Annotated in this window: 104 protein-coding genes and 1 tRNA gene (2 of these 105 cut by a window edge); 56 read left to right on the top strand and 49 right to left on the bottom strand. The window is 42.4% G+C overall.

What is annotated here, in order from left to right; all coding sequences use genetic code 11:
- From RLN88_RS12360 to RLN88_RS12340, 5 genes are all read left to right on the top strand, one after another.
- On the top strand, window positions 1–235 hold part of the coding region annotated (locus RLN88_RS12360; RefSeq protein WP_350221715.1) for a hypothetical protein (this coding region is incomplete at its 5' end). 198 nt of the annotated region lie to the left of the window's left edge; 235 of 433 annotated nt are visible.
- A gap of 71 nt (window positions 236–306) precedes the next feature.
- Window positions 307–432: a hypothetical protein gene (locus tag RLN88_RS12355; protein ID WP_350221714.1), complete on the top strand. Its 126-nt coding sequence runs from the start codon at window positions 307–309 to the stop codon at window positions 430–432.
- A complete protein-coding gene (locus RLN88_RS12350; protein WP_350221713.1) occupies window positions 416–832 on the top strand; it encodes a DUF2442 domain-containing protein in 417 nt (138 codons plus the stop codon). Before RLN88_RS12355 ends, RLN88_RS12350 begins: the two co-directional genes overlap by 17 nt.
- 212 nt (window positions 833–1,044) lie before the next feature.
- On the top strand, window positions 1,045–4,470 hold the full coding sequence (locus RLN88_RS12345; RefSeq protein WP_350221712.1) for a sensor histidine kinase: 3,426 nt from the start codon (window positions 1,045–1,047) through the stop codon (window positions 4,468–4,470).
- Window positions 4,379–7,837, top strand: coding sequence for a DUF8818 domain-containing protein (locus RLN88_RS12340; RefSeq protein WP_350221711.1), 3,459 nt, complete (start codon window positions 4,379–4,381; stop codon window positions 7,835–7,837). Before RLN88_RS12345 ends, RLN88_RS12340 begins: the two co-directional genes overlap by 92 nt.
- Here the strand turns inward: RLN88_RS12340 and RLN88_RS12335 are convergent, their stop codons facing one another.
- Both RLN88_RS12335 and RLN88_RS12330 read right to left on the bottom strand, forming a co-directional pair.
- Window positions 7,838–8,587: an ABC transporter ATP-binding protein gene (locus RLN88_RS12335; RefSeq protein WP_350221710.1), complete on the bottom strand. Its 750-nt coding sequence runs from the start codon at window positions 8,585–8,587 to the stop codon at window positions 7,838–7,840.
- Complete coding sequence (locus RLN88_RS12330) at window positions 8,584–9,327, bottom strand: MlaE family ABC transporter permease (RefSeq protein ID WP_350221720.1); 744 nt, start codon at window positions 9,325–9,327, stop codon at window positions 8,584–8,586. Before RLN88_RS12330 ends, RLN88_RS12335 begins: the two co-directional genes overlap by 4 nt.
- A gap of 71 nt (window positions 9,328–9,398) precedes the next feature.
- On the opposite strand from RLN88_RS12330, the gene RLN88_RS12325 reads away from it, so the two are divergent.
- Both RLN88_RS12325 and ispG read left to right on the top strand, forming a co-directional pair.
- Window positions 9,399–10,112 (top strand): SDR family oxidoreductase, encoded by a 714-nt coding sequence (locus RLN88_RS12325; protein ID WP_350221709.1) that lies wholly within the window; start codon window positions 9,399–9,401, stop codon window positions 10,110–10,112.
- Complete coding sequence (gene ispG, locus RLN88_RS12320) at window positions 10,109–12,055, top strand: (E)-4-hydroxy-3-methylbut-2-enyl-diphosphate synthase (RefSeq protein ID WP_350221708.1); 1,947 nt, start codon at window positions 10,109–10,111, stop codon at window positions 12,053–12,055. The genes RLN88_RS12325 and ispG overlap by 4 nt, the downstream gene beginning before the upstream one ends.
- Window positions 12,056–12,058: 3 nt before the next feature.
- On the opposite strand, the gene RLN88_RS12315 is transcribed toward ispG, so the two are convergent.
- The 6 genes from RLN88_RS12315 to RLN88_RS12290 form a co-directional block, all read right to left on the bottom strand.
- Window positions 12,059–12,790, bottom strand: coding sequence for a VOC family protein (locus RLN88_RS12315; protein WP_350221707.1), 732 nt, complete (start codon window positions 12,788–12,790; stop codon window positions 12,059–12,061).
- Window positions 12,791–12,802: 12 nt separating this feature from the next.
- Window positions 12,803–13,138 (bottom strand): zinc ribbon domain-containing protein YjdM, encoded by a 336-nt coding sequence (locus RLN88_RS12310; RefSeq protein WP_350221706.1) that lies wholly within the window; start codon window positions 13,136–13,138, stop codon window positions 12,803–12,805.
- Between the two features lie 289 nt (window positions 13,139–13,427).
- Entirely contained in the window at window positions 13,428–13,802 is a 375-nt protein-coding gene (locus RLN88_RS12305) for a group III truncated hemoglobin (RefSeq protein ID WP_350221705.1), read from the bottom strand.
- Between the two features lie 99 nt (window positions 13,803–13,901).
- The gene (locus RLN88_RS12300; protein WP_350221704.1) at window positions 13,902–14,498 is read right to left on the bottom strand and encodes a hypothetical protein; all 597 of its coding nucleotides are present in this window, start codon (window positions 14,496–14,498) and stop codon (window positions 13,902–13,904) included.
- Window positions 14,499–14,572: 74 nt separating this feature from the next.
- A complete protein-coding gene (locus RLN88_RS12295) occupies window positions 14,573–16,960 on the bottom strand; it encodes a TonB-dependent receptor (protein ID WP_350221703.1) in 2,388 nt (795 codons plus the stop codon).
- Window positions 16,935–17,348: a Fur family transcriptional regulator gene (locus RLN88_RS12290; RefSeq protein ID WP_350221702.1), complete on the bottom strand. Its 414-nt coding sequence runs from the start codon at window positions 17,346–17,348 to the stop codon at window positions 16,935–16,937. The genes RLN88_RS12295 and RLN88_RS12290 overlap by 26 nt, the downstream gene beginning before the upstream one ends.
- Window positions 17,349–17,429: 81 nt before the next feature.
- On the opposite strand from RLN88_RS12290, the gene RLN88_RS12285 reads away from it, so the two are divergent.
- Both RLN88_RS12285 and RLN88_RS12280 read left to right on the top strand, forming a co-directional pair.
- On the top strand, window positions 17,430–17,636 hold the full coding sequence (locus tag RLN88_RS12285; protein WP_350221701.1) for a DUF6728 family protein: 207 nt from the start codon (window positions 17,430–17,432) through the stop codon (window positions 17,634–17,636).
- 120 nt (window positions 17,637–17,756) lie between these two features.
- A complete protein-coding gene (locus tag RLN88_RS12280) occupies window positions 17,757–18,491 on the top strand; it encodes a transporter (RefSeq protein WP_350221700.1) in 735 nt (244 codons plus the stop codon).
- Here the strand turns inward: RLN88_RS12280 and RLN88_RS12275 are convergent.
- Window positions 18,488–20,731 (bottom strand): TonB-dependent receptor, encoded by a 2,244-nt coding sequence (locus RLN88_RS12275; RefSeq protein ID WP_350221699.1) that lies wholly within the window; start codon window positions 20,729–20,731, stop codon window positions 18,488–18,490. The two genes, RLN88_RS12280 and RLN88_RS12275, sit on opposite strands and share 4 nt — an antisense overlap.
- Window positions 20,732–20,837: 106 nt before the next feature.
- Between RLN88_RS12275 and RLN88_RS12270 the strand changes: the two genes are divergently transcribed.
- The 6 genes from RLN88_RS12270 to RLN88_RS12245 all read left to right on the top strand — a co-directional run bounded on the left by RLN88_RS12270 (window position 20,838) and on the right by RLN88_RS12245 (window position 24,775).
- On the top strand, window positions 20,838–21,206 hold the full coding sequence (locus RLN88_RS12270) for an MmcQ/YjbR family DNA-binding protein (RefSeq protein WP_350221698.1): 369 nt from the start codon (window positions 20,838–20,840) through the stop codon (window positions 21,204–21,206).
- The gene (locus RLN88_RS12265) at window positions 21,196–21,480 is read left to right on the top strand and encodes a GNAT family N-acetyltransferase (RefSeq protein ID WP_350221697.1); all 285 of its coding nucleotides are present in this window, start codon (window positions 21,196–21,198) and stop codon (window positions 21,478–21,480) included. Before RLN88_RS12270 ends, RLN88_RS12265 begins: the two co-directional genes overlap by 11 nt.
- A 112-nt stretch (window positions 21,481–21,592) precedes the next feature.
- On the top strand, window positions 21,593–22,396 hold the full coding sequence (locus tag RLN88_RS12260) for an energy transducer TonB (protein ID WP_350221696.1): 804 nt from the start codon (window positions 21,593–21,595) through the stop codon (window positions 22,394–22,396).
- A 131-nt stretch (window positions 22,397–22,527) separates the two neighbouring features.
- Entirely contained in the window at window positions 22,528–23,148 is a 621-nt protein-coding gene (locus RLN88_RS12255) for an SGNH/GDSL hydrolase family protein (protein ID WP_350221695.1), read from the top strand.
- Between the two features lie 96 nt (window positions 23,149–23,244).
- A complete protein-coding gene (locus tag RLN88_RS12250) occupies window positions 23,245–24,042 on the top strand; it encodes a hypothetical protein (RefSeq protein ID WP_350221694.1) in 798 nt (265 codons plus the stop codon).
- A complete protein-coding gene (locus RLN88_RS12245; RefSeq protein WP_350221693.1) occupies window positions 23,972–24,775 on the top strand; it encodes a glycosyltransferase in 804 nt (267 codons plus the stop codon). The genes RLN88_RS12250 and RLN88_RS12245 overlap by 71 nt, the downstream gene beginning before the upstream one ends.
- On the opposite strand, the gene RLN88_RS12240 is transcribed toward RLN88_RS12245, so the two are convergent.
- The 3 genes from RLN88_RS12240 to RLN88_RS12230 form a co-directional block, all read right to left on the bottom strand.
- Window positions 24,692–27,247, bottom strand: coding sequence for a Tn3 family transposase (locus RLN88_RS12240; protein ID WP_350221692.1), 2,556 nt, complete (start codon window positions 27,245–27,247; stop codon window positions 24,692–24,694). The genes RLN88_RS12245 and RLN88_RS12240 overlap by 84 nt on opposite strands.
- A 30-nt stretch (window positions 27,248–27,277) precedes the next feature.
- Window positions 27,278–27,898: a recombinase family protein gene (locus RLN88_RS12235; RefSeq protein WP_350221691.1), complete on the bottom strand. Its 621-nt coding sequence runs from the start codon at window positions 27,896–27,898 to the stop codon at window positions 27,278–27,280.
- Between the two features lie 315 nt (window positions 27,899–28,213).
- Complete coding sequence (locus RLN88_RS12230) at window positions 28,214–28,771, bottom strand: TetR/AcrR family transcriptional regulator (RefSeq protein ID WP_350221690.1); 558 nt, start codon at window positions 28,769–28,771, stop codon at window positions 28,214–28,216.
- 60 nt (window positions 28,772–28,831) lie between these two features.
- On the opposite strand from RLN88_RS12230, the gene RLN88_RS12225 reads away from it, so the two are divergent.
- The 7 genes from RLN88_RS12225 (at window position 28,832) to RLN88_RS12195 (ending at window position 36,836) form a co-directional block, all read left to right on the top strand.
- Window positions 28,832–29,305, top strand: coding sequence for a GbsR/MarR family transcriptional regulator (locus tag RLN88_RS12225; protein ID WP_350221689.1), 474 nt, complete (start codon window positions 28,832–28,834; stop codon window positions 29,303–29,305).
- Between the two features lie 5 nt (window positions 29,306–29,310).
- The gene (locus RLN88_RS12220) at window positions 29,311–30,654 is read left to right on the top strand and encodes a TolC family protein (RefSeq protein WP_350221688.1); all 1,344 of its coding nucleotides are present in this window, start codon (window positions 29,311–29,313) and stop codon (window positions 30,652–30,654) included.
- Window positions 30,655–30,660: 6 nt separating this feature from the next.
- On the top strand, window positions 30,661–31,713 hold the full coding sequence (locus RLN88_RS12215) for an efflux RND transporter periplasmic adaptor subunit (RefSeq protein ID WP_350221687.1): 1,053 nt from the start codon (window positions 30,661–30,663) through the stop codon (window positions 31,711–31,713).
- A gap of 6 nt (window positions 31,714–31,719) precedes the next feature.
- The gene (locus tag RLN88_RS12210) at window positions 31,720–34,851 is read left to right on the top strand and encodes an efflux RND transporter permease subunit (protein ID WP_350221686.1); all 3,132 of its coding nucleotides are present in this window, start codon (window positions 31,720–31,722) and stop codon (window positions 34,849–34,851) included.
- Window positions 34,852–34,867: 16 nt separating this feature from the next.
- Window positions 34,868–35,467 carry an HD domain-containing protein gene (locus tag RLN88_RS12205; RefSeq protein ID WP_350221685.1) on the top strand — a complete coding sequence of 200 codons (600 nt, stop codon included), beginning with the start codon at window positions 34,868–34,870 and terminating at the stop codon, window positions 35,465–35,467.
- A gap of 108 nt (window positions 35,468–35,575) precedes the next feature.
- On the top strand, window positions 35,576–36,223 hold the full coding sequence (locus RLN88_RS12200) for a sterol desaturase family protein (RefSeq protein ID WP_350221684.1): 648 nt from the start codon (window positions 35,576–35,578) through the stop codon (window positions 36,221–36,223).
- A 181-nt stretch (window positions 36,224–36,404) separates the two neighbouring features.
- Window positions 36,405–36,836 (top strand): universal stress protein, encoded by a 432-nt coding sequence (locus tag RLN88_RS12195; RefSeq protein WP_350221719.1) that lies wholly within the window; start codon window positions 36,405–36,407, stop codon window positions 36,834–36,836.
- 27 nt (window positions 36,837–36,863) lie between these two features.
- Here the strand turns inward: RLN88_RS12195 and RLN88_RS12190 are convergent, their stop codons facing one another.
- From RLN88_RS12190 to RLN88_RS12160, 7 genes are all read right to left on the bottom strand, one after another.
- Window positions 36,864–37,673 (bottom strand): dioxygenase family protein, encoded by an 810-nt coding sequence (locus RLN88_RS12190; RefSeq protein WP_350221683.1) that lies wholly within the window; start codon window positions 37,671–37,673, stop codon window positions 36,864–36,866.
- A 100-nt stretch (window positions 37,674–37,773) separates the two neighbouring features.
- Complete coding sequence (locus RLN88_RS12185) at window positions 37,774–38,220, bottom strand: MarR family winged helix-turn-helix transcriptional regulator (RefSeq protein ID WP_350221682.1); 447 nt, start codon at window positions 38,218–38,220, stop codon at window positions 37,774–37,776.
- A 20-nt stretch (window positions 38,221–38,240) separates the two neighbouring features.
- Entirely contained in the window at window positions 38,241–38,486 is a 246-nt protein-coding gene (locus RLN88_RS12180; protein ID WP_350221681.1) for a luciferase domain-containing protein, read from the bottom strand.
- Window positions 38,487–38,800: 314 nt separating this feature from the next.
- The gene (locus RLN88_RS12175; RefSeq protein ID WP_350221680.1) at window positions 38,801–39,457 is read right to left on the bottom strand and encodes an NAD(P)-dependent oxidoreductase; all 657 of its coding nucleotides are present in this window, start codon (window positions 39,455–39,457) and stop codon (window positions 38,801–38,803) included.
- Window position 39,458: 1 nt separating this feature from the next.
- Window positions 39,459–39,830 carry a DoxX family protein gene (locus RLN88_RS12170; RefSeq protein ID WP_350206890.1) on the bottom strand — a complete coding sequence of 124 codons (372 nt, stop codon included), beginning with the start codon at window positions 39,828–39,830 and terminating at the stop codon, window positions 39,459–39,461.
- Window positions 39,831–39,849: 19 nt separating this feature from the next.
- Window positions 39,850–40,476, bottom strand: coding sequence for a YceI family protein (locus tag RLN88_RS12165; RefSeq protein WP_350206891.1), 627 nt, complete (start codon window positions 40,474–40,476; stop codon window positions 39,850–39,852).
- Between the two features lie 82 nt (window positions 40,477–40,558).
- On the bottom strand, window positions 40,559–40,909 hold the full coding sequence (locus RLN88_RS12160; RefSeq protein WP_350206892.1) for a SnoaL-like domain-containing protein: 351 nt from the start codon (window positions 40,907–40,909) through the stop codon (window positions 40,559–40,561).
- A gap of 284 nt (window positions 40,910–41,193) precedes the next feature.
- On the opposite strand from RLN88_RS12160, the gene RLN88_RS12155 reads away from it, so the two are divergent.
- The 9 genes from RLN88_RS12155 (at window position 41,194) to rplT (ending at window position 50,511) form a co-directional block, all read left to right on the top strand.
- Window positions 41,194–41,823 carry a recombinase family protein gene (locus RLN88_RS12155; RefSeq protein ID WP_350221679.1) on the top strand — a complete coding sequence of 210 codons (630 nt, stop codon included), beginning with the start codon at window positions 41,194–41,196 and terminating at the stop codon, window positions 41,821–41,823.
- 15 nt (window positions 41,824–41,838) lie between these two features.
- Window positions 41,839–44,946: a Tn3 family transposase gene (locus RLN88_RS12150; protein WP_350221678.1), complete on the top strand. Its 3,108-nt coding sequence runs from the start codon at window positions 41,839–41,841 to the stop codon at window positions 44,944–44,946.
- Between the two features lie 148 nt (window positions 44,947–45,094).
- The gene (locus RLN88_RS12145; protein ID WP_350221677.1) at window positions 45,095–45,337 is read left to right on the top strand and encodes a hypothetical protein; all 243 of its coding nucleotides are present in this window, start codon (window positions 45,095–45,097) and stop codon (window positions 45,335–45,337) included.
- 40 nt (window positions 45,338–45,377) lie between these two features.
- Window positions 45,378–46,151, top strand: coding sequence for a helix-turn-helix domain-containing protein (locus RLN88_RS12140; RefSeq protein ID WP_350221676.1), 774 nt, complete (start codon window positions 45,378–45,380; stop codon window positions 46,149–46,151).
- Window positions 46,152–46,195: 44 nt separating this feature from the next.
- Window positions 46,196–47,266, top strand: a complete 1,071-nt coding sequence (locus RLN88_RS12135; protein WP_350221675.1) for a tetratricopeptide repeat protein — start codon at window positions 46,196–46,198, stop codon at window positions 47,264–47,266.
- On the top strand, window positions 47,266–49,209 hold the full coding sequence (gene thrS, locus RLN88_RS12130) for a threonine--tRNA ligase (protein WP_350221674.1): 1,944 nt from the start codon (window positions 47,266–47,268) through the stop codon (window positions 49,207–49,209). Before RLN88_RS12135 ends, thrS begins: the two co-directional genes overlap by 1 nt.
- Window positions 49,210–49,282: 73 nt before the next feature.
- Window positions 49,283–49,837 carry a translation initiation factor IF-3 gene (gene infC / locus RLN88_RS12125; RefSeq protein WP_350221718.1) on the top strand — a complete coding sequence of 185 codons (555 nt, stop codon included), beginning with the start codon at window positions 49,283–49,285 and terminating at the stop codon, window positions 49,835–49,837.
- Window positions 49,838–49,863: 26 nt separating this feature from the next.
- Window positions 49,864–50,058 carry a 50S ribosomal protein L35 gene (gene rpmI / locus RLN88_RS12120; protein ID WP_350221673.1) on the top strand — a complete coding sequence of 65 codons (195 nt, stop codon included), beginning with the start codon at window positions 49,864–49,866 and terminating at the stop codon, window positions 50,056–50,058.
- Between the two features lie 111 nt (window positions 50,059–50,169).
- Complete coding sequence (gene rplT / locus RLN88_RS12115; protein WP_350221672.1) at window positions 50,170–50,511, top strand: 50S ribosomal protein L20; 342 nt, start codon at window positions 50,170–50,172, stop codon at window positions 50,509–50,511.
- A gap of 125 nt (window positions 50,512–50,636) precedes the next feature.
- Here rplT and RLN88_RS12110 read toward each other — a convergent pair whose 3' ends face one another.
- A complete protein-coding gene (locus tag RLN88_RS12110; RefSeq protein WP_350221671.1) occupies window positions 50,637–56,609 on the bottom strand; it encodes a T9SS type A sorting domain-containing protein in 5,973 nt (1,990 codons plus the stop codon).
- Between the two features lie 313 nt (window positions 56,610–56,922).
- Window positions 56,923–56,996 (bottom strand) — tRNA-Asp (locus RLN88_RS12105).
- A gap of 130 nt (window positions 56,997–57,126) precedes the next feature.
- Here RLN88_RS12105 and RLN88_RS12100 point away from each other — a divergent pair.
- Window positions 57,127–58,074, top strand: a complete 948-nt coding sequence (locus RLN88_RS12100; RefSeq protein WP_350221670.1) for an acetyl-CoA carboxylase carboxyltransferase subunit alpha — start codon at window positions 57,127–57,129, stop codon at window positions 58,072–58,074.
- An 8-nt stretch (window positions 58,075–58,082) separates the two neighbouring features.
- The gene (locus RLN88_RS12095) at window positions 58,083–58,655 is read left to right on the top strand and encodes a 1-acyl-sn-glycerol-3-phosphate acyltransferase (RefSeq protein WP_350221669.1); all 573 of its coding nucleotides are present in this window, start codon (window positions 58,083–58,085) and stop codon (window positions 58,653–58,655) included.
- Between the two features lie 54 nt (window positions 58,656–58,709).
- Here RLN88_RS12095 and RLN88_RS12090 read toward each other — a convergent pair whose 3' ends face one another.
- On the bottom strand, window positions 58,710–59,492 hold the full coding sequence (locus RLN88_RS12090; RefSeq protein WP_350221668.1) for a zinc ribbon domain-containing protein: 783 nt from the start codon (window positions 59,490–59,492) through the stop codon (window positions 58,710–58,712).
- Window positions 59,493–59,500: 8 nt separating this feature from the next.
- Window positions 59,501–60,595, bottom strand: coding sequence for a Nif3-like dinuclear metal center hexameric protein (locus RLN88_RS12085; protein WP_350221667.1), 1,095 nt, complete (start codon window positions 60,593–60,595; stop codon window positions 59,501–59,503).
- Window positions 60,596–60,730: 135 nt separating this feature from the next.
- Here RLN88_RS12085 and RLN88_RS12080 point away from each other — a divergent pair, with 135 nt between their 5' ends.
- Together RLN88_RS12080 and RLN88_RS12075 are read left to right on the top strand one after the other, a co-directional pair.
- Window positions 60,731–62,587 (top strand): putative porin, encoded by a 1,857-nt coding sequence (locus tag RLN88_RS12080; protein WP_350221666.1) that lies wholly within the window; start codon window positions 60,731–60,733, stop codon window positions 62,585–62,587.
- On the top strand, window positions 62,587–63,186 hold the full coding sequence (locus RLN88_RS12075; protein ID WP_350221665.1) for a MiaE family protein: 600 nt from the start codon (window positions 62,587–62,589) through the stop codon (window positions 63,184–63,186). The genes RLN88_RS12080 and RLN88_RS12075 overlap by 1 nt, the downstream gene beginning before the upstream one ends.
- Window positions 63,187–63,217: 31 nt before the next feature.
- Here RLN88_RS12075 and RLN88_RS12070 read toward each other — a convergent pair whose 3' ends face one another.
- Entirely contained in the window at window positions 63,218–64,474 is a 1,257-nt protein-coding gene (locus tag RLN88_RS12070) for an asparagine synthetase B (RefSeq protein WP_350221664.1), read from the bottom strand.
- Between the two features lie 60 nt (window positions 64,475–64,534).
- Between RLN88_RS12070 and RLN88_RS12065 the strand changes: the two genes are divergently transcribed.
- Window positions 64,535–65,770 carry an ABC transporter permease gene (locus RLN88_RS12065; protein WP_350221663.1) on the top strand — a complete coding sequence of 412 codons (1,236 nt, stop codon included), beginning with the start codon at window positions 64,535–64,537 and terminating at the stop codon, window positions 65,768–65,770.
- A 49-nt stretch (window positions 65,771–65,819) separates the two neighbouring features.
- Entirely contained in the window at window positions 65,820–67,970 is a 2,151-nt protein-coding gene (locus tag RLN88_RS12060; protein ID WP_350221662.1) for a prolyl oligopeptidase family serine peptidase, read from the top strand.
- Between the two features lies 1 nt (window position 67,971).
- Here the strand turns inward: RLN88_RS12060 and RLN88_RS12055 are convergent, their stop codons facing one another.
- Window positions 67,972–69,195: a pyridoxal-dependent decarboxylase gene (locus tag RLN88_RS12055; protein ID WP_350221661.1), complete on the bottom strand. Its 1,224-nt coding sequence runs from the start codon at window positions 69,193–69,195 to the stop codon at window positions 67,972–67,974.
- Window positions 69,196–69,342: 147 nt separating this feature from the next.
- Between RLN88_RS12055 and RLN88_RS12050 the strand changes: the two genes are divergently transcribed.
- The 3 genes from RLN88_RS12050 to RLN88_RS12040 are packed head-to-tail and all read left to right on the top strand — an operon-like array spanning window position 69,343 to window position 75,202.
- Entirely contained in the window at window positions 69,343–69,702 is a 360-nt protein-coding gene (locus tag RLN88_RS12050; protein ID WP_350221660.1) for a hypothetical protein, read from the top strand.
- Between the two features lie 54 nt (window positions 69,703–69,756).
- Window positions 69,757–74,076 carry a CusA/CzcA family heavy metal efflux RND transporter gene (locus RLN88_RS12045; protein ID WP_350221659.1) on the top strand — a complete coding sequence of 1,440 codons (4,320 nt, stop codon included), beginning with the start codon at window positions 69,757–69,759 and terminating at the stop codon, window positions 74,074–74,076.
- 10 nt (window positions 74,077–74,086) lie between these two features.
- The gene (locus tag RLN88_RS12040; protein WP_350221658.1) at window positions 74,087–75,202 is read left to right on the top strand and encodes an efflux RND transporter periplasmic adaptor subunit; all 1,116 of its coding nucleotides are present in this window, start codon (window positions 74,087–74,089) and stop codon (window positions 75,200–75,202) included.
- A 25-nt stretch (window positions 75,203–75,227) separates the two neighbouring features.
- Here the strand turns inward: RLN88_RS12040 and RLN88_RS12035 are convergent, their stop codons facing one another.
- The gene (locus RLN88_RS12035) at window positions 75,228–75,611 is read right to left on the bottom strand and encodes a hypothetical protein (protein WP_350221657.1); all 384 of its coding nucleotides are present in this window, start codon (window positions 75,609–75,611) and stop codon (window positions 75,228–75,230) included.
- A 72-nt stretch (window positions 75,612–75,683) separates the two neighbouring features.
- On the opposite strand from RLN88_RS12035, the gene RLN88_RS12030 reads away from it, so the two are divergent.
- Window positions 75,684–76,214, top strand: coding sequence for an adenine phosphoribosyltransferase (locus RLN88_RS12030; RefSeq protein WP_350221656.1), 531 nt, complete (start codon window positions 75,684–75,686; stop codon window positions 76,212–76,214).
- Here the strand turns inward: RLN88_RS12030 and RLN88_RS12025 are convergent.
- From RLN88_RS12025 to RLN88_RS11990, 8 genes are all read right to left on the bottom strand, one after another.
- Window positions 76,211–76,582, bottom strand: a complete 372-nt coding sequence (locus RLN88_RS12025; RefSeq protein ID WP_350221655.1) for a hypothetical protein — start codon at window positions 76,580–76,582, stop codon at window positions 76,211–76,213. The genes RLN88_RS12030 and RLN88_RS12025 overlap by 4 nt on opposite strands.
- Window positions 76,579–77,418, bottom strand: coding sequence for a metal ABC transporter permease (locus RLN88_RS12020; RefSeq protein ID WP_350221654.1), 840 nt, complete (start codon window positions 77,416–77,418; stop codon window positions 76,579–76,581). Before RLN88_RS12020 ends, RLN88_RS12025 begins: the two co-directional genes overlap by 4 nt.
- Complete coding sequence (locus tag RLN88_RS12015; protein ID WP_350221653.1) at window positions 77,418–78,704, bottom strand: metal ABC transporter permease; 1,287 nt, start codon at window positions 78,702–78,704, stop codon at window positions 77,418–77,420. The genes RLN88_RS12020 and RLN88_RS12015 overlap by 1 nt, the downstream gene beginning before the upstream one ends.
- Complete coding sequence (locus RLN88_RS12010) at window positions 78,704–79,507, bottom strand: metal ABC transporter ATP-binding protein (RefSeq protein WP_350221652.1); 804 nt, start codon at window positions 79,505–79,507, stop codon at window positions 78,704–78,706. The genes RLN88_RS12015 and RLN88_RS12010 overlap by 1 nt, the downstream gene beginning before the upstream one ends.
- Window positions 79,497–79,673, bottom strand: coding sequence for a four helix bundle protein (locus tag RLN88_RS12005; protein WP_350221651.1), 177 nt, complete (start codon window positions 79,671–79,673; stop codon window positions 79,497–79,499). Before RLN88_RS12005 ends, RLN88_RS12010 begins: the two co-directional genes overlap by 11 nt.
- Before the next feature lie 27 nt (window positions 79,674–79,700).
- Window positions 79,701–80,609 (bottom strand): metal ABC transporter solute-binding protein, Zn/Mn family, encoded by a 909-nt coding sequence (locus RLN88_RS12000; RefSeq protein ID WP_350221650.1) that lies wholly within the window; start codon window positions 80,607–80,609, stop codon window positions 79,701–79,703.
- A complete protein-coding gene (locus tag RLN88_RS11995; protein ID WP_350221649.1) occupies window positions 80,606–81,283 on the bottom strand; it encodes a metal-dependent transcriptional regulator in 678 nt (225 codons plus the stop codon). The genes RLN88_RS12000 and RLN88_RS11995 overlap by 4 nt, the downstream gene beginning before the upstream one ends.
- A 94-nt stretch (window positions 81,284–81,377) precedes the next feature.
- Entirely contained in the window at window positions 81,378–82,478 is a 1,101-nt protein-coding gene (locus RLN88_RS11990) for a glycosyltransferase family protein (RefSeq protein ID WP_350221648.1), read from the bottom strand.
- 22 nt (window positions 82,479–82,500) lie between these two features.
- On the opposite strand from RLN88_RS11990, the gene RLN88_RS11985 reads away from it, so the two are divergent.
- Genes RLN88_RS11985 through RLN88_RS11975 form a run of 3 tightly spaced genes read left to right on the top strand, consistent with a single transcriptional unit; the run spans window position 82,501 to window position 84,776 of the window.
- Window positions 82,501–83,313: a 2,3,4,5-tetrahydropyridine-2,6-dicarboxylate N-succinyltransferase gene (locus RLN88_RS11985; RefSeq protein WP_350221647.1), complete on the top strand. Its 813-nt coding sequence runs from the start codon at window positions 82,501–82,503 to the stop codon at window positions 83,311–83,313.
- 50 nt (window positions 83,314–83,363) lie between these two features.
- Window positions 83,364–84,152, top strand: a complete 789-nt coding sequence (locus RLN88_RS11980; RefSeq protein ID WP_350221646.1) for a DUF3108 domain-containing protein — start codon at window positions 83,364–83,366, stop codon at window positions 84,150–84,152.
- A gap of 33 nt (window positions 84,153–84,185) precedes the next feature.
- Window positions 84,186–84,776: a tetratricopeptide repeat protein gene (locus RLN88_RS11975; RefSeq protein WP_350221645.1), complete on the top strand. Its 591-nt coding sequence runs from the start codon at window positions 84,186–84,188 to the stop codon at window positions 84,774–84,776.
- Window positions 84,777–84,780: 4 nt separating this feature from the next.
- Here the strand turns inward: RLN88_RS11975 and RLN88_RS11970 are convergent, their stop codons facing one another.
- Genes RLN88_RS11970 through RLN88_RS11960 form a run of 3 tightly spaced genes read right to left on the bottom strand, consistent with a single transcriptional unit; the run spans window position 84,781 to window position 87,002 of the window.
- Window positions 84,781–86,157 (bottom strand): Na+/H+ antiporter NhaC family protein, encoded by a 1,377-nt coding sequence (locus RLN88_RS11970; protein ID WP_350221644.1) that lies wholly within the window; start codon window positions 86,155–86,157, stop codon window positions 84,781–84,783.
- A 35-nt stretch (window positions 86,158–86,192) separates the two neighbouring features.
- Window positions 86,193–86,759, bottom strand: coding sequence for a DUF4136 domain-containing protein (locus RLN88_RS11965; protein WP_350221643.1), 567 nt, complete (start codon window positions 86,757–86,759; stop codon window positions 86,193–86,195).
- Window positions 86,760–86,789: 30 nt separating this feature from the next.
- A complete protein-coding gene (locus RLN88_RS11960) occupies window positions 86,790–87,002 on the bottom strand; it encodes a hypothetical protein (protein WP_350221642.1) in 213 nt (70 codons plus the stop codon).
- A 170-nt stretch (window positions 87,003–87,172) separates the two neighbouring features.
- Between RLN88_RS11960 and RLN88_RS11955 the strand changes: the two genes are divergently transcribed.
- The gene (locus tag RLN88_RS11955) at window positions 87,173–87,982 is read left to right on the top strand and encodes a hypothetical protein (RefSeq protein WP_350221641.1); all 810 of its coding nucleotides are present in this window, start codon (window positions 87,173–87,175) and stop codon (window positions 87,980–87,982) included.
- On the opposite strand, the gene RLN88_RS11950 is transcribed toward RLN88_RS11955, so the two are convergent.
- The 3 genes from RLN88_RS11950 to RLN88_RS11940 form a co-directional block, all read right to left on the bottom strand.
- Window positions 87,983–89,374, bottom strand: coding sequence for a sodium-dependent transporter (locus RLN88_RS11950; RefSeq protein ID WP_350221640.1), 1,392 nt, complete (start codon window positions 89,372–89,374; stop codon window positions 87,983–87,985).
- A gap of 79 nt (window positions 89,375–89,453) precedes the next feature.
- Window positions 89,454–90,881: a TonB-dependent receptor gene (locus tag RLN88_RS11945; protein ID WP_350221639.1), complete on the bottom strand. Its 1,428-nt coding sequence runs from the start codon at window positions 90,879–90,881 to the stop codon at window positions 89,454–89,456.
- Between the two features lie 116 nt (window positions 90,882–90,997).
- The gene (locus RLN88_RS11940; protein WP_350221638.1) at window positions 90,998–92,803 is read right to left on the bottom strand and encodes an acyl-CoA dehydrogenase FadE; all 1,806 of its coding nucleotides are present in this window, start codon (window positions 92,801–92,803) and stop codon (window positions 90,998–91,000) included.
- A gap of 221 nt (window positions 92,804–93,024) precedes the next feature.
- Between RLN88_RS11940 and RLN88_RS11935 the strand changes: the two genes are divergently transcribed.
- The 6 genes from RLN88_RS11935 to RLN88_RS11910 all read left to right on the top strand — a co-directional run bounded on the left by RLN88_RS11935 (window position 93,025) and on the right by RLN88_RS11910 (window position 97,270).
- On the top strand, window positions 93,025–93,447 hold the full coding sequence (locus RLN88_RS11935; protein ID WP_350221637.1) for a DUF2141 domain-containing protein: 423 nt from the start codon (window positions 93,025–93,027) through the stop codon (window positions 93,445–93,447).
- A 1-nt stretch (window position 93,448) separates the two neighbouring features.
- Complete coding sequence (locus RLN88_RS11930; RefSeq protein ID WP_350221636.1) at window positions 93,449–94,504, top strand: sensor histidine kinase; 1,056 nt, start codon at window positions 93,449–93,451, stop codon at window positions 94,502–94,504.
- The gene (locus RLN88_RS11925) at window positions 94,501–95,256 is read left to right on the top strand and encodes a LytR/AlgR family response regulator transcription factor (RefSeq protein ID WP_350221635.1); all 756 of its coding nucleotides are present in this window, start codon (window positions 94,501–94,503) and stop codon (window positions 95,254–95,256) included. The genes RLN88_RS11930 and RLN88_RS11925 overlap by 4 nt, the downstream gene beginning before the upstream one ends.
- Before the next feature lie 83 nt (window positions 95,257–95,339).
- The gene (locus tag RLN88_RS11920) at window positions 95,340–96,443 is read left to right on the top strand and encodes a fatty acid desaturase family protein (RefSeq protein WP_350221634.1); all 1,104 of its coding nucleotides are present in this window, start codon (window positions 95,340–95,342) and stop codon (window positions 96,441–96,443) included.
- The gene (locus RLN88_RS11915; RefSeq protein ID WP_350221633.1) at window positions 96,444–97,019 is read left to right on the top strand and encodes a uracil-DNA glycosylase family protein; all 576 of its coding nucleotides are present in this window, start codon (window positions 96,444–96,446) and stop codon (window positions 97,017–97,019) included.
- A 71-nt stretch (window positions 97,020–97,090) separates the two neighbouring features.
- A complete protein-coding gene (locus tag RLN88_RS11910) occupies window positions 97,091–97,270 on the top strand; it encodes a hypothetical protein (protein ID WP_350221632.1) in 180 nt (59 codons plus the stop codon).
- 14 nt (window positions 97,271–97,284) lie between these two features.
- On the opposite strand, the gene RLN88_RS11905 is transcribed toward RLN88_RS11910, so the two are convergent.
- A complete protein-coding gene (locus tag RLN88_RS11905) occupies window positions 97,285–98,211 on the bottom strand; it encodes a hypothetical protein (RefSeq protein ID WP_350221631.1) in 927 nt (308 codons plus the stop codon).
- 18 nt (window positions 98,212–98,229) lie between these two features.
- Window positions 98,230–101,751 carry a chromosome segregation protein SMC gene (smc, locus tag RLN88_RS11900; protein WP_350221630.1) on the bottom strand — a complete coding sequence of 1,174 codons (3,522 nt, stop codon included), beginning with the start codon at window positions 101,749–101,751 and terminating at the stop codon, window positions 98,230–98,232.
- Between the two features lie 294 nt (window positions 101,752–102,045).
- Between smc and RLN88_RS11895 the strand changes: the two genes are divergently transcribed.
- Window positions 102,046–102,414 (top strand): response regulator, encoded by a 369-nt coding sequence (locus RLN88_RS11895; RefSeq protein ID WP_350221629.1) that lies wholly within the window; start codon window positions 102,046–102,048, stop codon window positions 102,412–102,414.
- A 39-nt stretch (window positions 102,415–102,453) separates the two neighbouring features.
- The gene (locus RLN88_RS11890) at window positions 102,454–102,951 is read left to right on the top strand and encodes a hypothetical protein (RefSeq protein ID WP_350221628.1); all 498 of its coding nucleotides are present in this window, start codon (window positions 102,454–102,456) and stop codon (window positions 102,949–102,951) included.
- On the opposite strand, the gene RLN88_RS11885 is transcribed toward RLN88_RS11890, so the two are convergent.
- Window positions 102,948–103,340, bottom strand: coding sequence for a cytidine deaminase (locus tag RLN88_RS11885; protein ID WP_350221627.1), 393 nt, complete (start codon window positions 103,338–103,340; stop codon window positions 102,948–102,950). The two genes, RLN88_RS11890 and RLN88_RS11885, sit on opposite strands and share 4 nt — an antisense overlap.
- Before the next feature lie 95 nt (window positions 103,341–103,435).
- Here RLN88_RS11885 and RLN88_RS11880 point away from each other — a divergent pair, with 95 nt between their 5' ends.
- The gene (locus tag RLN88_RS11880) at window positions 103,436–103,930 is read left to right on the top strand and encodes a nuclear transport factor 2 family protein (protein WP_350221626.1); all 495 of its coding nucleotides are present in this window, start codon (window positions 103,436–103,438) and stop codon (window positions 103,928–103,930) included.
- Window positions 103,931–103,977: 47 nt separating this feature from the next.
- On the opposite strand, the gene RLN88_RS11875 is transcribed toward RLN88_RS11880, so the two are convergent.
- The 4 genes from RLN88_RS11875 to RLN88_RS11860 form a co-directional block, all read right to left on the bottom strand.
- Complete coding sequence (locus RLN88_RS11875) at window positions 103,978–105,264, bottom strand: citrate synthase (protein WP_350221625.1); 1,287 nt, start codon at window positions 105,262–105,264, stop codon at window positions 103,978–103,980.
- Between the two features lie 69 nt (window positions 105,265–105,333).
- Entirely contained in the window at window positions 105,334–106,158 is an 825-nt protein-coding gene (locus RLN88_RS11870) for a prohibitin family protein (protein WP_350221624.1), read from the bottom strand.
- A 63-nt stretch (window positions 106,159–106,221) separates the two neighbouring features.
- Entirely contained in the window at window positions 106,222–108,582 is a 2,361-nt protein-coding gene (locus RLN88_RS11865; RefSeq protein ID WP_350221623.1) for a penicillin acylase family protein, read from the bottom strand.
- A 60-nt stretch (window positions 108,583–108,642) separates the two neighbouring features.
- Window positions 108,643–111,870: a WD40/YVTN/BNR-like repeat-containing protein gene (locus tag RLN88_RS11860; RefSeq protein WP_350221622.1), complete on the bottom strand. Its 3,228-nt coding sequence runs from the start codon at window positions 111,868–111,870 to the stop codon at window positions 108,643–108,645.
- Between the two features lie 141 nt (window positions 111,871–112,011).
- Between RLN88_RS11860 and RLN88_RS11855 the strand changes: the two genes are divergently transcribed.
- Entirely contained in the window at window positions 112,012–112,428 is a 417-nt protein-coding gene (locus RLN88_RS11855) for an OmpA family protein (protein WP_350221621.1), read from the top strand.
- Window position 112,429: 1 nt separating this feature from the next.
- Here the strand turns inward: RLN88_RS11855 and RLN88_RS11850 are convergent, their stop codons facing one another.
- A complete protein-coding gene (locus RLN88_RS11850) occupies window positions 112,430–113,005 on the bottom strand; it encodes a hypothetical protein (RefSeq protein WP_350221620.1) in 576 nt (191 codons plus the stop codon).
- A gap of 66 nt (window positions 113,006–113,071) precedes the next feature.
- On the opposite strand from RLN88_RS11850, the gene RLN88_RS11845 reads away from it, so the two are divergent.
- On the top strand, window positions 113,072–114,157 hold the full coding sequence (locus tag RLN88_RS11845) for an AI-2E family transporter (protein ID WP_350221619.1): 1,086 nt from the start codon (window positions 113,072–113,074) through the stop codon (window positions 114,155–114,157).
- On the opposite strand, the gene tyrS is transcribed toward RLN88_RS11845, so the two are convergent.
- Window positions 114,154–115,343 carry the 3' portion of a tyrosine--tRNA ligase gene (gene tyrS / locus RLN88_RS11840; protein WP_350221618.1) on the bottom strand. 88 nt of this gene lie beyond the right edge of the window, so only the last 1,190 of its 1,278 coding nucleotides appear in the window; its start codon lies beyond the right edge, outside the window — the gene reads right to left on this strand; its stop codon occupies window positions 114,154–114,156. The two genes, RLN88_RS11845 and tyrS, sit on opposite strands and share 4 nt — an antisense overlap.

The following is a 115,343-nucleotide window of genomic DNA, read 5'->3' as shown; positions in this document are numbered from 1 at the left end:
GAAGGGCTTTTTCCTGTATACTGAATATCAATTAGTAAAAAACAAATCCCTATTTCAGGAGTCAAGTGTGCCGGCTTATTGGCAATATGCTGCTTTGGCAGGTGTTGGCCGTCGGTTTAGTATCTCAGCAAAAGTAAGTTTGAGTATTTCCCTACTCTATGACTTCAACTATAAGAATAATGATTTGAATTCGCGTCCATTGACACCACGTGTAGGGTATCAGGTGAGTTTCTAGTGTTTCGAATTAGACGGATTAAAACAGGAATTTGAAATGTTCCATCCATTGGTATAAACTAATTTTGAAGCATGCCAACAATACTATTAGCAGACGGTTATCGGTTTTACTTCTACATGAATGAGCACCTACCCATCGAAATTGTTGTTAAGAATTACGATCACTTAATTGAAAAATGGCATGAAACCTTCGATTAGTCCAGACACAAAAGCATATTTAAAATCACTGGAAAACAAGCCAGATGAGCCAGATTATCACTACAATGAACTGGATGCGATAGATCAATTGATTTTTAGGGAGGGATTACGGATTAAAGCAATCTGGTTCGATGAGGACCTTGATCTGATTGTAGTTCTGTTGAATAATAAAAGGCTTATCCAACAACCCATCTCGGATTTTAAGCGTCTAAAAAATGCTACGCCCGATCAACTCAGGAATTATGAAAATGATGGCATTGGTATCCATTGGCCTGATGTAGATGAAGACTTGAGTTTACGAGGCTTTTTGAAATACGAGCTAGCTCATATGGGACAAAAAGTAATCTTGACCTATCAATTCATGACAGAATCAGAAATGAACGTATTGAAGCTGGATTAAGAATAACACATTGACCAGCGTCCCGCCAACAGTCGCTCGGGTGTCCCGAGTGACGTAAAGTGACCCATCCATCAACGTGTACCTCATCACTATTTTGATAGTGGCAGCTTTGCTATTCCCCTGGAATTATAGATACTCCAGAGTCATCTTCCTATACATCATTTGGAAACCTGACATCCGTTTAAAGGCCTGATTATTGTATATTCAAGCCTGTGAATCAAAAGCTTTCTTTTGGACTACTGATCGGATGCCTGGCCATCTTGCTCGTCAATCATTTTCTGATTGATTGGGAAAGCCTGTCCAGAAATCGTGCGCTCCGAAGCATTGAGGATATTGTCACCGCCCAGCATCAGGATCTTCTTGACTGGCAGAAAGGCAATTCAGACAATGAATCATTCAGGAAGCGAACAGTGTGCAGGGGCAGGCTGGAGGAGTGGAGCGACAACCGACCCTTCGTATCCAACCTGACGAGTGATACCATGCAGGTCATCACCAATGAGCAGGGCGTGTTTCTCGTTCAAAAAATATCGGAGGATAACTGCGTTTACATCTCCTGCCATCAGCTGCTCGAGCGCTACTCCATCACAAACCAGTACTTAAATGACAGAAAAAGTGTATTTCTCAATGAAGAGGTGATCTCTATTTCTACCACTTCAGGTAGATATTCTTTCAAGGATTTATTGTTTTTTGATGTGGAAGGGATGCCCAGTATCTGGCTGGATACCGTAGTTTCACTGGTCATCATTTTGGTGTTGTTTGCAGGGTTTTGGCGCTTTAGCCAGGTAAGCCTCAGTTCTTACTGGAAGGCGACTGTTGTTCTGCTATTCATCAGGTACCTGAGCCTTCAGTTTGATGCTTTTCCACTTCTGTTTCGATATGACTTCTTCGACCCCATACAATACATCTCTTCGGTGGTAAATCCCACACTAGGAGATCTTTTCATCAACTGTGTAATGCTGAATTTGCTAATCATTTCCTCAGCCAGGTACATTCAGGAATTGCGGAAGTCCAAACGGGGAGTAGCGATCATAAGTACGATCAACACTGTCCTTTCCGGTATCGTTTTGCATGTTGCGTGGAGCATCATCAGCAACTCTCAACTGTCGCTCGATGTAAGCCAGTCCATCCACTTCGGTTCGCTTCGCTTTATCGCCTACCTGTGCATTTTGCTGGCCAGCACCGGGTATTTCTATTTTACCTACCTCACCCTCAAACTCATTCGTAGAAGCGGATCCATATTTCCTGCGATTACAGGTTCATTAGTAGCAGCATTGATCATGGGAGTGTTGGATTTGCTCTCAGTTACATTTAGTGTAGTCCATATCTCGATGCTCCTGATTTCCTTCCGATATCGGTGGGGCAAATCCTTCAAAGAATTCTCTTATACCAATCTCTTGTTTATCCTCATTGTCAGCCTCGGCATTTCCACGGTGCTGGCCTTTTGTATTTACAAGTATGAAGAAGGAGCAGAGCTTGATGCCAAGAAGAAATTCGCAAACTACCTGCTACTGAAGCGGGATGTGCTGGGTGAGTACTACCTGGACCAAACCGTGAAGAAGCTGTCTGCTGATGAGAACCTGGCGCTGGTGGCAAGCGAACGAAGCAGGAGGGTACTCGAAGATCGAATCAAAAGTGAGTTTTTGACGCCCTACTTCAATAAGTATGATCTGGAGATCGTCTTTCAGGATTATCAGAAACTGAGGCTCAATACCCGATTTACACGAGAATACAGCCTGCTCACCCCGGCTAATCAGTCGGATTATGAAAACATCTACTTCATCGATGAAGGCACCAACTTCAAATACATCTGTAAGGTGAATGTGGGTGATCTGGTAGGTTTGATTATCCTTCAGATCAAGAAACGTGTGCCTACCAGCGTATACCCGGCTTTGCTTACCGACAACAAATACTTCTCAGCTACCAATGACTTTGATTATGCTGTTTTTGCTGGGGATGACATCCTGTTTCATCGCAGCAAATTTGGGCAGGGAGAGTGGCCACAGCACGAAGACTTTGAACGAGAGGAATTATATGATAAAGGAATTGAGAAAAACGGACGGCACTATTTTGGAGTAAAGACCAAGGATGGCAGGACGATACTCATTATTTCTAAAAAGTATGATGCACGGGCCAGGGTCACCAACTTCTCCTTCTTTTTCCTCCTCCTGCTGCTCTCTTTCGGGCTATTTAGCGTGATCAGTTCCATGATTGAGCATCGACTCAAACTAAATTTTACCGGAAAAATCCAACTTTACCTGGGGATGGCGTTCGTGATTCCCTTACTCATCGCTGGGTTCGCGCTTTTAAATACACTAAACACCTCCTACAGGGAAGAAATCAACCGAAGCTATCTGAAGCAGGCACTCTACATTTCTGAGATACTTTCTACGGATATTGAAGAAGTGAACGGCGAGATGGGCGCATATCGCCTGGTAGAAATCAGCAACTACATCCAATCCGATTTGAGTTTTTACAATGAATCTGGCTATCTGGTGGCCACCAGCCAACCCGAGATTTTCAATCTGAACCTGCAGGGAAACCTCATAAACCCAATCGTATTTGAGGAGCTGGTGGTAAAGGAAAATCAAAGCATCATTGCTGAAGAATCCGTTGGTAGCCTAGACTACAAAGTGTGCTATGCAGTGGTAAACACCATCGACAACCAGGTGGCCGGCTTCATTGCCATGCCTTTCTTTGATTCCAAAAACCACCTGCTGAGGCAGCAGATTGAAGTTTTTGGTAATCTCATCACGATATTCGGCTTCATCTTCATCATTGCTATTGCTTTTGGAAATGCGCTGCTAAACAACCTCCTGCATCCCCTTCGGATGGTTGCTTCAAAGATCAGACAAGTAACCTTGCAAGAAGTCAACAAGCCTATTGAGTATGAGTCCTCGGATGAGATCGGGTCGCTCGTGAAGGATTACAATCAAATGTTGGTGAAGCTGGAGGACAGCAAGCTGGCCCTTGCTAAAAGCCAAAAGGAAACAGCCTGGAAGGAAATTGCCAGGCAGGTGGCGCATGAGATTAAGAATCCGCTGACACCAATGCAGCTAAAAATTCAGCAGATGCTTAGGAAGCATAGTGCGGAATCGAAAGAGTATGAAACGCTGAGCTCGTTGCTCACTCAGGTGGACACGCTGAGTCAGATTGCAGAGTCCTTTTCTGCCTTTGCCGAGATGCCTGCTCCCAACAATTCCATCTTCGATTTCGGCAAGCTTACCAAGGAAGTAGTGGAGCTTTATCGTGCGGAGGATGTTTCTGTTTCCACTCACATTGAAACAGATATTTCAATTGAGGCCGATAAGGATATTTTCCGCAGAATCCTCAACAACATTGTACTGAATGCAATCCAGTCTGTGGAGGAGAAAAAGGCGGAAATTCAGATAACATTGCAACAGCGATCCGGTAAAGCCATCTTATCTGTGAAAGACAATGGCAAAGGGGTGCCTTCGGAATTAAGGGATAAGATATTCCTGAACTATTTTAGTACTAAATCAACGGGTAGCGGTATCGGGCTGGCATTGGCCAAAAAAGGAATTGAAAATGCGGGAGGCAATATATGGTTTGAATCAAAGCAGGAGGAAGGCACTACGTTTTTCATTTCCATGCCTTTGGTTGATCCTACTCATCATTAATCCCAATCCAACTGCTGCGCAAAATCTGAAGTGCAAAACGATCTCCTCCAATCGGGCAGTTCTCCTTGATTCGTTGCTCATTGAGCCGGGCTCTATTCAAACGAGTTTTCCTTATTCATGGAATGATTCTACAAATACCATCTCGGTGAATTCAGAAGCCTTGGAAGTGGAAGTCTGCTACAGGGTCATCTCATCGTTTTTGACACAGCCTGTGCGGAACAGAGACCTGGCCATCTACGACGATTCCCGAAATAATCGACTGGTACCTATCGCGAACACTACTGTAGAGAAGGAAGAGCTTTTTGATTTTGGAGGGGTGCAGAAGTATGGAGCAATTTCACGTGGAGTTTCTTTCGGTAATCGTCAGAGCCTGTTTGTAAACTCAACGCTAAACCTCCAAATGGAGGGTAAGCTTGACGAAAACCTCAATATTTCAGCTGTGATCACAGATCAGAATGTGCCCTATCAGCCGGAAGGAAACACCCAGCAGATTCGGGACTTTGATAACGTTTTTATTAAGCTCTACAACGACAAGTTTGACGTGACTGCCGGGGATATTGTACTTCAGCAACCGGCCAATGCCGGCTATTTCCTACGGTACTTTAAAAACGTGCAAGGGCTTCAGGCCAGCTTCCGGGGCTCCTCTGGCAAGTGGAAACATGAATCCAGGGTTTCAGGCGCACTTTCAAAGGGTAAGTTCAACTCCGCCCTGATCCCGGCTGTTGATGGACTGTCCGGCCCGTATAAGCTCAGGGGGCCAAATGGTGAGCGATTTATCATCGTGCTGGCCAATTCGGAGAAGGTATTCATCGATGGAAAACTGATGGAGCGGGGATTTGACAGGGATTATGTCATCGACTATAACCTGGGGGAGATCACATTCAATAATCACATCGTCATCACCCAATTCACCATCATCCGAGTAGATTTTGAATATGCGGAACAATTTTATAGCCGCTCTAACCTTTCCGCCTATCAATCGGTTTCCAATGAGAAAGTGAAGATTTTTACCAACTACTACCGTGAGCGGGATAACCCCAACACCACCTTCGGATTCAATCTTGGTGAAGATGATCTCACTCAGCTAAGAAACATTGGTGATAGCATTGATCAGGCCTTTGTGACCGGATTTGATTCGGTACAGTTCTCGGAAAACAGGGTGCTTTACGAACGAAGGGACACGGTGGATCTGGATGGGAGCCCCCAGTCTATTTTTATCTACTCTACTGATCCCCAGGCGGAGCTGTTTAGTCCCACCTTTTCGGATGTGGGGGCGGGAAATGGCGACTATGTCCTCACGCAAACAACTGCCAATGGAAGAATTTATGAGTGGGTGTCCCCGACGGGAGGAGCCAGACAGGGGAATTACCAGCCCGGTGCATTCATCCCACTCCCAAATAGCAGGCAGATGGTTACGGTTGGTACGGAGGTGAAATTGTCATCGTTCGAATCTGTAAAAACCGAAGTGGCCTTTTCCAACACCGATCAAAACCTTTATTCACAGGTACAAGACGATGACAACATAAGCCGGGGGTATTTTGCAACCGTGCAGACCTCCGGCCGATCCGCCTTCATCGATGGCTATGAGTGGGTAGGAGCCATATCCGTGGAGTATGATGAAGAGGATTTTACCTTTATAGATCGCTATCGTGCGATCCTCTTTGACCGTGACTGGAATTATACGCCCTCGAATGCGGAGAACACCGAAGACTTGATTGTATTCCTGAATGGAGGATTAAGAAAGGACGATCTTAACCGCTTCGAGATTGCTGTAAACCGACGGAAAAGGGCCTCCTTCATCGATGGCTGGCAACAGCAACTGGATTTTAATCAGGAGTTTTCCAATTTTCGGTTGATCTCTTCTCACTTTCATCTTTCCAACGATCAACAGTCACGCAAGACCAGATGGGTGAGATCAAAGTCAGACCTGAGCTATCGAAAATGGAAGGTAGCACCTGGCTACATCTTTGAGGTAGATGAAAATGCTGTGATGCAGGGCGATAGTGTGGTGAGTACGCTGATGAATTACCGTGCCCATGAAATGTATCTGGCCAGCACGGATTCGGCCAAATCGACCTATCGGATTGGATACCAGGTCCGGCAGGATCGGCTCCCGGTGAATGGTGAGCTGGAGGATTACCTCTTTTCGAAAAACCTGCGCGCTTCCTACACCAGAAATGGAGAAAAGGGAAGTGTAACCGGTGATTTTAATTATCGCCGTGTGGAGGACAAGCTTGGCCTGAACCTGGGTCAGGATGAGGTGATCAATGGCCGGGTCAACTGGATTCAGTCGATGCTGAAGAACAACGTGCGATCCAACTTCTCATTCTCTACGGGAAACAGTCGTGAGCTTCGCCGCGAGTTTGTTTACCTACCGGTGAGCACCGGCGAAGGCACCCACACCTGGCGGGATCTCAATGGGGACGGAGTGCAAGACCTGAATGAATTTTTCGAGGCGATCAATCCGGATGAACGAAACTATGTGAAGATATTTACCCCGACAGACGATTACATCACCTCCTTTCAGACCTTTTACCTGCATACGATCGATGCACGGTTTCCGGTGAGTTGGAGAGGGCAGGGAGGTATGCGGAGCATGCTCTATAAGTTTTCTACCAACATCAATTTTAATGTCAACTTCAAGACTACTTCCGATTCGTACGCCGATCGGTTGAATCCATTTCAGGTGAGCCTTGATGATACAGATCTGGTTTCGACACAGGATGGGAAGCGATACACGCTGTTTTTCAATAGAAACGGGAGAGGATTTGCCGGTGACTTCACGTATCAGACGTCAGACAATAAGCAGCTGCTCGTTCAGGGCTTTGAAACGAGGGAAAAAGCGGAGTGGATATCCAATGCCAAGGTGGATTTGAGTTCAGAATATACGTTTCGAATCACTACCACGCTGGGTAACCTACTGAACCAATCGGATTACCTCGATTCCCGAAATTTTGAGATCATCACGAATGCGTACCGTCCACAATTGATATGGCAGCCCACCAATGTGCTTCGGCTGATTGGAAGCTTTGAAAGAAAGACCCGAAGAAATGAATTTACAGAGTCCAGCTCGGAGGCAGCCACCTCGCAGGTGTACATGACCGAACTCACCTGGAATCAGGCGGGGAAGGGCTCTTTGCGAGGAGCGTTTTCCATCGTGAAGATTGATTTTGAAGGCGATCCGGCTTCTTACCTGGGCTATTTGCTGCTGGATGCGCTGCAGCCCGGCACCAACCAAACCTGGCAGCTCAACTGGCAGCAGAAGATATCTAAGAGCATGCAGCTATCACTGCTCTACAATGGACGAAAGTCTGAGGATGTTCCGGCTATCCATACCGGAAGTGTGCAGGTAACGGCTTATTTTTAATTACTTCCCTTTCACCATTTTCATCAGTCGTCCGGCGAAAACAAAGTCGTTTAGCTCCTGCACATCCGAATCTCCGATTTCATCACTTGATCCGGTCCACAGAATGCGCCCCTGGTGCATAAAATTTACTTTGTCCCCAATCTCCAGCACGGAGTTCATGTCATGGGAAACGACCACCGTGGTGATGTTATACTCATCGGTAATGTCCTTGATCAGGTTATCAATTTTGATAGACGTTTGGGGATCAAGCCCTGAGTTGGGCTCGTCGCAAAACAGATAGTTAGGCTTGGTCACAATGGCACGCGCAATCCCCACCCGCTTTTTCATTCCTCCCGAGATCTCCGATGGCATTTTACTATTCACATTTTCCAGCCCCACACGCTCCAGGCAAAAATTCACCCGATCGAGCTTTTCTTCCTGAGATTGTTTGGTGAGTACATTGAGTGGAAACATCACATTTTGCTCCACCGTAAGGCTGTCGAACAAAGCCCCTCCCTGAAAAAGCATGCCCATTTCCCTTCGCACCTCCGTCTGCACTTCCTTGGTGGCATTGGCAAAGCTCCTTCCATTAAACTCCACTTTACCTTCTTCCGGCTGGATCAACCCAACGATGCACTTGAGCAACACACTCTTTCCGGTACCACTCGCTCCGATGATCATGTTGGTCTTACCCGTCTCAAAGATCACATTGATGTCAAAGAGAATCTGGTTTCCGCTAAAAGATTTGGATACGTTCTTAACCTCAATCATGGTGTCAATAATGGGGCTAGTAAGTAAGCTAATAAATAATCGGCGGCAAGAATGGCAATACAGCTGCTCGTAACGGCATTTGTGCTTGACTGGCCAACTTCCAGCGCACCTCCGGTGGTAAAGAAGCCCTTATATGAACTGATCGCCGCAACAAGGAATCCAAACACCACCGCCTTGATCAGCGCAAAAGTGACCTGGAAGGAATTGAAATCCATCTGGATGCCCAGTATATAATCGTTTCCAGAAATCACCCCTGTGATCTGGGCAGTGAGATAGCCACCATAGATGGACACAAAGCCCGCCATAATAACCAACACCGGAAACATCAAAACAGAGGCAAGGATTTTTGGAAGCACAAGGTAGGAAGTAGCATTGATGCCCATCACCTCCAGCGCATCTACCTGCTCGGTGATTTTCATGGTGCCCAGTTCCCCGGCTATATTAGAGCCTACCTTTCCGGCATAAACAATAGCCGTAATGGTTGGGGCAAGCTCAAGCAAAGTCATGTCCCGTACCACCAGAGCAATCACCGGATCGGCAATAAGCGGGGAGATAAGGTTGTAAGCCGTTTGAACAGTGGTTACAGCGCCCATAAACGCCGATACAATGACGACAATAAAGACGGAGTTGTACCCCACTTTTATACTTTCATCCACAACCCGTGTAACATAGGTGCGGAATGACTCTCTTCTGACAAAAATTTGCCCAATAAAGATGATGAATTTCCCTAAACTCTTCATGAAGCTGCGTGCGCTAAGATTGTTAGCTTTGTCAAACATAACACCTTAAGGTATAACCAGAAAAAATACACATGAATAATTCAGAGAGATTGGTGGTAATCACGGGCGGAACCAAGGGAATTGGCAGGGCTGTGGTAGAGCGATTTGTGGCAGACGGCTTTCCGGTGGCTACCTGTGCCAGAAATGAGCACGACCTGTCGGTATTGCGGAAGACAATAAACGATGAGTATGATCAGTTGATCCATACCTATGCGGCTGACCTTTCTACGAAAGAGGGGGCAAAGGATTTCATTGATTTCGTTCGCATGATTGGTCAGCCGGTAGAGGTGCTGATTAATAATACCGGGGTTTTTATCCCGGGCATGGTGCACCAGGAAGAGGACGGGGTGCTGGAAAAAATGATCAATACCAACCTGTACAGTGCATACCATGTAACCAGGGGAATAATCCCGCAGATGAAAAAAGACCGAAGTGGGCATATTTTTAATCTCTGCTCGGTAGCCAGCCTGAAGGCCTATCCCAATGGTGGCAGCTACAGCATCTCCAAGTTTGCCTTGTATGGATTCTCACAGGCATTGAGGGAAGAATTGAAGGAGTTTGATATACGAGTGACTTCTATTTTGGCAGGAGCGGTGAAGACCCCCAGTTGGGACGGGGTGGATGTGCCAGAGGAACGATTCATGAAACCGGAAGACATTGCCGAAACCATCCACGCCACTTATCGGTTGAGTGAACGTACGGTGGTGGAAGATATCGTGCTTAGGCCACAACTAGGAGATATATGATTCAGAAATATTGCAATAGCCTTACCCAATATTCAAGGAGAAAATCCAGAGAAGTATTCATTGGAGATGTGCCACTGGGGGGAAACAACCCCATCCGGGTGCAGTCCATGACCACTGTTGACACAATGGATACGATGGGGTCTGTAGAGCAGACCCTTCGCATGGTGGAGGCTGGTTGTGAATATGTGAGGATTACTGCTCCTAGCATTAAAGAGGCACAAAATCTGGAGAATATCAAGAATGAACTGCGGAAGCGAGGCTGCAATGTGCCGTTGGTGGCAGACATTCATTTTACCCCAAACGCTGCTGAGCTGGCAGCTACCATCGTAGAGAAGGTGCGGGTAAATCCCGGCAATTATGCCGACAAAAAGAAATTTGAGCAGATCGAATATACAGACCAGGCATATGCCAGCGAGCTGAAGCGAATCGAAGATAAATTTTCTCCGCTGGTAGAGATATGCAAAAAGCACGGAACAGCCATGCGTATCGGAACCAACCATGGTTCCCTTTCAGATCGGATCATGAGTAGATATGGAGACACTCCGCTGGGCATGGTAGAGTCGGCCCTGGAGTTTATCCGAATCTGCGAAGCGATGGACTATAAAGACCTGGTAATCTCTATGAAGAGCAGCAACCCGCAGGTGATGGTGCAGGCGTACCGTTTGCTCGTGAGCAAGCTGGACGAAGAAGGATTGGAGCCATACCCGCTGCACCTGGGAGTGACCGAGGCAGGAGAGGCGGAAGATGGTCGGATCAAATCGGCTGTGGGGATCGGGACATTGCTGGAAGACGGGCTGGGAGATACTGTGCGAGTGTCCCTGACCGAAGCACCGGAAGTGGAAGCGCCGGTAGCACAAATCATGGTAGATCGTCTTTTGAAAAAGCAAGATCAACAACCCATCAAACCGATAGAAAGCTATGCAATAAATCCGTTCGAGTATCATAGAAGAAGTACGAAGGAAGTCTACAATTTTGGTCATGAAAACGTGCCTCGGGTGATTGCTGATTTCTCCAAAGTGGAGCGGGTAGTCATGAAAGATTTGAAAGCGATTGGGCATACGTATCTCCCGGAACTGGACAAGTGGGGGATGAATGACCTGGGTGCGGACTTCATCTACACGGGGAGCAATCCACTGGATTTTATGCTGCCAAACGGACTAAAAGAGGTGATGGATTACCACGTTTGGGAAAACTACAGTGATATGGTAAATAAATTCCCTTACATCACTGATTTAGAAAATGTTAAGCATTTTCATGATAAGCTAAACTTCATAGAAGCAGATACCGATCATCACAACCAAACAATCTTTGGTTTTCTGGAAAAAACGGCCAATACGGTGCTTATACTGCATTCCGGGCAGGCACATGCCACGGCAAGCATCCGCAGGTTCGTAGTGGAGCTGATGAACCGAAATATCGCTGTGCCGGTGGTGCTGAAACAGGACTACCCGACCCTCTCGGAAGATGAGCTGATGATCCACGCCTCCACGGATGCCGGCACTTTGCTGATTGATGGAATCGGAGATGGGCTGATGCTCTCACTGCGACAGACACCTTCGGTAGACGAGCTGAAACTATACAACAACACGGCCTTTGGAATCCTGCAGGCAGCCAGAACCCGGATCACAAAAACGGAGTACATCTCGTGCCCTTCGTGCGGACGAACCCTCTTCGATTTACAGGAGACCACTGCGATGATCCGCAAGCGAACCGACCACCTGAAAGGGGTGAAGATCGGAATCATGGGCTGTATCGTGAACGGCCCGGGAGAGATGGCCGATGCGGACTTTGGGTATGTCGGTTCAGGCAAAGGAAAGATCACCCTTTACAAAGGACAGGAAGTGGTGAAGCGCGGTGTTCCATTTGAGAAGGCGCTCGACGAACTTATCGAGCTGATCAAAGAGCACGGCAAGTGGGTAGAACCGGAAGGAGTGGAGGTTTAAGGTTCAAAATAATTTCAACTTTAAATCTTCGTCAAAGCTCAATTCAACAACCTGATAGCGTTGATCTTGTGTTTTTTGTGGTATCACGGTAATGCTTCCTGTTTTGGTTGGAAAAGTGGAGGACAAATGAGATTCTGTGATAACTGGTTTTAGGCCAAATTCCTCAAACAGCTCTGTTAATTTGTTTGATCCTTCTATTTTGATATTTTCAAAGCCATCTACTTTGTTTTGATGTTTAAAGAGATTTTCCAGACTGGTATGTTCACTATGGTAAATGATGAAAAAGATGTGATGATATTCTGATTCATCAGGAAATGTCACATAGGTCCATGAAGCATCTTTAGAAATCTCATACTTGACCGAAAGGCGTATCAATGCCACTTCAATGCTATCAAGACTTAAACCGGATAAAGCAAGGTATGCTCCTTTTATCCCAGCGTTAAGCAAGGATTGATAATTCCTTGCCATTTCGTCTTTTGGTTCGCCAACTATGGACATCAACTCAATGGAACTTTGATTTTGAAATTTGATGTGTGCGTTGGTTAGGCCATTATCATGTAGTCTACCCTTTTTAACCGAGAATCCCATTTTTCCATATTCATCAATAGCTTCATCGAGGTTTGGCACTACAGTAATCACGTGATCAATTCGAAGCTCCTGACCAGAAGTTGTTATGGATTGACTGATAGCGATGGTTAGACAAAAACAGGTTTTTAGAGTGGAAATAAGATTCACCGTACAAACAGTTTAAGCCTTCTTCACAAACTCCGATTTTAGTGCCATCGACCCAAATCCATCAATCTTGCAGTCTATGTTGTGATCTCCGTCTGTGAGGCGGATGTTTTTCACTTTAGTGCCGGCTTTTACCGGTTTGGGTGCGCCTTTTACGGGTAGGTCCTTGATCACCACCACTGAGTCGCCATCCTGCAGCACGTTTCCGTTTGCATCTTTCACCACATTGCCATCTTCAGCAGGGGTTTCATTCGGGTTCCACTCATGGCCACATTCCGGGCACATCAATAGGTTGTCGGTCGGGTAGGCGTAAGGGGATTTGCAGTTGGGGCAGGGAGGTATCTCAGTCATGCGGTAAAAGTAGTGAAAAGCATGCCGGATTTATTTAGGCATCTTTTTCTTATTGTAACGCGAATTCGGGATAAGAACTGTCAATTTCGTTTAAAAATGACATAAATAATCTCCTCTCTGGAGGAGGAAGAGGTGGGTTAGTATAAAGCCGGTCATTTTTGAACGAAATTTATAAAATACAATTTCTTCCGACCCACCCCAAACCCCTCCGAGGAGGGGATTAAGGCTTTTTTTTATCTTATCCCGAACTACCGTTATTGCAAGATCCCGGCACAGGGGTGAGAGTTATTCATCCCTCATTCTCCACCTTGAATTTCATTAGGCTGCCAATCTGCTTAGCTCGATTGATCGCTTCTTCGGCAGTTGGCCCATCGAAGTGAGTGCGTACAGTCTTTTCCCACAGCTCCAGCCATCGCTCAAAGTGTTGAGCTTCCAGCTTCTTCTGTTTGTTGAGTTGGATGTGTTTAGTCATAGGATTGCCCTTGTATACGAAGTGATCCAGTAGGATGGTCTCCCAGAAATCATACATGACAGGAATGTGTACTTCCCAGTCCAACCGCACCACTTCGGTAAAAAACACCCCGATGATGTCATCCACGATTACCTGCTCGTAGAACCTGTCTACGAGCAGTTCGATATCCTGTCTGGTGGTAATGTCAGGCATAAATTTGATAACAGGAATATGGCATAAAAAAATCCACCCCGAAGAGTGGATTTACATCAACTAACCCAAAGTCATATTTAACCTAATATTATGAAGAGATTAGTCGTTGATATTAATGGTCCAGGTGATATCAATGTCCGTTTCTCCGTCTGCTGCTGTGGAAGTAGCCGACTTGATGTCTGGCTGGTGTTTGAGAATCACCCTGAAATCTCCATTGCTTGAAGCAACATCTGAAGTAGTCCAGGTAGTGGAAAGACCCACCGGATTGCCGTCACCATCCTGATCATTATAATTCACAGCATCCGCACGATTGTCTCTGTTTCCATTTCCGGCCGGATCACTGAAAATGTCGGTAGTGAATGAGAAGAAAAACATGTGTTCATCATCTTCTTCTTCGATTTCCCCGGTGATATCCTCGCCTTCTTCTGTGTTTTCAATGGTGATGGCAAGCTCGTAAGTCGTATTGACCTCCAATTCAATATCAGTAGTTTCAAAATCCAATACACCCTCACCATCCGGGTCTGTTGCTGTAGCTACTATAGCCGCTCCGCCACCCTGAGGAGTGAAGGTAAGGGTTACTAGGTCAATCACTTCTTCTTCATTTTCGGCTGCAGGTGCATCATCATCGCCACAGCTTGATAATAGTCCACCTGAGATAATTAGTCCTGTTAAAAAATGCGTTTTGAGATTCTTCATATAAATGTTTAGTTTATGCAATACTATTGCAATTATATAGCTTGGTTTTAATAAATGCAACAATGTTGTAAGTATTAAAATGAATAGCTCAGAAATATTTTGAAGTTTGTGCCCAGGTCATCGGCGAAATACCGGTACTGATCCGTATACCTGCGGTAGGAGGTGTTAAGGAGGTTATCCCCGGTTAGCTTGACTATGAAATCATTCCTGTCATATTGAATGGAAGCATTCAGCAGAAAAAAGGAGGCGGGTGGTGCTAAAAAATCAAAGATTACAGCCTGATCAAAAGTCACATTTTCACTATCCAGAAACTGTGCGGCATCAATGACCGGTGGGGCATGATTCTGTCTGGCGGTCCAACTGGGATTCAAAAGAAAAGTGAAATTTCCCATCCTCCTCGAAACCTCTACCTGAATGTTGAAAGGAGGAATCCCAATAAAAGGTTGATCATTTCGGATGTCCTCAGCATACACGTAGGAAGCTTTCAACTCAGCTTCCGTTTGATCATTCCATTTTTTTCGGATGTCCAGGTCTGCTCCATAGTAAAGGGCAGTCGTCTGATCATAAAGGAAATAGGGGAATGCACCACGCACGGTATTGGTGATTCCGTATGGACGGATGAAAAAATAATTATTGATTCGATTGATGTAAGGGGTAAACTCCAACTCGAATGTAGTTTTTTGAAGATGGAGAGTTGAAATCCATTTGATGCCCTGCTCGTTTTCAGTGGCTTTTGTGAAAATGGAAGAAGTGCTGATTCCACCAGGCGGCAAATTGTACCTCCAGATGCCGTACTCATACCTGATCTGGTGCCTTCCAAAACTGAAAAGTTCACCGATATTCGGCGAGCGCCAGGCCGTCCCGATATTTGTTCTGATCGAAAGCTTTTCATTGAACTGGTGGATCAGACCGGCAGTGAAAGTAAAGTTCTGATAGTTACGGTTGTCCCGATAGATATCATTGCTAGAATCCCGACCTCTCACATTCATATTCAAAAAATCATACCGGATCCCTGCCTCATAGGTGGTATTTCCTCTGGTCAGTGATTCCACGCCAAACACCCCAATACTGGAGTTGTTGTAATTGGGTACAAAAGGAATCGTATTCGTTCCCGGAATGTTGTCATTATCCTGATAGAATGCCTGAAAACCAAACGTACCAGCAAAATTTCCTCGGCTCGGATGATCCCAGTCCACATCCAGGGTGTGGGTTTTCAGGAGCAGGTCTATTGCAGGTCTGTCATTATTAGTACCTCTTCGCACGTCAAACTCACGTCGCTCGTTTCGCTGATAGGCATATTGCACATCAAACTGCTGTTCCCCAACGAAAATGGCGAATTTCAATTTGAAGAGATCGTGGACAGTTTCCTGCCTTGGGGTATTGATGTCATAGGAGAAATGATCCTGTGTTTCATTGGGCACGGTAGCTCCGATGGCATTGGCCAGGTCGGTGAGGTTTCCATTGATCGATCCCCTCAGCAATCCCAGTTCCTGCTGAAAGTGGCTGGCATAGAAATCAACATCAATCCATGAGAAGTGGTGCTTCGATGAAAGGGAATACCCAAATTCTTCTTTTCCTGTATTCGTTAGGAAATAATCCGGTGCTTTGAGGTCGCCCTGTTTGGTGCCATTGATACTTACCTGCCATGCATGTCGTTCATATCCCTGCTTCACACTTAGCTCAGTGCTAATGGATCGGCCATTGGTTTGATAGCCCATCCCAACACCTCCTGAAATAGGCTGGTTATAGGCAGGCTGTGGGGCGTCAAACAAAATAACTCCACCCAGGGCATTTGGTCCATACCTTACGGTTGAGGCACCTTTTATCAGTTGAATTCGGTCAACCTGAGAGGGGTCTATTTCCGGGGCGTGCTCATTTCCCCACGCCTGATAGGCATGTCTTACGCCATTGTTGATGATTAACACCCTGTTGGAATGAAGGCCGTGAACAATCGGTTTTACTACATTCTGGCCCGTTTTAAGGGTACTTACACCGGAAGATTTGGCCAGTAGATCTGCTGCTGTTGATCCGCTTCTATCTGAAGCATTGATGGAAATATTTTTTGGCTCAAGTGTCTTTAATTCATGTGCGTTCAGTTTTTCTTCCACAACCACACTTTCCAGCATTGTCTCATCTGATGCCATATAGATAACAGGAGAGGAGTGGTGAAAATCATGGTGATGGATCGCCGTTTTGTATCCAAGGAACCGTACCTCCAGATCAACCTCATCGTCACATACATTTTTGATGGTAAAATGACCGGATTCATCACTTACTGCCCCGATTTGAGTGTTTTTGATGCTAACTGTGGCAAAGGGCAATGGCTCGTTAGTGTCAATATCCAGCACCTGGCCTGTGATCTCCCGATCACAGGCATTTTGGGCAAAACCCAGGCTGAAAAAGATCAGCGCTAAAAAGCATATCCCCAGCTTCATATTAGGCGCATCTGGCACATGTGCCATCCACAATTAGATTGACACCATCAATTTTGTATCCTGTAGGTACAGACACCTGAGGCACAGCCTTGTCGTCCAGGCACTCAATCTGCCCACAGTTGTTGCACTTGAAATGAATGTGATTGTGTGTATGATGGTCAGGAGAGCAGGTATCATGACATAACCCATAGGTTGCAGTGCCGCTTTCGTTAGGGATTCGGTGCAGAATGCCGGAATCAAGAAAGCTATTGAGTGTTCGATAAAGTGTTACACGATCATATTTATCAAATCTACTTTCTAAATCTCCCTGGGAGAGCGCATTCTTTTCATCCAGAAAATACTGCATCACATCCAGCCGGCAATCAGTAATTCTCAGACTATGATTTTTGAGGATTTGTTTAAGGTTTTCCTGCATGAAGCAAATATAGTTTATGCAACTCAATTGCATTAATTAAAAAGGAAACACTTTCTTTAAGTTTGTGGTTTCAATTGATATATGGAAAATCAAGAGCAGAGTGAGAAGAAAGAAAAAGTCAATTACTTTGACTTCACAGAGGTGTTGACCTATTTCTTCAGAAAAAAAGATCCCAATCGACCAAAAAGCTTCAACCTGAAGGCCATGCACACGATCAATAAGATCTCTATCCTGATGTTTCTGGGAGCAGTGATCGTGATGATTGTGAGAGCCATCTCAAGGGCTTGATTTACAATTTTGTCATTTCGACGAAGGAGAAATCTTCAATATTAGGAGGTGAATATTCCAAACCCGTTCGAAATTAAGTAAACCGATTACTCTAAGTAATCGGTTTGCTATTTTAGCCGCATGAGAAAGTCATTTGTAATCATTCTTTTCTTGAGTGTGGCAGCAGTTTTTGCTCAGGATTCTAACCCGATCATTACTGACAGACCCACACAATCAGCGGCCTCAACTGTGGTTCCACTCGGAACAGCCATCGTTGAATACGGGTTTATTCATGAATCTGCAGGAGATTTTTCTACTACCACATTTGCGAATCTACATGCAAGGGTAGGATTACTAAAGTATGCCGAGCTGCGGATCACACAAAACATCCAGCAGGTAAAAAATGATGCTACTGATACAAAGTTGAGCGGGCTGTCACCCATCACACTAGGTGCGAAGGTTCACCTGATAACTGAGAGGGGAGCCATGCCCCAGACTAGCATCATCGGTCAGATGACATTGGAAAATGGGAATGAGGCTTTCCGACCTTCGAAACCTGTACCTGAGGTTCGATTGAATTTCTCGAACACACTAGGAGAGTTTTGGTCGCTGGGATACAATGTGGGGATGCAGTTTCCTGAGAATAATACAATCACCCTTTATACTGCTGTCATTGGTTATTCATTTCTGCCGGGCTGGACGGCCTTTGCTGAACCTTATGGTTTCTTCTATGAAGGTGATTCTGACCATCGATTCAATGCAGGGATTATTTATCTGGTAAAGAATAATTTTCAGGTGGACATTTCTGCCGGAGTTGGCCTATCTGATATCTCGCCGGATTCTTTTATTGGATTGGGAGCAGCTATTGGGTTTTAATTCCTTGCCAGACTCCAGTTCAATCCGATGTAGATCTCCCTTCCGTGAATGGGGGAGTAAGCGTAAGCCGTATCAAAGCTATCGCTAAATCCCAGGTTGGCATTCGGGTCATTGGTGCCCGTCAAGGGTGACCAGGCCTGCACATAATCAAACAGGTTTTGGATGCCTCCGTAGAGGGAAAGTCCATTGGTGAAGTCTTTGGCAATTTGTAGATTATGTATGGCAAAAGTGGAAGAGGAGGTTGGTCGTGGGTTCGGAAGGGGATCTCCATTTTCATCCAGATCATAAACTTCAGGGAGGGCCATAGGTCCGGTCAGCCTTGCAGTATATGCAAAAGTCATTTTCCAGGGTTTATGCTGATAGTTACTGGTTAAAATGCCTGTCCATTTCGGGGCAAATTCTATCCTTCTCGTTTCTCCATTTTCAGTCTCTGATACATCCTGAATATTGAATCCAAGATTAAACGCGAGGGGAAAGGTCATTTCCTGTTGCAGGTTGATGCCGATTCCTTTGCTTACTGCAAATCCATCTGTGTTGGCATATCGGATTTCATTTTCTACTTCGTAATCAGGTGTTATTTTATTGGTAAAGTGTGTGTAAAAGGCATCAATATCAATCATACCCTGACTTGCTCCAATGGTGTATACATGATTTAAGTTGAGGGAGAGATTATAAGATTCCTCGGGCTGCAGGTTTTCTTCGATGACAACCTCACGCTGACCGGTCACAAACGCATGATCTTCTGTGAAAAGATTTACTATCCGGAAGCCCGTTCCAAAATTGGATCGGAGGGTGGTCCATTCTCCAGCTTTATATTTCACGCTAAGACGTGGAGAGAAGATTGCGCCATGATCTTCATAATGGTCTAGCCTTGCTCCAGTGAGAGTGGTCAGGCTTTCAGATATTTTCCATTCATCTTGTACAAATAGACCGGGAATGTATTGCTGGCTATGTCCTGATCCATTCTGTTGAGTGGCAATTGTATTGTCATCATAGGTCTGATACCTTGAGGTGATGCCGGATGTAAGATCATGCGAATTCAGTGACTTGTTCCAGATAAGATTCGTGAATAAAATCTGCTGCTCGGCTCGATAATATGCATTTCCATAGTAGCTATCCTGATCATGGGTGCTAATAGAATAGTCAACTTTGATATGCTCTGAAACGGGGAGTTCATACGTGCCAAAGATTTCGAATCGGTGCGTGTAGATGCTTTCGCCATAGACGCTAGAACTTCCCCGTAGCTCCCGGTAGTTTCGATCCTGCAGGAATTCTTCCACACCATTTCTTCGATCTTCATAGTAATACTTACCGGAGATGGAGAATTTCTTTCCTGAGGGTCGGTAAATGTCCCACTTTGAAAAGAGGGAGACCCGATCGAGATTGATGTTGTCACCAAACCCATCTCCATTGCGGTCATCAAAGTCGTTGATGTAGGCATAGTTTAGCCCAATGAATCCGTTGCTTTTGCCAATTCTAGGCGCCAGGGAAAAGTTACCAAAGGACTCGTAATGTGATGTTCCCATCACATCAGCAGAGAATAGAGGCTGAGTCGACGGATCTTTTGTAATGATGTTGATCACGCCAGCTACCGCTTCTGATCCATATAGGGTGGAACTTGGTCCCTTAATGACCTCAAACCGATCGATGATCATGCTTGGAATTCCATTGAGCCCATAGACAGAAGCGAGGTTGCCGTAAATAGGAGAGCCATCCATCAGAATGGCTGTGTAAGGGCCAGGAAGCCCATTGATAGAAATACTGTTTGTGAAGCAGACCCCACAAGCGACCACTTCCTGCACACCGTTGACTAGCGAAATTCCTTCCACCACACTGGTAGCAGCAGCAGGAATGTAGGTATTCAAATGTTTGGAGGTAATCACATCGATCTTTACTGGAGAGGCAGAGACGAAGGTGGGCTGCATTGTGCCGGTTACTACTACTTCATCCATGGTGAGGGTACTTTCCTTCAATTGAACATTGAAAGGATTTTTTGATGGAACCTCAATAGACTCTTTGTGAATTTTGAAACCTACTGAACGCACCTCTAACTCATAATTACCTTTTGGGATACCTGATAGCTCAAATTGCCCATTCACGTCAGTAATAGTACCAAATTCAGTTTTTAGCAATCTCACTGTAGCTCCCGGAAAGCCTTCACCAGTTACTGTCACTTTACCGGAGATGGTTTGACCTGAAAGTAGGGATGGAAGTATTAATAGTATGAGTATTAACCTCATTCAGTCTTATTTTATTAAGCAAAACTAAATATTAGTTTATATAAAATAAAATTTTAGATTAGTCTAAAATTAAATGGGATTGATTTTCTTGAATTAGATTTATCAGATGCACATTGAAGAATTTCGTGATTATTGTTTGGCTAAACCCGGCACTACTGAGCATACTCCTTTTGGACCTGACACGCTGGTGTTTAAAGTCATGGGCAAAATGTATGCACTCACAGGGATTGAATCCTTTGAATTTATCAATCTCAAATGTGATCCTGAGTACGCGATCGAACTTCGTGAAAAGTTTGATGGTTCAATACGTCCGGGCTATCATATGAACAAGCACCAGTGGAACTCTGTCTACACAGATGGGGGTGTTCCGGATGATTTAATAAGGCAGCTCATTGATGATAGTTATAATCTTATTGTTGAAAAATTGCCTAAGAAGTCGAAAGAAGAACTAATACAGTTGAGTAATGAGCATTGAAATACAATGTGAAGAAACCGAATCAAAAGGCGCCTACTTCGTGGAGGTAGATGGAGAGCGGGTTGCTGAGATGACCTACTCAAAGGCGGGTGTCGATCGTATCATTATCGATCATACTGAGGTGGATGATTCCATGCGGGGTACCGGACTTGGTAAGAAAATGGTGGAGCAAGCCGTAGAAGATGCCCGAAGAAAAGGGATTAGCATTGTTCCCCTGTGCCCGTTTGCCAGATCAGTTTTTGATAGGAATGAAAACTTGAGAGACGTTTTATAAAGCATAGCATCCCCTTTTTGACATAAGTCAATTCCAACATTATCATACATCATAATGTAAGTGGTTCATAGTCAGTAGGTTTATTTATGTAATCCAAGTAAACCCTGATATTATGAAAACGCAAGAAAAATTCCGGCCCCCGCCAAGCTTGGACAATGGAGCGATCAATGAGCTTGTCCATACAAATCATAAGATTCACAAGAAGAATAGAGCGTTTGATACCTATGAGGAGCTCCTTCAAATCAAAAGAATAAAAGCCAAAAATGATTTAGCACTCAGACCTATGTTTTTCAATCTGGGAATGGTTTTGAGTATCCTGATGGCAATTGTAGCTATAAACTGGAAGGTGTATGATGACGGTGAACTGGTAGACCTGGGTCAATTGGAGACAGATGTGAACGAGATCATCGAAATTCCCATAAGCAATCAGCCACCTCCGCCACCTCCAAAACAGGAAGTTTTCAAGATCGCCGAAGTTAAGGATACAGAAATAGTGGAAGAGCTTGAAATTACACTGGATGTTGATATTACGGCAGATGAAAGTCTGGAAGAGATTGTGTTTACCGAGCCAGTAGAAGAAGAGGAAAAGGTGGATGAAATCTTTGTCATTGTAGAACAAGAACCTAAGCCTCAGGGAGGTTTGGAAGCCTTTTATAACTATTTGGCTAGAGAACTTCGCTATCCACCTGCTGCCACTCGTCTCGGAATAAGCGGTACAGTCTACATTCAGTTTGTTATTGAAAAAGACGGTACAATTACCAACGTGAAAGTGGCTAAAGGAATTGGGGCGGGCTGTGATGAGGAGGCAATTCGAGTAATTGAAAATGCACCGGATTGGATTCCCGGGAAGCAGCGAGGCGTACTTGTGAGGGTAAAAAAAGTAATTCCAATTAGGTTCGCTTTAGAAAAGGAGTAAAAGTTTGAGATGCATAGGTTCTAAGTATGCCAGCAAAAATTCCTATTTTGCACAAAATCCCTATCATGCGTTTCTTAATCATTTTATGCATTTGTATTTTCACAGCCTGTGCCACTCAAAAATCTGACTCAATGAAAGAAGAAGGGTTCATTCACCTGGCGTTGGGTGATTCTTACACCATTGGAGAAGCAGTAAATGTAGATGAACGCTGGCCTGTACAATTAGCCAAGCGTCTAAGAAAGGATTCCATTAAGATCGATCCTGTAATTGTAGCTACCACAGGGTGGACAACTGATGAACTTAAATCGGGAATCGTAAAAGCAGACCTGGAAGGCACTTATGATTTTGTCACCGTGCTCATAGGTGTAAACAATCAATATAGAGGCTACCCAATTGATCAATATGAGCGAGAGTTTAAGGAGATTTTGGATCAGGCTATCCAATTTACAGGAGGAAATCCGTACAATGTGATGGTGATTTCCATTCCGGACTATGGTGCCACTCCATTTGCTTCTAAAAGGCTGCTAGATGCTGAGAAGATTGCAAGGGAGCTAGACCAGCACAATGCTATTGCAGAGAAGATCGCAAAACTCAGAGGTGTGAAATTTATCAACATTACCCCCGGATCTAAACAGGCAAAAAATGATCCTTCTCTCATAGCATCAGACGGGCTACATCCGTCAGGCAAAATGTATGAGACGTGGGTGGATGCTATGTATGATCATGTGTATAGCAATCTTTCGTCCAGATAAATCTACTAAAAGTTCAATTTCGACGTTGATTCATAGGTATATGATAAAATACGCCTATTTTTGATCCAAATCACTTGCTTGTCACAACCAATCTCTATGAAGAGACTGATCATCCTTTTGTGTTATGCCTCCTTAATTTCCTGTCAGGATAAAGTGATATGCCCGGCGTTTCAAAGTACCTACATTCTGGATGATTCCACCCGTAACGCCTATTTCTCATATGTGTGGCAGTTAGACGAGAATACCCGTGCCGAATATTTAGCAAAACAAAGAGGAGGAAACGCAAATGACACCCTGGGTGTGGTGGCTCAGCCAAAGACAGATTACTACGCATATGCAGGGGAGAAAGTGGTGCCTTGGAGGGTTCAAAAGAAAACAAAGTATGGGATTGTGAAGCCGGCCTGGTATCCTATCAACAACTACCAGTTGCGTACCGCTCCGATGGAGAATGTGCTTGCCCCAGAACCCGTTTCCAATGATTTTGTGGCTTCCGATTTTTCAGATTCTCTTGGCGAAGACTCACTCTCAATTGCGATGGACTCCCTTTCCATGGATTCTGTAAAAACAGAAACGGTAGTGGCTGAAGAGAAGACAAAATACCTGTATGGCTATGATCCCGCTGACAACTTCAACGTAGAGCAGGAGTACTACAACAAATACTACGCTTACAAATTCATCGACAACCGGCCTAAACCAAAGCCTGTGCCTGCTGATTCGTTAGCCTCAGTGCCGGATTCCCTTCAAACGAAAGAACCATTCTTCAAGGGATTGTTTAAGAAAAAGAAGAAAGGCGAGGAGGAAGTAGAAGAAACGGAAGCTCCTGATGAAGAAGTGGAAGTTCCTCCGGTGGGTGCAGAAGGAACCACAGAAGAAGAAGACGATGGAAACGGGTGATGATCACCCTTTGATATCAGTTATCCTGCCTTTTTTCAATGCCCCTTTTTTAAAGGAAGCAATCGAAAGTATACTTACCCAGACTTACCCAAATTATGAGCTGATCCTCGTCGACAATGGGTCAACAGACGAATCATCCGAAGTGGCTGATTCATATCAGGATCTCCCAAATGTTGTTTTAGTAAGGGAACCAATGCATGGGGTAGTGCATGCGGCCAACAAAGGAATAGCGGTTGCTCGAGGGGAGTTTATAGCAAGAATGGATGCGGACGATATCTCAATTCCAAATCGGCTTGAGCTTCAGTATGAACACCTCAGGAGGAATGCTGATGTAGATGTTGTTTCCGGATTAGTTAAATACCTCGGTTCATCAGAAAATGAAGGCTTCACCCATTATGTGAATTGGCTGAATTCGATCCTTTCCAAAAAGGAGATTTACCTAAATCAATTTGTGGAGTTTCCAATTGCCAATCCTTCCATGATGTTCAGGAGAGAAATAGTAGCTAAATATGGGGCATTTAGCGATGGTGATTTTCCTGAGGATTACGAATTTTTTCTAAGACTTCAGTCTCATGGAGTTGCGATGGAAAAGGTTAACACCCCCATTCTTCAATGGAGGGATACACCCGGTCGGTTAACCCGCACAGATTCAAAGTACACTAATGAGGCATTCTTCCGAATAAAAGCACGGTACCTGGCGCAATGGCTTAAAGCAAATAATCCATATTTTTAGTGCTGTTGAATATTTAATCATCTGGTCATATTGTGATTTTATTAAATCCCAATCGATTGTTCTAGTCAGGATGGGTGTCAAATTCTTTAATTCTGACTTCATTGAGTTATTCGTAATATATAATTTCTTTTTGTTGATTGTTTTAAAGCGCGGCATTAAGGAAAAGTTTAACAAATGAGAAAACGCAAATGCAATTTCACTTTGCCCATGAGTATCAACATAATTTTTATCAAGTTCAAAATCAGTACTATGATTTAATATCCCTTCTATCATGTTTGCAACTTCGGAGGAAGAAACTGATTTTAATTGAGAATATATACAAGTAGATTTTTTCTCTACATGCCAGTAAATCATTACTCCCCTTCCTCTATACCTAATATGCCATTCAGTCATTAAGTTTTGATCCCATGAACCGAATTTCTTAGAATCAGAGGCACAACTTGTAGAACCCTCTCCCCAGATATTATTAAGTCTAATTTTATGAATATGATTGACAACTTGAATATTCGCGTTGCGCAAGTTATCCTTATTGAGATATTTTCTCTTTATATATCTCAGATTGCTATAAGAAAATTCCCCATTACTTGAGTTTGACATTCGCTTTAGTCCGGTATTAGTGCCTAAGCCAAATAATACTAATAGTAGCCTTTTTCTTCTTGATAATGAATCTATAATTTCACGGTCTGCCATCGTATGAATTTGCTCTGTGAAATTTATCTGCATATCAACTTCTTTTAGGATATCAAGAAGATCAATCATTGGCCATCTTTGAGCTACATCCTGTTTGAGTAATTCTATATTTTTAGGATCTTCCTGCTTTTCAAATGGGGTAAGAATTATTTTTCCACCATTTTTAGAAGATATTCGTACATCGGGGTTACTATTTACTTTATTATTAAAGTTACGAAGAGAATCACTTAAATCTTGCTGGAGTTGTTCTATGAACGGATCTGGGTCTTTAGGTTTATTTAGAGAGGAATAATAATGATTCCTCTTTCTTTCGAAATCCTGTGGTAAGTCTAGTTCCGGGTTTTTAAATTTATCTGAACCTTTTACCCATATTTCCTTACAACGTAGCTTGTCTCTTAAAGCTTGCAACACAATAATTTCATATTCTTTTTTATCAATTCCAATCTGACCGTTTTCGTCTTCACTCAAAAGACCTTTTTTTTGAGTAGTGGTCATTATGCCATCGATAGGCAAACCTTGATCTATAGTGAAAAAGTTTATGTCGGTATCATAGCTTTCCTTTATTAATTGTAATGCTTTGATAACAGGTCTATGTTGCAGATTATTTGATTTGAACTCTAAAGCATTTAGGACAGCCGGCAACATTCGTCTGTAGTGTCTGGAATAAGAGTTCTTGATAACTTTGAATACTTTCCCTTTAAAGGCTCCATTATTATTTTTTAATTCCGCTACCAAATCTCTTAAGGTTTCCTCTTTGGCAACAGGATATATTACATTCCTAATTGTTTCATCAGGAAACTGAAGAGAGTTTTCAGCCATTCTTAATAGAATATTAAATTTACCTCCTACTTTTTTAAAATCCTTTACAAATTCTTTTACAACTCGATTTTCAGCGTTGCTAGATATTTTATGAATTAGTTGAATTAACAATTCGACAAGGTTATCTGTAATTTGTCGACTTCGAATATGAAGGAAAATTGAAAGGTACGTATACTTTATGTGATTGGGATGTGCCCTAAGCTCGGATATTAATTCGGAAGCAACTCTTAATTTATATTTCTGCAATATGTCTTGTTTAACTGATGAAAAGATTTCGGATGGGACACCAATACTTCTAATGATTTCGAGTTTATCAATTTCCTTAAAAATACTTTCCAAACCAATTCTTCCCGGATCACTTTTTAACTCATTCAAAGTAACCTCTTTTCCATTATCAGAATATTCGTTTTCTTCCAGCGTTTTTAAAAGATAATCGATATGCTCTTTAGTAGTATCAGGTATAGAATCATCAATATACTTAAATAACTCCTGTTCTTTTCGATTGATATAAGCCTTAATCAGACGTTCAAGTTGATTCGTAACGGGAGGCTCTGTTTTCAATTTTCTATACTCTTCTAAAAATTCTATATTAAGTTTGTCTACATTATACCACTCTCCGAAATCACTTAAATTCTGATATATTTTTTCATCAACCTTTGTGGAATATTCAGAAAATGAAAAGAAATTTCTAATAATATTTCGATGGCGTATACATGTTCTTCCTGCTAAATCGTATTTTTTAAATTCCTGTTCATCAATCTTTAATTGATTAGCAATATAATTTAGAACAGTATTCGGAATCTCGTCCTTATCTCGTGGAAATCGAGCTTCCAGTTGAAAAAATTTAAGTAGTACTAAAAAGCTCAATTTGTTTATATGAGTAAATCCTTTAGCAAGAAGTATGTCTTCTTCATCAATAAGGAAATGTTCTATAAGCCCATCATCTTCCCAATATTGTTTCATAAGCTATCCTTTAAAAACTAGAGTCCATTTTCATATTTGATTTAAATTATCTTTGACTTTTTTTATGGTATTAGGAGAACAGTTACACAATTTTTGAATTTCTCTTGAAGAGTATCCCTTTGATAGAAACCTTTGAATATCCTGGTGCTTTGCGAGAAATTTTTCTATTGACTCTTTAGACCCTATCTTTCTTCCAGTAGTCAACCCTTTGGCCTTCCTGGACCGGATTCCGGATTTAATTCTATAACTCAATTGTTCGCTCTCAAGTCTTGCTAAATCAGCCATGATAGTTACTATAAGTTTTGTAAAAATTTCACCAGCCTGATCCTTAGTATTTATCGTGGTACCAAGATTATGAATATATACGGCTACACTCTGTTTTTTTAATTGTTCAAGTAGATTCAAAACATCAACTGTATTCCTGCCTAAACGTGATACTTCTGAAATCATAATACACTTAATCGAATGCTTCCTTATGTAAGACACGGCTTGTTGGAGTCCAGGTCTTTCATCAGATGTTTTTGTAAAAGCTGATATTTTTTCAGAAAAGACTTTATCAACATCAAATCCTTTGATTGATTTCATATCATCGAGTTGCCTTTGGGTTGACTGATCATTTGATGACACTCTCGTATATATGATTGACTTCATGTTACAATTTAATCATTAGCTAAATTAGTTACTTCTGAATAAGAACCCAGATTATGTAATGTTATAAATACTAATTAATAGTAACATTATTTAAATGGTAACGAAATATATTTGATTACAGCACATACTTACAAAATCTTTATATCAGGAGTGACATAACCTTTTCAAATAATATCTGATCAGTCTTTAGTTTCAACAGTTTGATTAAAAAATCAGATTCATTCAACAAGCGTTTGTAAAAACAAATGGTTAATTCTATCCGCTGCCCAGCGGCATAGACTTTTAGTGATCATAATTCTAATATTTATCAAATATTTAAACTTTATAAAGGCCAGCAATAAAATGATCAATCAAATGTGATAGTGACTGATCATTTTTTTTTAATTCTAGAGTTCTAGAACGAATTTTAGATAATTCCAAAGCCATTAAAGCCATTATTCGCGCATTAATTTCATTTCTAAAATGTTGTGATGTAATACCATCACTAATTGCTTTTTCGAATGATGAAACAAGAAAATTAAGTTCAAATGATTTAAGCTCATCTTTTCCGTCCGGAACATACAGGCCTATAAATCTAAGAACCTTGTCATCAACAAGGGAATAAATAACATCACACATTTTGAACAATTCAATAAGGCGCGGTATTGGTTCCAGCAGACTTAATCTTGTTTCATAAACTTTTTTGTTTTTAAAAAGAAACCTCTTAAAAAGGATAGTAAGTATTTCTGATTTTGAATCAAAGTACTTGTAAATTGTTTTTTTTGAAATTCCCAATTCCGCCGATACACGATCCAAACTTGCATTCTCAAAACCAGCATTTAAGATTAATGCTCTAGTTGTAGCTAGAATTTTAAGTTTTTTGATGTCTTTCATAAGTCCTAAAATACTTTAATTCTTTTAGTTCTAAACTAGAAGTATATCTTTGTGAGCGAAATGAAAAATTTGAATGAATCAAAGTTGAAATTTATTGAAGAGACCGCTTCTCTAATGGAGAAAAAAGGGTTTTCTCCTATTGTTAGTAGAATTCTCTCTTTTTTACTTATAGCTGATACTGAGGAAAAAAGCTTTTATGAAATACAGGAATCGTTGAATGCTAGTAAATCAGCAGTGAGTAATGGGATTAGCTTACTACTAGATAAAAATTTTATTAAGGCCAACACAAACCCCGGAGATCGTAAAAGATACTTCCGCCTTAACGTTGAAACTTGGATTGAAGTATTGAAGTCTATTACTGAAGAATACAAGGGCTATAGAATGGCAATTGACAAAGCTCTGGAACTTAGATCAGAAAAATTCACGGAAAGCAATTCACAACTAACGAAAATCAGGGATTTATATCAACTATTTGAGACAAAACTACCGGTCATACTTTCAGAATGGGAAACTAAAAACTCTAGCCAAGCATAATACCTATGAATCAAATTTCTTACAAAATAATTTTCACTCTATTTATTGTAACCATTTTCAGGTGTTCAATAGTAGCTCAGGAAACTTTTACATTGAACGATGTGGTTGCTTTTACTCTCGAAAACAATAGGGAGATTAAAAAAAGCATGATACAAGAAAAAATAGGGTATGAAGTAACCAAAGAAGTACGTAGTACAGCCTTGCCACAAGTTATGGCTTCCGCCAATTACATAAATAACCTGCTACTTCCTGTTTTAGTAGTACCTGGCGAACTAACGGGTAATCCAGGTGAAGTGAGCACTATAGAAGTAGGACTTGACTATAATACATCAGTTGCCCTATCATTAGAACAGCCATTGTTTGATAAATCTGTTTTTACTGCATTGAAGGCAGCAAGATCATCAGAAGAATTATACGCCTTAAGGGTAAAGAAGACAAAGGAAGAGGTTGTGTATAGGGTAGTCATACTCTATTACAATGTCTCCATATTCGATAGGAACATAGCGGTTCTTCAAAACAATTTAAATCAAACAAACAAACTACTTGAAATTTCAGCCGTGCAATTGGAGCAGGGTTTCATCAAACAAGTTGACCATGACCGCCTGAATGTTTCCAAAATGAATCTTGAAATACAGCTATCTGATTTGACCTTGGCAAGGTATAATGCAGTAAGACAATTGAAGTTAATGATGGGAATGGATTTGGAGACTGCTTTGCCTCTTGTAAAAGAAGAAGATAAAATAATTGAATCAGTAAATATACCTGCAATTTCTCAGGAGGAACTTACAGATTTCAAGCTTCTTTCCGTTCAAAAACGATTGTACGAATTGGAGCAAATCAATTTTCAATCAGGTTATTTCCCAAAGCTTAGCCTTTTTGCAAATTATGCTTATAATGGAATTAGCAATGACTCTTTTTTTTCCAATTCTGATGTCACAACCAACTGGTATGACGTGTCTTCAATTGGTCTGAGATTACAATTATCTATTTTTGATGGTTTCCGAATTAGAGCACAAAGTGCACAATCACAATTAAGACAACAACTTGTTGAAGAGTCGATTGAATTTACTAAGGAACAGTATAACGCTGACTATGCCAATGCTAAAGAAAAGCTAAACCAAAGTTTGTCTACGCTTCGAACAAGGAAGTCAAGTGTCGAACTTGCTCAAAAAGTATATGATATTTCCCAAAAAAGCTATAGTGAAGGACTGTCTGATTTAACCGACCTGCTTAGTGCAGAGACCGCACTGACTACCTCTCAGATTAACTACTCGGCTGCTCTTTTGCAAGTAAAAATCTCAGAAGCTGAAATATTAAAATCTACCGGTAAACTCTTAGAATCTTATTAATTAAACATGAAAAAGATATTAATTAACTCTATAATATTCCTAACCATAGCCGCTGTGGTGGCCTTCGTACTGAAAAACAACAAAGATGAAATGAAGGACGAAGTTAAATTGGCGCAGATCAAACCAGACTTTATTCCGGTAAATGCTGTGCCTTTAAAGAAAATGATGATTGACATGGGTTTTCAAGTCAATGGAAATTTAATACCTAACAAAGAGGTAACTGTTTCGTCTGAAATACCCGGAGTTGTTACTGCAATATTGGCAGAAGACGGAGCCCTTGTAAAATCAGGCCAAGTATTGGCAAGACTGGATGATAAAACAATAAAAGCGGCTTTGGATTTAGCAAGGGCCAATTTTGAAAAAATAGAAAAAGACAAGAAGCGAATTGAAAATTTGTATGCTGCCGGTGGCATAAGCCAACAGGATCTGGACAATATCCAACTTGCTCATACAAAAGCCAAAACCGATTTGGTTTCTGCAGAAAAATCATACGAAAATACTTTTATACGTGCACCTTTTTCGGGTATCAATGACAAAAGGTATATTGAAAAAGGAGGTTACGTTAAGGGAGGTGGCGGTCTTTTTGATATCGTTGATATAGACCGTATGAAAATGATAGTCAACGTCCCTGAAAGTCAGATTCAGGTGGTAGCACTTGGGCAAACAGTCAAAATAGAGGTACAGGCACTTCAAAATAAAGCGTATGAAGGAACGGTCACCAGGATTGGAACAAGGGCCCTGGAAGCACTTACCTTTCCGGTTGAAATTTTAATTTCAAATGCTTCGAAAGAATTAAAATCAGGCATGTTTGGAACCGCAACTATTGAACCTCAAACCAATGAGGTACTTACCATAAACCGAAATATGCTAATAGGCAGCATTAAGAATCCACAGGTTTATGTTTATAAAGACAGCATTGCCGTACTAAAGAGTATTGAAATTGGCCAAAGAAATGACAACTATATAGAAGTAGTTTCAGGAATTAATGAAGGTGATTTAATCATTACTTCAGGACAAATCAATTTAACAGATGGAGCCAAGGTTGGAATCAAAGAATAGAAGACCATGAAAATAACCGAAATATCAATAAAAAGATCCACCGCACCCGTAGTAGTCTTTATTGTACTCACTTTACTTGGTCTGGTAACTTATTCACTACTAGGCTATGAACTCCTACCTAAGTTCACTCAGCCTATTGTGACAATCACTACCATTTATCCAGGAGCGGCACCAAGTGAAGTAAAAACATCTGTATCTGAAAAAATTGAAGATGCACTTTCCTCCATGGAAAATGTAGAGTCCATTAGCTCCACTTCTTTAGAGTCTGTCTCAATTATAACTGTTGAGCTTACAACTGATGCCGATGTTGATTTAGCACTTCAAGAGGCACAACGAAAAGTAAACGGGATTATTTCAGATTTACCGGATGATGTAGAACAACCTTCACTCTCCAAGTTTTCAATTGATGATCTTCCCATAATTAGTTTGGCGAGTACGGCTAGCAACCTGGATCCATCGGGATTCTTTGATTTGGTCGATCAGCGAATCGTTCCAGAGCTTTCAAGGATAAATGGGATGGCTCAGGTGCAACTTGTAGGAGGAGAAGAAAGAGAAATCAAAGTCAATATTGACAGGGAAAAACTCAAAGCCTACAACCTATCTGTTTTGCAGATTGTTCAGATGATAGGAATATCCAATCTAGACTTCCCCACAGGCAAAATTGAAACGAATGAAGAACAGCGAACCATAAGGCTTTCCGGTAAATATCAAAACCTGGAAGAAATAAGAAACCTTGTAATCGGAACTTTGTCTAATGGAGCGCAAATTAGATTAAAGGATCTTGGAGAAGTTGTAGATGGCAAGGCAAAAATTGAAAAAGTAACCAGATATAACTTAGAAAATGCCATAGGAATATTACTAACAAAGCAAACCGATGCGAACGCAGTTACTGTAAGTGAACTCACACGAGCTAAAATCAGAGAGCTAGAAGAAATTTATAGTGAAGAGGGTCTGAAGTTTAATATTGCACAGGATCAATCAGAGTTCACTCTTGAGGCAGCCGACAGTGTGATTCATGACCTATACATTGCCGTAATACTGGTAGCCCTGGTAATGTTTTTGTTTTTACACAGCATAAGAAATGCCATTATTGTGATGATTGCTGTACCTATCTCCCTTGTTGCCACTTTTACAGCGATGTATCTGGCCGGCTTTACCCTTAACTTGATGACCCTACTCGCACTTTCACTGGTGGTAGGTATTTTGGTGGATGATGCCATTGTGGTAATAGAAAATATATACAGACACATGGAAATGGGCAAAAATCGTATTAAAGCTTCTTTTGATGGTGTTAAGGAAATCGGATTTACAGTTACTTCTATCACATTCGTGATTGTGGTGGTTTTTCTACCTCTGATGCTGGTGGAATCCCTGATTTCTCCAATATTGACAAATTTTTCATTGGTAATCGTAGTGGCCACTCTACTAAGCCTTTTGGTGGCCTTTACCATTATTCCATTGCTCACCTCCAGATTTGCAAAAATTGAAACATTTAATCCAAAAGGCATCTCGGCTCGCTTCAATAAGAAATTTGAAAGTATCATTGATGCTTTTGGTGGATGGATCAACAGGGTTTTAATCCAATCGATGAACAATAAGACACTAACACTCATAGTGACTGGAGCGTTATTAGTCGGATCGTTCATGCTGATTGGTTTTGGATTCATCGGTGGTGAGTTTATTTCTCAGGGTGACAGAGGAGAGTTTGTCATCCGCATAGAACTTCCTAAAAATTCATCGGTAGAAAAAACCAATCAAACAGCAAGGATTGCTGAAAATTTAATATCTGAATTGCCGGAGGTTGTGAGTACTTTCACAACAGTTGGACAAACCAGTCAAGGGTTTGGGGGAACACAGGCTATTCCGAATGAAGCAGAAATTAATGTCAAAATGGTTCCATATAATCAGCGTGATATTTCGGCCACTGTGTTTTCAAAACGAGTTAAACTTTTGTTACAGGAAAATATACCTGGTATTATAGTATTTTCATCGCCAACCAGTATACTAGGCACAGCGTCAGAAGCACCAATTCAGGTAATTTTTGCCGGCCCGGAGCTAGACCAATTAATGAAGCTGGCCAATGAGATCAAAGATGACCTGGCGCAGGTAGAAGGTACCACAGAACTTGAATTAAGCATAAAAGCAGGAACCCCTGAAGTGAAAGTAGATATAGATAGGGATAAAATGGCTAGCCTTGGATTAGATTTAGGTACTGTTGGCTCAACCATGCAAGTTGCTTTTTCGGGCAATACTGATGCTGCTTACAAAGATGGAAACTACGAATATGACATTAATGTAAAACTTAACGAATTCGATAGACAAAATGTGCGAGATGTAGAATCTCTGATTTTCATCAATAAAAGTAACCAGCCTATTACACTTGATCAGTTTGCAGTTGTTACTGATACGGTTGGCCCATCCAGGCTTGAAAGAAAAGACCGTATCAACTCAGTCAAACTTTCTTCCAAGATAATAGGAGTTCCAGCTGGTACAATTGGTGAAGAACTTCAGCAAATTATAAATGCTAAAAACCTTCCTGCCGGAGTATCTTACTCCTTTGATGGTGATTTAAAAAGACAATCACAATCATTTGGAGCATTAGGTTCTGCCTTTCTATTCTCAATTATTCTTGTATATCTTATTCTCGTTGCTTTATATGATAACTACATTTATCCTTTGGTAATATTGTTTTCAATTCCTGTGGCTATTGTAGGTGCGCTTTTGGCACTTGCATTAGCTAAGCAAACGCTCAATATCTTTTCTGCGCTGGGCATCATTGTTCTGATTGGTTTGGTGGCCAAAAATGCCATTTTGGTGGTTGATTTCACAATTCAAGCAAAGGATAGCGGTTCTGATACGAGAGAAGCTCTGATTGAAGCTACAAAAGCAAGGTTGAGGCCAATATTGATGACTACCATTGCATTGGTTTTTGGGGTATTGCCTATAGCCCTTGCAAGTGGTGCAGGTGCAGAATGGAAGAATGGGCTTGGATGGGCAATAATAGGTGGCCTTTCTAGCTCAATGTTGCTAAGCCTTGTTGTAGTCCCAGTTGTGTATATGATAGCCGATAAGCTCGTGGAAAAATTAGGGCTGACAGAAAAAAAAGAGAAATATTCAAGAGAATTGGAAACTAATTGAGATGAACTAATGGCAAATGATCTCAGAGTCAACCATAATAAAAGCAAAACAATATACTAAAAAATTACTAGTCAGTTTAGGCAGTAAATACCTCTTTCATAATTGGAATCATACGCAAGAGGTTGTAAATGTATCAGAGGAGTTAGGTATAATATGCGGCCTTTCAGAAATAGAATTGTCTCTTTTGAAATTGGCAGCATATTTTCATGATACCGGACATATTAAAAGTTACAACGAACATGAAGAAGTAAGTGCAAAAATTGCGGAAGAGTGGCTGGAAATTCGAGGCGTAGCTAAGTCAGAAATTGAAATTGTTAAATCATTGATTCTTTCTACTAAATTATCTTCACCATGTGTAACTATAATGCAAAAAGTCCTTCATGATGCTGATTTAAGCCACATTGGTACTTTAGATATGGAGAAAAGAGCTAATGCTTTAAGAAAAGAGTGGGAACAGCTTTTTCAATCAAAATACTCAGATAAAGAGTGGTTGTGTTTACAAATATCTTTCTTGAAAAACCTGAAATTCCTTACAGTTCCAGCAAAAAACAAATACAATAGCATAGTGAAAAATCATATAAATCTTATGGAACAAAAACTTTCAGAATTAGACTAAGAGGTTTAGAGAGCGGACGACAATCTCCTTAAAGCAAAACCAAATATCTGTTGGCCATGGCACGAGGTATTTTGAAGTATTCAGAATGCTAATCAATAAATTAATATTATGAAAAAAGCAGTCATCTATCCTAATAAAAAAGCTCCAGAGTTATTCAGGAGCAGGCTTTTGAATATTCTGACATGGTCCCATCCAGCACTGATTTTCGGTATGTACCTGTTTCTATCAGTTGTGGCAATTTATTTATATCATGTTGAGTTTGGGGCTGCCAGAAGCCAGATAACCATCTACTTTTTACTAGGGTTGCTTTCATGGACATTGGCTGAATACCTACTGCACCGTTTTATATATCATAAAATCAAGGATGCCAGCTACGATAGTGGGTTTCATTATATGTTTCATGGTATCCACCATGCGTATCCTAATGACAAAAGCAAAACCGTTTTACCGCCTTTGCCTTCATTAGTTATAGCAGCCTTGTTTTTAGGTTTGTTTTACCTTCTTCTTGGAGGTAAAGCACTAGCCTTTAGTCCTGGCTTTGTCATCGGGTATTCCATATATATGTGGATACACACAATGATTCACGGCCTACCTATGCCTAAACGATTCAATTTCTGGTGGAAGCACCATAATATTCACCACTACCAGCAGCACGATCGGGCTTTCGGTGTAAGTACACCACTATGGGATTATATTTTTAGAACCATGCCACAAAAAGGAAGAAAAACTATTACTGTGGTAAATGAAGCCGTCTAATAAAAAATAGGAAAGTTGTCTAAAATGCTTCGCTGATGTTCTGCATAAATCGGTATTATTAATGAATTAGTCTCACTATTTTCATAATAGGTAATGTGAGTAAACGTATAAATCACATAATTATATGAAGGTCTTTCAATCTTAATGTACATTAGACTCGCATAGACCTTGGAGGCCATGAATTAGTCGTCAAAATATAAATAAAATAGGATACCACAATGGTGTACTGCTGTCGCAGTACAATTACATTGACTTTAGGACTGCACAATTAATACGCTTTCAATTTAAATGGCTTCAAAATGAAGCAACCCTGTCACTGGGCCTAATAGATAGCAAAAATCTAATCTTTGATTGGTTTGCAAATGCAAAAATAAAAACCGTACAGTTCTTAAAAGAGAAGCAAGAGAAATACGCCGATACGGAAAGTTATATTGAGCTACCGCTAGAGGATGAAATCTATAAAAGTCTTCAAAAATTTGTTTCTCAAAATAAAATTGACCTCTTGGTTTTAAAAAGTAAGAAATACAATCTTATTGATAGAATATTTCATAAAAGTCTGACAAAGAAACTGGCCCTACATTCAAGTATTCCTATGATAGTTATTAAGGATTGAAAAGTATCAAGTTTATTTTCAAAATTCTTAATTCACCGCCTCAATAATGAAGCTCCTGTTACTAAACCCGGGAAGCATTTCTGAATAAGTATGTATAATTTCATCCCGACTATCAGCCAGCGCCATTGAGTAGATCAGCGGAACATAATGATCAGGTGTCGGAGCTGCTAACAGACCCAGTTTATTCGTTTCATAGTTAATGATGCTTTTCAAGTCCCTTGCATCAATTCGCTGTTTAATCCAACTGTCAAACTCCATTTCCCAACCGTATAGTTTGGTGTCTCTCCTTTGCATTTTTGCGATCGCCAATTGGAGATTATGCACCAGTGCACCGCTTCCTATAATTAACACTCCCTTTTTTCGATACTTCTTTAACTGTAATGCCAAGTCATAATGATACTGTGGTGGCTTGTAATAGTCAATACTCAACTGAAAAACAGGAACATCGGCTTTGGGAAAAAGATGCTTCAGCATGGGCCAGTTGCCATGATCAAAACCCCAGTCTGTAGTTTCATTGATAGTAGAAATATTGGAAGCTATCACTTTTGCGATTTCTGGTGCTCCCGGTGCAGGATACTTTTCGGTATAATAGTTTGCAGGGAAACCATAATAGTCATAAAGCGTTTCAGGCCATGGTGATGTATTTACGTAAGTACCATTCGTGCACCAATGAGCGGAGACGACCAAAATAGCATTTACTTTATATTTTTCCCTGATCTGCTTTCCAGTATCTCCCAAATAGGAGGTGAATGGATTCCCATAAGCTGGTATTGGTATATCCATTGGGTTTCCGTGAGATGTAAACAATACAGGTAACACTTGATCAGTACGTTTCATATCTTGGATCGACTTTGCAAATCCCTTTAACCCGTATGTGGTTGCACCCATAGTTCCTATAATTGATAGTTTTAAAAAAGTGGATCGATCCATAATAGTGTTATGACCTGATCTTGTCTAGTAGCATATTTAAATGTTGCACCTCTTGTTTGTTCAAATTAGAAAGGATGGCGTCTTCCTCTTCCTCGCAAAAAGACATTTTCTCAAGTAAATCCAAACCCTTTTGGGTAATGATTACTTCCATTTGTCTTCGATCAATTTGACTTTCGGTACGGTTTACTAACTCTTTTTTGTGTAGCCTGTCCACAATTCTACTAGCATCGGAGTTTTTATCAACCATTCTATCTTTTATAAGTCCAATAGTGGCAGCCTTAGGATACTGGCCTTTTAGAATTCTGAGTACGTTGAACTGCGGGGTGGCTAACCCATGCTTGTTGATTAGCTTAAAAAATTTTTGTCCGATTAAACTATTGGTATAGTATAGGTTGACAAGAGCCTTGTGATAATCGTTTCTAAAGCTACTTTTTATTTCGTCTTCTAATCTCACTATAAGTCTTTTTAATCTAACTAATCATTATTCCCAAGGGCGAAATTATATGATTGTGTAAGGATGATTTTGGCTACCTCCAATTCTTCATTGTTTCTGGGAGCATAAAGCATAATGAAATTTGGTGGAAGCCAACCCTTGTACACAACAGGGTGCATTTCACCCCATCCCTTGTAGATGACTTCTTTTACGTCATTTTCTGGCAGACTTAGGTGCATGCTATAATCCGGATAGGGATGAAAATGCGCAAATTCAGTACCTACCATAAACGCATTGCAGTGCTGACAACTTTTATCATGGGGTAAGCACATAGCTTGAGCTCCGGGTACCGAAATTCTGCTTTGTTCCCTAGAGATATATGGGAGGGAAAAGGCCCATTTATTTAACTCTTCTATAAAGGATAAATCCTCAGGCTGCTGATCTAACTGTGTATGAGGGTTTGTGGGGGTGGTTTTGGGTTTCTCTCCTGGCCTATAGGAGGTTAATTCCAATTTATTCATAAGCTTAATGTCCTATTCAATTATGTAGTAAATGAAAGAAGACAGCTCAAAAAGATCAAAATTTCTGAGCTGCCCTCATCTTAATCGTTTGAAATACTAGGAGCTTTCTTAAAATATTGCTCATCTTTTAAGATACTCAGCATAAACTTAGCTACGTCCTTTCTTCCAATTGTCATGCGAAGTTTTTTTGAACCATCTATGCTTACACGTGTTGGTTTATGTTTAAGACTATTTGTTAATCCGACAGGTCTCACAGACGTCCACTCCAGGTCGCTCTCCTTCAGGATTTTTTCCTGTTGCTCATGCCCCCTATAAGCAGTGCCTACATTGGTTTTGTTGATCAATAGTTTAAACATCCAGTTGGTTTCTTCATAGCTATCCGCCACTCCCCAGGCAGACACAGTCAATATCCTTTTAATCCCTTTCTCTTTCATTACCCTCACAATATTGGACATGGACTGTTCTAAAAGGTTCTGAGGTGAAACAACTTTCGACCAGGGATTATCAGATACTCGAGCAATGTTTAGCGCACAAAATACCGCCTCACAACCATCAATGGTTTTCAAGACATCTTCATATTCAAGTGGTGACCCGGATATGATGGACACCTTCTTCGAAGATAGTTTTGAAGAAGATTCGTCACGCACCAGGCAAACAGGATGATGGCCTAAAGAAACGGCTTCATCTACCAGATGAATGCCAGTTCTTCCTGTAGCTCCGAAAATTGCAATGTTCATGTTAATTTTTGAAACTAGCCAATAGCTCTGGATTCCTCAAAAAAGCCACAGCCCAAACCAATATTAGGACTACAGATTGCACTAGAAAAGAATCACCAATACTCATGTGTGCCACTATGGCACCTCCCATATATGAACTCAAGAGGAATGAACCAAAAATGTTGGTTTTGGGAAAGAGAAAAAGGATTGTAGAAATTATTTCACCAATGGCAATAATCGTAATCCATTTTGATAACCCAAATGCCTCAAACATCTCTGTCATTTCTGGGGCAATAAATTTGCCCGATGCGCTATAAAGGAAGAGAGATGTTAATAAACCAGCTATGATCCAGCTGGTTAACTTTCTGCTTTTTGATAATTGTTTTGTTTCCATATTAACTAATGATTAGATACTATTTTTTTGTAGCTAAAAGTTCAATGCGAAGCTCAATTTCATCTGCCAGGACCATGTCTCCCATTGTGTTTTTATATGAAATCCCATAGATCTGACGGTCAAAAGTTAGATTTCCGCTTGCACTTAGCTTTCCTCCGTCTTCATCTATGGAAACATTCGTAACCGTCTCTTCATTTGTTACCCCTTTAATGGTCAGATCTCCGGTGATTGAACCTTCTGTGGCACTTTTTACCGTAAAACTCGCTGTTGGAAAAGTCTCTACGCTAAAAAAGTCATCAGACTGAAGGTGCCCGATCAACTTTTCACGAGGAGCCATTTCATACAACGCATCATCATCCGTAGTGACCATTGATGACATGTCCACGATAAAGGCACCCTCAGACACAATGCCACCTGTAATTGTGAGTGATCCTTCTTTGAAGCCGATAGTTCCTTCATGGGCATATACGCCAATCATGCTACCCTTCCAGTTTACAAAACTGGTTGTGTCAATTGCGTAAGAAACTGAGGTGACTGTGTCTTCATTTGCTACTTGTTCCCTAGAGTCAGAAGACTCATTTTTGTTTGAATTGTTACACGCAAATAGCCCTAGGATAAGTAAGCTTGCGATCAATCTGGTTTTCATTTTCATCGTTTATTGGTTTTAGATAGTTTTCAAATCATGCTATAAGTAAAAAGTTGAATATCTATATGAAAGCTCTTTCATATTAAGAAGAATAATAAAATCGTTCATGGATTATCTGTCCATCCTGCCACCTTTGGACAGCTACTTGGCACATGGTCATCCGAGGCGCTCCTTTATAGGTCACATCCATTTCCCATTCTACCATAGTCACATCGTCTCCAATCGCAACACTTTTTACTTCTGCGCCATGGAATGTTTCAATATTTCCCATTGACTCAATTTCACGTTCCCTGTTAGCATCTTTTCCAATTGTCGGTGGTTGACTATTTTCTTGCATAGAAACATCGGTATGGTAGTGTTTTTCAAAAGCCTCCATCATTTGTCCGGACAAAATCATCTCATTCAGGTCTTCAATTTTTTCTTTTAAACTCATTTCTTTCTGGATTTAAGTGTTGATTAATTAAATATTAATAAGTGAATCTAATTAAAAGTTTAGACAAAATATGTCTAAACATATATTTTAAAATCGTAAATTAAAAGGAGATTGTAGGCTCAGTTTGTCATTCTTGTACTTTATTAATTGGTATTCATAATATATAATTTTCTTTATTAGATGTTATTAAATAAATAATGTTATCATTTTTTTGATGTTTGACCAATTCCTTTATCATTAGCTTTAAAAATAGATACTATTTTAGCTAGTCTTTAAAAGATAACATGAAAGCAATTCTATACACAAGAGTTTCAACCAAGGATCAATCAACCTTAAGACAGGTTAACGATATGAAGTCTCTCAAAGACTTTGAGATTATTAAGGTCTTCTCAGAAAAGATATCTGGATTTTCGGTTTCTATCAATGAGCGTCCAGTTCTTCAGAAGGCATTAGCATTTGTTGATTCTAAAAACATTGAATGTATCATGGTCTCAGAAGTTTCAAGACTTGGAAGGAATACTCATGAAGTTCTCGGACTTATTGAAGAACTTAAAAAAAAATCAGTAGCTATATATATACATAACCTGGGAACAACTATAAACAAATCAGATTCGTCCAGCGAAATATTTACAAAATTGATTGTTACGATTATGGCTGACCTGGCCAGGCTTGAAAGTGAACAAATGAGTTATAGAATCAAATCAGGGATAAGGTCTCGTAAAGCTAAAGGACTTACCACTGGAAGAAAGATTGGATCAAGGGAATCGGTAGATAAGTTTATTTCCAAGCATACCGACATTCAAAAGTATTTATCCAAAGGATATTCCTCTAGGGAGATTCAGAAGCTGTGCAAGTGTTCACCAAACACAATCAAGAAGGTAAAGGATTTACAAGATGAGATAAAAATTAAGTAAATTCATTTTTAGACATTGCGAGCCTTGCTATTAAATATTCTCAACGAATACGAAAAAAGTGACTTTGACAAAGTCCCTGAATTAGATGATGATCAAAGAGAAGCGTTTTTTGATATATCCTCAGTACGTCAATATCAGAATCATTTTCGGAAGCCAAAGACTCTCGTAGCATTCATTTTACTAAAAGGCTACTTTAAGGCAAGTGGGAGATTTTATCAAGTCAAAGATTTTCATCAAGATGACGTCCGATATGTAATCAATAAGTTAGGTTTATATGAACTGCCATCTTTTGATAACTATCATAGAGTCACATATTCGGAGCAGAAATCCATTATCGCAAAAAGTCTTGGAATTACCTTGTTCTCTAATTGGAAAGGTCAGTTTATTCAAGAGGTTGAGGGTTTAGTTAAAACTGCATTAAAACCAAAGCAGATAATACATACACTTCTTAAAATTCTTGACGAAAGAAACGTTGAAATTCCTACATATCACGTTTTTGCCGATGTGATTACTAAAGCTCTCAGGAAATTAGAGAGTGACCTTTTGGATAGCGTGTCAAGAGTATTGGGCCAATCGCAAAGAGATGAAATTGACTCTATCCTCGAATTACCAAAAGATCCTACTAAACCGCTCTCACCTAGTAATCCATACTTACTGACAACTATTAAGACTCCAGAGCAGGAAATAACCCCAAGTAAGATTAAGGAAAGCTTAAAGGATTTTCAGGTTGTTGCCGATTTGTTCAGGCAATTTGAAACCTCTTTAGAAAAAATTGATCTATCCGATCAGTTGCTTAACTACTATGCATTATGGCTTATTAAGTCTAAACATATCAAATTCTTGACAATTTCAGAGCCTTCTAAAAGACACCTATACTTTTTGGCTTTTATAATATATCAATATCGAATAAGACAGGACCTATTCGTAGATACCCTTCTGAAGTGTACTCAAAAGTTTCAAAATGATATTGAAAAAGAAATTACAGATGATTTTTTAAATCAGAGGCCTGTTCGTGTTCAGCAGACAAAAAAAGTCATCCAAATGGTCAGATCCTTATCAGATCACGTAGAGCATATGAGACAATTAGCGTTTTCTAATGTTCAAAATGATAGTGAAAAGGTTGCTCGGATACAAGAGATCTTTTATGACATTGATAAATCGAGAGGTGATCGACAGGCACAGCAAAAGAAAATTGAAGAAGAGCTTATAAAGCTAGAAACTTCGATTTCTTCCGGATTAAAAAATCAATTGATGTATGAAAAGTTTATAAAGAACTATAGGAAAATTCAGAATCGTACTGGGGGAATAATTCGGGTTTTAGACTTCAATAGGTCGACTTCAAATCTTGACATTATTGATGCAATAGATTTCTTTAGAAACAATAGTCAGGTCAGTTCATTGAATAAACTTCCTGTAAAATTCATGGACTCTAGGAGTCTACTGGGAATGAAGGATTACCCAGGGGATGAATGGATTATCTGGAAAGTAATTCTATTTATTCAAGTTGTTGAGCACATCAAAAGGGGCTCACTAAACCTTAGTAACTCAGAAAGATATAGGGCGGTTGAAGAATATCTTATTTCTCAGGAAAGATGGGAAAACCAAAAGGACAGCCTACTCGATAGGGCTGCTTTACCATTTGAAAGAGATGTGAAAGTGTTCATCAATAGAATGACTTTTAGCCTTCATGAACAATATTTAAAAACCAATGAGAACATAAAAACTAATGACCATTTGACTTTCACTAATTCTGGGGCAGCAAAGGTTGTGACTCCAAAAGTGGAAAAACCAGATCAAAGTGGGTTATTAGACCTTCTCGAAGATGAAAGGGGAATTATTCCTTTACCGCTTGTTCTTTCGGAGGCTAATCTCGTATCTAAATTCACTCAAAATTTTCTCTACTTTGGACAGAAGGGACAAAAAAGTACTCCATCAAATGAAGCATTTTACGCTGCAATAATTGGATTGGGCTGTAACATCGGAATAAGAAAAATGGGACAGATTTCTAAGGGAGTAACACCAGATAGCCTTGACTATTTGATAAAATGGTATTTCAGCAAAGAGAATTTGGATACTGCGAATAACAAAATCAATGCAATAATTAATGATCTGTCCTTGCCAAAGCTCTACAAGAAGGAAATTAACCAAAATCACACATCTAGTGATGGACAAAAATTTAGTGTTACCGTACCTTCAATAAATGCAAACTTTTCGTTTAAGTATTTTGGATCTGGGAGGGGAGTGAGTGCTTACAGCTTCATAGATGAAACAAGTAGACTATACTATAATACCGTAATAAGTTCATCAGAAAGAGAGGCGGCATATGTTATTGATGGCTTAATGCACAATGAGGATATTGAAAGCGATATTCATTCAACCGATACACATGGATTTAGCGAAATCATCTTTGGCATAACCAATGGTATAGGTGTATTCTTTGCACCAAGAATCAAAAATTACAAAGACCAACTCAAATACACGTTTAAACAGAATCCAAGAAAATCATATGAACAGCTTAATTACAAAATAGTCCCAAATGCTCAAACCTATATCAATACAAATATTATAGAAGAGCAATGGGATAATATATTACGATTGTTGGTTACAATTAAGCTTAGAGAAACGACAGCATCACGTATCTTGAAAAGGCTAAGTTCATACTCAAAACAACATCCTTTATATAAAGGACTAAAACAGGTTGGGCGAACATTCAAAACGTACTTCTTACTCAAATACCTTGATGAGTTGGAACTAAGGCAATCGACTGAAAAAGCCTTAAATAGAATTGAACTTTCCCATCAGTTTGCTAAAGCAATTTTCTTCGGGAATAATCAAGAAATAAAGGTGAAAACAAAAGAAGAACAGGAGCTTGCTGTAGCTACTCGGCATCTAATTCAAAATGTTATTATTCTTTTCAACTACTTGAAAATTAGTGATCGGCTAGCAAAGACGGATGACGAATCAGAGTTTCAAGAAATTCTTCGAAAGGTGAGAAATGGATCAATCATGACTTGGCAACATATAAACATACATGGAGAGTATGACTTTGAAAATCTATTCGATAATGGAGAGATAAGTTCATTTGAGTTCGATAAGATTAGATCACTACAAGTAGTTTCCTAATGTACATCACACCCGTATAGACCTTGAAGGCCAACATATCTAAATGGAAAAGGCTATGAGGAAGGCAGAAACTATATTATCGCATCTTAAAATCTAAAAATTTTAGTATTTAATATTATTTGCTAAATTTAACATCAAAATTAAAACGATGGAGGTAGCCAAGGACTTAATTCTTGATGATTATTTCAAACTAAGGATTTCTTCGAAAAAGTTGAATTCGGGAAGATATCAGGTAAAGTTCTTTGCAACAGTAAGGCAGGATAAACAGCTTTATGGCTATGTACTGGTAGAGGCAGAGGAAACATTGAAATCTGTCATTAGCCGGATCAGGAAGCGCCTGAAGCTGCTGGATCGCGATGCAGAGTATGCGCACCTTCATCTCTTCATGTAGGGCAGGAAGCCCAGCCAACTAACCTAATGATTTTTGAATAATGGCTCGAATACCGAATAACATAAAATACCTGAGAAAGAAAAAAGGCTTTACTCAGGAGACATTTGCCCAGGCATTGGGAATCAATCGGCCGTCTGTCGGCGCATATGAAGAAGGCCGGGCAGACCCTCGGCTGGTTACGCTCTCCAAAATGGCAGAACTTTTTGATGTGACCGTTGACGAGCTGATCAATGAGGACCTAACAAAGGAAAACAGGGTTCCAAAGCAGAATGTGAGGGTGCTCGCTGTTACGGTGGATGAGAATGCAAATGAAGAATACATCCAGCTTGTGCCAACAAAAGCTGCTGCAGGCTATACAAATGGCTATGCTGATCCGGAATATTTGACCGATTTGCCGAGGTTTCACCTGCCTGTGTTGCCTAAAGGAGGTACTTATCGGGCCTTTGAAATTGCCGGAGACTCCATGCTTCCATTGGTATCTGGCAGTATCGTGATTGGAAAGTATCTCGAGCAGCTCAACCACATTCGAAATGGGAATACCTACGTGCTGGTAACCAAATCAGAAGGGGTGGTTTACAAGCGCGTTTTTAATTACATTGAAGAAAAGGGTAAGCTCTTTCTGGTCTCAGATAATAAATCATTTAGTTCATATGAACTGGATCCGACAGAAGTAATGGAAATCTGGGAAGCCAAAGCATATATTTCCGTCGAGTTCCCTGACCCCAACACCACCAATGAGATGTCCATGGATCAGCTGATGGGTATGATTGGAAATCTAAGGAGTGAGGTGGAGCAACTCAAGAAGAATACCTAAGGCGACCCATTTCAAATGCATCTTTAGTCTAACTTTGAGCCTGCATGCGTGGGCTATCAATTATACTTTTTTTATCATTCATTGCTTGTTCTTCACCTCAGCGAGACAAGATTGTGGTGCCGGAACTTCATGCCGGATTTTACAATGAGGCAATGCAGAGGATCAATGATGAGTTGGAGTCCGATCCTGGCAATGATAAGTTGGTAGATCAGAAGTTGTTTTACTGTGAGCAACTGGGGTGGCCCACTACCTGCATCTCTGCGCTAGATGCCCATAAGAATAAACATGGGATGACCAATCAGTTGGTGGAGCAATACATTGCTTACTATCGGAGACATGAACGCTACCAACTTCTCGCAGATTTGATTGATCGCTGGAGTGAGGAATATGATCTGGGAGAAAAATATGCCAAGGAATATATTGAATGCCTCACCAGGCTGGGCAGGAAGGAGTTTGCCACCATCAAATTGCGAAAATATTTAGTAGACCATCAATCATTAGATGATCTGCTTTTTGCCTCAAGACAATACCTGAAGCTCAGAGATACGGCATTGGCCGCTTACAACCTCGGGAAGGTTTATCAGCAAGACCCAAATCAAGAGTTGATGTGGAATTATGGAAACTTGCTGATAGGGATTGGCCATCTGGAATTTGGATTTAAAGTTTTGGATAATCTGCTGGATCAGCAGCTTTTAGATAAGGATCAGCAGATTGAATATGCACGATTACTGAATGGCAATGGACGGGGAACAATAGCCAGGAGAATTGTAAAATCGTTCATATCACAAGACACCATTACCTATCTTTTGGCAGAATGGTACAAAAATGAACTCCTTTTAGATTCTGCAAGCATGATTTTGCAGGAGGCAGTAGTCAGGGATTCAACAGATCGAAAACCTATCTGGAAGTTGGGAAGGCTGTATGAAGACAGAGGCTGGTTTTCCACTTCGTTGGACTACTTCAATTACCTCGTGGAAATGAATCCATCAGATACATTAGCAATCCAAAGAATAGACCTTATACAGCGAAAAATTGCATATTTGCAGCGCTTAAAATTGGAGGAAGCAAATAGACTTCCCCTCAAAGAATTAGAATCGAAAAAAATAGAAAATTAATGAGTGATCAAATCACCATTACTCTGCCAGACGGCTCAAAGAGAAACTACGAAAAAGGTAGCACAGCACTAGACGTTGCGATGAGTATCAGCGAAGGACTGGCAAGAAATGTATTGGCTGCCAAAGTAAATGGAGAAGTCCGTGATTCATTTAGGCCAATAGAGCAAGACGCCAATCTACAGCTACTCACCTGGAATGACGATGAAGGGAAGTCCACCATGTGGCATTCGACTGCACACCTGATGGCTGAGGCACTTGAAGCACTTTATCCCGGAATCAAGCTTGGAATTGGCCCACCAATCGAAAATGGTTTCTACTATGATATTGATTTCGGGGATATTGAATTTGATGCTGACAATCTGGAGGCCATAGAAAACAAAATGCTTGAACTGGCCAGAGAGAAAAACGAATTTAAGCGGCAGGATATTTCCAAAGCAGATGCCATCGCTTTCTACAAAGAAAAAGGGGATGAGTACAAGCTTGAACTCATTGATGGATTGGAAGACGGAAGCATTACTTTCTATCATCAGGGGAACTTCACGGATTTGTGTCGTGGACCTCATATTCCTCACACAGGCTACATCAAGGCGGTAAAAATCCTGAATGTAGCTGGTGCATATTGGAGGGGAGATGAGAAACGAAAGCAGCTTACCCGTCTGTACGCCATCTCTTTTCCCAAACAAAAAGAGCTGACAGAATACCTGGAGCTTTTGGAGCAAGCCAAGCAGCGGGACCATCGAAAGATTGGCAAAGAACTGGATCTTTTCACGTTTTCGGAGAAAGTAGGGAAGGGGCTCCCACTTTGGCTTCCCAAAGGGGCAGTTTTGAGGGAGCGGTTGGAAAATTTCATGCGGAAAGCCCAGCTAAAAGCGGGTTACGATCAGGTGGTCACACCGCATATCGGAGGCAAGGAGCTTTATGTGACATCCGGGCATTACGCAAAGTATGGTGAAGATTCCTTTCAGCCAATCAAAACACCAGCGGAGGATGAAGAATTTTTGCTAAAACCGATGAACTGCCCGCACCACTGTGAGATATACAAATCGCGCCCACGGTCATATAAAGATCTTCCCATCAGATATGCGGAATTTGGCACGGTTTACAGATATGAGCAGAGTGGCGAACTGCATGGACTTACCCGGGTGAGAGGCTTCACTCAGGATGATGCACACATCTTCTGCCGTCAGGATCAGGTCAAAGAGGAGTTTTCGAAAGTGATTGACTTAGTGCTTCATGTGTTTGGAGCACTCGGATTTGGTGATTTCACCGCACAGGTTTCCCTCAGGGATCCGGAAACCCCAGAGAAATACATCGGTAAAGATGAGGATTGGGAGCGGGCAGAGCGGGAAATTCAGGAAGTGGCTGATGAAAAGGGTCTGACTACTGTAGTGGAATATGGAGAAGCTGCTTTTTACGGACCAAAACTTGATTTCATGGTGAAGGATGCACTGGGACGAAAGTGGCAGCTGGGCACCATTCAGGTAGACTACAGCCTTCCAAATCGCTTTGAACTTGAATACGTGGGAAGTGACAATCAAAAGCACCGCCCGGTAATGATCCACCGTGCACCCTTTGGATCCATGGAGCGTTTCATCGCTATCCTTATTGAAAACTGCGCAGGTGAATTCCCACTATGGCTGGCACCTGAGCAGATTGCCATTCTCCCAATTTCCGAGAAATACCATGACTATGCAAAGAAGGTATACCTCGACATGCAGGAAAATGATATTCGTGGATTCATTGACGAGCGCGATGAGAAGATTGGAAAAAAGATTCGGGATGCAGAGGTTAAGAAAATTCCATATATGCTGATCGTTGGGGAGAAGGAAACAGCTGATGGGGCAGTTTCTGTAAGGCAGCATGGAGCGGGTGATATCGGATCCATGAAAAAAGAAGAGTTTATTCGTTTTTTCCAGGATAAAGTAGCCGAACTTATCAACTGAGTTTTTGTTAAGAGCAAATAATCACGATATTTGCGCTTTGTTTTTTATTGTTCAACTAAAATAAAGGAGTAAAATCGCTAAACTAAGAAAAAGAGGCCCTTCAAGAATCAGGAAGGAAGAGCCTTATAAGGTAAATGATAAGATCACTGCACGGAAAGTAAGGGTGGTTGGAGACAATGTAAAAGTTGACGTTTACCCGATAGATCAGGCACTAAAAATCGCTGAAGAGCAAAATCTGGACTTGGTAGAAATATCACCAAATGCAGATCCGCCTGTTTGCAAAGTGATCGACTACTCTAAGTTCAAATACGAACAGAAGAAGAAGCAAAAAGAAATTAAGGCCAAAGCTCAAAAGACAGTAGTCAAAGAGATCAGATTTGGACCTAATACGGATGATCATGACTTCAATTTTAAATTGAACCATGCCATCAAGTTTTTGAAAGATGGGGCTAAGGTGAAAGCATACGTACACTTCTATGGAAGAACGATTGTTTTCAAAGACAGAGGGGAAATCCTGCTCTTGAAATTTGCTCAGGCGTTGGAAGAGTATGGGAAGGTAGAGCAGTTGCCAAAGATGGAGGGAAAGCGAATGATTTTGTTCGTAGCGCCGAAGCAATTAAAGAAGTAATTAACATAGAATAGAATAAAGTAGAAATGCCGAAACTTAAAACAAACTCCAGTGCCAAGAAGCGATTTAAGCTTACCGGAACTGGAAAGATTAAAAGAAAGCATGCATTCAAAAACCACATTCTGACGAAGAAGGAGACCAAGCAAAAGCGAAATCTCGGCTATATGTCAATTGTGGACAAGGCTGATGAGAAAAACATCAAGCACCTTTTGAATCTGTAATTTCAATTAATTAGATCCGCCAATGGGCGGATGGTTAAATGTAAAACCCGGTTATTGGTTGAAAGACGCTGATAAAGAAGTCAACGCACCAATCGCCAAAAACAAAACAAAATGAGATCAGTAAATCATGTAGCTTCAAGAGCTCGTCGTAAGAAGATGATGAAGCATGCCAAGGGATACTTTGGTAGAAGAAAGAACGTTTGGACCGTGTCCAAGAATGCCATCGAAAAAGGATGGACCTACGCATACCGCGATAGAAAAGCTAAGAAAAGAGAATTTAGAGCACTTTGGATTCAGCGGATCAACGCTGGGGCAAGAGAGCATGGAATGTCTTACTCTGTATTCATGGGCAAACTAAATGCAGCAGGAATCGAGATCAACAGAAAGGCACTAGCGGAATTGGCTATGAATGAGCCAAAGGCGTTCAAAGCTGTTGTTGATGCAGTGAAGTAAGATTTTGAAGAATAGATAAAAAGCCTGGCAGAAATGTCGGGCTTTTTTTTGGCCTTCACAGTAGTGTATGAATGAAGAAGCCCGATGATCACTCACCGGGCTCTCCTCTTCATACCAGCTGCCGATTACTCGACAACCAGTCGTTTTATAGATGACAAGTCAGGGCCAGTTACCCTTATCAGGTATAGCCCTTGATTTAGTTTACTAATGTCAAAGGTATGTTCGCGGATTCCTTCTTCGTAGGTGATTGACTGAAGTACCGTTCCGCTTATAGTTACCAATTCTATTCTGGTAGCAGTTCCATCATTGATGCGAACGTTCGCAACCTCGCTGGCGGGGTTAGGGTAGATGCTCACTGACACATCCTCGAATGCACCCAAGCTAATTCTTCGGATTTCAGAGTATTCAAACTGACCGTCAAAATCGACCTGCTTCAGTCGGTAATAGTTGAATCCGGAGTGCAGTCTGGAATGAGTAAAAGAATATTCTGAAAGCTCATTTGTGGTGCCATGCCCGCTTACAAATCCCACATGCTCAAAAGAAATACCATCTCTTGAGTGCTCAACTTCAAAGTGATCGTTGTTGATTTCCTGTGCGGTTACCCAAACAAGGTCAGCCTGATTCCCATTGAGTGTTACTTTGAAACTAATCAGTTCCACAGGAAGTGGAGATGCATTGTTGTATAGGTAATCTGGTACATTGGCAAATTCTCCCGATTGTCCTTCCGTAAAGTCATTGAAGTAATTACCATCTCCATTCGTGTCTTCAGTGATAGTCAGGTTACCGTCATTATCGTCATCATCATCACGGAAATTAGGTAGCCCATCCCCGTCGGCATTAGGAAGTGCCGCACCAATTCCACCCTGATCCGGATCAAATGCATCAAGGATACCATCCCCATCCAAATCAATATTGCCCTCATTTGTATCCAGCACCAAGTCACCGTCATCATCCCAGGATGGGGTGCCATCGAAGTTTGAGTCGTGACCTTCAAATAGGTCTCCAAGTCCCGGGCTGCCAGCACTATCTCCGTCCGAGTCTGTATCAAGGTAATCAGGATTTCCATCTCCGTCGGTATTTATGATGGATAGAGCAGTACCGCCATTATCAGGGTCTACATTGTCATTTAGTCCGTCTCCGTCTGTATCTACAAAGTTATCCAGAGCCCCATCACGATTGTTGTCTGTGCCATTGTTCTCTGCAGCATCAGTAATGCCATCATTGTCAGAATCCCTATCCAGGAAGTCGGGCAATCCATCATCATAGCCAGTACCGTTATCAGAATCAGGGTTAGCTAATGCAGTTCCGCCATCATCTGGGTCCACATCGTTAGCCAGTCCATCACCATCGGTATCGTTCGCAGAGACATAGGAGGAGAGGTAGGCTCCTTCAGCAGTCATGTTAGCTGGTAGGGAACCTCCATTTGCTTCTACAGCGTCTGGAATTCCGTCATTGTCTGAATCCAGGTCCTGGTGGTTTGGAACCCCGTCCAGATCCTGATCAAAATTATCATTGATACCATCGCCATTGGCGTCCTCATAGCCGGCAAAGTCCGAATCGAGGAAGTTTGGTATTCCATCTATATCTACATCTGCAGAAGGATCGCCCAAACCATTCCCTTCTACTAAATCCGTTAGTCCATCGTTATCACTATCCACATCTGAGTCATCTTGCACTCCATCATTGTCAGAGTCATCCGCACAGCTAGTGAAGGTGAGGCCATCAAAATATGGTAGCCCAGAGACGAAAGCAAAGCGTATGTATCTGGCACCTCCAGCCGGAACAATAAAGTTTTGAGTCTCATTGAAGTCACGTTGGGTAATGTTATTATAAGTAACAGCACCAGAGTATGTAATATCATCGAGTGATGATGAGTATGTGGCTGAGGAACCCGGTTGATTTGCCGAAATGGTCAGAACTATAGTTTGTCCTTCTGCAACAATTTCCCCTAAATCATATGTGATGTATTCACCTCCAGCATCTACATAAGCCATGGCGGTAAAATTGTCTGTTCCGCCAGTTATATAATCTGGAGCCCCAACTCCAGAGCCAGATCTTGTTCCACCGTTGTTTTCATGAACAGCAGTGGCACTACCCACACCATTGTTCACCTTACCGGTTCCACAGGTATTGCCATTAGATTCCAAATAATCAGGAGTTCCATTTGCTGGATTGATATCTATGCTTTCGTCGGCAGTTGGAGTACCATCATCATCATCGTCATTGTCCCGGAAGTCAGGTTCAGTATCTGCGTCTGTATCCTGAACGACCACTGGTGATCCATCAAAATCATCATCCACTCCATTTCCATCAGCATCTACTCCTGAAGGGGTATCATCTTCTACACCGTCTGCGTTATTGTCATTTCCTTCAATCAAATCTGAAACACCATCATTGTCACTATCGGAATCCTGGAAGTCTGGAGTGCCATCGTTATCGTGATCATTTCCTGTAATGGCAGTGCCACCATTATCCGCATCGAAATCGTCCGAGATTCCATCCCCATCTGTGTCAGTTGCGGTAGGAGCGCCTATGTACCCGGCGGTTGCCTGGCCTTCTCTAAGGTCTAAAATTCCATCTCCATCCGAATCTCCGTCTCTGTAATCCAGGTTCCCGTCTACGTCAGTATCAGTAAATAAATCTGGTATGCCATTGGCGTTTGTATCTGTTCCGACGGATTCAATCGCATCAGGAATACCATCAGCATCCGAATCAGCATCTGCGGCATCCGCTATGCCATCCCCGTCAAAATCATTGTTTGGAAGTGGAGTTCCAGCAGTGAAAGCCCCTCCGGTATCGTCGATATCGTCTACATAGCCATCTCCATCAGAGTCATTGGACGTGGCATATGCTACAGGGTATTGACCATTCTCATTCATGTTGGTGGGCAATACACCGTCATTTGCTTCTATTGCATTTGGAATGCCATCACCATCCATGTCAAGGTCGTATCTGTCCACAATTCCATCGCCATCCAAGTCGGTTACATCTGACTGCTGCGTGTCTGGAATTCCATCATTATTATCATCCAGGTCAATGGCATTGGCTACTCCATCCCCATCCGGGTCATCGGTGAATTGCAGGTAGTCAGGGTTTGGCCCACCCTGAGTCATGTCATCTGCAAAGTTTTCATTACTGTTGTAGTCCTCCGAAGCAGTAGCCACTCCATCACCATCATCATCAATATCCCTGTAATCTGGAGCGGAATCAGCATCGAGATCCTGGGTAGGGGCAGTCACACCAGTAACTAAGCCGCATGGTGCACAATCTGGGTCAAACGCATCATCCAGGCCATCACCATCTGTATCTGTGCCGGAAGCAAGTTGGTCACCAACGCCATCATTGTCAGAATCCCTGCTTTCAATCGGGTCAATCACTCCATCTCCGTCTGAGTCCGTATCTCTATAGTCCGCCCTGGTATCATTATCCGTATTTACAGGGGCTAAAGCCACACCGGTTATTGCCCCACATGGCGCACAATCCAGATCATATGCATCATCCAGTCCGTCACCGTCCGTATCTACACCAGCCGGAGCTGTGTAGCTTGCGGTAGTCTGCGCTTCCACATTATCTATCAAACCATCCGCATCTGTGTCAATATCCAGATAATCGGCCAGTGCATCTCCATCCGTATTACGAGCTCTTTTGGTCACACTGCCTGAAAGTAGTGTGGTTCCAAACAGGTCTGGATCATAACTATCATGGAAGCCGTCGTTGGTAGCATCGGAAAAACTATCCACCATACCATCTCCATCCGCATCGGTTCCACCGGCTTCAATTAAATCAACAATACCATCTCCATCTGAATCAAGATCCCTGAAATCACTTACTCCATCTCCATCTGTATCCGGATTTGCAAAGGCAGTACCACCAGTGGATGTGTCCACATCATCAACGATCCCATCTCCATCTGAATCATTGGTCAGGGAATAGGAAGGAGGGTAGGCTCCATCTTCATCCATATTTGTTGGCAATACTCCGCCGTTCAATTCTACTGCATCAGGGATGCCGTCGTTATCGGTATCTTTATCAATGTGATCGGGTATTCCATCCAGGTCTAAATCCCTGCGATCATCAATTCCGTCTGCATTTGCATCAATAAAACCTGCAAAGTCTGCATCCATAAAATCAGGGATTTTATCTCCGTCCGTGTCGAGTGACGGGTCTACACCACCGGCTTCTGTGAGATCGTCAATTCCATTGTTGTTATCATCGAGATCCACAACATCCAGGATTTCGTCATAGTCAGAGTCAATCCCACACCAGGAAAAATCATCCAGTCCGATGATTTGATTTCCTGCAGGGGCGATTGCATTGCTGTACCGAATGACAAGTGAATCCACGGATTGTAAAAGGCAGAATCGGACATTTCCGAAATATTCATCAGCATCACTATTAGCAGTACCTACCACAAAATTGTTTGGGTTGAGCTGGGTAGAAGCTCCATTGATAATATTTGTGCCATCAAGGACGATAACATCTCCATCCCTAAACACGCTCACATTCATGGAATCGACATGATTTCCTGAGATCTTGTCTATTTCCAAAAGGTCAAAGCAGAAGCCTTCCAGTGGCCGATCGAATTTTACTTTGAGGAGAGAGATGGCTGTGGCAGCATCAGTTGTTTGCTCAATGAGGACATAATTTTCTGACTGAATGCCATTGTCTATTTCGTAGGCTTGATTTGAATTGGTAGGATCGGTGAAATCAAATTCAATATTTACAGCATCCACGGAAAATATGGGTCCTGGAGTAGATCCAGTAAGAAATCCATCAAAATTTAGAACCGATCCATCATCGCAGGCGGAAATGTAATCAGGAATTCCATCACCATTTACATCAGGGATCTCAGCGCTGGTGAGCGTTCCATCACCATCATCATCTATGTCTCTGTAGTCAGGAGTGGTATCGTCATCCACCAGATTGGCTGCCACGATGGCTGCTGATCCTGTAAGGTTACCGGGTGTGTCAATTCCATCTATAGTATCCAGATTGTCATCAATCCCATCTCCGTCGGAATCTGTTCCTGCCAAGGCGGGGATGTCTGCAACCCCGTTAAAATCAATGTCATTTCCTTCAATGAAGTCACTCACGCCATCCTCATCAGAATCACTATCCAGGTAGTCATCAGTGCCATCCAGGTCTGTATCTTCCGGAAAACCGCCAGTAGCTGGGAGGTTTTCGATGGCATCCAGAATGCCGTCATTATCTGAATCCAGGTCAAGGGCATCAGGAGCCTGATCAGAATCAGAATCGAACCGATCATCGGTATTGTCTCCGTTAGCATCTACTCTTCCCGGGAAATCCGCATCGTAAACGTTAGGTATTCCATCTCCATCAGCATCACCAGGAGTATATCCTTCCTGAGCATTTGAGATGCCATCACCGTCAGAATCTGATTCTAAGTCATCTTTGATGCCGTCATTGTCAAAGTCTAAGGAGCAATAATTGAAGTCGCTGATACCAATATAGGATCCAGCGTTACCAGCCTGTGTGTTATATACAATTTCAATTCGTTGTATTGGAACAGGAAAACAAATAGTTACATTGGAGCGCGGGGTGATATTAAAAAAGCCGGAGGGGGAGGTACCAATCCCTTCAAACTCATTTGATCCATTGTACTGAATCCTGTCTCCCTGATTCGATAAATCGCCTACAGTGAGGGTAATAAGTGTGTTTGATGCATCGTACGCATTGACAGTGACTACATCATCGTCATTGTTGTTATCCTCTATATCTACATCCAGAAGATCAAAGCAAAAGTCGTAAAGTAGATCCCCATTAAAATTTATGACATAGGTGTTGTTTTCATTATCATCCTGTGCGATTGCCCAAACTGTATTAAACTCATTAACATCCGTGGGAATTTCGTCTCCGGAGAAGGTTTCATTAAAAGTTATACCGCCAGATCCTGAGACTGAATATATAAAATCCACAGTTTCATCTCCGAATGTACTCCCCGTAGGAGTGCCCGTATGGTCATCCCAATCAAAGTCCGCTCGTGCGGCACAGTTGTCTTGAGAATAAGCAGCGAATCCCACAAGCAGGCATAGTAATAGTGCTAGTGGCTTTAACTTAATGGTAGTAGTATCAAACATTGGACTTCTGGTTAATCCAGGTGCAAACGCATTACACCTCTTTAATTAAATCGTTTGATAGCTTGGTTGAAGGTAAGGGCGAAGATATCAATTTGGCCTTAGCAATTGATAATTTTTTCGACGAAATGCAGCTTTGGGGGCAGATAGGTAATTCAATTCCTCAAAATGAGATATTTGGTTGTTGTTGCAACTATGTCCGAAGTAATGGTTTAGGTAGTTAAACTAAAAGCTCCAACTAACGATCCGGTTGACCTCCATAAATCCATATCAACAAAAAACCCACCTCGAAATGAGATGGGTTTTAACCTTTCAGCGGTCCGGACGGGACTCGAACCCGCGACCTCCTGCGTGACAGGCAGGCATTCTAACCAGCTGAACTACCGGACCTTGCTTCAAAAGCGTTGCAAAAGTAAGGGCTTCTATTTTCCCATACAATACCTGAAAGCTTATTTTCTTGAGAATATTTTCAATCCTTTTAGTCCTTTCACAGTAAGTTTGTTGCTCCAAATTCAATCCTATGTTATTAGACTTTGAAAAACCAATTTCTGAGCTGGAGTCCAAACTGACAGATATGAAGGAGCTGGCCAAAACCAGCGATGTGAATGTCTCGGATGCAGTAGCCCAATTGGAGAAAAAGATATTGAAATTGAAAAAGGAGACATTTAGCAACCTCACCCGCTGGCAAAGGGTGCAGTTGTCCCGTCATCCTGAGCGCCCATATACATTAGACTATATCTACGAGATCACCAATGACTTTATTGAGCTGCACGGAGACCGTACAGTGAGGGATGATAAAGCAATGGTGGGTGGTTTTGGCACGATCGGCAAAGAGACGGTAATGTTTATAGGTCAACAGAAGGGGAGGTCTACCAAGCAGCGCCAGATGAGAAACTTCGGGATGGCAAATCCTGAGGGTTATCGCAAGGCACTCCGGTTGATGAAAATGGCCGAAAAGTTTAACAAACCCATTGTCACGCTCATAGATACACCGGGTGCTTTCCCGGGACTTGAAGCAGAAGAGCGGGGGCAAGGAGAGGCGATTGCCAGAAACCTGAAGGAAATGACCATGCTGAAGGTGCCTGTCATCTGCATCATCATCGGTGAAGGTGCATCAGGAGGGGCTTTGGGGATTGCTATTGGAGATAGGGTGTTTATGATGGAAAATACCTGGTATTCGGTGATTTCACCAGAATCTTGCTCTTCCATCCTCTGGAGAAGCTGGGATTACAAAGAGCAGGCTGCAGAAGCGCTCAAACTTACAGCAGAAGATATGCTAAAGAACAAGTTGATTGATGGCATTATAAACGAGCCCCTTGGAGGTGCTCATACGGATTTAAACAAGGCTTCAAGCGAATTGAAGAAAGTAATACTGAAAGAATTGAAAGAGCTTTCCGCTAAAACACCCGAAGAGCGCATCAACGAGCGAATAGAGAAGTTTTCTTCTATGGGTGCATACGGTAATTGATCCACACGATGAGTGCCAGCCGATCATTAGTCTCCCGATTCCTTGCGTGGATGTATAAGATGTCCGGTTGGAAAATTAGTGGGGACAAACCAGACCTGAAAAAGTACCTGGTCATTGTGGCGCCTCATACCAGCAACTGGGACTTCTTTGTAGGTTGGGGAGCACGAAACGTGATGGGCTTCCAACCTAATTTTCTAGCCAAAAAGGAGCTATTCAAAATTCCTTTGGTTGGATTTTTCCTCAAGTCTATCGGTGGAGTAGCTGTAGACCGAAACAGCAAAAAGAAGAGTACCCAACTGGTGCAACAGGTGGTTGATCTTTACAAAGAGCGAGAGGAATTCATTATGACCATCACACCAGAAGGCACCAGAAGCTATTCGCCCCGCTGGAAAACAGGCTTTTACCGAATTGCCCATGAAGCAGGAGTCCCCATTGTAAAGATCGGTTTTGACTATAAAACCAAAACGGTCTATGTGGATGAGTCCTATTACACTCGTGGGGAAATGGAAACGGAGATCGAAGAGATCAAAGAGCACTTCAGGCAGTTTACAGGCAAGAACCCTGAAGATGGGGTAAGGTAGGGCATAAAAAAAGCCCTTGATTTAAGGGCTTTTCACTTATATCTAAAACAAATACTAATCTTTTGTTGCTTTCTTTCTGGTGGTTCTTCTTTTCGGCTTCACTTCCTCTTCAACTACGTCTTCCACATCTGAAAGGATTCGTCCGCAATGCTCACACACAATGATCTTTTTCTTTTCTCTGATCTCAGCTTGCTTCTGCGGTGGCACCACGTTGAAGCAGCCACCACAGGCACCTCTTTTTACAGGCACCACAGCCAGACCATTTCGCATATTGTGCCTTACTTTTTCATAAGACTTTAACAGTCGCTCTTCCACACCCTTTGTGGCCTTTTCCCTGTCTTTTTCTATTTTCTGCTCGTCAGCTTCAGACTCTTTTACGATATTGTCAAGCTCCTCTTTCTTACTTTTCAAATCTTTCTCTCTCTCAGAAAGGATAGCCTTTGTCCCCTCCATCTCTTCCTTTTTCGCCTCAATTTTCTCGTAAGACTCCTTTATTCTTTTTTCCAGAATTTGGATTTCAAGTTGCTGAAGTTCCATCTCTTTGGTGATTGCATCGTACTCACGGTTGTTGCGTACGTTCATTTGCTGCTCCTCATATTTCTTGATGAGCTTTTCAGCATCTTTGATTGCAGTTTTGTTGGCAGAGATTGCCTCTTCCATTTCTTTCTGCTCTTCAGCTTGTTTTTCTATGCGAGTCTGGTATCCTGCTATTTCGTCTTCCAGATCCTGAACTTCTTCAGGGAGTGCTCCCCTTATTTTTTTAATCTCGTCTATTTTTGAATCTAGCGCTTGTAGTTTTTCTAAAGCTTCCAGCTTTTTAGCTACTGTATTTTCCATTCAGTTTTCTATAGATATTTGATCGGATTCGTGTCTACCTTCGACAAACGGAACGCAAACTTAGTGAAATTTTTAGTTAAAGCATCTAGTAATAATTCTTTAGTAAAGACTTCACTTTCATAGTGCCCAATGTCGGCAATAATGATCTCGCCATTGGCCTCAAAAAAGTCGTGATACTTAAAATCGGCGGTGATAAAAATATCAGCTTTGGAGGAGATAGCATTTCCCAATAAAAAGCTTCCTGACCCTCCGCAGATAGCCACCCGCTTGATCTTGTGCTTTACAATATTTGTGTGCCGGATCACACTCAGGTTCATTTGGGTTTTTAGCTTCGAGAGAAATGCTTCGGCGGCTATTTCCTCGCTCAGCTCACCGAACATTCCGGCACCTGTTTCCTGATTGATATTTGAGAGAGGGGTAATGTAATGAGCCACCTCTTCATAAGGATGGGCTTTGGTCATGGCGGAAAGTACCTGACCGAGCGCATAATTGGGAACTAAAACCTCTAATCTGGTTTCCTTCACAGTCTCATCTTCCCCCTGCTTTCCAATGGTCGGGTTGCTGGCTGCATTACCCCTGAATGTACCTGTCCCTTCCACCTGAAAACTGCAATGATCATAATTGCCAATGTTGCCTGCTCCTGCTTCATACATCGCATCAAGTACTTTTTGCTTGTCAGAGGTTGGTACAAATACTGTGAGCTTGGAGAGCGTATCCTTCTTTGGCGAAAGGATTGTCAGGTTTTGAAGCCCGATCTTTTCCGCAATCTTTTGATTTACACCTGTATGAACATTGTCGAGATTGGTGTGAATGGCATAGATGCTGATGTCATGTTTGATGGCCTTTCTGATACACCGATCGATCCAGTGATGATCACCAATTCGCTTAATGCCCTTGAAAATAAAGGGGTGATGGGCAATGATTAAATCCGAGGAAGTTTCGATCGCTTCGTCTAGCACAGCTTCGGTCACATCGAGGGTGATGAGAGCCTGACTCACAGTACTATCTTTTTCTCCAATCAATAATCCGGAGTTGTCATAGGATTCCTGCAGGGATGATGGAGCCCAGGACTCAAAGAAATTTGTAAGATCTTTTATTTGCATAAGGGATCAGTAGATTATGGAAGTATCTATGCAATATTATATGATCTCAAATCCAGTTCTTAATTATTCGGAATGCTTTTTGTAAATGCTGGGAAAATGCATCTCATCCATCCAAAGCAATCATTAAATTTGCCCGTGCGATTATTTTTTTCACTAATAGCGGTCTTATTTTACCTGATATCATCTGCTCAAATAGTTGATGATTCTACCAAACTGGTTTATGGCCCTAAAACGACAAAGTACACCACTGAGGAGAGCATTTTAAACAACCTGGAAGCCTATCAAAATGTAGATACTTCGATCTATCACTTCGAAAGGCAATCTTTTTATGATAGATCAGGGAGGCGATTTCAGGATTTGGGAAGCTTTGGTACCGCCATGACCTCCATTTTTTATACCCCTCAAAAGCTGTTCGGGCGCACTTCTGGCTTCAATGCCTACAGCCGGTATGCCTTTCAGCCTTCCGAGGTAAAGTATTTTGATACCAAATCACCTTATATCGATCTGTTTGTCTACTTGGGTGGGGGTAATAGAAACATTGTGGATCTTGGCTTTTCCAGAAATGTGAATGAAAATTGGAATATTGGCTTTGACCTGAGAAAGATCACCACTACCAAGCAGCTCGCTCCGGAAAGCCAGATAGACCGACAGGTGGTGGGATCCTCTTTTGTTGCTTATACTCACTATAAAAATGCCAAGGTGCCTTATCAGGTTTTGGCCAACTATTCAAGCATGAACCATAAGGTGTTTGAACTAGGTGGTGCCCGGCCCACACAGGACTCCCTACGGACTGATTACTTCCTCTTTGATAATGCACTGGTACGCCTGGAAGGTGCTCAGGGAATTGTAAAAACCTCTCAATGGCATCTCTATCATGATCTGCAGATTGCAGATCAGTTTCAGCTCTACCATACATTCGACTACCGGAAAGAAACCAACTCTTACATGGACTTCTCCGGAGGCACGGGCGCTGGTGACTATGACCTTTATTCGGATTTTTATAATGATTTCCTAATCGATCCGGATACAACCAATGAACAATCTGTATTCTCCTCCTTGACCAACGAAGTGGGTCTTAAAGGAGACCTGTCTTCTGTTTTTTATCGCTTTTATGCCCGATTAAGAGCTGTAGACTGGAGGTACAGGTTTTATGATCCCAACGAGAAGACAGTGGAAAAATATCTTGGCGGATACGTTCGGTTCAATTGGAAGGAAAAGTTTGCCGTATCAGGAAATGCAGAGTATTTGGTGGGTGGTGAATATCAGTTTGGGGGAAAACTATCGAGTGATCTCCTGAAAGTGGGCTACCATTCTATGAGATTCAATGTTCCTTTTATTTATTCAGATTATTTTGGAAACCACCACGAATGGCACAATAGCTTTAGCCAGGTATTCTCGAATAAGATTGACGGCCAGCTAAACCTCGATTTCAATTCCTTTGAGGTCCGGCCAAAAGTCAGTCTTACGGCGTACAATAATTTCATCTACTTCGATCAGGATATCCGCCCAAGACAGTCCAGCGATGGGGTATTGATTTCTTCTGTTGGTGGGGACTTTAATCTGAGGCTCAGGAACTCAAAAGGAGAGGGGTGGCACCTGGAAAATGAGCTGCTGGTAACCAATGTTTCCGGTGGTGCAGCATCATTTGTCAGGATACCGGACGTCTATTTTAATGCCCGATATTTTTGGCGTGGATTGTGGTTTACAGATAAAGTGCCCGTGGAGTTTGGTGTGGATGCGCATGGAAGATCAGCCTACTTTGCGAACGCATACGCTCCTGAAATCCAGCAGTTCTATTTGCAGGAAGATCAGGAAATATTTGGATATGTGGCCACCGACCTGTTTGTAAATATGCAAATAGATAAGTTCTTCTTCGCTTTGAAATGGACACACTTCAACCAGCCCCAGGACGATGGCTATTTCTCCACACCATATTATCCCGGCCAGCGAAAAGTGATTGATTTGGTAGTACGATGGATGTTTTTTGATTGATGAAAACAAATAAAACCACACTTGGACTTGAGCTCCCGACAGATCCACGTTGGGTAAACATTGCCGAAAAAAATATTGAGGACATTCTGGTAGATCATGCGTATTGCGAGCAGAAGGCAGCTTCATCATGCATTTCTCTGATTATCATGTTTCCAGAGCGAGAGAAACTTGTAGATGTCTTAACTCCAGTAGTCGCTGAAGAGTGGGCACATTTTGAACTTGTCATAGAACATTTAAAAAAGCGAGGATTTCAGCTTGGTAGGGCTAGGAAAGACGAGTACGTATCCCAGCTGAATGGGGTCATGAAAAAAGGTGGAACAAGGGATGAGCAGTTGGTGGAGCGCTTGCTGATGAATGCTTTGATAGAGGCCAGAAGCTGTGAGCGGTTCAAGCTTCTTTCCAAAAACATTGAAGATGAGGAGCTTCAGCGATTCTATTATGATCTCATGGTATCAGAGGCAGGCCATTATCATAACTTCATTGAACTCGCAAAAGAGTACATGCCTGCAGAGAAGGTTGAAAAACGCTGGAGATTTTTCTTAGCCGAAGAAGCTAAGATTATGAAGGAGTTAATCCCAAGGGCTGATCGAATGCATTAATCCCTGTTAAGTTTCCAAACTCAACAGAATTTTAAGTCTTCTGCTTCTTTTTCTTAGCCGCCGGAAACAAGATATTGTTCAAGATCAATCGATATCCTGGAGAGTTAGGATGCAAATTCAAATCGGTAGGGGGTTCGTTTACAAAGTGCTGATAATCCTCTGGATCATGTCCACCATAAAATGTCCAGAATCCTCTACCTAAGACCCCATGAATGTACTTCACCTCGCTGATGCTTGGAGTTTGTCCCATCACTATTACATCCCCCTTCACTAATTGCTTTTTGAAACCTGTCGTTTGTCCCATAAATCCATGAATGATTTGCTGGTGATTTTGGGTGAGCATGGTAGGGATGGGATCCCATTTAGCTGAAAACTCAAAAAGTGTGAAGTAATCGTTGTTTTCAACTAACCCTCGCTCATTGGCTTGATTGTCTATGTTTGAATACTCATAGCGCATAGGATCACGCTCAATCGTAAAGTTTTCAAAAGCCATCGTTTTGGAGAAGTCCAGCTGGGATTGAGCTCTGGGGTCTGCTGGGTCACCATCATATATGCTCTCTACAATGTCAAGGCCTTCGGCAGCTAATGCAATGTCATATGTGTCAGTGGCAGAGCACATGGCAAACAGAAAGCCTCCGCTGGCCACATAGGATTTGATCTTTTGGACTGTTGCGAGTTTGAGTTGGGAAACTTTACTGAACCCATGCTTTCGCGCGGATTCTTCATATTCTCGCTGTTGCTGCTGATACCAGGGGAAGTGATGATAGGCCCTGTAAAACTTGCCGTATTGACCTGTGAAATCCTCATGGTGAAGATGGAGCCAGTCATATTTGGGTAGTTCGTCACCCATAATCTCATCATCAAAAATCACGTCATAGGGAATTTCTGCATAGGTAAGAACAAGCGTTACGGCATCATCCCATGGCTGTTTGCTTTTTGGGGTATAAACTGCGATTTTGGGGTACTTTTCAAGTTTCATCACATCCATATTGGAGGATGGACTGGCAATTGTATTCAAAATATCATTGGCCTCCGCATCGGAGATAACCTGATATGAAACCCCCCGGATTACGCACTCATTTTCAAATGCCTGCAGATGCTTTATCATGAAACTGCCACCACGATAGTTGAGCATCCAGTCTACTTCAACTTCCTTTGTAAGTATCCAATATGCAATACCATATGCCTTCAGGTGATTGGTTTGAGTCTCATCCATTGGGATGAGGATATATGCCGCCTGGCTGGCTATACAGACATTTAAGAAAATTAGTAACAATATTCCCCTCATATGCATCACTTTTGTCTATACAACGTTAATCAAAACCGTGTGTTTTACTAAAATCAGCCGATGAACATTCGCGAAAACATCAAAGAAGGGATCAAGTCCATCAAAGCCAATAAGCTTCGAACTTTTCTCACCGCAGCAATCATTTCCATCGGTATCACATCCCTTGTAGGAATCCTCACAGCGATTGATGGCATTCAGAATTCAATCAACAGTAGTTTCTCCAGCCTGGGTGCCAATACATTTGACATTGAAGACCGCAGACCCAGTCGTGGTTCGTCAGGGGGTAAAAAGGAAAAGGTCTATCCAAAAGTTACCTATCACGAGCTTTTGATGTTTAAAGAAAAATATGAGGGACCCGGGGTTGTTTCGATTTATACTGTAATCACAGGACAAGCTGAAGTGAAGTATGGATCGAAAGTGACTAATCCCAATCAGATTGTGCGAGGCGGAGATGAAAATTATCTTACGGTTGATGGGTATGATGTTGAAGATGGCCGTCCATTTTCAGCAAATGAAAGCCTGAATGGAAGCTATGTGGCGTTAGTTGGTAGTGATGTAATTGATGAATTGTTTGAGAATGAAAACCCAATCGGGAAAAAGATAAGCCTGATGGGGTCTAAGTTCAGAATCGTAGGAACGATTGCCGAGCAGGGGGGCGCAAGTGGTACTTCAAACATCGACAGAACAATTATTATCCCTATGCAGACAGCCAGAATCATAGCACCGGAGCGAAATTTTGGTTACGAGATTGCGGTGGCTGTTCCCGATCCTACTCAAATGGATAATGCAATGGGTATTGCTCGAGGGTTGATGAGAGCTATAAGAAGAGATCGCCCTGGAGAGGAAGATTCCTTTGACCTGTCTGCAAGCAAATCTTTGGCAGAGCGAATGGGGGAGATTACCGGATACCTAAGAGTAGGAGGTTTTACGATTGGATTTGTGACGCTTATTGGAGCTTCCATCGGTCTCATGAATATTATGCTGGTGTCCGTAACGGAGCGAACCAGAGAGATTGGTGTACGAAAGGCGTTAGGGGCAACACCACTTAAAATTCGTCAGCAGTTCTTAATCGAAGCTATCGTGATCTGTCAGATGGGAGGTATTGGAGGAATCATCCTCGGGATGACCATTGGGAACCTTACATCCTCACTCATATTCAACTCTGGATTTGTTGTGCCGTGGCTTTGGATGATTATTGCAGTAATCATCGGCATAGTAGTAGGATTGATCTCTGGCTACATTCCGGCCTACAAAGCCTCGAAACTTGATCCTATAGACTCACTAAGGTTTGAATAATTTTCAATGAGTCTTTGTGTTTTTAATCGGGGAAGGTCATACTTGCCGGATGAACAGGACGTTATTCATCCTTCTCCTTTTGCTGGTTTCATTAGCATCATTTGGTCAGCATATATATCCTTTGCTTGAATCCGAGCTGGTTATTGATAGTCTCCACGGTATAGCCATTGAAGATCCATACAGGTTTCTTGAAGAGGAAGACCCTCGAGCTGAGGCCTGGCTAGACGAACAGCAAAAGTTCTTCAACCGGTATGATCGCACACTGGTACGCAAGCAGGATTTTCAACAGCAGGTTTCTTTACTGTCACGGATTAGGTACTCCAAGTTTGGTGATTGGGAAATGACAGCCGATGAGGAAAGAGCTTATGAATTCCGTATTAGAAACAATGGATATGATCGAGCTCCTGACTTATACATGAAAAGAAAGGATCAGGATGATTATGTGAAAGTACTGAAGTCAAAGGATTTCAGGAACAGCAATGAAGATCATGTGATTTTCAAATCCATCCGTGTAGATGAGAGAGATAAGTATGCCTCCATCGGGATATCGCATTCAGGTAGCGATTGGACGGAAATTTTTATTCTTGATCTGGAGACACGAATGCTGCTGGATGATACAATTTCGAATACACTGGGAGGTGGTAATGTGATCTGGAAGGGTGATGGATTTTTTTACAAGCATTTTAAAGGCTCAGAAGATAAGATTGGCCTTCGCACATTCCCGAGTTTGAAGTATCATCACCTGAACTCATCGCAAAATGATGATACAATGGTCTTTCAAAATCCAGACACTACCGGCCAACGTTCATTTTACTATTCGATGATTGATGAAGATCAGCTATTTATTGATTATCAGCTACCAAAAGGAGCGAGTTGGCTTTCAGTCAAAGCAGTTGCTAATATTTCAGATGGTCCGGAAAACTTCTTTCTCAATATTTTTTTTTATGTGGCAGCTGAGGTTGATTACACGCTCGTACCCCAAATTATCATTGGAGATTCTATTTTAATTAAAGCCAACATCCAGTCACCCAATAACAAGGTCGTGATCATGCGGAAAAACGAGGTGAACAAGTTGTCTCCTTTTATTCCGGAATACGATATGCTCCTGACTGATATCCACCGACTAGGGAAGGATCATGTTGCCTGCTTTTATCGGAAGGATTCCAGATATGTGGTTATCGTTTTTGATTTAAAAGGAGCAGTGGTTAAGAAATTTGAGTTTCCTCAGGGGGCCAACGTTAGTGGCTTTGCAGCAGATGTCAATGCTCAAGAAGCCTATTACTATGTAGAATCATTTACCCACCCGGGTATTGCTTACAAACTAGATCTGGATACCTGGGTATCATCCAGGTTGGTTGAAATGGAAATTCCGTACGACTATGACCAATTTGAAGTAAAATATGTCAAGTATTCCTCGCATGATGGGGTAGAAATCCCGATGTATATCATCAAAAGCCGGGATGTGAAGAAGAACGGAAAGGCACCAACGCTTATTTACGGGTACGGTGGATACGGTCGCACACAAGAACCCAGATTCAGTCCGGATTTTATTTTATGGCTTATGAATGGTGGTGTTTTAGCCATCCCAAATGTCAGAGGTGGGGGTGTAGAAGGCTCAGACTGGGCCAAAGCAGGACAAGGAATTAATAAAGTAAACACGATAGCTGATTTTATCTACGCAGGTGAATATCTAATAAGAGATGGTTATACGAATTCCGAAAAAATGGCCATCAGGGGTGGCTCTCACGGAGGTTTTGCAGTGGGGGCTGTGATAGCAAAAAGGCCAGAGCTGTTCAAAGCAGCGGTTGCCTCTGCCGGAGCATTTGATATGGTGCGGTTCCATAAGTTTTCTACCGGATTTACAGAGCTAAATCTCAGGGAGTTTGGAAATCCGGACGATGAAAAGGAGTTTCCTTATCTATTTGAACTATCCCCATACCATAACATTCGTCAGGGAGAAAAGTATCCCAACCTGCTCCTGATGACAGGTGATAGTGATGATCGTGTACCAACTTTCCATTCATATAAATTCCTTGCACGACTGCAATCCGTCGCTGACCCAGCCAACCTGTATATGATCAAGGTAACAGAAGGTGCTGGTCACAGTATGGGGTCAACCTATGCAGACCGAATGGATAACATGGTAGTGATGTATCTCTTTTTGATGGATCAACTGGGGATGAATCTGCGAATGTGGTAGTTTATATTTTATTGACTTCCATCAGGAACCTATCCAGAAGCCCATGGGTCACATGATCCATCACTACAATCTTGTACCAGTTTGGATTTCCGTCATGGGTATCAGGAACGAGCAGGTATTGATTGGCAATACGTGAATCAATCTGATTGGCTTTGATAGTTACAATGTTCATAAAAGGGTTTCGATAGTAAGAAATCCCCTTTTCATCCAACTGCTCGCACAGTCTTTCCGTCTTTTCCAGCAGCTTTCTGATTTTCATTTTCCAGCCTTCGGAACCATACGTTCGCATGATCATCCAAACTGCAATAGCGTTGGCACCAGAACGGCTTCCAATGAGCGTATAATCCTTTCCCTTCACATAATTTGCTTCTTCCGTCAAGGCATACTCCATGAATCCTTTCTTGGTCAGGTATATCCCTGTACCGTAAGGAGACTGCAGCATTTTATGACCATCCAGTGTAAAAGAGTTGATCTTCGGGTGATTGAAAGTCAGCCTTGAATCCGGGTCAGCGAATGGGTAAATAAAGCCGCCAAAAGCACCATCTACATGGATCATGTAGTTGAGATCCAAATTATTCATCCATTTAGTTACCAGGTCAATATCATCTACCGACCCAAACATGGTAGTTCCCATATTTATTACTGTGATGAAGTACTTAATGCCCGATTCCTTAGCTTTACTAAGTACAGCACCTGACTCCTCGGATAATACTCTGGTTTCTTCATTTACTGGTAGGATAATCTTCTTCAAACTCAACAGGCTGGCAGCCTTTGGCATGGAATAGTGTGCATCCTGAGTGAATACTAAAGCAATTTCCTCAGCTCTTGCTTTGAACTCCTTTTCAAAATATCGTTTTAGTATCCAGATGGCCTGGATGTTGGCCTCCGTGCCACCTGAAGCAACATACCCATCATAAGCCTCATCCTTTCCACTAAATATCTCTTTTGCACAAAGCTGTATCAACTCCGCTTCTATTTTTTGCGTCCCTTCAAAAGCGGATTCAGATTCATTGAGTGTATGGCAGCCGATGTGATTAGGGTTGGCAATCATAGCAGAGAGAAATGGCGCATCCTTAAGGAAAGGAGCATCCTGATAGAATACCTCGGTATCCAGATAGGACGCTGGTAACCCGAGTACAGGTTTGTGTCTGTAATCCAGGTTTTGCTCCAGTGCAGAAAAGACTGTTTTTTTTATCCTTTTGTTACTGTATGGCTCCCAATACATGATTTTATCTTATTTATCACAAATTTAGTTGTTTAAACAACTAAATAAAACAAAGGCTCTCTGAGTGCTATTTAGACTGAGTATCAATAGAAGTAGAAGTTTAACCTATTCAACGCACTTACGTACATTGCAATTAGAATGAAATTCATGGGCAAAATAGGAATGTTCTTAGCTGTCAGTCTGCTGATGGCTCATACCTTAATGCCCCATAAGCACCATTCTAATGTTAACGATGAAGATCATTTCATTGAGCATGCGCAAGCGGAATCCTTGCTTGATTATATCAGGCTAGCATTTCATGTCAGTCCGGGAGAAAATCACCTGGAGGAGTTTCAAACAGCACAGGGTGTTTCCCTTTATTTTCCGGTAGCCGAAATTCTTGACTTTCAGCTTTCTAATGAAATATTGGAAATTGAAGCGCCTAAGGTTATTTTCTTCGACGCTGTTATTGAACAGCAATTCTCCCCTGATCAATCCAATTTCAGAGGTCCTCCACAATTGATTTAATTCCTCTCGAGGGGCGTCCCTCATCAATCAATTGTTTTTCTAAAATCTACATTTATGTTAGAACGTCTTGTTCGATTCAGTTTGGATAACAAGCTGATCATCATACTATTTACAGTCAGTGTGTTTGCATTTGGTGTATACTCTCTTACCAAAATCCCGATTGGAGCTGTCCCTGACGTCACTAATAATCAGGTGCAGGTGATCACCACTTCAAGGAATCTCTCCACTCAGGACATTGAGCAATTCATTACATACCCGATAGAGTTGGAGATGGCCAATCTACCCGGAGTGAAGGAAATACGCTCAATCTCCAAGTTTGGCCTGTCAGTAGTCACCATCGTATTTGAAGACAATATGGGGACATACCTTCCCCGACAGCTTATCGCTGAAAAGATCAAAAGCGCTTCGGAGAAAATTCCTGCCGGATTTGGTTCGCCGGAAATGGGGCCTATTACTACCGGACTCGGAGAGATTTATCAATATGTGCTGGAAGTAGACCCTGCCTACGGTGACAAATACTCAGCTATGGAACTCAGAACAATCCAGGATTGGATTGTGAGGAGACAGCTATCCGGAATTCCCGGAGTAGTGGAGGTAAATACGTGGGGTGGCTTCCTTAAGCGCTATGAAGTGGCTATCAACCCTGAGTTACTAAACTCTATGAATATCTCTCCTTTGAAGATCCTTGAAGTTTTAGAGAAAAACAACAGTGTAGCGGGAGGAGGCTATGTCGAGCGTTCCAATCAGAGCTATTTTATTCGGGCTGAAGGGTTGACAGGTACGCTTGAGGATATTGAAAATATTGTGGTGGAAGTACGCAATGGTACTCCCATCTATATCAAAGATGTGGCGAGCGTAGGTTTTGGCCATGCCACCCGATTTGGAGCTGTGACGGGAAATGGAGAAGGGGAGAAAGTGCTTGGCCAGGTGATGATGCTGAAGGATGCCAATTCCAAAGCAGTGATTGAGGCGGTGAAGGAGCGGGTTGCTGAAATTCAACCTACACTTCCTCCAGGCATATCTATCAATCCATTCCTGGAGCGCAGTGAGCTCATTGGAAAAACCACCTTTACCATTACGGAGAACCTTGTGTTAGGATGCCTCATCGTGGTTTTTGTGGTGGTGTTATTACTCGGAAACCTTCGTTCCGGGCTGGTTGTAGCCTCCATCATTCCACTCTGTTTGCTCTTTGCAATCTCGCTCATGTACATCTTCGGAATTGACGCTAACCTGATGAGTTTAGGTGCCATTGATTTCGGGATCATCATTGATGGAGCGGTGATCATCGTTGAATTCATTGCCTTCAAGATCGCTTCCAGCAAATCTGAATTGATCGGATTGAATAAAGCCGAGAAGAAAAAGAAAGTGGATGACATCACGTACGAGAGTACATCAAGAATGATGCGTTCAGCGGTCTTTGGTCAACTCATCATCATCATTGTGTTTATTCCGATTTTATCGCTCACCAACGTAGAAGGTAAGATGTTCATTCCCATGGCGCTTACTTTCTGTTTTGCGCTGATAGGGGCTATGATCTTTGGGTTTACTTATGTTCCGGTCGTTTCTAGCATGTTCATTAAGCCAGAGCAAAAGGAAAGTAAGATTTCAAAGAAACTCATTTCATTTATTGAGCAACTTTATCTGCCTACGTTAAAATGGGCTTTGGATCACCGAAAGTCTGTACTGGTCGCAGCTACTTTTTTGTTGGGAGGTGCTGCTTTTATTTTCAGTCGTATGGGAGGGGAGTTCGTCCCTACTTTGGATGAGGGCGATTTTGTGATTCAGCCGATCCTGAAAACGGGAACTTCGCTTTCTAAGACAGTAGAGACCACTACTGAAATTGAAAACATCGTTCGAAAATTCCCGGAAGTAAAGCAGGTGGTGACACGCATAGGAGCAGCTGAAGTCCCTACTGATCCCATGTCGATGGAAGAAACGGATGTGATAATTACACTCAAAAACAAAAGTGAATGGGTGTCGGCCACTAGTAAGGATGAATTAGCGGATAAGGTGAAAGATGCACTGATTGCTGAGCTTCCTGGAGTTGATTTTGAGTTTACTCAACCCATCGAAATGCGATTTAATGAGTTGATTACAGGGGTACGCTCAGATCTGGCTATAAAGATATTCGGTGAAAACCTGGATTTACTGTATGAGAAAGCACTGGAAGTGGAGAGTCTGATTTCGAATGTGGAAGGTGCAGCTGATATCACTGTGGAAAAAGTGGTCGGACTTCCACAACTCCGTGTCAAGTATGACCGATCTAAAATTGCCAGATACGGACTGAATATCGCCGATATCAATCAACTGATTTCGCTTGGATTTGCCGGTGAAGTAGCCGGCAGTGTTTTCGAGGGAGAGCGACGCTTTGATCTCTCGGTTCGCTTTGATACCGATCACCGCAACGGAATTGAGAATCTGGAAGAAATATATGTGCCTCTGCCTACCGGAGGAAAGGTTCCACTGACTTCCCTCGCGGATGTTTCTTACACCCATGGTCCCGCTAAAATTTCACGAGATGATACACGCAGGAGAATTGTTGTGAGTATCAACGTCAGGAATCGGGATTTGGAGTCTGTGGTGAATGATGTAAGTCAATTGATTGATCAGCACATTGATCTTCCACCCGGATATTATGTGACTTATGGCGGCCAGTTTGAGAACCTCAGAAGTGCCAAACGAAGACTCGCCGTAGCTGTCCCTGTTTCACTCATTCTCATATTTATCCTTCTGCATTTTGCTTTCAAATCCATTCGTGACTCCCTGATGATTTACAGCGCTATACCTCTATCGGCAGTTGGAGGTATTCTGATGCTCTGGGTTAGGGGGATGCCATTTAGTATATCTGCCGGGGTTGGATTTATCGCATTATTCGGAATAGCGGTGTTAAACGGAATTGTGCTTATTGAGCATTTTAAGGAGCTCAAGGAGGAAGGTATTGCAGATATCAAAGAGCGGGTAATAAAAGGAGCTAAGCAACGACTCAGACCAGTGCTATTGACTGCCTCTGCTGCCGCACTTGGGTTCTTGCCTATGGCTGTATCCACTTCGGCAGGTGCGGAAGTGCAGCGTCCGCTGGCTACTGTGGTTGTAGGTGGACTTATCACGGCAACCCTACTGACGCTGATTGTCCTTCCTGTGCTCTATTCACTTTTTGATGAGCGATCCATTGGATTAAGGAAGTCCAGAAAAGTGATTGCCCTGCTTGCGGTCCTTTTATTTCCGGGGATGCTATCAGCGCAGGAGAACCCCATTTCACTTTCTGAAGCTATTGCCATAGCGGAAGAGAATAATGCAGCTTTTCAGTCGTCAGCATTGGAGGTAAAACAGGCTCAGGAGCTGGTTGGATCTGCCTTTTCATTTGATAAGGCTACCATTTACTACAATGAAGATCAGAACAACCTGACGCCAAACAACTTACCACTCAATCTGTGGGGTGTGCAGCAGACGTTTGATTTTCCAACGGTTTATGGAAAACAAAAACAGGTTTTAAGCAGCAAAGCCAGAATGGTGGCATATCAACATGAACAAAACAGGATGTCACTTTCCCTGAATGTATCTACTGCTTACTATCAGGTAGTGTACGCGTCCAATCTGGTCAACTGGTACTCATACCTTGACAGCATTTATTCCAAATTCAATGTGGCTGCCAGTAGAAGGTTTGAACTTGGAGAATCTGACTACCTGGAGCAATTGACAGCTCAGAGCCTTTCGGTTGAAACAAAAAGAAAACTCGAAGAATCGGATCGCGAACTGGAGATGGCATACACCAACTTGAATCGATGGCTGCAGATGGACGGAAAAGTTTCTTTGTCAGTGGACTCGCTGAAACCTATTGCAATCATGGAAGATTCAGCCGACCATCCGGGTGTTTTGCGAGTTCAGGAGTCAATGGAGATGATGCAATCCAATTTGCAATTGAGCAAACAACAGCTATTGCCGGGAATTCAGTTGGAGTATTTTCAGGGGAATGACGGATCGCAGAATGCTCAAACCTATCGGGGGTTTCAGGTAGGCTTGAGTATTCCTATTCTTTTCTCCGGTGAGAAATCCCGCATTAAGTTTTCTCAAATCGCCATGGATCAGTCCAGGCTGGATGCGGTGGATTATCAGGTTCAGCTTGAGGCAAAGCGACAAAGTTTGCTGGCTGAGCTGAAAAAATTTGAAGCGAGTCTTACTTCATACGAAGAATCTGGCGAGCAGCTGAGTAACCAAATGATGAAAGCAGCGGATCGCTCCTTTAAAAGTGGTGAAATCGATTTTCTTCAGTATACACAGCTACTGGATCGGGCTACTCGAATCCAAATCGATTATCTCACTGCATTGTGGAACTACAATCAGGTAGCGCTACAGATCAATTACTTAACCCTTTAATTTCCTTGTCATGAAATATAAAATGCTAGTACTTATCAGCCTGATTGTCACAGTATCGTGCAGTCAGAAATCAGGCGAGACTTCTGAGACACTTTCTACGGATTCAGATCAGATTATTCTTTCACCCGAGCAGCAATCCAAGCTGGGAATTCAGTTTGATGTGTTGAAGAAAGTTTCTATACCACAAGTAATCTCTGTGAGAGGGATTATAGATGTCCCACCTATGCAGCGGGCCTCTATCAATGTGTTTCATGGTGGCTATGTTCAGAAGATGAATCTGCTGCCTGGACAATCTGTGAAGAAAGGAACGGTGCTGTTTACTCTGCAGAATCCGAAATTTATTACCATGCAACAGGAATATCTGGAGGCCAAGGAGCAATTGGGTTATCTGAAAGCTGACTATGAACGTCAAAAGCAACTTGCCGATGAGGATATTTCTTCGGAAAAGAAGTTCAGGAAAGCTGAGTCTGACTTTAAGGTTGTAGAAGCAAGGATAGAGGGGCTAAAAGAGCAGTTGCAATTGATCAATGTAAACATGGCCTCACTGGGAGAAGGAAGGATCGTAAGTGAGGTTCCAGTGTACGCTCCAATTGCAGGATTTGTAACAGATCTGAGTATCAATAAAGGCGCATACATTTCTCCCCAAGATGTGGCAATGAAGTTGATCAATTCAGAACATATGCACCTGGAACTCAAAGTCTTTGAGAAGGATGTTGCGAAGCTTCGAGAAGGACAGAAGATCATCTTTAGGGTAAGCGAGTCGAAGGAGGAGTATGAGGGAAAAGTGCATCTGATTGAAAAATCCATCAATCAGCAAGACCGGACGGTGCAGGTGCATGGTCACCTGCCAGATGGAGAGGGAAGTTTTGTGGTGGGCATGTACGTAGAAGCGCATATTGAGACAGGCGAAATAGAAGTATACGGTCTACCTGCGAATGCAATCATAGACATGGATGGAAAGTACTTTGTAGCCGTGAAGTCTGGTGAGGATCAAAACGGTATACACTTCGATCAGGTAGAGGTAGAAGTGGGGAAACGTTCTGGAGAACTAGTGGAGATTTTGAACTCTGAAGTTTTGGAAGGAAAAGAGGTGGTGGTCAAAGGAGCGTATGAAGTGGTGCAATAAAAAAGCCCCGAAAGGGGCAGTGTTTTTATTTCAAATAGACTTTTTCTTTCTTGTTAAACTTGTTTCGATAGGTAAGTCGGAAACCGTCTCTTCCCCATTTCTGAATTTTATACACGAAAGGAATTCTACGCCTTTCTTCTGTAAATGAGTCATAAGTTAGAATCAGCTTTGAGCCATCGAGAGACCATTCGCCACCAAGTTTCGCATAATTGTTTCTGTCGTGATAAAACTTTCGGTCAATACGGATGGTGAAGGTTTCGCCAATTTCGAAATAAGGACGCTTACATTTCACGTCCATGACAGACCATTTTTGTTTGGACTGAAGCAGCTCCTCCATCTTAGAGAGCTTCTGAGCTTGCACAGATGCCCCAAGGGAAAGAATAAACAGGATTAAGTATAGTTTTCTCATTGTCATTGAGTTTTTTAGCAGAGTGTTTTCAAATACTGTGCCTCAATTTTAAAACCTATTTTTTTCTCGTCTATGAATCTGACCGAAAGAATTATTCAATCGATCCGGAATGTGCCTGATTTTCCCAAGCCCGGCATCATGTTTAAGGATATAACCCCGCTGCTTCAAGACGTAAATCTCAGCGCAGACATTTCGAAAGCATTGGCTAAGTATTGGAGCTCTCATGGATTAGATGTTATCGTAGGGATCGAATCTCGTGGGTTCATTTGGGGCAATTCACTGGCACAAGAGCTAGGGATCCCTTTTGTCCCTGTCCGCAAGAAAGGGAAGCTTCCGGCAGAAACATTTTCCTATAAATATGACCTGGAGTACGGATCAGCGGAAGTAGAGATCCATAAGGATGGTATCAAAAAAGGACAGAAAGTGCTCATTCACGATGATTTGCTAGCTACAGGAGGTACGGCTGTTGCAGCCGCCGAGCTGGTAAAAATTTCAGGAGGAGAAGTAGCCGGATTTTCTTTTCTGGTGGAGCTGGGCTTTTTGAATGGAGTGGAGAGACTCAGAAATTACGGAGCAGAAGTTCATGCATTGGTTTCCTATTAAGGTTCTCGAACCATCACTTGCACCAGATTTGCTCTCCCAATTGCATTGAATCGAATCGACAAGAACTGAATGACTTCATAGTCTCCGCATTCCTCAGGCGGGGTGAGACGATAGTGAAAAAACTTCTGGTTCCTTTCGTAAAGCTCGTGTTCACTCGCTTTTCCAAGTAAGCCTTCAATTTCGTTTTGTGTACCTTCTAACAATATGTCTTCATTCTTGATAATCAGCTCAGCGATATCTAGTCTGTAGCTGCTGCAATCTTGAGCGTAATTGGTCCACTGATCTTTATCAAACCCATCAATACTAAGCGATTGATAGCAGGAGGACAATAAAATAGGTATCAAAAGAAGGGTAGCTAATCTTTTCATTTTCTTTGTCTTACGATTACGTAGCAGATTGCGAAAATAATCCCTGAAACCGTCACCATCGCACCTGCAATTGACCCATCGAGCAAATAGCTAAGCCAATAGCCAAAAAATGAACTTAGAATGCCGAAAACCGAACTTAAGATCAGCATCGTTTTGAGCTGATTTGTGATGAGGTACGCTGAAGCCGCCGGGGTAATCAGAAGTGCTACTACCAGTATAGCTCCTACAGATTCAAAAGATGCCACGGTGGTGAGAGATACCAGGCTCATTAAAGCATAGTGCCATTTTGTGGTGGAGATACCAATCGCTTTTGCATAAGCAGCATCAAATGTGGTAACGAATAGTTCTTTATAGAAAAGCAGGATAAATGCTAGTATAAGTATTAGGACAACCGAAAGTATCACCACAGCTTTCGGACCTATGGGATCACCTGCGGAATTGTAGAGCAGGTCAATTGGAACATAAGCAATCTCTCCATACAAAATACAATCCTGATCGATGTGGGCATTTCCAGCGTAATAAGTGACTAAAATAACTCCAAGTGCAAACAGCCAGGTAAAGGTCACCCCGATGGATGCATCTGTCTGAAGCCTGCCTTTTTGATGAAAGAACTCAATCAGGAAGGTTGTTAAAATCCCCAGAATTCCGGCACCAACCAGCATCCAGATGGATTGCATACTTCCTGCAATAAAAAAGGCGATTACAATACCAGGTAATACTGAGTGAGAAATAGCATCACCCACCATGGACATCTTCCTAAGAATCAGAAATGATCCTAGTAGCGCGCAGCTTACTGCCACCAAAGAACCTGTCAATATGATCCAAAATGCGTCCATTATTTTGGAATTTCAGATAGGTGAGGGTCTGAAGTCGGATATTCCAGAAGCTTCTCCAGCCTTGCTTCCAGCTCAGGTGTGATGACGTGTTCAATCGTATCAGCATCTTCATGCACATGATCAGGAGCTATTCTGAGGTATTTAGTCAGGTAGAGCTCCCAAAGGCGATGCAAACGCGTAATCCGTTTTCCCTTTTCAAATCCTTCCCCGGTCAGAAACCAGGTTTCGTTGTTTCTCTGCACATAGCCATTCACTCTAAGTTTCCGAAGACCTTTAGCAAGCTGCGCAGGTGAGAAGTTTCGAATCAGTTGAATATCGTCAATGGCCACCTTCTGAAAATGATCTCCACTGTTTTCACCAATTCGGTAAAAAGCCTTCAAAAGGTTCTCTTCCAGTAGCTGCTTTCTAATCGAAAATCTTCTCCACTGTCGGATCACGATACCTCTGCCTGGTGCGAAGAAAAAAGAAATCAGGGCGATAATGGATAGAACCATCACCATCCAGGGACCAGTGGGCATGGAAGGAGCGGCATAAGAAATGTACGCTCCGCTGATTCCTGAAAAAGCTCCGAAAATAGAAGCCAGCAGGATCATTCTCGATAGTCGATTGGTCCAAAATCGTGCAGCAGCCGCCGGAGTGATAAGCATGGCAGCCATCAATACCACGCCTACAGCCTGGATACCAGTCACAACGGCCAAAACAGTGATAGAGGTCAAGATCATCTCCAATCGCTTAATTGGCAAACCGATGACTTTTGCAAACTGTGGGTCGAAGCTGATGAGTTTGAATTCTTTATAGAATAGAAAGACGGTAATTAAGACTACCACCGCAATAATGCTGAATGCCATCAAATCTTTTCCGACAAGAGCGGCAGCTTTTCCAAAGAGAAAAGTATCAAGTCCACTCTGTGCAGCATTGCCTGAATGCTGGATGTAGGTCATCAATAAAATACCAATCCCGAAAAAAACCGATAGTGATAGCCCCGTAGCAGCATCCTCTTTAATCTTGGTGTTTTGAATGATGGCATCCATCACAATGATGGCGATCCATCCGGAAATAAATGCTCCGATGATCAGTAAAAAAGGATCTTTGCTGCCGGAAGCGAGAAAGGAGATGCAGATGCCGGGTAGCACGGCGTGCGAGATCACGTCTCCAACCAGTGATTTCTTTTTGATGAAAGTAAAGCAGCCCACCACTGCTGAGCTGACCGAAAGAAGCATCGTGCCGAACACTACATATTTGATATTCGGATATTTGAAGGAAAAGAATTCGATCAGCGTTTCCATTACTGTTTCTCTCGCGCTTTGAATTCGCCTTCTTTTACCAACTCTCCAACCTCTGTGAGCAATGTGAGCTTCCCGCCATAGGTTTCTTCCAGCAGGGCAGGAGTAAAGATCTCTTTTGTGGGGCCGGAGGCTACCAGCCTTAAGTTTAGTAGGATCACCCACTCAAAGTATGTTTCGACCGATTGAAGATCATGGTGTACCACCACGATGGTTTTCCCTTCCCCGGCAAGATCCTGAAGTATCCTGAAGATCGCTTTTTCGGTAGCTGCATCAACCCCGGCAAATGGCTCATCGAGAAAGTAGATATCGGCTTTCTGGGTCAGGGCACGCGCAAGAAATACACGCTGCTGCTGTCCTCCGGAAAGTTGAGATATCTGGCGTTTATAATACTTATCCATCCCCACCATTTCCAGCGCTTTCATGGCTGCTTCCTTATCTGCCTTTCTGGGATTCCTGAAGAGGCCAAGGTCGGCATACCTGCCCATAAGGACTACATCCAGCACGGAAGCCGGGAAGTCCCAATCTACAGACTCCCGCTGGGGAACATAGCTGACTCTCTTCCTTACATCATCCAGGGATTGATCGAAGAGTTTGACATAGCCGGAGTTCATATCCACCAAATCCATAATGGCCTTTATCAGCGTGGATTTACCGGCTCCATTTGGCCCGATGATCCCGCACAGTGAGCCTTGCGGTATAGAAAGGTCAATTCCCCAAAGTACGGGTTTCTTATCATAGCTGACTGTTAAATCATGAATTTCCAATGCCGGGTTTTCTACTTGCTTGATAAAGTTATTTGTCATTGGTTCTTAGCTTTTGGATAAGTGCATTCATTGGTGGATGAGTAGTCTTCATTGGACTGGTTAGTCCATATTTTTCTTCAGGTGGAAAATTCATGTACACCTCGTAGCATTTCAAAGCAATATCATGCGCCTCTTTCCAAACTTCTAATTGTTTAAAATTCTGCATATCTAATAACTAATAGCTAACATCAAACTACTTTAAAGCTTCTACGATTGTTTCCACATTCTTCTTAAACATCCCGATGTATGTGCCCTCTTTTGTACCAAACTCTCCCATAGCATCCGAGTATAAAGCCCCACCAATCTTCACATCATGACCTTTTTCTTTGCATCCAGTTACTACGGCATTGATGGACTTCTCCGATACACTGGTCTCAATGAAGATTGCCTTGATATTGTTTTCAATGATAAGGTCGATGATTTCAGCAATATCCTTCAAACCAAAATCTGCAACTGTAGATATCCCTTGCAGGCCCTCCACTCGCATTCCATAGGCATTCCCAAAATAAACGAATGCATCATGAGCTGTGACCAAAATGCGCTGGTCTTCAGGTATCTCAGCTATTAGTTCTTTTACATATGTGTCGAGGCTGTCAAGTTTTTTAAGGTAGTTTTCAGTGTTTCGGTCAAAGAACTCCTGATTAGCTGAGTCGAGTTGAACAAGGGCATCATTGATAGATTGAACAACATATTTCCATCTTTTCACATCGAACCACACGTGCGGATCAAATGCATCTTCATAGCCCACTGCCGATTTGAGCATGCTTTTAGGAATGGATTCAGCAGCGGCTACCACAGGCTTCTGGCGTCCCAGCTTGGTGAGAATATCGCTCATTTTTCCTTCCAACAATATCCCATTGAAAACGATCAAATCAGCTTTGTTGAATTTGGCTAGATCTCCCTGGGTTGCCTTATACAAATGCGGATCAACCCCCGGACCCATGATTGCTTCTGCAGTCACTTTGTCTTGTCCTATATTCAAAACTGCGTCATAGAGCATTCCCGTGGTGGCAACCACATGGGGTTTTTCGTTTGCCTCTTTTTTCTGAGTGCAAGAGATCAGCAGACAAAATCCAATCAGAATGGTAAGTGAATATCTCATTTGGTCTCAGTTAATGTGATCATCAAATTTTCAGCTACAGTTTTCGATATGAATTGTTTGGGGTTGCTATCTATGGAGATGGATACCGACCCATCAAAATCCATTCTGTCCAAAATTTGAATTTTAGAACCCAGTTTGATCCCAATGGAATCAAGATGCTGGAGCAGGAGGGTGTCATCGTTGTTCACCGCTACCACGATTCCGATGGAGCCAATCTGCAATTCTGAAATAGCAGCCCTAACGGTCTCCTTCATTATGCCATCTTCATTGGGAATAGGATCTCCGTGAGGATCCATGGTAGGATAACCAAGAAACTTATCAAGCTTCTTAATTAAGTCTGGAGATTTTATATGTTCCAGCTGTTCGGCAATGTCGTGAACTTCGTCCCATTTAAAGCCAAGTTTTTCAACCAAAAAAACTTCCCACAGCCGATGCTTTCGGATAATGTTTAGGGCTATCTTTTTTCCTCTGGATAGGAGTGTAGCACCTTTGTATTTCTGGTAGCCGATGAGGTTTTTCTGTGCCAGTCTTTTTACCATATCATTGACCGAAGCAGGGGTGGTGCTCATGCTTTCAGCAAGTGAATTGGTATTGACACTCTCGGCTCCATCGGCAGATAAGTGATAGATAGCCTTGAGGTAATTCTCTTCGGTAAAACTTAGCTCTGAACTCATACTCACAAAGCTAAATACTATTTAGATTAATCTAAAAATTAATTTAGAATTACATTTTTCCACTTTTATAAAGTACTAATAATCAGATAGGTTGTTATGCTTTACTTAATTTTTCCAATGATTGTACCAATTTCTCTGATTCACTCTCCCAGGTTGCTTCAGTTGGATATCGCTCTTGGAATAGTTCTGGCGAATTTTTCCAGTTTTCTACCATCTTTTCAATGCCCGGGTTTGCAAAGTCAATTGGAATGGCCCCACCCAGACTGCCCCCAACCTCTTCCCAATAAGAGTTCGTAGCGACAACATATGGGAGTTTATATCTGGAGTATTCGTAGAGCTTGGTCGGGATTTTCCTGCGGTTGACTTCATTCGGTTCATATCCGATCACTCCCAAATTCGCCGTTGAAATTGCCTCTAGAATTTCCGGATAGGAAATGGCCTCCTGTGAAATTTGAAGTTCAATCTCTGGGTGTTCTTTTTGCTTTTCAAACAACCACTTTTCAAGTTTGGAATCATGAACTTGCCCGATGATTTTCAAACGAATATCTGATTGTTGCCCTTTTAATTTCTCAAACAAATGGATAGCGTTTCGGGCAGCACTATAATCAGAAACTGAGCCGCTAAACAACATATTTATTTGTTCAAAAGAACGGACGGGTACTTGATGATTGAATGCCTTGTTTTCTATTACTACAAACTTGCCTTTGATAAATCTAATTTCTTCTGCGTAACATTTTTCCGCGAGCCAATATGTAGTTACGTAAAGCCTACTTATCTGCTCTTTTAGTCTCACCATCAGACTGTAGATATTTCTCAGGGGAGAGGTGTCGATAAATCTTAGGTTTTTGTAGTAGTCTTCCTGCACATCATAAACAACTTTACAACCAGTTGTCAATTTGGCGATCAAACTGATGTTCAGAAGTTCATGGGAAGTAACAATTAGGATGTCAGGATTTATCCGCAAGATTTTGAGAAGAATCTTTTCTCGAATGATCAACCTTTTAGCCCAGTTTGTACGATTTAGTGAGTGTGTATGAAAGGTTACCTTAATATCATCTATTGCTTTTTTCCCGATATTTCCTATGATATTAAGATCATATTTATTTGTTTTCAAAATGGATTGGGATAGCTTCCAGTAGGATCGTACATCATCAATGGGTTTTAATACAGAAGCGATCACAATCTTTTTCTTCATATCTGTAAATATTAGTTATTAGATGGAATTAAAAAACCTCATAGAAGAGGCTTGGGAAGATAGATCCCTGGTAAACAAGAAGGATGTTTCTGTTGCAATTAAGACCGTAATAGAGGAGCTGGATAATGGAAAGCGACGAATAGCAGAACCATCAGGGGATGAATGGATTGTGAATGAATGGTTAAAAAAAGCAGTGATTCTTTATTTCCCTCTCATGAAAATGCAATTGATAGAGGTGGGGCCTTTCCAGTTCCACGATAAAATAAAGCTTAAATCCGGCTATGATCAACTTGGAGTGAGGGTGGTTCCGCATGCCATAGCCAGATATGGCGCTTTTATCCAAAAGAATACAATCCTAATGCCTAGCTATGTAAATATTGGGGCTTATGTAGATGAAGGCACGATGGTGGATACCTGGGCAACTGTGGGGAGTTGTGCCCAGATAGGTAAGAATGTCCATCTAAGTGGCGGTGTGGGCATTGGTGGAGTGCTTGAACCCGTACAAGCAGCTCCTGTGATTATTGAGGATAATGCATTCATAGGATCGAGGTGCATTGTGGTGGAAGGAGTTAGAGTGGGAAAAGAGGCCGTTCTGGGCGCAAATGTGGTGCTCACAGCCAGTTCCAAAATTATTGATGTGACTGGTTCAAAACCTGTAGAATATAAAGGAGTAGTACCCCCAAGGTCGGTGGTTATCCCGGGAACCATACCTAAGAAATTTCCAGCTGGCGAATTCCAAGTGCCTTGTGCCTTGATCATCGGGAAAAGAAAGGCAAGCACCGACAAAAAAACCTCTTTGAACGAAGCTCTTCGTGAAAACAGTGTCTCTGTCTAAATAGTGGCATTCTACTTGTAGTTATGGAAAGCGTACCAACTTTAAAAGTCATGAAAACTTTCACCTTGATACTTGTGAGTCTTTTTTCCTTTGGTCAGCCAATGGTTAAGAGCAAGCCAGTAAGTACCGGAGAAGAGCTTCAATTTAGATTATCATACGGGTGGTTTACTATAGGTAGGGGCACGTTTAAAATCTCAGATGACTATGTCATGCTGGATGGAAAGGAATGTCTTGAAATTAACGTAGAGGGTGGTACAGCCGGTCTTGCTGGGGTTTTTTCAAGAGTGGATGATAGATGGGGAGCCATTATAGATAAGGACACATTCCTACCGTATTATTCGTATCGGGACTTGTCGGAGGGAGATTATGAGTTGGATGAAAAGGTATATTTCGATTATGATGAGATGAAAATTCGTTTTGAGCAATCAACCCCGTCTGAAAACAAACCTCGGCCTACCCGCTATTTTGACATTGAGAAAAGCAACATGTTTGATATGATGGGAGGACTCATGTATGCGAGAAGTATTGATTATCGAAGTTTGAAAAAGGGTGATACCATTAGAATGGATGCCTTTTTTGATAAGAAGTTTTATGATTTTGAAATGATATATGGTGGCATAGAGATGATCAAAACCAAGGTAGGAGAAATATATTGTCACAGAGTGGTTCCTATTCTTGAAAAGAACAGTGTTTTTGACGGACATGATGCGGTGACATTTTGGGTTTCTGCAGATGGTAATAGATTACCTCTTAAGGTCAAAGCAAATATGAACTTTGGTACAGCCTATTGCGAGCTTACTGCGTATAAAAACGTGAAAAGCGGCATTGATTTTAATTAATCAATCTACTTTTGCCGACCTTATACAGAGAGCATGAAATTAAGCACAATAGCACTTATTCTTTTTATTACAGTCGGTTGCACTACTCAGGATTCGGTAAGCGGTGATGAGTTATTCGAGGATGGAAAGTTCCCGGAGGCGATTGAAGCATATACTTCTTACTTATCTACTCGTCCAGATCATGTAAAGAGCCTGTACAATAGGGGAAGGTCATACGAGGAAGTAGGAAAGAATGATGAGGCGATTGCTGACTTTGAAAAGATATTGGAGCTTGATCCAAAAAACATTAGTGCTTATTTGAGCCTGGCGAAAATTTCCTATAATACTAATGAGTTCAACAAGGTACTCATTTATACAGGTAGCGCCATTGACCTGAATGAAAACTCAGCCCAGGCACACTTCCTTGCTGGCAGGGCGGAGCATCAGTTGGGATATTTAGACCAGGCCTTGGAATCTTACAATAACGCCATCAGTATTGATAAAAGCTTTGGTGAAGCTTATCTATATCGAGGGGCTGTGAAAGTAGGCAAAGAGCGAATCAGGTCTGCTTGTGAGGATTTCAAGTTTGCCAAATCCCTGGATGTTCCAGGTGCAGATGGTGCACTCAAAGACTATTGCAAATAAGATTTCAGAAAATAAATCCGGCAATCAAGTAGCAAACTATTGATAGTCCGCCGGTAAAAAGCGCATAGGGCAGCTGTGTTCGCACATGATCTATATGATCGCATCCCGAAGCAACTGATGCAATGAGCGTGGTATCTGAAATAGGGGAACAATGATCCCCAAATACGCCCCCACCCAGCACTGCTGCAATGACCAGATACAAATTAGCATCCACGGCAAATGCAAGCGGTACACCAATTGAAATCATAATGGCGAATGTTCCCCAAGATGTCCCCGTCGCAAATGCTATAAAGCTGCTGATGATAAAGATCAAAGCTGGTGCAGCTTCTGGAATAAGCCATGAAGCCGTCACTCTGGAAACGTAAATCCCAGTCCCTAACTCATTGCAAAGATTACCGATTGCAAAGGCCAAAACCATCAACACGGCCATGACTACCATGTCGTTCATCCCTTTAAATGATTGATCGATAAACGACTGGATAGTAATTCTTTTTTGAAATCCATACATGATGGCGGCTGTAAGGAAACCAGTAAAGCAGGCATTGAGGACTGCTTCGGATCCTGATCCGGTACTTATGCTATTCCAGGCTTTCTCAGCAAATCCACCCTCTAATGCACTATCCCATCCACCATAAATGAGGAAGAAAGGCATGGTTAATACCATAGTCAAGATAGGAATTACCATGTTTAGCGGTGACGAAGTAGCCTCGCCCGATTTTTCCTCAGAATCTTCGATAGCATGCTTCTTTTCCACTACTTTTTTCATTTCACTGTACTCCTTGCCGGAAAGTGATAGCCAAAAAACAAAGACAAGAGTAAGAATTGCGTAGAAATTAAATGGGATGGAAAAGATGAGCGTTTTAAACGGATCCACATTTGGAAAGGCCAAAAGCAGCCCCATGATGTACGCACCCCACGCATTGAGTGGAAAAAGGATGCAGGAGGGGGCGGAACTGGAATCAGCCAAATAAGCCAGCTTCTCCCTTGGTATTTTATGTTTATCGAAAACAGGACGGAAGATGGTTCCTACAGTTAGGATGGAAATATTGGATTCAACGAAAATAAGAAATCCTGTAAGGGCAGAAGTAGCCTGAATCTTCCCTTTGAAGTTTTTCTTATCTGCCAGTCTTTTTTGCACCCAGTTGATGAAACCATTGATCCCACCGGAGTATTTGATCAATTGAATAAGAGCACCAATAATCAAGGTCAAAATAATGGTGCGGGTGTTTCCTTTGCTTTGAAAAACATCCACGAAAGCAGTAATGGTGGAAAGCAGCCCTTCAAAAATATTTCCACTCTGAATAATGAGATAGCCAACAAATATTCCAAGCGAAAGAGAGAAAACAACCTGCTTCGTTTTGATCGCTAAGCCAATTGCCAAAAGGGGAGGTATCAATGACCAAAATCCGTAATCCGTCATTCTTCCGTAGTGTCTTTCTTTTTCGATTCTAAGGTTCTCAGTTCCTCATTTGGGCTATTTAATAGTGCCTCATAAGGATAGGTGGTGAAGATATAGCCCACAGCTTTTTCTATGGCTGCCGGCACCTTCTTCTCTTTTCGCTGTTGGCGCAAATCATAGCTTCCCTGCCATACAAGCTTATTATTTGTGTCTAACAATTCCACCATCAAGACTGACTCATAGATCGTTCGGGTGGTGATTTGATAACCGGGATATGAATAGAAATTATTCTGGGACGTATTATTTTCAACTCGTGTACTGGAGGTCACTTCATACCTCAATGTCAAGTCTGGAGTCACATTAGACAGCTGATAGCCTCTGGTTTTCATTTGTGAATGGATATTCTCTTTAATATGGTCAAAAACCAGTGTGTTTTCCGGAGTGACATTTTTGGAATCTAGCTTGGCACTGACTAATCTATACGTTTCATAAGTTTTAAACTTGGCCTTAGGGTTTAAGTAAGAAACGACTTTAGGACTACAGCCAGTCAGAACAATTAAGGTGATAGCAAACCACTTTTTCATTGATGGCTAAGATATGTATTTGTCCTGATTTTACAGGTTGAGGATGAGGGAACTAGCGCGCGCGGCATTGAGGGAGTTAAGAATTTTATCAGCAACAAACACAGTTTCTACATTGAATTCATAGAGCACCTCAAAGCGATCCTCATTGATACTCTCTCCCGAGAGCGATTTGAAACAGGCGTATGGACCTGTTTCGTATTTCACAGCATCTGGATTGTACCATATGAGAAGTGTGTCTGGCATGATTGGGCAATTCCTACACAGTAGGTGATGTGTAAAAATATGAATAGATAATCTTTGTTTAGTTCAAAAAACGAAATATTTAACTAGGTTATTACGTGTACTGATCGAAATAATTGATACTTTTCTAGGTAATAGCATCATGTTTGAAGTGTCTAAGGAAAATTGTTGAGATGAATAAGAAAGCGTATTTTTTCGCACTTATTGTTTTTATAGGGTCTGATATCTTTTCACAAGAAGTTCCTAAATACGAGACCAACCTTGCCGGTGTTTTTCAGGGCAATACCTTGTTCATACAAAATCCTTTTGACCGATCTGATAGAAAATTCTGTATTGATCAGATCTATATCAATGAGCGACTGATGGATATCAATTATAAGCTGAGCGCAATTAAGCTTGATTTTGATGGTTACGATCTTTACACGCCGGTCAAGATTCGCCTGGTTCACAAAGACTCACTTTGTATGCCTACGATCATCAATCCTGAGGCCATTCTATTTCACACCATATTTCGGTTTGTTTCAGTTTCGCTTACAGATAGCTCACTTACCTGGTCTACCAAAGGTGAAACCGGAATAGGCGAGTTTGAAGTCGAAAAGCTTTCGAATGGAATTTGGATTGATCAGGAGGTGAGGCCGGCTGTTGGGAGATACGAGGGGGTCACGTATACTCATTACCCCAATCTGGAGGAGGGTGCCAATAAATTCAGGGTCAAGTATATTTTTCCTCGTGGTAGCAGGGCTGGATATCTTTATTCGTGGGAGGTGGATTTTGATCACTATCCTGAGCCAATTGAATTTAATCCCAAATCTGCAAAGACCCGATTGTACCTCTCCCGATCAACGCACTACGAAATCTACAATGCCGGAAGCGAATTGGTTTTGGAGGGACAGGGGAAAGAAATAGACGTAACTGTCCTTAGGCAAGGACAGTACGTCATTTATTTTAATGGCAAAGAGCCAGGCACATTTATCAAAGAGTAATTAGAAAAAATTCAGTCCAAAGAACCTTCCCAATACCGTGAAAATAAACACAATGGAAAGCAAAATTGGGCAAAGGTAGCTTACTGCAAAATCAATATACTTTTCTTTCCATGATCCAGCCAGTTTTGGGTTTCCAATTCTAAGTTCCTCAATGAGATTGTTTTTCTTCCAAACATAAGCTGCGAAAATCGTGATTAAAACTCCACCCAGAGGAAGCAACGTATCGCTTCCAATGTGCTCAACAAATGTCATAAAACTTGCAGGAGACGAAGCGCCTACATACGTGATAAAATTGGTGAATAGCTCTGAGTATCCATTTGAAAGGAGTGAAGGAATTCCCAAAAGAAAAATAAGCGTGGCAATTATCCACACAGAAGTTTTTCTTTTGGCATTGAATTCATCTACTACGTAAGTAACAGGCACCTCAAGTAACGAAACTGTGGACGTAAGAGCGGCGAAGGAAAGAAGCAGGAAAAATAAAGCCCCGACAACAACACCAAGCGTGGATCCAAGGGATTCGAACACTCCAGGAAGTGTGACAAATATCAACCCAGGGCCACCAGTAAAGCCCTCCATCGTTCCATCAGTCAGATAAGCCACAAACGGGAACATCATCAGCCCAGCGAGGAATGCAATCCCTACATCAGTCAAGGTGATGTATGCAGCGGACGAAACAATATTATCTTCCTTGGATATGTAGCTACCGTACGTGATGAGGGCACCCATCCCCAAAGAAAGTGAGAAAAAAGCCTGCCCCAGAGCATTGTAAATAACCTCGGGAGTCACCTCACCAAATTCGGGAATCAGGTAATAGGAAATTCCTTTCATCGCATTGGGTAGGGAAGAGGCGTAAAAAGTCAAAAGCAGAATAATTATAACCAGGGATGGCATCATGAACTTGGCTGCTTTTTCAATTCCTCCTGAAATGCCTTTTGAAACAATGAAAGCGGTAACGCTCATGAATACCAGTCCGTAAAGCCCAACGTTTATTACATCATTTGTGAATTGGGAAAAGTTTTCACCGATACCGAAATTTCCTTTGATCATCTCCAGGAAATATCCAAAGGCCCAGCCAGCCACTACGTTGTAAAAGGAAAGGATAAGTACCCCACTGATGATCCCCATCAATCCCAGGAATTTCCAGTTTTTGAATCCCAGTGATGCATAGGCACCTACCGGATTCTTCTGTGTTTTTCTTCCGATGGCAATTTCCGTTACCATAACGGGAAAACATAAAATGAACGCAAAAACCAAATAGATAAGCACAAATGCGGCACCACCACCATCTGCCACCTCAAAGGGGAATTTCCAAATATTACCAAGTCCTACAGCCGATCCTGCAGCAGCCAGGATGAAACCAAGTTTGCTGGAAAAGTTTCCGCGAGCGCTCATATTATGTGTTTTAGGTTTGGGTTAAAACGCCAAATATAGCAAAAGGAGGATACCCACAAAGGGCAATTCTATGACTGGTTTAAATCAGGTCTTCTTCGTCTACCTCGATTTCATAAGGGTAGTTAAAAAGATGATTTGATTTGATCGCTTCGGCTACTCGATTTGGTACCATTTCCTCCCAACCTTCTTTGTCATTTTCAATCATATCCAGCACCTGGTCAGAGATGATGTGGAGGTTGTCCGTTTTGGCATCCGGGATGCTAAGGATTTTGTGATTTTCAATAAAGTAGTAGAAAAGGCTTTCCAGGTGCCTGTCAGGAGTGAAGTCATTTCCGGTCTTGATCTTCCCATTAGAATCAATGATCGGATACACAAATAACTTCACATTGCTTCCAAATAAACGTGCGAAAGATTCAAGGATGCCACCATCAAGGTTCTTGTAGTATTTCTCATCAAAAATTTGAGTGAGGTTATTCAAACCTATGATTATGCCAAGCGTCTTATCCTTGATGAATTGGGACAAATAGCCCGCAAGGCGATAGTGCTCCTGATAGTTAGATATCATTACGTTTTGCCCCAGAGAGCACAAAAGGTCTACTCTGTCCAGATAATCCTGCTCATCCAATTCCCCGGCCAGGGTCAGATCCTTGAGCGTGATTTCTACCACCGAGACAATATCTTTGGCATGGCCAAGTTCTTTTTTGAAAGCTCTCATCCCGGTAATCATCATGTCCACATTGACGTGGGTCACCGGACGAAACCTTCCTCTAAGAACTATTGCATTTTTACGGTAGATAATGTCTGATGGGAGCACAACATTTTTGTCAGGACCAAACATTGCCACCTCAGTAAGGCCATTCTTCACCAGTTTCAAGGTCATCAATCGATTATCCACATGGTGAAAATCAGGACCTGAAATGCTGAACATATCAATTTCCAGGCGATCCTTTCTCACATTATCCACAAGGGAATCGATGATTTCTTCCGGGGTGTTATACGTGTAGCAAGAGTGTATGAGGTTGACCCCCACAATCCCTAAAACCTGCTGTTGCCACTCAGCATCCCTGTCTTTTAGCGTTACGTGAATAATGCATTCATTGGGTTTGGTATGGGAATGGCGCTGAAACCTGATCCCCATCCATCCATGGCCTACGTTGCTACGGTTGTAATTGATTACCTCCACAGTATTCGCAAACGCAAAGAAGGTGCTTTTCTTGGCTCGCTGGGTTAGTCGCTGGTCGAGTAGATTGTACTCACGATCAAGCATCCTGTGAAGCTTTTCCTGGGAGACGTACCTTTCACACTTCCCATAGATCGCATCACTAAACGTCATGTCATAGGCAGACATGGTTTTAGCAATGGTTCCTGAAGCTGCCCCTGCCTTGAAAAAATAAGCTGCTACTTCCTGTCCTCCACCAATCTCGGCAACTGTACCGTAAATCCGTGTATCAAGATTAAGCTGTAAAGCCTTCTCTTTTGTGGTTAATTTTTTATTAAATTCTTCCATTTTTGGATGCCTCCTGCCTCCATCACAAAGCTATTTTGAAATGTAGCCAAAACAAACCTGTATTAACAAAAAAACCGACTTTAAGCCGGTTTTGTTCATACGTAAAGGGGGAGAGTTTAGTTGTAAAGTGAATATGGGAATTTGTTTTCCTTAATCATCACATCAGCAACTGCCTGTCTTAGCTCTTTGGTGTTTATAGGATCCATTTTGGTGAATCGCTTCATTCCCATTAGCATTACCCGCAGCTCATCTCCCTCTGCAAAACATGCCACTGCCTCATCTCCGGAATTCTTGATTTTGGTCAATGCTTCATATAGATATAGCTTAGCCATGTTTTGGTATAGTGTACTACCGTCCTCTCCATACTTACTCATCAACTTTTCGGTTCTTAGAATAGTGGACTCAGCAACGTACACCTCAATCAACATGTCGGCCAGGTTCATCAGCACTTCCTGTTCCTGGTACAGCTTCGGCCCAAATTTCTCAGCAGCTTTTCCTGCTGCCATCAGTACGGCTTTCTTTAGGTTCTTGATGACTTCTTTCTCTTTGGCCAGAGGAGCAGAAAGATCAGGCGTGTCAAAAGATGGCACTCCGGTCAGTTCTTTACCCACCGCCATGGCAGGTCCCAGTAGATCAATCTCGCCTTTCATGGCTTTTTTGAACATCATACCCACCAAGAGCATTCTGTTTATCTCATTCGTTCCTTCGTAGATTCTCGTTATTCTGGCATCTCGGTAGGCTCTTGCCATAGGAGCTTCTTCCGAAAATCCCATTCCACCATAAACCTGAACTCCTTCGTCAACGCAGAAGTCAAGTACTTCTGAGCCGTGTATCTTAATAATAGCGCACTCGATAGCATATTGTTCTACGCCTTTAAGTTTTGCCTCGCTTGCATCCATGCCATCGCTCGCCAGCCTTGCAATCAAATCTTCAATATCCTGGCCAGCTCTGTAAGAAGCAGATTCGGTAGCATAGGTTCGGGTGGCCATTTTCGCCAGCTTTTGTTTGATGGCTCCAAAGCTCGATATCGGCACCCCAAATTGTTTACGTTCATTGGCGTAGGAGGTAGATTTTGTAGCTATGTCTTTGCATCCATTGATACATCCAGCACCTAGTTTGATTCGGCCAACATTGAGGACGTTTACCGCTATTTTGAAACCGTTTTCTCTTTCGGAGAGCAGGTTTTCAACCGGAACTTTAAGGTCATTGAAGAAGACCTGGCGAGTTGAGGATCCTTTGATGCCTAGTTTCTTTTCCTCATCGTTCATGCTAATGCCTTCCCAGGTTCTTTCAGCAATGAAAGCAGACAATTTCTTATCATCATCAATTTTAGCGAATATGATTAGGAGGTCGGCAAATCCTGCATTCGATATCCACATTTTCTGGCCATTGATCAGATAATGTTTGCCATCTGATGATAGGGTGGCTTTTGTTTTTCCTGAATTCGCATCAGATCCTGCATCAGGCTCTGTGAGGCAGTAGCACGCTTTCCACTCACCTGAAGCAAGTTTTGGAAGGTATTTTTGCTTTTGCTCCTCAGTTCCGTAGTAGAGGATAGGTAATGTACCAATCCCTGTATGCGCTCCATATGCAGTAGAGAAGGAGCCAGCCATAGCCATTATATCCGCAATGAGCATACCTGTATTGAAGCTCATCCCAAGTCCTCCGTATTCTTCTGGAATATTTACACCCAAAAGACCAAGTTCACCCGCCTTATCCATAAGTCCGGGCATCACACCTTCCTCCATACTTTCTATTCTGTCGGTGATTGGAGTGATTTCCTTGTCGATGAAATCTTGTGTGGCTGCCGCCATCATCTTCTGCTCCTCCGAAAATTCCTCGGGAATGAAGATGTTATCTGCTGTTGTTTCTTTTACTAGAAATTCGCCTCCTTTGAGTGCGGTTTTTTCAGCTGCTTCCATGGGTAAAATCTATTTTTCTGATTGATTTAATTATAAAATACTCTGCATGCATAACAAATATACAATCATTTACTCTGCATGCATAACAATTTTAGCATTTTTTTGGAAGATCAATCTACTATACTTGCGCACTTTATGAGATGTTTACAATTCAGCTACGAAATTTGACAGTTCGGTAATCATTAATTGATGGTGCTAACCAGCGGAATCACTTTTGGAGTATGAAAAAAGTAAAAAAACTATCGACTTTTCTACTGCTACTGGCTGCTTTGTGCTCAAATGCACAGCAAAGTTGTGAGCTGGTGGTGAAGGTAGAGAATATTAAAACGCAAAAGGGCTCCATCATGATCGCAGTTTATGATCATCAGGATCGGTTTCTTTCCAAAGAGATATTGAGTGATGGGAAGATAATCAACAAAGATGTGGTTGAATTTTCCTTTAAAGGGCTGGGAGAGGGCTTCTATGCCATCTCCATTTTCCAGGATGAGAATGGCAATGGAAAGTTAGATTCCAACTTTATGGGTATTCCAACTGAGCCGTATGCATTCTCCAACAATGCAAAGGGGATGTTTGGGCCACCAAGTTTTGAGGACTGCCGCTTTGAAGTAGCGCAGGGAGGAAACGAAATTGTAATCAGATTGTAAAATGACGAACCCTGATAGCATAGCGTATAGCTCGTTTAAAATTAACTGGCGAAAGCAGTTTAAGGAGGGCTTTCTTATTTTCTTATTCGGAGGCATTTTTCAATTTATCCTTTGGGGTGATATAGGTATAAAATTATCGTATTTGATTATTAATTTTACTTATAGCGGATTTATGTGGATGATGCTATGGAAAGGAAGTGAAGCTTCTGTGACTGTAATGAATTCGCTTTATAGCTGGCATGATCATCCAATAAAGAGGTTTCTTGCGAGCCTTTTCACCATTGTAGCTTATACGGCTTTCGTGGTTTATTTTTTAGATTTTGCATATGACGTGACGGTTTTTGAAAAAAGTCCTGCCGAAGCTATTCAAAAACTAGATGGAGCTCCACTATTAACAACCATCCTGGTTAATCTGGGCATTAACACGTTTATGCACGGACGTGGATTTTTATTGGAGTGGAGGCAGGTTTCTATTGATAATGAGCGGTTGAAGACCGAGCAAGTTTCTTCTCAATACAATAGCCTCAAGAATCAGGTAAATCCACATTTTCTATTTAATTCTCTGAATGCGCTAAGCTCGCTGGTGTATGAGGATCAGGATAAGGCGGTGGAGTTTATCAGGAAGCTCTCGCAGGTATACCGGTATGTGCTGGAAAGCAAAGACGAAGAAGTGGTGGAAGTGGAGAAGGAAATGGATTTTGTGAAAAACTTCACTTTTCTCCAGAAAATTCGCTTCGGGGAAAATTTGAAGGTGGAAATCAGCACCAACAATCCTAAAATGTTTGTTCCACCGCTCGCTATTCAGATTTTAGTTGAAAATGCTATTAAGCACAATGTAGTAAGTGAAAAAGATCCATTGAAAGTGCAAATTGAAATAGATGATGAGTATTGTTCGGTAAGGAATACCCTGAAAGAAAAGAAAGCCAAAGACAGCACCGGAATAGGGCTGAGCAATCTTACAGATAGGTATCATTACCTAACTGACAAAAAGGTCATCATTAATAAATTCGAGGATTCATTTGAAGTGAAACTACCGCTGCTAAATATTAAAAAATGAAGTACATCATCATAGAAGACGAACAACTTGCCGCAAAGAGGCTCAGGTTTTTAATTGAAGCTATTCGTCCGGATTATGAGTTTGTGGCAAAGTTTGATTCAGTGGAGTCAGCTTCAATCTCATTGCCTGCCCTGCGATACGACCTGCTCTTTATGGATATTCAACTGGCAGATGGATTGTCGTTTGACATCTTTGATCAAATCAAAGTAGAAAAGCCGATCATTTTTACTACTGCTTATGATGAGTATGCTCTTAAGGCTTTCAAAACCAACAGCGTGGACTATTTGCTCAAACCGATTGCCGAAGAGGACTTGAATGTGGCTGTAGAAAAGTTTGAGTCAAACTTCAAAAGGGAGGCTCCAAAACCGGAACCCAGTGACATTCAGAATCTAATCAAATCACTACAACCATCTGGTAAAGAACGATTTGTGGTGAAGGTAGGGGAGCATTTGCGCACAATTGAATCCTCCAGGATCCAGTTGATTTACAGCCAGGACAAAGGGACTTACCTGTTTACAGATTCCGGCAAGCGCTATCTGGTGGACTACACTCTGGACAAGGTGGACGATATGATGAGCAAATCCGAGTTTTTCAGGATTTCCAGAAAGTTCATCATCAATCTCAATTACATCAAAGACATTATTGCATTTACAAATTCCAGGCTTGAGATTGTTGTGGATCATTTTGATGAGGATCAGGTTATTGTGGCACGAGAGCGTGTTTCTGAATTTAAAGCCTGGCTTGACAGATAAATTTGGCCACTGGTCAAATTATTTCACCATTTCAAGTGTTTCTTAATTAAATTTGAAATAATCAAAAAATTAAACGCCAGTTTATGTCCGTAGCATCAATGAGCCGAAAGGTAGTTAGGTTTAAGAATGACCTTCACGAGGAGTTCAATAAAACGCTCAATCAGCGTGTTAACCAGTATTTTAAGAATTCAAAATATGGCAGGTATGCCAATGCTGAGATGGTGGTCAAGACCATCTTTATGTTTTGCCTTTATTTCGTTCCTTACTTCATGTTCCTGCTTGGGGTAGTTCAAAACATATGGGTTTTCTATTTAATGGCGTTTTTGATGGGACTGGGAAAGGCAGGCATTGGTCTTTCTGTGATGCATGATGCAAATCACGGGGCATATTCCAGAAAAAAATGGATCAATAAGGTAGTGGGTTATTCATTGAACCTGGTAGGGGCCAATGCGACCAACTGGAAGATACAGCACAATGTGAAACACCATACTTATACCAATGTAACTGGAATGGATGAGGATATTTCTCCAAAAGGAGGAATTTTGAGATTTGATCCAAACACTCCGATGAAAAAATTTCATAAGTGGCAACATATCTACGCATGGTTTCTTTATGGCTTGATGACGATGAGTTGGATCATTGTAAAAGACTTTAGCCAGCTGGCAGAATACACCAGGGATGGCCACCTGAGAAGACAAACCAAGAGTATCACCAGAGCATGGATTTGGTTGGTGCTTACCAAGGTTTTCTATTATTCTTATATCCTTGCACTCCCTATTTTATTTACTTCATTGCCATGGTATCATATTTTGCTTGGATTCTTTTTGATGCATTATGTGGCCGGATTTAGTCTTGCCATCATCTTCCAGCCTGCACACGTAATGGAGGATCATTCTTTTGAGAACGTGGAGAATACAGATGTGGTAGAAGAAAATTGGGCAGTACACCAGCTAAAGACTACCTGCAATTTCGCGCAGCGAAACAAGGTGCTTTCATGGTTTGTGGGTGGTTTAAATTATCAGATTGAGCATCACCTTTTCCCGAATATCTGTCATGTTCATTATAGGAAAATTTCTAAGATCGTAAAGAAAACAGCAGAGGAGTACAATGTGCCTTACCGATCATATCCGACTTTTATGTCAGCATTGGTTTCTCACGGAAAAATGCTCTATTCTCTGGGGAGATAAATGAAAGCTTTGCTGGAAGAAATAGGGAGTTGCACGGTGTGTAGCTCCTTTTTTTTGCATGAACCCAGACCGGTTGTTCAGGCTTCCAAGTCTTCTAAGCTTTTAATCATAGGTCAGGCTCCCGGCAGAAAAGTGCATGAATCGGGTATCCCATGGGATGATGCCAGTGGGAGAAACCTACGCAAGTGGCTGGGTATTTCTGATGAAGTATTTTACGATGAGGGTAAGGTTGCTTTGATTCCTATGGGGTTTTGTTATCCTGGATCGGGAAAATCAGGCGACCTGCCTCCAAGACCCGAATGTGCTCCGCTGTGGCACGAAAAACTGATGGGTCACTTCAATTCGCTTAAACTCATACTGCTAGTGGGTCAGTATGCGCAGAAATACTATTTGGGTGATACTGCCAGAGCGACTTTAACAGAGACTGTCAAAGCCTATGAGGAGTACTTGCCGAGGTATTTACCTTTGCCACACCCTTCTCCCAGGAATCAACTATGGATAAAGAAGAATCCGTGGTTTGAATTGGAACTGTTGCCTCATTTGAAGGCACAAACCTCCAAAGCCTTGTCATTGTAAATTACCCAAAAAGTGGTATTGATATTGTGATGGATAGCTAGGATTTTAGCATTTCACTTAGTCAATAGAAAATGAACGTATCAATCATATCTACTTACAGGGAAAAGAAAGCAGCGGAGGTTCAACCCAGGGCAAAACGCCTCTCCAGGCTGCTGCTGGAAATTGCGGAAAGAAACCTGGAATGTCCCGAAAGCGGTCACTTAATTTCCCTCAATGGAATAGAGAAGTTGAAAAGGAAGCTCGCCTTGTAGCGAGTTCCAGACAGCTATTTATCCAAGCTTATCAAATAGCCAATTGAAAAATTGGACTTTCTGTCAAAAATATACGAATAAGTAGGCTCCAGATAGATCGCGCTGTATATTACGTTAGCAGCTTTTGACCTTTCATTGGTAGTTGCATATTCTCCCGGAGGGTTTAAAACAAGATACCTTTCATCGTCTTTAACTTCATCTTTCGTCAGCTCGTAAATCATTCCCCCAAGCATGAAGCACAAGTTTCTGTTTTTTTGAGGCACTTTCAGTAGTGCATCCCGTACTTGTCTAAATACTGTGGTATCCTGAACATCTCCAAGAAAATACTTGGAGCCATGGGTTTCAATACTGAAGGTATCCATATTGCTTACCCATGAAATCTTCGTATTTCCTGATCCAATGTCTACCAAAAATGACTCGCTGATGAACTCTTTAGGAATGGTAGCTATTAGCGCCAGCTCTGCCTCCCTATCTGCACTTATTGGGATAAGTTTCATCCCTGATTTGGCTAGCTCTGCGACCAGGGAAGAGGTATCGCCAAGCTTTCCAACGCTGGAACTGGCCACCAGGTGTATGTTCTTTGCAGAGACGCCAAGCGCCCTGATTTCCTTATTAAAACTCTCGATTTGAGCCAATATCTCAGCTGTTGAACTAACTCCATAGATGATATTACTCCTTCCAAAGAAAGATTTTTCCAATGTCCATCTGCCATCCTTATCTATCTCAATGATGAAATAGTTTAATCCCAGCGAACCAACTTCTATCACAGCTTTTAGCTGACCATTGATCGGCTTTAATGGTTGGTAATCAAACGATTGGATATCTAAAGGCTTATCTTCTGGTAGGTCTCTTTTAGTATTGGATTCCTGTTCCTTCTTTTTAGGACCACAACCTGCAGCCAATAGCAGTACAATGAAACAAAGGTGAATGAGAAGTCTCATATGTTGACTATACTGATTTTAAGCTAATTCACGCAAATCTACTGGAACAACTTTAGAAACTCCCTGTTCCTGCATGGTAACTCCATAAATGACATCTGTACTGGCCATTGTGCGCTTGTTGTGGGTTACTATGATGAATTGTGATTCCTTCGAGAACTTGCGGATGATCTCATTGAATTTATCAATGTTGGCGTCATCTAGTGGTGCATCCACCTCATCGAAGATACAGAAGGGGGCGGGCTTCAATAGGTAAATTGAGAAAAGGAGGGAGGTGGCCGTAAGTGTCTTTTCACCGCCTGAAAGTTGGTTAATAGTGAGCGGTCGTTTTCCTTTTGGCTTGGCTATAATGTCGATGGAGCTTTCGAGCGGCTGATCCGGATTGGTCAGGATCAGGTCACAATCATCCTCCTCTGTAAAAAGCGTTCTGAATACCTTGATGAAGTTGTCCTTGATTTGCTGAAAAGCATCCATAAAAGTCTCCTTGGCCACCTCATCAATTTCTCCAATGGTCGTAAGCAGGGACTCCTTGGCTTTCATCAAATCTTCTTTCTGCTCGGTAATGAAAGTATGTCGCTCCTGAATTTCTTCGAAAGCTTCCATGGCCATCGGGTTGATAGGGCCCATGGTGTCAATCCGATTTCTAAGCTTTTCTACCTTGCTTCTCAACTCATCTTCGCTAAACTTTTTATAGTCGGCAATGTCTTCTTCTTTGACCTTTTCCAGATCGATATTGAACTCAACAGACAATCTGTCTTTTACTGAATTGAGGCCAATCTTGGCGTCATTGAGTTTGTTTTGCCATTCCATAAGGGCGTGATCAATGCCTTCCCGTTTACGCTGAATTTCCCGCAGGCTTTTTTCCTCTTCGTCTATAAGGGTCCTGGCTTCATAATATTCCCTTTCGGCTTCATTGACACCCGTTTCCAGCGTTTCTTTTTCTTCGTACATGGATACCAGCTCATCGTCGCTGGCCGTGCTTTTCTTCACCAGTTCGTTCAGGTTGCCTGTGGCACTTTCGAGTTCCTCCCTATTTTTTTCAATCCGACCAATTGAGCTTTCGTAGGATTCTTCTTTGAACGATATCTCCTGCAGGATGCTATTGAGTTTATTTTGTCTCTGATGGAAAACTACATTCTCCTCATTATAGGAAATTGATTTGCGGTCAAGCGCTTCCTGTAGGGTGAGTGCTTCTTCCTTCTTGGCCTCCACACTTTTTTCCAGTTCGAGTAACTCAGCTAGCTCTTTTTCCGCCTGAGGTTTCAAGGTTTCCAATGCTTTCTCAAGCTCAACAATTTGTTGTTGGATGTCCTCTCTTCGGTTTTTGTTGGAAGTAAGCAGCTCCACAAATTGTTCCTGCTTTGTCTGCACAGAAACCTCAATTTCCTTGATTCGGGATAGCTCTTCCTTAACCTCTTCAAGCTGGGCAGACTTGGAGGACTGACGCAATTCCTCAAGCTTGGATTGATGCTTGTGGATGATATCCTCCGTAGAAGCCTGGCTCTTTTTTAAGTCCTTGATTTCAACTTCCAGTTTTTCCAGGTTTTTGGCACGGCCGATTCTTTTCCCTTCGAATAAACCGATGGATCCTCCGGAAATACTGTACTTTCTGAACGTCACTTTCCCCTCCTTATCCAAAAGAACAATGTTGTCTTTTCCAGCCTGGGTCGGATTGGAAGAGATATAAACATTCCAAAGCAGGTGTTTGATCAGGCTTTCGTACTTGGCATCATAGTCAATAAGGTCAAGGGCAGATTGGCTACCTGCTGGCGCATTTACCTGGTCTTCCTTATAAGAAGCCAAATTTTCAAGCACAAAGAAGTTTGCTTTTCCCCGGGTAGACTCACTTAGCAGGTTGACTGCCTTTAGAGCATCTTCCTGCCTATCCACGATGTAATAGTTCATGAAGGGCTCCAGGAAATTCTCAATCGTCACCCGATATTCCTGTGGGCAACTAATCACATCGGAGAGGAGCGGAGCATCTTTCCATTGTGGATTTTTCTTTAAAAACTTTATGGCCTCTGGGAAGCCTTCCAGATTGTCTACTAGTGATTTGGTGAGGTTGAATTCATTTTGGCGGGCATCCAGCGTTCGGTTGATTTTGGTGAGTGCTTCCCTTGCTTGTGCCACCTTATCTTCCGTGTCTGCGATTTGCTCTTTGAGGGTTTCTTCAGAAGCCTTTAGTGCATCGAAAATGGTTTGCTTCTCCTTTTTTTCTTTACTTATTTGCTCCAGCCGGTATTTAAATTCCTCCAGGTTGGCACTTTTTTCACTTGAATCTTCGCTCGTTTTGCTTAGTTCACCCAGCATGGATTTCAGCTGGATGTCTTTGATTTCAATTTCCTTACTAATCTGAAACTGATGATCCTTTTTCTCCGAGTAGTACTGGTTCAGGGAATTTAGCTTCTCCTGCGCTTCAGTTGTCAAAGACTTCTGTGATTCATAATCACTCTTCAAGCCCTCCACCTTGGATAGGATAGCGGTTACGTCTTTTTCAACCTCGCGTGCCTCATTTCGCAATCCTTCCAGGGAGACTGCCGCCCGCTCGCTACTCTGCTTGTCCTGGCTGATTTGTTCCTTCAGCGACTCAATTTTATCCTGAAGAAATTTCTGACGTTCGTTTTTGATTTTCTTGTCACTCTCGTACTGCCGAATCTTGCTTACGTGCTCGTTTAACGATTTCTGTCTGGAAGACAGCAGCTTTTCCTTATTGATGAGGTCGGCCTTCACCTTCTCGATAGACGCTTCTTTTTCGTTTACCATTGCATTGAGCGCGCCCTTCTTGTCATTCTCTTCCTGGATTTGCTTTTGAATGGTATCGAAGTGCTCCTGCTGATTGGTCATCGCCTTTTTCGCAAGTGCAATGCTGGAGTTTTTGTAGTCGTCTTTTATTTCATAGTACTTTTTAGCCTGACTGGCCTGACGTTCCAGCGACTTGAGGTTCTTCTCAATCTCAAAAAGGAGGTCTTCCACTCGCTCCAGATCAGTATCCGTGTCGCTGAGTTTTTTTAGGGTTTCCTTCTTTCGTATTTTGAATTTGGATATACCTGCTGCCTCCTCGAAAAGTGCACGGCGGGAGTTGTCTTTGTCATTCAGGATATCATCTACCATTTTGAGCTCTATGATGGCATAGCTATTTGATGCAATTCCGGTATCGAGGAATAGGTTGGTGATGTCTTTCAATCGGCAGGTAATGCCATTAAGCAGGTATTCACTTTCACCGGATCGATAATATCTACGGGTGATGGTCACCTGAGAATATTCCGTTGGGATAAGGTTTTTCGTGTTGTCAAAGGTAAGGGAGACTTCTGCCAGCTGTGTGGGCTTTCTGGCTTTGGTGCCATTAAAAATCACGTTCTCCATCTTGTCTGACCGGAGCACCCGTGATTTTTGTTCACCCAAAACCCAACGAATAGAATCAACTACATTCGACTTTCCGCATCCATTGGGACCTACAATCCCGGTTATTCCCTCGTCAAAGTTGATGATCACCCGATCAGCAAAACTTTTGAACCCCTTTATCTCTAACTTAGTTAACTGCATGCAAAAAACATTCGATCCTTACCGGTGAAGCGGACAAAAATATAAGATTCGATGGCAACTAGGTCTTTTGAATCTTAAATTGTTTGATGGATTTATCCACCATTTTTCCCCAATGGTGACATTAGTATAGGGTCATTGTTCTTTTATGTAATTATTTAAAAGTTTGATCGAATGAATTGCGGTTATTTTAAATGTTCGTTGCATTATTGTGTCTGCATGAAAGCAATTTCGTGAAACGCTTAACTTTATGATAAAAGTCATTTATTTTTAAATGGACTTGACAGCAAGAGTAATATGGATAAACCCACCATTCTATATGTAGACGATGATCAATTCAATATCACATTGTTTGAATTCAATTTCAAAAATGAGTTTGAGATATTGAATGCCACGTCGGGATCTGAAGCTTTACAACTCATTAAAGAACATGATGAGATTGCTGCTATTGTGAGCGATGTGAGAATGCCCGAGATGGATGGAATTGAGTTTATCACCAAAGTGAAGGAAACCAAAGAAAACCTGCCTTGCTTCCTGCTGACAGGCTATGGTGGTGCGCAGGAGGTAGTAGATGCGATCGATCAGAACCTCATTGTGGGGTATTTTAGTAAGCCTTTCGATAAGGAAAATATCATCACTACACTCAAGACAACAATAAACGAATAAGCGACCAGACTCTTCATGCTTATTACCTAACTTAGCTTCATGGATGATTTTAGTTTTTGGTGGTATATCATAGCAGCTGTCATTTACTTCCTGACCAGAAGTAAGAAAAAGCAGCAACCAAACACTCGTCCGGGATCAGAAAACAATCCACCTCCAAGTCAGCCCAAATCCTTTGAGGACTTGCTTCGCGAAATAACTGAGGGTAGGTCAGACGAAGATAAGCCGGTATTTAAGCAAGAGCCCGTAAGGATCGATCGGGAAGAGCGGGAGAAGGAAGACATAAGGCTTGAAGGGGAGAGGAGAGCGTTTGCGGATGATGAAAGCAGGCGTGTGTATGAAGAGTCCATTAAGATGGCAGAAGGTGCTGATTTGGTTTTTGAGCCGGATGAAGCCTTTCAAGAGCCACGACTATTCAAAGCACCTAAGGCTGATCAAGAAGATAAGTGGACGCTTGCCGATGAAATTAGGGATGGGCTTAATTCCTCCGAAGCAAAGAAGGCTGTGATCTACAGCGAAATCCTGAGCAGAAAATATTAATCACCTCTTTTCAGGTCAAATGCATGAGGAAGCAAGTCCTCTGAATAATGTGTGTTGGATTCATCTCCGTCGCAGTAGCTTTTGATTTCCGGGTTTCCAAATTCATGAATGACCTGCCTGCAGGCTCCACATGGAGGCGTAGGTTTAGGCGTTGGAGTGTAAACCACCAATTTCTTTATCTCGATTTTACCCTCGACGTTGATTGCGTTAGCTATGGCATTTCGTTCCGCACAGGTGGTCAGCCCGTATGAAGCATTTTCTACATTGCATCCGGTATACACATGACCGGAAGCTGTAAGTAGCGCACAGCCAACTTTAAAGTTGCTGTATGGTGCGTATGCTTTGGTAGCTGCTTCCAGTGCTTTTTCCTTTAATTCCTTTTCAGACATATTCAATGTTAATGAAAACTTAAATAATATCTTCTATTCGTCCCTTGCTCGATATGTTTAGTAGTTTGCCAAATCAAAATTTAAAACTGACAGATATGAGATACTTACTGACTTTCATGATTGCTTCTTTATTGGTGGGTTGCACTACACCAGCCACCAATCCGCTCGTTATTACAGATCAGGATGAGCAGGTGCTTCGTGAGTTCAAAACCGTCTTGTGGCCAAAGGCCTACCGTGAGCAGGATACCGTGCTGCTGGATCAGCTGCTGCATGAGGAGTTTGAGATGGTGGATGATAATGGAGACAAGTATACCAAAGCGGATGAAATGGAGTATGTATCGAACTACGGTCCAAGCTATGATGCGTTTGACTTTGAAATCACCCGATTGGATATGTTTGACAATGGCACGGCTGTAATCTCGGGTACTGGCACGATGAAAGGAGTGGAGGGAGCCGAGGCGTATATCACAAAATACAAATCAAGCAATATCCTGATCAAAGTGGACGGAAAGTGGAAGGCTATCAATAGCCACGTGAGTGGCGTGAAGGAAGAGCGCTTTCCGATGGCTCAAGAATCTGGGGAAGAATAAAAAAACCTGACCGATTTAGCCAGGTTTTTTACGTTTTATGTGATTAGCTATCTTTTCGCCAGATCAATGTAAGCTCGCTCGTTGTGGCCGGTATATACCTGCCTCGGCCTTCCGATCGGCTCACCCATTTCTCTCATTTCTTTCCACTGTGCTATCCATCCCGGAAGCCTGCCTAGTGCAAACATCACGGTGAACATATCCGTCGGGATACCTAATGCTCTGTAGATGATGCCTGAGTAGAAGTCTACATTTGGATAGAGTTTTCTTTCCACGAAATACTCATCTCTCAGCGCTTCTTCCTCCAGCCCTTTGGCAATGTCCAATACCGGATCTACCACACCTAGTTTATTCAGCACATCGTCGGCTGCCTTTTTGATGATCCGTGCTCGCGGATCAAAGTTTTTGTATACCCTGTGACCAAATCCCATCAATCGGAACGGATCGTCCTTGTCTTTTGCTTTGGCCATCCATTTTTTGGTGTCCCCGCCATCTGCCTTGATGTTTTCCAGCATCTCAATTACCGCCTGGTTTGCACCTCCGTGAAGTGGTCCCCACAGGGCATTGATGCCGGCTGAGATGGATGCCCACAAGCTTGCCTGACTTGAACCAACAATTCTCACAGTAGATGCAGAGCAGTTTTGCTCATGATCTGCGTGAAGGATCAATAGCTTGTCTAGTGCATTTGCCACGACAGGATCAACCTCATATTCTTCAGCAGGTAGGGCAAACATCATGTTTAGGAAGTTGCCACAATAGTCCATTTTGTTGTTTGGATAAATGACCGGGTGGCCTACCTTTTTCTTGTATGCCCAGGCAGCAAACGTTGGCATTTTGGCGAGAAGTCGAATGATCCCAAGTTCGGTTTCTTCTTTCGATCTGTTTGGGTCCAGGCTGCCAGGGTAGAAGGCCGTCTGTGCAGTAATCAAAGATGAAAGCACGCCCATCGGGTGAGCGGCAGATGGAAATCCATCGAGTATCTTTTTGATATCTTCATTCACCAGCGTGTGGTGAGTGATGTCACCTGCAAATTTGTCCAGCGTTGACTTGGAAGGCAGATCCCCATAGATCAACAAATAAGCTACTTCCAGAAAGGTGGAATTGTCAGCAAGCTGCTCAATGGGATAGCCTCTGTAGCGGAGTATTCCTTGCTCTCCATCAAGGAAGGTAATCGCACTTTCGCATGAGCCGGTATTCTTAAATCCACGGTCCAGCGTGATCACTCCGGACTGACCTCTGAATGCACTAATATCAATGGCTTTTTCCTGCTCGGTACCTTCTACAACCGGCAGTTCATATGTCTGTCCATCAATGATTATTTGGGCGGTTTTTGACATGTTGCTTATCTGATTTGCTGATTTATAAATTTCCTCGAACTTAATGATTTTTATCCAGATTTTGAAGGCTTAATTGCCATTCAAAATGAGCGGAAGTCCATCTTTGCCACCACCAATTACGATCACTTTTGAATTGGGGGAATTGGCTATTTCCATCGTTGCTTCTATCCCTCTCATTCTTAACAACTCAGGAGTCAAACTACTGTTTATGATTTTGTTTGCTGCAGCCTCTCCTTCTGCGGCAATTCGCTTACGCTCTGCCTCGCTTTTTTCCTTTTCCAAACGGTATTGATATGCTTGAGCTTCTTGTTCTTGTTTCTGCTTGTTTTCGATTGAGGTTTTGATTTGCTCAGGCAGATTAATGGAGCGAATGGGCATACTAATCATTTCAACCTCGTTTCCCTCTGCACCAAGTATTTCTCCTGTTTCGTCTTTAATTGCATTTTCAACTTCGCTTCGCTTTGTCGAATAGATTTCTTCGGCTGTATAGCGCCCCATTACTCTTCTGACGGTCGATCGAACCTCCGGTTTTACCAAAATATTAATGTACTGGCCTTGGAATTTTTCCTGAATAATCCCGATCATATTGTACCTTGGGTGGAAACGGACGGTAACGTCCACGTCAATCCTAAGGCCATTTTTGTCCAATACGTTCATGGTCTCATCAATGCTTTGCTCAGCTACGTTGTATATGTAAATCTCATTCCAGGGAGCCTTCATGTGCCAGCCCGGACCAATGATATTGTCCTTTTCAAGATCTCCACTCAGGGTCTTAAAGAGTACGGCTCTTTCTGATGCTTCAATTCGATAAAATATGCGATTGGCTGCAGAGAATAGCACAATGATGGCTATCACTGCAATGATCACAAATGGTAAATACTTTCTGTTGTCCATTTCGGATTTTGATTAAGGATGTTAAATGTATCGCAAAGGTAACAACCCAGTGTTATGTCCGGTTCAGTTGGCGGGCTTTAGTGTAAGTTTATTTTTTGATTGCCTGATTTGTTCATTATTCATGTTCATTTTCCTGAATTCACCATTGGCATACATCTCTGCCTGATCGGAATAGTAGGGGCTAAAATAGTTTCCTGACTGTCCGGTAGGGAGGATGCTCCAGCTATTATTTCGTACATCTGAGAAATCTACAATCCGTCGGGTAGAGGGGCCAAATCGAATGATTTGCTTCATGGTCTCGTCATAGGTATAGCCCATGTTGTTGAGCACTTCATTTCCACCGGAAACGGGAAAGCTTCCTACATTAAAGAAGCCTATCACATCACCCATGGCATGCTTATGCTCCAGGGCATGTGCATCTCCCCACTTCCATTTCGTAAAATCATCTCCCCAATACCGGCTTAAGTCTGCTATGGTGCTTTCAAATGCCTGACGAATAATGTCTGCCCGTGTTTCTACCACTTCGGTGGTGTCATTGTCCCACCATTTGGAGTTTTCCTTTTTTATGAGGTTTTCAGCCGCTACTTTGTAGGTATGTGTGCGCTTGTAAACCGGCCACAGTTCATCCCCAATTTCATCTTTCTGTGCTGCTTTCAATATTTCATTTAGCCACCGCTGAAAAATAAGCGGCCGGAAGTCATCGCGATCGAAGGTTCCTTCCCATTGGATCAGCGCCCTGAGCAATTGAGATCTTTCCGTGTCTTTGATTGCGTGAAGCATAATTCCTTTCACCGCTTCGTGCATCATGGATTTATCATCCATCAGCATGGTCTTGATTTCATCTACTGTCTTGATGGAATCTTCTGAAAGAATCTCTACAATTCGCTCACCTCGATCGTCTGGCAAATAATACCCGGAGTAGAGCACGCCATCTACGGTATCCGGCTGATTGTTGGCACTATGCACATAGCCCCACGGTGGGTTTATGGCGTGAGGGTTTTTAGTAAAACCATAAAACGCATTGGCATCATCCAGTCCGGTAGATCCGTCATAGAATGTCTTACTGGTTTGCTCATCCCTTCGTTTTATCAGCTTTCCGGCCGCCCACCATGCTACATTCCCGTCTTTGTCTCCATACATGATATTGAGGCCCGGGCCATGAATCTGAGAAGCAGCCTGCTCCACCTCATTGATATTTTCTGCCGTAAGCATGCCATAAACTGCTTCGATCATATAATTGGGTTGGTTGGTAGTGACCCAATACATAGAGACTACTTCATCGAGCGGCTCTTCCTGCAGGATGTCTGAAACGACAGGTCCATGCAAAGTGTACCGAATGACGAAGCTGACCGGATCACTTCCTTTGACGCTTATAGTCTCTTCCTGAAGTTTAATCTTCTTCCATTCTCCGTCGTGCCGGTACATTGTGGAGTCCTCGGGATGAATCTCCTCTACGTAAAAATCCATATCATCATTTTCAAACATGGTAAGGCCGGTTGCCTGCCTTTCAGAATGCATAAGCAGGGGGAAGGGTGCCCCTGGAACATGGTAACCGTAGTATTCATTTTTAGGAGAGATGAGGTGTGATTCATACCATACAGAGGGCTGACTGAAGGCAATGTGTGGGTCGTTGGTCAGGATAACTTCTCCGGTTTCAGTCCTGCTTCCAGACAGTACCCAGCTGTTGCTTCCGATAAATTCCGGCACCTTCAGGTTATTCAATATCGCAGCAGTTTGCTTTGCCTGAAGGCTATACCTCGCATCGAAGGGTTTTAACGTCGATTCACCTTCATAATGATAAATGCTGAGGTCTTGTAAATAGGTAGTGTCCAGCTTATTTGATAGTTCTGTTAGGACGGGATCAGTAATGTGTGCATTGCTGAAGCTAAACGACATATAGGTCAGTATTTCAAAGACATTTTGCACTTCAAAAGGCTCTGGCTCCAGGCTAAGTAGGGTATATTCCAGCGGTTTCGGATTGTTACTGATGTAGGCATTGATGCCATCGATGTAGGCCTTCACCAGTGGCAGGCTTTCGTGATTTCTTATCATATATTCTTTAGCTGATGCAGCAGCGTACTGGCTCAGCCCCATGGTTCGGAGAAACTTATCCGCCTCAACCATGTCAGTACCAAAGAGCTCAGAGAGGCGGCCACTGCCCACATGCCGTAGCAGGTCCATTTGCCACAGTCGCTCCATTGCATGGATGTATCCCAGGGAACGATACGCATCTTCATCACTTTGGCCATAAATGTGTGGAATTCCATGTTTGGTGAAATATACTTCTGAGCTGGAGGAGAGGCCTTTCAGGGAAACTTCCCCGGAGTAGGAAGGAGTAAGGGAGGATTTGATATAAAAGGCATAAGCCGCTACTCCGATGATGACAAGTAGAATGATTGCCAGAAGAATTTTGAGAATTTTCATTTTCAAGGTTGATTTTAAGGCAAAATAAAAAAGCCGCCTCAATTTGAGACGGCTTCAATGTTACTCTTTTATTTCCTCATAATCCTTGAAAGGAGAGGTGTCGAGATTTTCCACTGCCGACCTGAACTCTGGCCATTTTTCTGCATAATAGCCATTCACCATTTTCATGGCTTCTGCCAGATCATCCTCAAACTTCTTGATCAGTTTCTTTTCGGTATCCCCGGGGGCGTGTAGCGCTCCTGAGGTGTACCAGTTTGCTGTGCCGTATGAGTTGCTTACACTATTCGGTGTACCACGAGTGATCCCCTGGCGATCATCTTCTTTACCAAGGAATACATCCAGCATACTATTCAAGGTGTCGATGGTTGATTTACACAACTCTAACTGATCTTTGAATCCTTCTTTATCCTTTCCTTTCAAATCTCCCTGGATTCCTTTCGCAATGTCAATGCTTTCCTTCAATCGATCTACTGCTTTTACACCCATTGCATATTTTGCTTCAAGGTCTTTCAGGGTATTGTACTTCGCTCGGATAGCAACGTCTGACATCTCAATTCTTGGATCATACTGTACCTCAATATTGGTGGAATCCTTCTGATCACCGAATGTGAATCGCACTTTGTATGAACCAGGCAGGACTGTAACGCCACCCGGCTCACGATTTCCACTTCGCTCCCTGCGGCTCATTCGGTCAGGGCCTTTCTCATCCATGTACCAAAAAGTACGGTGGATTCCGTTTTCATCCGGTGCTTTGGATTTCAGTGTTCGGATCACCTCATTGCCATTGATGATTTCTACAGTGATGGAATCGTAAGAAACCTTTGATTCTTCTTTTTTCTCGTCACTCACTTTCTCATTGTCATTCTTCTTTTTCTTGCCTTTCTTATCCTCCTCTTTTTCCTCTTTTTTATCTTCCGGCCGATTGATAGAGTACGAAAGCATAGCTCCGTACGGCCGGTTCTCACCATTATAAAGCGCATCCCCACCAAACCTGGAGCCGGTTGGCTGTTGATTAGAAGCTACATAAGCAATCGGAGGTTCGTATACATTTAGCATTTTCTTGAGTGTAGAAGTGCCATTTCTGGCAATCTCTCTAATCGGGCGGATGTCATCCATGACCCAGAATGCCCTACCAAAGCTTCCAATCACAAGGTCATGCTCACGAGGGTGAATAACCATATCGTATGCATTGGTAGTAGGGAAGCCCTCGGTCCATTTGGTCCAGTTGGCCCCAGCATCCACACTCACATAGAGTCCATCATCTGTACCCAGGAATAGCAGCCGGGATTCTTCAGGGTCTTCTACGATGCTAAGTGTGTAGCTGATCACATCATTGCCATCAACGATTCGCTCCCAAGTCTGTCCATAGTCTTTAGTGCGGTATGCATATGGGGTGTAATTAAACCTTCTGTAGTCATTGGCTACCAGCAAAGCTTCACCTTCATTTTTATTGGAAGCTTTGATCTGGGTGATCCACGATCCTTTTGGCAGACCGGGGAGGTTTGCGGCTACATTTGTCCAGCTGTCGCCTCCATTTCTGCTAATCTGCACATTGCCATCGTCCGTCCCAACCCAAAGGAGGTCTGAATTCAATGGAGATGGCTCGATCACGATTACCGTGCAGTAGTTTTCTGCGCCTGTGGCATCCATGGTCAATCCGCCGCTTTCTCCCTGCTTTTGCTTCTCAGGGTCATTGGTAGTCAGGTCAGGGGAGATGATCTCCCAGTTTTGACCGCTATCCACGCTTTTGTGTACGAACTGACTTCCGAAATAAACTACGGATGGATTCTGTGGATCTCTGGCCATCCCCACATTCCAGTTGAAGCGAAGCTCTGTGTCGCTCTCAGGATAGGTAGGTCGGATCATTTCATTGTACCCGGTTTTCCGGTCGTAAATTGAGGCATAGCCTTGCTGTGAGGTGGAGATACCATATCGGCTGTCTCGTGGGTCTGGAAGTACATCAAACCCATCACCGAATGATATTTCCTGCCAGTAGTGGTTTCTTATGCCCTGGGCTTTCCATACGTACGCCGGACCGGCCCATGAGCCATTGTCCTGCATGCCCCCGTACACATTGTAAGGAATTTCATTGTCGACATTTACATGGTAGAACTGACCCACAGGTAGGTTTTCTACAAAACGCCAGGTTTCCCCTCTGTCGCGGGTGATGTTTAGTCCACCGTCGTTTCCATCCATCATAAAGTTGGGATCATTGGGGTGGATGTACCATGCGTGGTGATCCGGGTGAACACCATTGTCTACTCCGTATGCCGGCATCAGTTGACTGAATGACTTACCACCATCCACCGATACATTCACGTAAGTGAAAATGCTGTAAACACGGTTTTCATTTACTGGATCTACATAAATCTCAAAGTAGTAGAATGGTCGGTTTCCTATATCGTCTCCATCGTTGATTTTATTCCACTTGAAGCCACCATCATCGGATCGGTAAAGTGCGTTCTTTTTTGACTCGATGATTGCGTAAACAACATTTGGTCTCGAAGGTGAGATGGCCAAACCTATTCTTCCAAGTTCGCCTTCAGGCAATCCGTCCTCATCGGTTCGCTGCTCCCAGGTTTCCCCTCCATCGTGCGTGACGTAGAGACCTGATCCCGGACCACCTGATTTGAAAAACCAGGGATCTCGCTTATGCTCCCACATAGCTGCAATGAGTTTATTGGGGTTTGTTGGATCCATGACGAGCTCGGCTGCTCCGGAGCGGATGTTTGTAAAAAGGATTCGTTTCCAGTTTTTTCCTCCGTCTGTGGTTTTGTAAACCCCACGCTCTTCATGCTCGCCCCATGGCGAACCGATGGCGGCTACATAGATCGTGTTTGGATCATTGGGGTGAACGATGATCCGGTGAATGTGTCTGGTTTTTTCAAGCCCCATTTTTTGCCAGTTCTTTCCTCCATCGAGTGTGCGGTAGATCCCGTCACCACCGTTTAGGGAGTTTCTTGGGTTTCCTTCTCCGGTTCCCACCCAAACAACCGAGGGGTTGGATTGCTGAATGGCCACTGCTCCAATGGAGGCGGTAGTCTGATCATTGAAAATCGGCTCCCAATCAATGCCGCCGCTGGTGGATTTCCAAACGCCACCTGAGGCAGAGCCCACATACATTACATCTGGCTCGTTTGTTACCACATCAATTGCGGTAATCCTGCCAGACATCCCCGCCGGGCCTATATTCCGGGGTGCCATGTTTTTTAATGCTTCCATGTCCAGCTTCTGAGCTGAAGCTGCACTGCAAAGGGTGAGAAGCATGGTAAGTAAATTGTACTTCATATTTCTTTTAGGTTTTCTGTTTTAAAGACAAGCAGTAATTTAAAAAGGATAAGGAAGAAGCGCAGGGTGAATATTGATGAGTGGTTGATTACGGAATACAGATGATCGAAACACGCACGATTTGATCCTCGTTACAAAGGGGTGCGCTTTACCATTACAGCCATTTTCGTTCTATTATTTTCTTTCTCCTATGCTCAGGAGGAAGCACCTCAGGCATATATCTTGAAGAGTATTTACTTTGGAGGTGGCAGCTATTATGTAGATGATTATCAGTATGATGAGCTGAAGTTACTGGTTGATTCGGTTAAAGATATCAGGGATTATACCATTACCATTCACAGCCATACGGACAACATCGGAGGGGCAGCCTACAACGAATGGCTATCGGAGATGCGGGGAGATGCAGTTATTGAAAAACTGCTTTTTCTTGAGTTTACATCCAATCAGATTGAGAAGCGGGATTTTGGACAGTTTAACCCCGTATATGACAACAGCACCTGGGAAGGGCGGCAAAAGAATAGGAGGGTGGACATCATCTTTTGGCCGGTAGTGATGTAAATCAATTCTTAGGCGGATTAATCATGATATGCGCTCTGTGAGTTCCCGGGTCCATAATCCAGGGAGCGCCCGGAGCAGGAGGACTCAGGGGCATCCCTGTAGATTCCTCTGTAGCATATGGAATATAAATCACATATCTGGTGTAAAGATTCTCAACCTCCCCGGTCTCCTTGTTTGGATCTCCCGTTGTGACATAAAGAGTGGCTTTGTCCGGTATTTCTAAGATGCCTGCTTTTACTTCTTCTTCTCGCTTGTCAAAAACTTGCTTAAAATCAAGGCCTTCTTTTTTTAACGCTCTTCCTCGTGCCATGTAAGGCTCTAGTGTTTTATGATAGGCTGCAACGCTAAACCCTTCTTTATTGGGGTCGTCTGCCAAACACACAAAATCATTAGTGCCAGCTCTAAGCGTCACTACCTCTCCTTCACCGTCGTAACCCAAGACGGTGGCCTCTGATCGTTGATGTTCAGGGGCCGCCAGAACTGCTGTTTTGATCTGGAATTCTTCGTCGGGCACCTCCTGTCCGGTACAGCTAAACAATAGAAATAACAACAGAGATAGTGAAGTGAGATTTTTCATGGTTTGACTTTTTGAATCTTTTCTAAAGATAGCCGGTTCCTCCATGAATTCAATTATTTTGCGATCATGAGCCGATATACTGAACCGGAACGCTCCATTCGTCACATCAAAATTGTGATGATGATTTTCCTGGGCATCACCGTGTTATACCTCATGCGAGAGCTGGCCGATTTGTTGGTGCCTCTGTTTTTTGCACTATTTTTTGCTATCCTGTTTCAGCCGGTGGTGCATTTTTTCATGCGTTTCTTTTCAGTCAATTTAAGTATTGGCATAACCACCTTACTCACCATGTCAATCTTCTTTTTCATAGGATTTGGGCTGTTTAATGTGGTTCAGGCACTTGTGGAAAACAGCGAATCGATTCTCGAGAGTATCTCTACAGATTTGCGTCCGTTCATCAATGAGTACACCCAATACTTTGGTGTCACTTTTAAGAAGGGGGAACTTCGTGACCTGGTAGCTGAGATGGTGCAAACCGGACAGTTTTGGTCAGCCTCTGGTTCGTTTATTAATAACCTATCTGGGTGGGCTGTGGAGGTGCTGATGACTATCCTGTACTTTGCAGGACTACTTGGAGCGATTACTCAATACGATCAAACTATCAGCTATATCGTTGGCGGATCAGGAGGCAGACAGGAAAAATCATTGAAGGTTTTTACCCGAATCAAAAACTCAGTAGGATCTTACATTAAAGTGAAAACATTGGTGAGCATCCTGACTGGTATCGCCGTTGGTCTGGTTTGTCTACTCTTCAATATCGACTATGCTTTGCTTTGGGGATTCCTGGCTTTTGTGCTGAATTACATCCCCTACATAGGATCGTTAATAGCGATCATCCCTCCATTGGTTTTGGGGATCATTGATGCAAGCTCTGTTTCGCAGGTATTGGTACTCTTTGTTTGTCTCGAAGGCATTCAACTGGTGATGGGGAATGTGGTGGAGCCCAAGCTCATGGGGGATTCTTTCTCTATGAATACTGTTTCAGTTCTTTTTGGATTTGTATTCTGGGCGTTTCTGTGGGGTACGGCTGGAATGCTGCTGGCTGTACCGCTTACCTTTTTGTTTAAAGTAATTCTGGAAAATATGGCTGATGCTCAGGTAGTTGTCCGCTTGATGGAAAAGAAGAAATTAGTCAAGAAAAGTGATCTTTAAACGACCCTGATCAGGTAGTAGTTTTTCTTACCTTTTTGTGCCAGCAGATACTTACCCTGCAGCGGCTTAAAATCCACAGATTGATCCGGTGCTTCAATTTTCGTTTTGTTAATACTAACTCCACCCCCCTGGATCATTTTCCTAGCTTCACCCTTGGACTTAAAAATGACTTGTTGGGTAGTTTCACTTAGAAATGTAGTGACGTCACTTCCATCCATTTCTGCTTTTGATACTTCTGTCTGAGGCACACCTTCAAACACCTGCAATAAAGTTTTCTCATCGAGGCTTTCCAGGTCTTCGGTGGTGGACTTCCCAAATAGGATGGCGCTGGCCTTGATGGCTGTTTCCAGGTCTTTCTCTGAGTGTACACGAGCGGTGAGCTCCTCTGCGAGGGTTCGCTGCAGCATCCGCTCATGAGGCACTTCTCTGTGTTCTGAGATCAACGCCTCAATTTCTTCCCGATCTTTTAGGCTAAAGATTTTGATGTATTTTTCCACATCTTCATCGGAAGAATTGATCCAATACTGATAAAATTTATATGGAGATGTTTTCTCCGGGTCCAGCCAGATATTTCCCCCTTCAGATTTTCCAAATTTAGATCCATCTGCTTTGGTAATAAGTGGGGTGGTCATGGCAAAAGCTTCGCCCTGATCTTTGCGTCGGATGAGCTCCGTACCCGTCACAATGTTTCCCCATTGATCTGAACCGCCCAACTGTAATTTGGCATTCTTATGCTTCCAGAGGTAGTAAAAATCATATCCTTGCACAAGCTGATAGGAGAATTCCGTGAACGAAAGCCCGGTTTCCAGGCGCGATTTCACCGAATCTTTGGACATCATATAGTTGACCGTGATATGCTTGCCCACATCCCGGATAAACTCCAGAAAACCAAACCCTTTAAACCAGTCATAATTATTGACCACTTCGGCCGAATTACTTCCTTCAAATGAAAGAAAACTTTCCAGTTGCTTCTTTACACACGCCAGGTTGTGATTTAGCGTTTCTTCATCCAGAAGGTTTCGCTCGGTAGATTTGCCGGAAGGATCACCCACCATGCCAGTAGCTCCGCCTACAAGGGCAATAGGTTTGTGGCCACATTTTTGGAAATGAACCAATGTCATGATCTGCACCATGTTTCCGATGTGTAGAGAGTCAGCTGTAGGATCAAACCCAATATAGGCAGTAG

Origin of the sequence: Ekhidna sp. (genome assembly GCF_040223195.1) — a bacterium.
Lineage (GTDB): Bacteria > Bacteroidota > Bacteroidia > Cytophagales > Cyclobacteriaceae > Ekhidna.
Note: the sequence above shows the minus strand (reverse complement) of the source record. Positions and strands in the feature narration are given on the sequence as shown.

Excerpts from the sequence above, each read along its gene's own strand:
- RLN88_RS11915 (WP_350221633.1), top strand. The coding sequence starts at position 96,444 with ATGAAAGCTTTGCTGGAAGAAATAGGGAGTTGCACGGTGTGTAGCTCC.
- RLN88_RS12235 (WP_350221691.1), bottom strand. The coding sequence starts at position 27,898 with ATGAAGTCAATCATATATACGAGAGTGTCATCAAATGATCAGTCAACC.
- RLN88_RS12015 (WP_350221653.1), bottom strand. The coding sequence starts at position 78,704 with ATGGAAACGCTGATCGAATTCTTTTCCTTCAAATATCCGAATATCAAA.
- RLN88_RS12065 (WP_350221663.1), top strand. The coding sequence starts at position 64,535 with ATGAACATTCGCGAAAACATCAAAGAAGGGATCAAGTCCATCAAAGCC.
- RLN88_RS11890 (WP_350221628.1), top strand. The coding sequence starts at position 102,454 with ATGGATGATTTTAGTTTTTGGTGGTATATCATAGCAGCTGTCATTTAC.
- RLN88_RS11880 (WP_350221626.1), top strand. The coding sequence starts at position 103,436 with ATGAGATACTTACTGACTTTCATGATTGCTTCTTTATTGGTGGGTTGC.
- RLN88_RS11865 (WP_350221623.1), bottom strand. The coding sequence starts at position 108,582 with ATGAAAATTCTCAAAATTCTTCTGGCAATCATTCTACTTGTCATCATC.
- RLN88_RS12135 (WP_350221675.1), top strand. The coding sequence starts at position 46,196 with ATGCGTGGGCTATCAATTATACTTTTTTTATCATTCATTGCTTGTTCT.
- RLN88_RS12250 (WP_350221694.1), top strand. The coding sequence starts at position 23,245 with ATGAAGAGACTGATCATCCTTTTGTGTTATGCCTCCTTAATTTCCTGT.
- RLN88_RS11965 (WP_350221643.1), bottom strand. The coding sequence starts at position 86,759 with ATGAAAAAGTGGTTTGCTATCACCTTAATTGTTCTGACTGGCTGTAGT.
- RLN88_RS12310 (WP_350221706.1), bottom strand. The coding sequence starts at position 13,138 with ATGACTGAGATACCTCCCTGCCCCAACTGCAAATCCCCTTACGCCTAC.
- RLN88_RS12275 (WP_350221699.1), bottom strand. The coding sequence starts at position 20,731 with ATGAGGTTAATACTCATACTATTAATACTTCCATCCCTACTTTCAGGT.
- RLN88_RS12095 (WP_350221669.1), top strand. The coding sequence starts at position 58,083 with ATGAGTGCCAGCCGATCATTAGTCTCCCGATTCCTTGCGTGGATGTAT.
- RLN88_RS12215 (WP_350221687.1), top strand. The coding sequence starts at position 30,661 with ATGAAAAAGATATTAATTAACTCTATAATATTCCTAACCATAGCCGCT.
- RLN88_RS12260 (WP_350221696.1), top strand. The coding sequence starts at position 21,593 with ATGAAAACGCAAGAAAAATTCCGGCCCCCGCCAAGCTTGGACAATGGA.
- RLN88_RS12100 (WP_350221670.1), top strand. The coding sequence starts at position 57,127 with ATGTTATTAGACTTTGAAAAACCAATTTCTGAGCTGGAGTCCAAACTG.
- ispG (WP_350221708.1), top strand. The coding sequence starts at position 10,109 with ATGATTCAGAAATATTGCAATAGCCTTACCCAATATTCAAGGAGAAAA.
- RLN88_RS12330 (WP_350221720.1), bottom strand. The coding sequence starts at position 9,327 with ATGAAGAGTTTAGGGAAATTCATCATCTTTATTGGGCAAATTTTTGTC.
- RLN88_RS12155 (WP_350221679.1), top strand. The coding sequence starts at position 41,194 with ATGAAAGCAATTCTATACACAAGAGTTTCAACCAAGGATCAATCAACC.
- rpmI (WP_350221673.1), top strand. The coding sequence starts at position 49,864 with ATGCCGAAACTTAAAACAAACTCCAGTGCCAAGAAGCGATTTAAGCTT.
- RLN88_RS12025 (WP_350221655.1), bottom strand. The coding sequence starts at position 76,582 with ATGAAAAGATTAGCTACCCTTCTTTTGATACCTATTTTATTGTCCTCC.
- thrS (WP_350221674.1), top strand. The coding sequence starts at position 47,266 with ATGAGTGATCAAATCACCATTACTCTGCCAGACGGCTCAAAGAGAAAC.
- RLN88_RS11850 (WP_350221620.1), bottom strand. The coding sequence starts at position 113,005 with ATGAAAAATCTCACTTCACTATCTCTGTTGTTATTTCTATTGTTTAGC.
- RLN88_RS12230 (WP_350221690.1), bottom strand. The coding sequence starts at position 28,771 with ATGAAAGACATCAAAAAACTTAAAATTCTAGCTACAACTAGAGCATTA.
- RLN88_RS11895 (WP_350221629.1), top strand. The coding sequence starts at position 102,046 with ATGGATAAACCCACCATTCTATATGTAGACGATGATCAATTCAATATC.
- RLN88_RS12335 (WP_350221710.1), bottom strand. The coding sequence starts at position 8,587 with ATGATTGAGGTTAAGAACGTATCCAAATCTTTTAGCGGAAACCAGATT.
- RLN88_RS11845 (WP_350221619.1), top strand. The coding sequence starts at position 113,072 with ATGAGCCGATATACTGAACCGGAACGCTCCATTCGTCACATCAAAATT.
- RLN88_RS11930 (WP_350221636.1), top strand. The coding sequence starts at position 93,449 with ATGACGAACCCTGATAGCATAGCGTATAGCTCGTTTAAAATTAACTGG.
- RLN88_RS12190 (WP_350221683.1), bottom strand. The coding sequence starts at position 37,673 with ATGAAACGTACTGATCAAGTGTTACCTGTATTGTTTACATCTCACGGA.
- RLN88_RS12085 (WP_350221667.1), bottom strand. The coding sequence starts at position 60,595 with ATGCAAATAAAAGATCTTACAAATTTCTTTGAGTCCTGGGCTCCATCA.
- RLN88_RS11920 (WP_350221634.1), top strand. The coding sequence starts at position 95,340 with ATGTCCGTAGCATCAATGAGCCGAAAGGTAGTTAGGTTTAAGAATGAC.
- RLN88_RS11940 (WP_350221638.1), bottom strand. The coding sequence starts at position 92,803 with ATGGAAGCAGCTGAAAAAACCGCACTCAAAGGAGGCGAATTTCTAGTA.
- RLN88_RS11955 (WP_350221641.1), top strand. The coding sequence starts at position 87,173 with ATGAATAAGAAAGCGTATTTTTTCGCACTTATTGTTTTTATAGGGTCT.
- RLN88_RS11995 (WP_350221649.1), bottom strand. The coding sequence starts at position 81,283 with ATGAGTTCAGAGCTAAGTTTTACCGAAGAGAATTACCTCAAGGCTATC.
- RLN88_RS12030 (WP_350221656.1), top strand. The coding sequence starts at position 75,684 with ATGAATCTGACCGAAAGAATTATTCAATCGATCCGGAATGTGCCTGAT.
- RLN88_RS12090 (WP_350221668.1), bottom strand. The coding sequence starts at position 59,492 with ATGGAAAATACAGTAGCTAAAAAGCTGGAAGCTTTAGAAAAACTACAA.
- RLN88_RS12300 (WP_350221704.1), bottom strand. The coding sequence starts at position 14,498 with ATGAAGAATCTCAAAACGCATTTTTTAACAGGACTAATTATCTCAGGT.
- RLN88_RS12340 (WP_350221711.1), top strand. The coding sequence starts at position 4,379 with ATGCGGGAGGCAATATATGGTTTGAATCAAAGCAGGAGGAAGGCACTA.
- RLN88_RS12175 (WP_350221680.1), bottom strand. The coding sequence starts at position 39,457 with ATGAACATTGCAATTTTCGGAGCTACAGGAAGAACTGGCATTCATCTG.
- RLN88_RS12200 (WP_350221684.1), top strand. The coding sequence starts at position 35,576 with ATGAAAAAAGCAGTCATCTATCCTAATAAAAAAGCTCCAGAGTTATTC.
- RLN88_RS12280 (WP_350221700.1), top strand. The coding sequence starts at position 17,757 with ATGAGAAAGTCATTTGTAATCATTCTTTTCTTGAGTGTGGCAGCAGTT.
- RLN88_RS11875 (WP_350221625.1), bottom strand. The coding sequence starts at position 105,264 with ATGTCAAAAACCGCCCAAATAATCATTGATGGACAGACATATGAACTG.
- RLN88_RS12010 (WP_350221652.1), bottom strand. The coding sequence starts at position 79,507 with ATGACAAATAACTTTATCAAGCAAGTAGAAAACCCGGCATTGGAAATT.
- RLN88_RS12245 (WP_350221693.1), top strand. The coding sequence starts at position 23,972 with ATGAAGAAGTGGAAGTTCCTCCGGTGGGTGCAGAAGGAACCACAGAAG.
- RLN88_RS12055 (WP_350221661.1), bottom strand. The coding sequence starts at position 69,195 with ATGTATTGGGAGCCATACAGTAACAAAAGGATAAAAAAAACAGTCTTT.
- RLN88_RS12140 (WP_350221676.1), top strand. The coding sequence starts at position 45,378 with ATGGCTCGAATACCGAATAACATAAAATACCTGAGAAAGAAAAAAGGC.
- RLN88_RS12355 (WP_350221714.1), top strand. The coding sequence starts at position 307 with ATGCCAACAATACTATTAGCAGACGGTTATCGGTTTTACTTCTACATG.
- RLN88_RS12210 (WP_350221686.1), top strand. The coding sequence starts at position 31,720 with ATGAAAATAACCGAAATATCAATAAAAAGATCCACCGCACCCGTAGTA.
- RLN88_RS12170 (WP_350206890.1), bottom strand. The coding sequence starts at position 39,830 with ATGGAAACAAAACAATTATCAAAAAGCAGAAAGTTAACCAGCTGGATC.
- RLN88_RS11910 (WP_350221632.1), top strand. The coding sequence starts at position 97,091 with ATGAACGTATCAATCATATCTACTTACAGGGAAAAGAAAGCAGCGGAG.
- rplT (WP_350221672.1), top strand. The coding sequence starts at position 50,170 with ATGAGATCAGTAAATCATGTAGCTTCAAGAGCTCGTCGTAAGAAGATG.
- RLN88_RS11935 (WP_350221637.1), top strand. The coding sequence starts at position 93,025 with ATGAAAAAAGTAAAAAAACTATCGACTTTTCTACTGCTACTGGCTGCT.
- RLN88_RS11990 (WP_350221648.1), bottom strand. The coding sequence starts at position 82,478 with ATGAAGAAAAAGATTGTGATCGCTTCTGTATTAAAACCCATTGATGAT.
- RLN88_RS11960 (WP_350221642.1), bottom strand. The coding sequence starts at position 87,002 with ATGCCAGACACACTTCTCATATGGTACAATCCAGATGCTGTGAAATAC.
- RLN88_RS12290 (WP_350221702.1), bottom strand. The coding sequence starts at position 17,348 with ATGCAGGAAAACCTTAAACAAATCCTCAAAAATCATAGTCTGAGAATT.
- RLN88_RS12265 (WP_350221697.1), top strand. The coding sequence starts at position 21,196 with ATGAGCATTGAAATACAATGTGAAGAAACCGAATCAAAAGGCGCCTAC.
- RLN88_RS12070 (WP_350221664.1), bottom strand. The coding sequence starts at position 64,474 with ATGAGGGGAATATTGTTACTAATTTTCTTAAATGTCTGTATAGCCAGC.
- RLN88_RS12295 (WP_350221703.1), bottom strand. The coding sequence starts at position 16,960 with ATGGCACATGTGCCAGATGCGCCTAATATGAAGCTGGGGATATGCTTT.
- RLN88_RS12045 (WP_350221659.1), top strand. The coding sequence starts at position 69,757 with ATGTTAGAACGTCTTGTTCGATTCAGTTTGGATAACAAGCTGATCATC.
- RLN88_RS12255 (WP_350221695.1), top strand. The coding sequence starts at position 22,528 with ATGAAAGAAGAAGGGTTCATTCACCTGGCGTTGGGTGATTCTTACACC.
- RLN88_RS12165 (WP_350206891.1), bottom strand. The coding sequence starts at position 40,476 with ATGAAAACCAGATTGATCGCAAGCTTACTTATCCTAGGGCTATTTGCG.
- RLN88_RS12040 (WP_350221658.1), top strand. The coding sequence starts at position 74,087 with ATGAAATATAAAATGCTAGTACTTATCAGCCTGATTGTCACAGTATCG.
- RLN88_RS12005 (WP_350221651.1), bottom strand. The coding sequence starts at position 79,673 with ATGCAGAATTTTAAACAATTAGAAGTTTGGAAAGAGGCGCATGATATT.
- RLN88_RS12220 (WP_350221688.1), top strand. The coding sequence starts at position 29,311 with ATGAATCAAATTTCTTACAAAATAATTTTCACTCTATTTATTGTAACC.
- RLN88_RS12075 (WP_350221665.1), top strand. The coding sequence starts at position 62,587 with ATGAAAACAAATAAAACCACACTTGGACTTGAGCTCCCGACAGATCCA.
- RLN88_RS12225 (WP_350221689.1), top strand. The coding sequence starts at position 28,832 with ATGAAAAATTTGAATGAATCAAAGTTGAAATTTATTGAAGAGACCGCT.
- RLN88_RS12270 (WP_350221698.1), top strand. The coding sequence starts at position 20,838 with ATGCACATTGAAGAATTTCGTGATTATTGTTTGGCTAAACCCGGCACT.
- RLN88_RS12110 (WP_350221671.1), bottom strand. The coding sequence starts at position 56,609 with ATGTTTGATACTACTACCATTAAGTTAAAGCCACTAGCACTATTACTA.
- RLN88_RS12180 (WP_350221681.1), bottom strand. The coding sequence starts at position 38,486 with ATGGTAGGTACTGAATTTGCGCATTTTCATCCCTATCCGGATTATAGC.
- RLN88_RS11905 (WP_350221631.1), bottom strand. The coding sequence starts at position 98,211 with ATGAGACTTCTCATTCACCTTTGTTTCATTGTACTGCTATTGGCTGCA.
- RLN88_RS11950 (WP_350221640.1), bottom strand. The coding sequence starts at position 89,374 with ATGAGCGCTCGCGGAAACTTTTCCAGCAAACTTGGTTTCATCCTGGCT.
- RLN88_RS12205 (WP_350221685.1), top strand. The coding sequence starts at position 34,868 with ATGATCTCAGAGTCAACCATAATAAAAGCAAAACAATATACTAAAAAA.
- RLN88_RS12350 (WP_350221713.1), top strand. The coding sequence starts at position 416 with ATGAAACCTTCGATTAGTCCAGACACAAAAGCATATTTAAAATCACTG.
- RLN88_RS12050 (WP_350221660.1), top strand. The coding sequence starts at position 69,343 with ATGGGCAAAATAGGAATGTTCTTAGCTGTCAGTCTGCTGATGGCTCAT.
- RLN88_RS11980 (WP_350221646.1), top strand. The coding sequence starts at position 83,364 with ATGAAAACTTTCACCTTGATACTTGTGAGTCTTTTTTCCTTTGGTCAG.
- RLN88_RS12060 (WP_350221662.1), top strand. The coding sequence starts at position 65,820 with ATGAACAGGACGTTATTCATCCTTCTCCTTTTGCTGGTTTCATTAGCA.
- RLN88_RS12325 (WP_350221709.1), top strand. The coding sequence starts at position 9,399 with ATGAATAATTCAGAGAGATTGGTGGTAATCACGGGCGGAACCAAGGGA.
- RLN88_RS11860 (WP_350221622.1), bottom strand. The coding sequence starts at position 111,870 with ATGAAGTACAATTTACTTACCATGCTTCTCACCCTTTGCAGTGCAGCT.
- RLN88_RS11870 (WP_350221624.1), bottom strand. The coding sequence starts at position 106,158 with ATGGACAACAGAAAGTATTTACCATTTGTGATCATTGCAGTGATAGCC.
- smc (WP_350221630.1), bottom strand. The coding sequence starts at position 101,751 with ATGCAGTTAACTAAGTTAGAGATAAAGGGGTTCAAAAGTTTTGCTGAT.
- RLN88_RS11975 (WP_350221645.1), top strand. The coding sequence starts at position 84,186 with ATGAAATTAAGCACAATAGCACTTATTCTTTTTATTACAGTCGGTTGC.
- RLN88_RS12240 (WP_350221692.1), bottom strand. The coding sequence starts at position 27,247 with ATGAAACAATATTGGGAAGATGATGGGCTTATAGAACATTTCCTTATT.
- RLN88_RS11885 (WP_350221627.1), bottom strand. The coding sequence starts at position 103,340 with ATGTCTGAAAAGGAATTAAAGGAAAAAGCACTGGAAGCAGCTACCAAA.
- RLN88_RS12020 (WP_350221654.1), bottom strand. The coding sequence starts at position 77,418 with ATGGACGCATTTTGGATCATATTGACAGGTTCTTTGGTGGCAGTAAGC.
- RLN88_RS12285 (WP_350221701.1), top strand. The coding sequence starts at position 17,430 with ATGGAAAATCAAGAGCAGAGTGAGAAGAAAGAAAAAGTCAATTACTTT.
- RLN88_RS12035 (WP_350221657.1), bottom strand. The coding sequence starts at position 75,611 with ATGAGAAAACTATACTTAATCCTGTTTATTCTTTCCCTTGGGGCATCT.
- RLN88_RS12160 (WP_350206892.1), bottom strand. The coding sequence starts at position 40,909 with ATGAGTTTAAAAGAAAAAATTGAAGACCTGAATGAGATGATTTTGTCC.
- RLN88_RS11985 (WP_350221647.1), top strand. The coding sequence starts at position 82,501 with ATGGAATTAAAAAACCTCATAGAAGAGGCTTGGGAAGATAGATCCCTG.
- RLN88_RS12000 (WP_350221650.1), bottom strand. The coding sequence starts at position 80,609 with ATGAGATATTCACTTACCATTCTGATTGGATTTTGTCTGCTGATCTCT.
- RLN88_RS11925 (WP_350221635.1), top strand. The coding sequence starts at position 94,501 with ATGAAGTACATCATCATAGAAGACGAACAACTTGCCGCAAAGAGGCTC.
- RLN88_RS12145 (WP_350221677.1), top strand. The coding sequence starts at position 45,095 with ATGGAGGTAGCCAAGGACTTAATTCTTGATGATTATTTCAAACTAAGG.
- RLN88_RS11945 (WP_350221639.1), bottom strand. The coding sequence starts at position 90,881 with ATGGAAGAATTTAATAAAAAATTAACCACAAAAGAGAAGGCTTTACAG.
- RLN88_RS12305 (WP_350221705.1), bottom strand. The coding sequence starts at position 13,802 with ATGCCTGACATTACCACCAGACAGGATATCGAACTGCTCGTAGACAGG.